General features: G+C 51.3%; 106 protein-coding genes, 4 tRNA genes and 1 pseudogene (2 of these 111 only partly in view). 70 read left to right on the top strand and 41 right to left on the bottom strand.

Annotated elements, in window-relative coordinates; all coding sequences use genetic code 11:
* The 3 genes in view from ABC502_RS00865 to ABC502_RS00855 are tightly spaced (each overlapping or abutting the next) and all read right to left on the bottom strand, a layout consistent with a single transcriptional unit that may run on beyond the window.
* On the bottom strand, positions 1-787 hold the 5' portion of the coding sequence (locus tag ABC502_RS00865) for a HAMP domain-containing sensor histidine kinase (RefSeq protein ID WP_345914600.1). Its footprint begins 497 nt before the window's first position; 787 of the gene's 1,284 nt are visible here — the first part of the coding sequence; its start codon is at positions 785-787; the stop codon falls past the left edge of the window.
* Positions 780-1,472, bottom strand: coding sequence for a response regulator transcription factor (locus ABC502_RS00860; RefSeq protein ID WP_345914599.1), 693 nt, complete (start codon positions 1,470-1,472; stop codon positions 780-782). Before ABC502_RS00860 ends, ABC502_RS00865 begins: the two co-directional genes overlap by 8 nt.
* A complete protein-coding gene (locus tag ABC502_RS00855; protein ID WP_345914598.1) occupies positions 1,438-2,391 on the bottom strand; it encodes an alpha/beta fold hydrolase in 954 nt (317 codons plus the stop codon). The genes ABC502_RS00860 and ABC502_RS00855 overlap by 35 nt, the downstream gene beginning before the upstream one ends.
* 157 nt (positions 2,392-2,548) lie before the next feature.
* Here ABC502_RS00855 and ABC502_RS00850 point away from each other — a divergent pair, with 157 nt between their 5' ends.
* Positions 2,549-3,145: a hypothetical protein gene (locus ABC502_RS00850; protein ID WP_345914597.1), complete on the top strand. Its 597-nt coding sequence runs from the start codon at positions 2,549-2,551 to the stop codon at positions 3,143-3,145.
* Positions 3,146-3,336: 191 nt separating this feature from the next.
* Positions 3,337-3,618 (top strand): hypothetical protein, encoded by a 282-nt coding sequence (locus tag ABC502_RS00845; RefSeq protein ID WP_330127132.1) that lies wholly within the window; start codon positions 3,337-3,339, stop codon positions 3,616-3,618.
* Between the two features lie 120 nt (positions 3,619-3,738).
* Here ABC502_RS00845 and ABC502_RS00840 read toward each other — a convergent pair whose 3' ends face one another.
* Complete coding sequence (locus tag ABC502_RS00840; protein ID WP_330088155.1) at positions 3,739-4,056, bottom strand: multidrug efflux SMR transporter; 318 nt, start codon at positions 4,054-4,056, stop codon at positions 3,739-3,741.
* A 97-nt stretch (positions 4,057-4,153) separates the two neighbouring features.
* On the opposite strand from ABC502_RS00840, the gene ABC502_RS00835 reads away from it, so the two are divergent.
* Positions 4,154-5,047: a LysR family transcriptional regulator gene (locus ABC502_RS00835; protein ID WP_345914596.1), complete on the top strand. Its 894-nt coding sequence runs from the start codon at positions 4,154-4,156 to the stop codon at positions 5,045-5,047.
* Between the two features lie 114 nt (positions 5,048-5,161).
* Here the strand turns inward: ABC502_RS00835 and ABC502_RS00830 are convergent, their stop codons facing one another.
* Positions 5,162-5,791 carry a glutathione S-transferase family protein gene (locus ABC502_RS00830; RefSeq protein ID WP_345915120.1) on the bottom strand — a complete coding sequence of 210 codons (630 nt, stop codon included), beginning with the start codon at positions 5,789-5,791 and terminating at the stop codon, positions 5,162-5,164.
* A gap of 240 nt (positions 5,792-6,031) precedes the next feature.
* Here ABC502_RS00830 and ABC502_RS00825 point away from each other — a divergent pair, with 240 nt between their 5' ends.
* Entirely contained in the window at positions 6,032-6,988 is a 957-nt protein-coding gene (locus tag ABC502_RS00825; protein WP_345914595.1) for a YafY family protein, read from the top strand.
* A gap of 40 nt (positions 6,989-7,028) precedes the next feature.
* On the opposite strand, the gene ABC502_RS00820 is transcribed toward ABC502_RS00825, so the two are convergent.
* From ABC502_RS00820 to ABC502_RS00750, 15 genes are all read right to left on the bottom strand, one after another.
* The gene (locus ABC502_RS00820) at positions 7,029-7,457 is read right to left on the bottom strand and encodes an SRPBCC domain-containing protein (RefSeq protein ID WP_345914594.1); all 429 of its coding nucleotides are present in this window, start codon (positions 7,455-7,457) and stop codon (positions 7,029-7,031) included.
* A gap of 51 nt (positions 7,458-7,508) precedes the next feature.
* Positions 7,509-7,988, bottom strand: coding sequence for an SRPBCC family protein (locus ABC502_RS00815; RefSeq protein ID WP_345914593.1), 480 nt, complete (start codon positions 7,986-7,988; stop codon positions 7,509-7,511).
* A 1-nt stretch (position 7,989) separates the two neighbouring features.
* Positions 7,990-8,310 (bottom strand): helix-turn-helix domain-containing protein, encoded by a 321-nt coding sequence (locus ABC502_RS00810; protein WP_345914592.1) that lies wholly within the window; start codon positions 8,308-8,310, stop codon positions 7,990-7,992.
* A gap of 83 nt (positions 8,311-8,393) precedes the next feature.
* Positions 8,394-9,395 (bottom strand): LacI family DNA-binding transcriptional regulator, encoded by a 1,002-nt coding sequence (locus tag ABC502_RS00805; protein ID WP_330088161.1) that lies wholly within the window; start codon positions 9,393-9,395, stop codon positions 8,394-8,396.
* A gap of 54 nt (positions 9,396-9,449) precedes the next feature.
* The gene (locus ABC502_RS00800; protein ID WP_330088162.1) at positions 9,450-10,772 is read right to left on the bottom strand and encodes a glycoside-pentoside-hexuronide (GPH):cation symporter; all 1,323 of its coding nucleotides are present in this window, start codon (positions 10,770-10,772) and stop codon (positions 9,450-9,452) included.
* 49 nt (positions 10,773-10,821) lie between these two features.
* A complete protein-coding gene (locus ABC502_RS00795) occupies positions 10,822-12,150 on the bottom strand; it encodes a GH1 family beta-glucosidase (RefSeq protein ID WP_330088190.1) in 1,329 nt (442 codons plus the stop codon).
* A gap of 71 nt (positions 12,151-12,221) precedes the next feature.
* On the bottom strand, positions 12,222-12,932 hold the full coding sequence (locus tag ABC502_RS00790; RefSeq protein WP_330088163.1) for a DUF6445 family protein: 711 nt from the start codon (positions 12,930-12,932) through the stop codon (positions 12,222-12,224).
* 2 nt (positions 12,933-12,934) lie between these two features.
* Positions 12,935-14,425, bottom strand: coding sequence for a tryptophan halogenase family protein (locus ABC502_RS00785; protein WP_345914591.1), 1,491 nt, complete (start codon positions 14,423-14,425; stop codon positions 12,935-12,937).
* A 38-nt stretch (positions 14,426-14,463) separates the two neighbouring features.
* Positions 14,464-15,477 (bottom strand): cupin-like domain-containing protein, encoded by a 1,014-nt coding sequence (locus ABC502_RS00780; protein WP_345914590.1) that lies wholly within the window; start codon positions 15,475-15,477, stop codon positions 14,464-14,466.
* A gap of 16 nt (positions 15,478-15,493) precedes the next feature.
* Positions 15,494-16,231 carry a SapC family protein gene (locus tag ABC502_RS00775; protein ID WP_345914589.1) on the bottom strand — a complete coding sequence of 246 codons (738 nt, stop codon included), beginning with the start codon at positions 16,229-16,231 and terminating at the stop codon, positions 15,494-15,496.
* A 37-nt stretch (positions 16,232-16,268) separates the two neighbouring features.
* Positions 16,269-17,834: a tryptophan halogenase family protein gene (locus ABC502_RS00770; protein ID WP_345914588.1), complete on the bottom strand. Its 1,566-nt coding sequence runs from the start codon at positions 17,832-17,834 to the stop codon at positions 16,269-16,271.
* A 143-nt stretch (positions 17,835-17,977) separates the two neighbouring features.
* On the bottom strand, positions 17,978-20,950 hold the full coding sequence (locus tag ABC502_RS00765; RefSeq protein WP_345914587.1) for a TonB-dependent receptor: 2,973 nt from the start codon (positions 20,948-20,950) through the stop codon (positions 17,978-17,980).
* 379 nt (positions 20,951-21,329) lie between these two features.
* Entirely contained in the window at positions 21,330-22,241 is a 912-nt protein-coding gene (locus ABC502_RS00760) for an AraC family transcriptional regulator (protein ID WP_345914586.1), read from the bottom strand.
* Between the two features lie 222 nt (positions 22,242-22,463).
* Positions 22,464-22,895: a nuclear transport factor 2 family protein gene (locus tag ABC502_RS00755; protein ID WP_345914585.1), complete on the bottom strand. Its 432-nt coding sequence runs from the start codon at positions 22,893-22,895 to the stop codon at positions 22,464-22,466.
* Between the two features lie 92 nt (positions 22,896-22,987).
* On the bottom strand, positions 22,988-23,599 hold the full coding sequence (locus ABC502_RS00750) for a TetR/AcrR family transcriptional regulator (protein ID WP_345914584.1): 612 nt from the start codon (positions 23,597-23,599) through the stop codon (positions 22,988-22,990).
* Positions 23,600-24,108: 509 nt separating this feature from the next.
* Between ABC502_RS00750 and ABC502_RS00745 the strand changes: the two genes are divergently transcribed.
* From ABC502_RS00745 to ABC502_RS00730, 4 genes are all read left to right on the top strand, one after another.
* Positions 24,109-25,353 carry an efflux RND transporter periplasmic adaptor subunit gene (locus ABC502_RS00745; protein ID WP_345915119.1) on the top strand — a complete coding sequence of 415 codons (1,245 nt, stop codon included), beginning with the start codon at positions 24,109-24,111 and terminating at the stop codon, positions 25,351-25,353.
* 9 nt (positions 25,354-25,362) lie between these two features.
* Entirely contained in the window at positions 25,363-28,542 is a 3,180-nt protein-coding gene (locus tag ABC502_RS00740; protein WP_345914583.1) for a multidrug efflux RND transporter permease subunit, read from the top strand.
* Positions 28,535-29,917, top strand: coding sequence for a TolC family protein (locus ABC502_RS00735; RefSeq protein ID WP_345914582.1), 1,383 nt, complete (start codon positions 28,535-28,537; stop codon positions 29,915-29,917). Before ABC502_RS00740 ends, ABC502_RS00735 begins: the two co-directional genes overlap by 8 nt.
* 295 nt (positions 29,918-30,212) lie before the next feature.
* Positions 30,213-30,956, top strand: a complete 744-nt coding sequence (locus ABC502_RS00730; protein ID WP_345914581.1) for an SDR family oxidoreductase — start codon at positions 30,213-30,215, stop codon at positions 30,954-30,956.
* Positions 30,957-31,046: 90 nt separating this feature from the next.
* On the opposite strand, the gene ABC502_RS00725 is transcribed toward ABC502_RS00730, so the two are convergent.
* Entirely contained in the window at positions 31,047-33,977 is a 2,931-nt protein-coding gene (locus ABC502_RS00725) for a di-heme oxidoredictase family protein (RefSeq protein WP_345914580.1), read from the bottom strand.
* A 500-nt stretch (positions 33,978-34,477) separates the two neighbouring features.
* On the opposite strand from ABC502_RS00725, the gene ABC502_RS00720 reads away from it, so the two are divergent.
* Complete coding sequence (locus ABC502_RS00720) at positions 34,478-36,934, top strand: TonB-dependent receptor (RefSeq protein ID WP_345914579.1); 2,457 nt, start codon at positions 34,478-34,480, stop codon at positions 36,932-36,934.
* A gap of 56 nt (positions 36,935-36,990) precedes the next feature.
* Here the strand turns inward: ABC502_RS00720 and ABC502_RS00715 are convergent, their stop codons facing one another.
* Positions 36,991-37,992 (bottom strand): LacI family DNA-binding transcriptional regulator, encoded by a 1,002-nt coding sequence (locus ABC502_RS00715; protein WP_345914578.1) that lies wholly within the window; start codon positions 37,990-37,992, stop codon positions 36,991-36,993.
* A 129-nt stretch (positions 37,993-38,121) separates the two neighbouring features.
* Between ABC502_RS00715 and ABC502_RS00710 the strand changes: the two genes are divergently transcribed.
* From ABC502_RS00710 to ABC502_RS00695, 4 genes are all read left to right on the top strand, one after another.
* On the top strand, positions 38,122-38,637 hold the full coding sequence (locus ABC502_RS00710; RefSeq protein ID WP_345914577.1) for a gluconokinase, GntK/IdnK-type: 516 nt from the start codon (positions 38,122-38,124) through the stop codon (positions 38,635-38,637).
* Positions 38,638-38,703: 66 nt separating this feature from the next.
* Complete coding sequence (locus ABC502_RS00705) at positions 38,704-40,080, top strand: MFS transporter (protein WP_345914576.1); 1,377 nt, start codon at positions 38,704-38,706, stop codon at positions 40,078-40,080.
* Between the two features lie 27 nt (positions 40,081-40,107).
* Positions 40,108-42,498 (top strand): NdvB protein, encoded by a 2,391-nt coding sequence (locus tag ABC502_RS00700; RefSeq protein WP_345914575.1) that lies wholly within the window; start codon positions 40,108-40,110, stop codon positions 42,496-42,498.
* Positions 42,499-42,529: 31 nt separating this feature from the next.
* On the top strand, positions 42,530-43,543 hold the full coding sequence (locus ABC502_RS00695; protein ID WP_345914574.1) for a Gfo/Idh/MocA family oxidoreductase: 1,014 nt from the start codon (positions 42,530-42,532) through the stop codon (positions 43,541-43,543).
* A 135-nt stretch (positions 43,544-43,678) separates the two neighbouring features.
* On the opposite strand, the gene ABC502_RS00690 is transcribed toward ABC502_RS00695, so the two are convergent.
* The gene (locus tag ABC502_RS00690; protein ID WP_345914573.1) at positions 43,679-43,834 is read right to left on the bottom strand and encodes a hypothetical protein; all 156 of its coding nucleotides are present in this window, start codon (positions 43,832-43,834) and stop codon (positions 43,679-43,681) included.
* Between the two features lie 245 nt (positions 43,835-44,079).
* On the opposite strand from ABC502_RS00690, the gene hxpB reads away from it, so the two are divergent.
* Positions 44,080-44,727, top strand: coding sequence for a hexitol phosphatase HxpB (gene hxpB / locus ABC502_RS00685; protein ID WP_345914572.1), 648 nt, complete (start codon positions 44,080-44,082; stop codon positions 44,725-44,727).
* Positions 44,728-44,760: 33 nt separating this feature from the next.
* Here the strand turns inward: hxpB and ABC502_RS00680 are convergent, their stop codons facing one another.
* The 4 genes from ABC502_RS00680 to ABC502_RS00665 all read right to left on the bottom strand — a co-directional run bounded on the left by ABC502_RS00680 (position 44,761) and on the right by ABC502_RS00665 (position 48,862).
* Positions 44,761-46,050, bottom strand: coding sequence for an NAD(P)/FAD-dependent oxidoreductase (locus tag ABC502_RS00680; protein ID WP_345914571.1), 1,290 nt, complete (start codon positions 46,048-46,050; stop codon positions 44,761-44,763).
* Between the two features lie 175 nt (positions 46,051-46,225).
* Positions 46,226-46,444, bottom strand: a complete 219-nt coding sequence (locus ABC502_RS00675) for a hypothetical protein (RefSeq protein WP_330088176.1) — start codon at positions 46,442-46,444, stop codon at positions 46,226-46,228.
* A 72-nt stretch (positions 46,445-46,516) separates the two neighbouring features.
* The gene (gene glpK, locus ABC502_RS00670) at positions 46,517-47,995 is read right to left on the bottom strand and encodes a glycerol kinase GlpK (RefSeq protein ID WP_345914570.1); all 1,479 of its coding nucleotides are present in this window, start codon (positions 47,993-47,995) and stop codon (positions 46,517-46,519) included.
* 129 nt (positions 47,996-48,124) lie between these two features.
* Complete coding sequence (locus tag ABC502_RS00665) at positions 48,125-48,862, bottom strand: ABC transporter substrate-binding protein (RefSeq protein ID WP_345914569.1); 738 nt, start codon at positions 48,860-48,862, stop codon at positions 48,125-48,127.
* A gap of 535 nt (positions 48,863-49,397) precedes the next feature.
* Between ABC502_RS00665 and ABC502_RS00660 the strand changes: the two genes are divergently transcribed.
* Positions 49,398-51,605, top strand: coding sequence for an EAL domain-containing protein (locus ABC502_RS00660; protein WP_345914568.1), 2,208 nt, complete (start codon positions 49,398-49,400; stop codon positions 51,603-51,605).
* A gap of 99 nt (positions 51,606-51,704) precedes the next feature.
* The gene (locus ABC502_RS00655) at positions 51,705-52,799 is read left to right on the top strand and encodes a sulfite exporter TauE/SafE family protein (RefSeq protein WP_345914567.1); all 1,095 of its coding nucleotides are present in this window, start codon (positions 51,705-51,707) and stop codon (positions 52,797-52,799) included.
* Positions 52,800-52,810: 11 nt separating this feature from the next.
* On the opposite strand, the gene ABC502_RS00650 is transcribed toward ABC502_RS00655, so the two are convergent.
* Entirely contained in the window at positions 52,811-56,503 is a 3,693-nt protein-coding gene (locus tag ABC502_RS00650) for an AAA family ATPase (protein ID WP_345914566.1), read from the bottom strand.
* Entirely contained in the window at positions 56,500-57,741 is a 1,242-nt protein-coding gene (sbcD, locus tag ABC502_RS00645) for an exonuclease subunit SbcD (RefSeq protein WP_345914565.1), read from the bottom strand. Before sbcD ends, ABC502_RS00650 begins: the two co-directional genes overlap by 4 nt.
* Before the next feature lie 105 nt (positions 57,742-57,846).
* Here sbcD and ABC502_RS00640 point away from each other — a divergent pair, with 105 nt between their 5' ends.
* The 20 genes from ABC502_RS00640 to ABC502_RS00545 all read left to right on the top strand — a co-directional run bounded on the left by ABC502_RS00640 (position 57,847) and on the right by ABC502_RS00545 (position 72,674).
* Positions 57,847-58,230 (top strand): MAPEG family protein, encoded by a 384-nt coding sequence (locus ABC502_RS00640; RefSeq protein WP_345914564.1) that lies wholly within the window; start codon positions 57,847-57,849, stop codon positions 58,228-58,230.
* Positions 58,231-58,378: 148 nt separating this feature from the next.
* On the top strand, positions 58,379-58,747 hold the full coding sequence (locus ABC502_RS00635) for a hypothetical protein (RefSeq protein WP_345914563.1): 369 nt from the start codon (positions 58,379-58,381) through the stop codon (positions 58,745-58,747).
* 135 nt (positions 58,748-58,882) lie between these two features.
* Positions 58,883-59,428 carry a hypothetical protein gene (locus ABC502_RS00630; protein ID WP_345914562.1) on the top strand — a complete coding sequence of 182 codons (546 nt, stop codon included), beginning with the start codon at positions 58,883-58,885 and terminating at the stop codon, positions 59,426-59,428.
* Positions 59,428-60,330, top strand: a complete 903-nt coding sequence (locus ABC502_RS00625) for a hypothetical protein (RefSeq protein ID WP_345914561.1) — start codon at positions 59,428-59,430, stop codon at positions 60,328-60,330. The genes ABC502_RS00630 and ABC502_RS00625 overlap by 1 nt, the downstream gene beginning before the upstream one ends.
* A gap of 371 nt (positions 60,331-60,701) precedes the next feature.
* Entirely contained in the window at positions 60,702-61,394 is a 693-nt protein-coding gene (locus ABC502_RS00620) for a transposase (protein ID WP_345914558.1), read from the top strand.
* 219 nt (positions 61,395-61,613) lie between these two features.
* Complete coding sequence (locus tag ABC502_RS00615) at positions 61,614-62,207, top strand: hypothetical protein (RefSeq protein WP_345914560.1); 594 nt, start codon at positions 61,614-61,616, stop codon at positions 62,205-62,207.
* A gap of 75 nt (positions 62,208-62,282) precedes the next feature.
* The gene (locus ABC502_RS00610) at positions 62,283-62,924 is read left to right on the top strand and encodes a hemagglutinin repeat-containing protein (protein ID WP_345914559.1); all 642 of its coding nucleotides are present in this window, start codon (positions 62,283-62,285) and stop codon (positions 62,922-62,924) included.
* 159 nt (positions 62,925-63,083) lie between these two features.
* Complete coding sequence (locus ABC502_RS00605) at positions 63,084-63,776, top strand: transposase (RefSeq protein ID WP_345914558.1); 693 nt, start codon at positions 63,084-63,086, stop codon at positions 63,774-63,776.
* A 30-nt stretch (positions 63,777-63,806) separates the two neighbouring features.
* On the top strand, positions 63,807-66,314 hold the full coding sequence (locus ABC502_RS00600; RefSeq protein WP_345915118.1) for a hemagglutinin repeat-containing protein: 2,508 nt from the start codon (positions 63,807-63,809) through the stop codon (positions 66,312-66,314).
* On the top strand, positions 66,311-66,613 hold the full coding sequence (locus ABC502_RS00595) for a hypothetical protein (RefSeq protein ID WP_345914557.1): 303 nt from the start codon (positions 66,311-66,313) through the stop codon (positions 66,611-66,613). Before ABC502_RS00600 ends, ABC502_RS00595 begins: the two co-directional genes overlap by 4 nt.
* Positions 66,614-66,800: 187 nt before the next feature.
* A complete protein-coding gene (locus ABC502_RS00590; protein WP_345914556.1) occupies positions 66,801-67,109 on the top strand; it encodes a hypothetical protein in 309 nt (102 codons plus the stop codon).
* Positions 67,110-67,468: 359 nt separating this feature from the next.
* Positions 67,469-68,080: a hypothetical protein gene (locus ABC502_RS00585; RefSeq protein WP_345914555.1), complete on the top strand. Its 612-nt coding sequence runs from the start codon at positions 67,469-67,471 to the stop codon at positions 68,078-68,080.
* A 470-nt stretch (positions 68,081-68,550) separates the two neighbouring features.
* On the top strand, positions 68,551-69,018 hold the full coding sequence (locus ABC502_RS00580) for a hypothetical protein (RefSeq protein ID WP_345914554.1): 468 nt from the start codon (positions 68,551-68,553) through the stop codon (positions 69,016-69,018).
* 215 nt (positions 69,019-69,233) lie between these two features.
* Positions 69,234-69,962, top strand: a complete 729-nt coding sequence (locus ABC502_RS00575; protein ID WP_345914553.1) for a hypothetical protein — start codon at positions 69,234-69,236, stop codon at positions 69,960-69,962.
* Position 69,963: 1 nt separating this feature from the next.
* A complete protein-coding gene (locus ABC502_RS00570) occupies positions 69,964-70,398 on the top strand; it encodes a hypothetical protein (protein ID WP_345914552.1) in 435 nt (144 codons plus the stop codon).
* A gap of 475 nt (positions 70,399-70,873) precedes the next feature.
* Positions 70,874-71,176 (top strand): hypothetical protein, encoded by a 303-nt coding sequence (locus ABC502_RS00565; protein WP_345914551.1) that lies wholly within the window; start codon positions 70,874-70,876, stop codon positions 71,174-71,176.
* Between the two features lie 69 nt (positions 71,177-71,245).
* A complete protein-coding gene (locus ABC502_RS00560; RefSeq protein ID WP_345914550.1) occupies positions 71,246-71,542 on the top strand; it encodes a hypothetical protein in 297 nt (98 codons plus the stop codon).
* On the top strand, positions 71,542-71,841 hold the full coding sequence (locus ABC502_RS00555) for a hypothetical protein (protein WP_345914549.1): 300 nt from the start codon (positions 71,542-71,544) through the stop codon (positions 71,839-71,841). The genes ABC502_RS00560 and ABC502_RS00555 overlap by 1 nt, the downstream gene beginning before the upstream one ends.
* 15 nt (positions 71,842-71,856) lie before the next feature.
* On the top strand, positions 71,857-72,375 hold the full coding sequence (locus ABC502_RS00550) for a hypothetical protein (RefSeq protein ID WP_345914548.1): 519 nt from the start codon (positions 71,857-71,859) through the stop codon (positions 72,373-72,375).
* The gene (locus ABC502_RS00545) at positions 72,375-72,674 is read left to right on the top strand and encodes a hypothetical protein (protein WP_345914547.1); all 300 of its coding nucleotides are present in this window, start codon (positions 72,375-72,377) and stop codon (positions 72,672-72,674) included. The genes ABC502_RS00550 and ABC502_RS00545 overlap by 1 nt, the downstream gene beginning before the upstream one ends.
* 375 nt (positions 72,675-73,049) lie before the next feature.
* Here the strand turns inward: ABC502_RS00545 and ABC502_RS00540 are convergent, their stop codons facing one another.
* The 5 genes from ABC502_RS00540 to ABC502_RS00520 all read right to left on the bottom strand — a co-directional run bounded on the left by ABC502_RS00540 (position 73,050) and on the right by ABC502_RS00520 (position 77,024).
* The gene (locus tag ABC502_RS00540; RefSeq protein WP_345914546.1) at positions 73,050-74,234 is read right to left on the bottom strand and encodes an MFS transporter; all 1,185 of its coding nucleotides are present in this window, start codon (positions 74,232-74,234) and stop codon (positions 73,050-73,052) included.
* A gap of 79 nt (positions 74,235-74,313) precedes the next feature.
* On the bottom strand, positions 74,314-75,249 hold the full coding sequence (locus ABC502_RS00535) for a hypothetical protein (RefSeq protein WP_345914545.1): 936 nt from the start codon (positions 75,247-75,249) through the stop codon (positions 74,314-74,316).
* A gap of 2 nt (positions 75,250-75,251) precedes the next feature.
* A complete protein-coding gene (locus ABC502_RS00530; RefSeq protein ID WP_330088317.1) occupies positions 75,252-75,581 on the bottom strand; it encodes a PadR family transcriptional regulator in 330 nt (109 codons plus the stop codon).
* 372 nt (positions 75,582-75,953) lie between these two features.
* Positions 75,954-76,457 (bottom strand): hypothetical protein, encoded by a 504-nt coding sequence (locus ABC502_RS00525; RefSeq protein ID WP_345914544.1) that lies wholly within the window; start codon positions 76,455-76,457, stop codon positions 75,954-75,956.
* Positions 76,458-76,640: 183 nt separating this feature from the next.
* Positions 76,641-77,024, bottom strand: coding sequence for a VOC family protein (locus ABC502_RS00520; RefSeq protein WP_330088318.1), 384 nt, complete (start codon positions 77,022-77,024; stop codon positions 76,641-76,643).
* A 132-nt stretch (positions 77,025-77,156) separates the two neighbouring features.
* Between ABC502_RS00520 and ABC502_RS00515 the strand changes: the two genes are divergently transcribed.
* Positions 77,157-77,885: an SIMPL domain-containing protein gene (locus ABC502_RS00515; RefSeq protein ID WP_345914543.1), complete on the top strand. Its 729-nt coding sequence runs from the start codon at positions 77,157-77,159 to the stop codon at positions 77,883-77,885.
* A gap of 37 nt (positions 77,886-77,922) precedes the next feature.
* Here ABC502_RS00515 and ABC502_RS00510 read toward each other — a convergent pair whose 3' ends face one another.
* The gene (locus ABC502_RS00510) at positions 77,923-78,315 is read right to left on the bottom strand and encodes a glutaredoxin domain-containing protein (RefSeq protein ID WP_330088320.1); all 393 of its coding nucleotides are present in this window, start codon (positions 78,313-78,315) and stop codon (positions 77,923-77,925) included.
* 164 nt (positions 78,316-78,479) lie between these two features.
* On the opposite strand from ABC502_RS00510, the gene ABC502_RS00505 reads away from it, so the two are divergent.
* The 3 genes from ABC502_RS00505 to ABC502_RS00495 all read left to right on the top strand — a co-directional run bounded on the left by ABC502_RS00505 (position 78,480) and on the right by ABC502_RS00495 (position 81,876).
* The gene (locus ABC502_RS00505) at positions 78,480-79,403 is read left to right on the top strand and encodes a M14 family metallocarboxypeptidase (protein WP_345914542.1); all 924 of its coding nucleotides are present in this window, start codon (positions 78,480-78,482) and stop codon (positions 79,401-79,403) included.
* Positions 79,404-79,562: 159 nt separating this feature from the next.
* Entirely contained in the window at positions 79,563-81,179 is a 1,617-nt protein-coding gene (locus ABC502_RS00500) for a methyl-accepting chemotaxis protein (RefSeq protein ID WP_345914541.1), read from the top strand.
* A gap of 55 nt (positions 81,180-81,234) precedes the next feature.
* Entirely contained in the window at positions 81,235-81,876 is a 642-nt protein-coding gene (locus tag ABC502_RS00495; RefSeq protein WP_345914540.1) for a hypothetical protein, read from the top strand.
* On the opposite strand, the gene ABC502_RS00490 is transcribed toward ABC502_RS00495, so the two are convergent.
* Complete coding sequence (locus tag ABC502_RS00490; RefSeq protein WP_345914539.1) at positions 81,873-83,081, bottom strand: iron-containing alcohol dehydrogenase; 1,209 nt, start codon at positions 83,079-83,081, stop codon at positions 81,873-81,875. The genes ABC502_RS00495 and ABC502_RS00490 overlap by 4 nt on opposite strands.
* 112 nt (positions 83,082-83,193) lie before the next feature.
* Here ABC502_RS00490 and ABC502_RS00485 point away from each other — a divergent pair, with 112 nt between their 5' ends.
* Positions 83,194-83,799 (top strand): hypothetical protein, encoded by a 606-nt coding sequence (locus ABC502_RS00485; protein ID WP_345914538.1) that lies wholly within the window; start codon positions 83,194-83,196, stop codon positions 83,797-83,799.
* Between the two features lie 11 nt (positions 83,800-83,810).
* Here the strand turns inward: ABC502_RS00485 and pelA are convergent, their stop codons facing one another.
* Complete coding sequence (pelA, locus tag ABC502_RS00480; RefSeq protein ID WP_345914537.1) at positions 83,811-84,947, bottom strand: pectate lyase; 1,137 nt, start codon at positions 84,945-84,947, stop codon at positions 83,811-83,813.
* Positions 84,948-85,175: 228 nt separating this feature from the next.
* Here pelA and ABC502_RS00475 point away from each other — a divergent pair, with 228 nt between their 5' ends.
* Both ABC502_RS00475 and ABC502_RS00470 read left to right on the top strand, forming a co-directional pair.
* A complete protein-coding gene (locus ABC502_RS00475) occupies positions 85,176-86,774 on the top strand; it encodes an ABC-F family ATPase (RefSeq protein WP_345914536.1) in 1,599 nt (532 codons plus the stop codon).
* A 133-nt stretch (positions 86,775-86,907) separates the two neighbouring features.
* Positions 86,908-89,421 carry an EAL domain-containing protein gene (locus ABC502_RS00470; protein ID WP_345914535.1) on the top strand — a complete coding sequence of 838 codons (2,514 nt, stop codon included), beginning with the start codon at positions 86,908-86,910 and terminating at the stop codon, positions 89,419-89,421.
* A 76-nt stretch (positions 89,422-89,497) separates the two neighbouring features.
* Here ABC502_RS00470 and ABC502_RS00465 read toward each other — a convergent pair whose 3' ends face one another.
* Positions 89,498-90,562 carry an alkene reductase gene (locus tag ABC502_RS00465; RefSeq protein ID WP_345914534.1) on the bottom strand — a complete coding sequence of 355 codons (1,065 nt, stop codon included), beginning with the start codon at positions 90,560-90,562 and terminating at the stop codon, positions 89,498-89,500.
* Positions 90,563-90,775: 213 nt separating this feature from the next.
* Between ABC502_RS00465 and ABC502_RS00460 the strand changes: the two are divergent.
* Positions 90,776-90,877: pseudogene (locus ABC502_RS00460) on the top strand (multidrug transporter); the annotation flags it as partial.
* On the opposite strand, the gene ABC502_RS00455 reads toward ABC502_RS00460, so the two are convergent.
* Both ABC502_RS00455 and ABC502_RS00450 read right to left on the bottom strand, forming a co-directional pair.
* Complete coding sequence (locus ABC502_RS00455; RefSeq protein WP_345914533.1) at positions 90,874-91,554, bottom strand: gamma-glutamyl-gamma-aminobutyrate hydrolase family protein; 681 nt, start codon at positions 91,552-91,554, stop codon at positions 90,874-90,876. The pseudogene ABC502_RS00460 and the gene ABC502_RS00455 sit on opposite strands and share 4 nt — an antisense overlap.
* Complete coding sequence (locus ABC502_RS00450) at positions 91,539-92,522, bottom strand: amidoligase family protein (RefSeq protein ID WP_345914532.1); 984 nt, start codon at positions 92,520-92,522, stop codon at positions 91,539-91,541. Before ABC502_RS00450 ends, ABC502_RS00455 begins: the two co-directional genes overlap by 16 nt.
* 145 nt (positions 92,523-92,667) lie before the next feature.
* Here ABC502_RS00450 and ABC502_RS00445 point away from each other — a divergent pair, with 145 nt between their 5' ends.
* Complete coding sequence (locus ABC502_RS00445) at positions 92,668-93,336, top strand: class I SAM-dependent methyltransferase (protein ID WP_345914531.1); 669 nt, start codon at positions 92,668-92,670, stop codon at positions 93,334-93,336.
* Positions 93,337-93,349: 13 nt separating this feature from the next.
* On the opposite strand, the gene ABC502_RS00440 is transcribed toward ABC502_RS00445, so the two are convergent.
* Positions 93,350-94,294 (bottom strand): DUF72 domain-containing protein, encoded by a 945-nt coding sequence (locus ABC502_RS00440; RefSeq protein WP_345914530.1) that lies wholly within the window; start codon positions 94,292-94,294, stop codon positions 93,350-93,352.
* A 62-nt stretch (positions 94,295-94,356) separates the two neighbouring features.
* Here ABC502_RS00440 and aspS point away from each other — a divergent pair, with 62 nt between their 5' ends.
* From aspS to fliL, 25 genes are all read left to right on the top strand, one after another.
* Positions 94,357-96,117 (top strand): aspartate--tRNA ligase, encoded by a 1,761-nt coding sequence (aspS, locus tag ABC502_RS00435; RefSeq protein WP_345914529.1) that lies wholly within the window; start codon positions 94,357-94,359, stop codon positions 96,115-96,117.
* A 2-nt stretch (positions 96,118-96,119) separates the two neighbouring features.
* Complete coding sequence (locus tag ABC502_RS00430) at positions 96,120-96,863, top strand: YebC/PmpR family DNA-binding transcriptional regulator (RefSeq protein ID WP_330088331.1); 744 nt, start codon at positions 96,120-96,122, stop codon at positions 96,861-96,863.
* 2 nt (positions 96,864-96,865) lie between these two features.
* The gene (gene ruvC, locus ABC502_RS00425) at positions 96,866-97,387 is read left to right on the top strand and encodes a crossover junction endodeoxyribonuclease RuvC (protein ID WP_345914528.1); all 522 of its coding nucleotides are present in this window, start codon (positions 96,866-96,868) and stop codon (positions 97,385-97,387) included.
* Positions 97,388-97,396: 9 nt separating this feature from the next.
* Positions 97,397-98,017: a Holliday junction branch migration protein RuvA gene (gene ruvA, locus ABC502_RS00420; protein ID WP_345914527.1), complete on the top strand. Its 621-nt coding sequence runs from the start codon at positions 97,397-97,399 to the stop codon at positions 98,015-98,017.
* A 3-nt stretch (positions 98,018-98,020) separates the two neighbouring features.
* Positions 98,021-99,028 (top strand): Holliday junction branch migration DNA helicase RuvB, encoded by a 1,008-nt coding sequence (ruvB, locus tag ABC502_RS00415; protein ID WP_330088334.1) that lies wholly within the window; start codon positions 98,021-98,023, stop codon positions 99,026-99,028.
* Positions 99,029-99,716: 688 nt separating this feature from the next.
* On the top strand, positions 99,717-100,403 hold the full coding sequence (gene tolQ / locus ABC502_RS00410) for a protein TolQ (protein WP_330088335.1): 687 nt from the start codon (positions 99,717-99,719) through the stop codon (positions 100,401-100,403).
* Positions 100,403-100,834: a protein TolR gene (gene tolR, locus ABC502_RS00405; RefSeq protein ID WP_330088336.1), complete on the top strand. Its 432-nt coding sequence runs from the start codon at positions 100,403-100,405 to the stop codon at positions 100,832-100,834. The genes tolQ and tolR overlap by 1 nt, the downstream gene beginning before the upstream one ends.
* Complete coding sequence (tolA, locus tag ABC502_RS00400; RefSeq protein ID WP_330088337.1) at positions 100,835-101,743, top strand: cell envelope integrity protein TolA; 909 nt, start codon at positions 100,835-100,837, stop codon at positions 101,741-101,743.
* Between the two features lie 2 nt (positions 101,744-101,745).
* Positions 101,746-103,092 carry a Tol-Pal system beta propeller repeat protein TolB gene (gene tolB / locus ABC502_RS00395; RefSeq protein WP_330088338.1) on the top strand — a complete coding sequence of 449 codons (1,347 nt, stop codon included), beginning with the start codon at positions 101,746-101,748 and terminating at the stop codon, positions 103,090-103,092.
* Between the two features lie 41 nt (positions 103,093-103,133).
* Positions 103,134-103,673, top strand: coding sequence for a peptidoglycan-associated lipoprotein Pal (pal, locus tag ABC502_RS00390; RefSeq protein WP_330088339.1), 540 nt, complete (start codon positions 103,134-103,136; stop codon positions 103,671-103,673).
* A 25-nt stretch (positions 103,674-103,698) separates the two neighbouring features.
* Positions 103,699-104,466: a tol-pal system protein YbgF gene (gene ybgF / locus ABC502_RS00385; RefSeq protein WP_330088340.1), complete on the top strand. Its 768-nt coding sequence runs from the start codon at positions 103,699-103,701 to the stop codon at positions 104,464-104,466.
* Positions 104,467-104,600: 134 nt separating this feature from the next.
* Positions 104,601-104,676, top strand: a tRNA-Lys gene (locus ABC502_RS00380).
* A 26-nt stretch (positions 104,677-104,702) separates the two neighbouring features.
* Positions 104,703-104,778, top strand: a tRNA-Lys gene (locus tag ABC502_RS00375).
* 28 nt (positions 104,779-104,806) lie between these two features.
* A tRNA-Lys gene (locus tag ABC502_RS00370) sits at positions 104,807-104,882 on the top strand.
* 95 nt (positions 104,883-104,977) lie between these two features.
* Positions 104,978-106,036, top strand: a complete 1,059-nt coding sequence (nadA, locus tag ABC502_RS00365) for a quinolinate synthase NadA (RefSeq protein WP_345914526.1) — start codon at positions 104,978-104,980, stop codon at positions 106,034-106,036.
* A 99-nt stretch (positions 106,037-106,135) separates the two neighbouring features.
* Positions 106,136-106,225: transfer RNA gene (locus ABC502_RS00360), tRNA-Ser, on the top strand.
* 529 nt (positions 106,226-106,754) lie between these two features.
* Positions 106,755-106,949 carry a DUF418 domain-containing protein gene (locus ABC502_RS00355; protein WP_345914525.1) on the top strand — a complete coding sequence of 65 codons (195 nt, stop codon included), beginning with the start codon at positions 106,755-106,757 and terminating at the stop codon, positions 106,947-106,949.
* 110 nt (positions 106,950-107,059) lie between these two features.
* Entirely contained in the window at positions 107,060-107,416 is a 357-nt protein-coding gene (gene fliE / locus ABC502_RS00350) for a flagellar hook-basal body complex protein FliE (RefSeq protein ID WP_330088388.1), read from the top strand.
* Positions 107,417-107,433: 17 nt separating this feature from the next.
* Positions 107,434-109,134, top strand: coding sequence for a flagellar basal-body MS-ring/collar protein FliF (fliF, locus tag ABC502_RS00345; protein WP_345914524.1), 1,701 nt, complete (start codon positions 107,434-107,436; stop codon positions 109,132-109,134).
* On the top strand, positions 109,127-110,158 hold the full coding sequence (gene fliG / locus ABC502_RS00340) for a flagellar motor switch protein FliG (protein WP_330088390.1): 1,032 nt from the start codon (positions 109,127-109,129) through the stop codon (positions 110,156-110,158). The genes fliF and fliG overlap by 8 nt, the downstream gene beginning before the upstream one ends.
* A gap of 21 nt (positions 110,159-110,179) precedes the next feature.
* The gene (gene fliH, locus ABC502_RS00335) at positions 110,180-111,124 is read left to right on the top strand and encodes a flagellar assembly protein FliH (RefSeq protein WP_345914523.1); all 945 of its coding nucleotides are present in this window, start codon (positions 110,180-110,182) and stop codon (positions 111,122-111,124) included.
* Positions 111,121-112,470 carry a flagellar protein export ATPase FliI gene (fliI, locus tag ABC502_RS00330; RefSeq protein ID WP_345914522.1) on the top strand — a complete coding sequence of 450 codons (1,350 nt, stop codon included), beginning with the start codon at positions 111,121-111,123 and terminating at the stop codon, positions 112,468-112,470. Before fliH ends, fliI begins: the two co-directional genes overlap by 4 nt.
* A 5-nt stretch (positions 112,471-112,475) precedes the next feature.
* On the top strand, positions 112,476-112,922 hold the full coding sequence (gene fliJ / locus ABC502_RS00325; protein ID WP_330088393.1) for a flagellar export protein FliJ: 447 nt from the start codon (positions 112,476-112,478) through the stop codon (positions 112,920-112,922).
* A gap of 107 nt (positions 112,923-113,029) precedes the next feature.
* Positions 113,030-114,868 carry a flagellar hook-length control protein FliK gene (locus ABC502_RS00320; protein WP_345914521.1) on the top strand — a complete coding sequence of 613 codons (1,839 nt, stop codon included), beginning with the start codon at positions 113,030-113,032 and terminating at the stop codon, positions 114,866-114,868.
* Between the two features lie 82 nt (positions 114,869-114,950).
* Positions 114,951-115,343: the 5' portion of a flagellar basal body-associated protein FliL gene (gene fliL / locus ABC502_RS00315; protein ID WP_330088395.1), read on the top strand. Its footprint extends 129 nt past the window's final position; only the first 393 of its 522 coding nucleotides appear in the window; the start codon lies at positions 114,951-114,953; its stop codon lies beyond the right edge, outside the window.

Here is a 115,343-nt window from a genome sequence, read left to right as displayed (position 1 = left end):
CCATTGACTGCGCTATTTGTTGTTGGGCGGCCTCCAGTCGGCCGACCAGTTCCCGTTGTTCTTTCTTCAAGGGCGTCGCTGCCAGCAAGCTAAGTGCCCCCTGGCTGATGGTGACCGGCGTTCGCAGTTCATGCGACAGATCACGGGTAAACAATTGCTCCCGCTCGATAAAAGCACTGGTACGGGCCCAACTTTGCTCCAGCGCTGTTGCCAGTTGGCCCATTTCATTGGGCTTAAAGCGGGCGGAAAATCCTGCAGGTAGCGATGAATGGGAGGCATTGTCAAGCAAGGTGGTGAGTTGTTGTAGTGGGCTAAGCAACTGGCGGCCCATCAGCCAGGCCATACCAGAGCCAAGCAGCAGGGTGATCAGCAGCAGTACCAGCAGGAATTTCAGCATCAAGGGGCGAAGCTCCCGTACCATCAAATGCTGGCTCACTTCCGCCAGCAAGAAGCCCTGAGACAGGCGCTGTAAATGATAGTGCCGCTGTTCCTGACCGCTAAACTCGGTGCGGTTCGGCTGGCTTTGTAGCATGCTTTGCAGCTCGTCTGGCAAAGCGGTCGCGTCCTTGTAGTAGCGAATGTAAGCAAGCTGGGGGGCGGGGTGTCCACCGGCTGCCAGTTGTTGCTCTGCATCTCTGGCTTCATCAGCCAGTTGGGCGGCAAAGAAACGATCTTCGATGTGGTAAGCAAATAAGAAGGTGGTGAGGCTAAACAGCAGGGCTATTAGCAGGGTCGTCAGCGCCAAAGCAGCCAGCATGCGCCGCTGTATCGAGTGCTTTTTAATCATCGCTGCTGAGCTCCAGGGAAAAACCAACGCCATGCAGAGTTTTTAGCATCGGCTTTGGAAACGGCTGATCCAATACCTTGCGCAATTGATACAAGTGCGATCGCAAAGCGTCCGACTCGGTAGGCTCATCCCCCCAGATCCGGCGGCAAAGTTCAGTTCGGCTCATTGGCCTGGGATGCGACTCCATCAGTAAACTCAGGATTTGCCAGGCAATGGGTTTAAGCAGCAGTAACTGCCCCTGCCGGCTGATCTGACGACTTTTCTTATCGAGCAGTAGCTCACCCACACGCACCTGGTATGCCGGTGGCAGCGGCCGGCGGGCCAGTGCCTGACAGCGAGCCCATAGCTCTGGCAGGGCAAAGGGTTTGCTCAGGTAGTCATCAGCACCACAGGCAAAGCCGTGCAGCTTGTCATCCAGGGTATCACGGGCCGTCAGCATCAATACCGGTATATGGCGATTGGCCTGAGAGCGTAGTGCTTTGCACAGCGTCAGCCCGTCCATGACGGGTAGCATCAAATCCAGTACCACCACATCGTAGTAATGCTGCAAGGCCAGCTGCAGCCCCTGCTGGCCTTGTATGGCAAAATCCAGCACAGCGCCCTGCTGGCTAAAATAATCGGCAATATTGGCGCTGATGCTGCTGTTGTCTTCAATCAGTAACACGCTGAGTGGGGCTGTCATCATGGCTAAACCAATCGTCAAGAATCTGCACATAGCTTGCCGGTAACAGGTGGCCGCCGTCAAAGGTAATGTGTTTTTTATCGGGGCTTGGTAAGGCGGCAAACAAGAGGCGGTTCTGTTTTTTGCTGGCGTATTCATCCTGGTTCGCACTGAGTAGCCAGACAGGATTACCGGCCAGCCCTGCCAGCATATTTTTCGGCGCCACTAGGGCCGTGGTGTTGTTGATATGCGGTGGTACGAGCGCCAAAACCCGGTTGATGCGGTTATCCGTGGCGGCCAGGAGCAAGCTAAGCTGAGCACCCATGCTATAACCGGCGCTATGGATTTGCGTTGGATCGAACTGCGGCTGCTCTGTCAGCCAGTCCAGCAGCACTCTGTGATCACGCACCGTATCAATCAGCATGGCTTCGTAGGGTTCACGTTGCCCCCACCAGTGCAGGTTGCGGTAGAGTGCCACTATCCCCAGTGCCGGATCTTTCCGCTCGCCATGGTTGCGGGCATCGATGGTGACAACCGCATAGCCGTTGGCCAGCGCCAGAGCGGCTAGTTTGTCGGTATTCTCAAGTGTAGGACGATCATTGACACTGGCTTGCCACCAGCGTAGCTGTGAGCGGCCCATCGCATGGATACCAATGAGCACGGGAAGCGGCTCCTGACCGTCATGCAGCGGCATCGGATAGCGCAGCTGGCCATTGACCACAGCCCCGTCAAAGCTGCGATAGCTAAAGCTGAAATGAGTGTTGTCTGTGGACTCTAACTGCATGGTCATTGGCTGAACCACCGAATAGCTGTAGCGCTCAGCAATCTGTGTGGGCGAGACGGTATAAGGTTTTAAGCCAAAGACACTGTACCAGGCGGCAGCCAGGGCCGCGGCTACTCCAACAATGGTGAGTAGTGTTGTTCTGATTTTGATGAGGTTCATGCATGGGTTCCTGTGCTAAATAGTCAGCTGTTGGTTTGAAAGGGGCAGCATAAGGGGGGAGCTGTGAAGCGGTTGTGAATTGATGAGTGCCTATTTTTTTCCGAGGCCCAGAAAAATGCTTTGGCTTGCTTTTACCATAGCAACATGGAAGACTTTTGTGAAAAGTGATCCTTACAGCTATCGATTGAATACGATGCAAAAACTATTGATTGTCAGCGATATTTTTGGCCAGTGCCAAGGGCTGCAGCAGCTGTTGCAGGATCTGGCGGCGCCTGATTGCAGCATCCGTGTGCTGGACCCTTATCAGGGGCAGTCGCAGTCGTTCAGCGATGAGCCGCAAGCGTATCAGGCTTACACCGAGTGCTGTGGCCATGAGCATTATGCCAGCCTGGTACGGCAGGCGTTGGCTGAATACACGGATCCCTTGGCTCTTGCCATTGGCTTTAGCGCCGGTGCCAGTGCGCTCTGGCGTGCTTTGGCTAAGCCGGGTACCAGCCAGGTACAACAAGCTGTACTGTTTTATCCGGGGCAGATCCAGCCCTACCTGGTGCTTAACCCAAGCGCACCGGTTCACGTTATTTTCGGTGCCAGTGAGCTGCATTTTGACGTTCGCGCAGCCTGCGCTGTTTTATCGCAGCAGCCGGGCGTTCAAGCCAGCAGCACAGCATGGCAACATGGCTTTATGAACCCGGTATCCAAGGCTTACAGTGAGCCTGGTTATCGGCAATACCTTGGACTACTAAAGGCATTGTAAAGTGGCATGGGCAGCTGATCCTGATGTAATTACCATCGGATAAAGCTATTGATTTTTTTGTAGTAGCTGGCTAACTTGCTTGCAGCGAAGGTGATGGAAAGAAAGATCCTGGGTAGTGTGTGATGAGTTTTCTACTTCCTAAAGCAGTCGACTCGCTATCGGGCATCAAGCCATAGTAAACAGGAGAATGTATGCGTACTTTGATCGCGTTAACCATAATTGTTGCCGGAGTTGTTGTTGCTGTTATCAACCTTGCTGGTGCTTCACAGCAGCCAGCCATGAATACCATTGAACAGTGTGCCAGCTTGTTGCCGCAAGGCCAGGTCTACACCTTTGAAGTGATGGGCATTGTGGATACAACCAGCGGTTCGCCACAACTGTCGGGTGAAATGTCCATCTCTGATGGCACTGAGCAAGACCGCTCGGCCGAGACCGAAGCTTTTGGCCAGTGCCTGGCCAGATTGATCCGTTAGTTGTTGCCGCTCAAACAGCCCTGCAGAAGGGTTACAAGCTGCCGGGCCCGTCTGTGTGGCTCGGCATCTTGTTTCACGTCCCGATCCGCCAGCCGGCATTCTATGCTGTGATCGCATAGCTCAACTGGCCAGCTTCAGCACCACTACGCCGCTGATAATCATCATGACCCCAAGGTAACGCAGCAGCGAGGTAGGATCACCAAAGAAATACACCCCGACCAAAAAGGTGCCGGCTGCTCCCATGCCGGTCCAGACGGCGTAGGCGGTACCAAGCGGTATGGTACGCTGTGCCAGAAACAGCAGGGTGCCGCTTACCACCATAAAGCCGACTGCAATCGCGATGCCGGTTAATTTATGCTGGCCACTTTGCGCTATTTTTAACCCTACAGGCCAGCCAATTTCGGTAAAACCAGCCAACAGTAAAAAAATCCAACTCATGATGTCCTCATCTTGTTTGCGCTATTGCCCTTGACAGAGTGGCTATAATATCTACTAATTAGATTTATCAAAGTTAGATACCATCGAATAATTTCATATGTTAAGTCTTGAACAGATCAGAATGTTTGTGATTGCGGCAGAGGAAGGCTCGTTTTCGGCCTGCGCCCGAAAAACCGGCAAAGTGCAGTCGGCCGTCAGTCATGGCATTAACACATTGGAATTGGATTTAAACCTGGAGCTGTTTGATCGCTCATCACGCAATCCACGTTTAACCCCCGCCGGAGAGCGTTTGTTGCGCCAGGCACGGGCCTTGCTACAGCAGGCTGATGAGCTGGAAAAAACCGCCCAGGCCATTGATAAAGAGCAGGAAACCCGCTTTACCATAGCGTTGGATGATGGTCTGTTGTTGCCGCAGGTGTTTACACTGCTTAAACAACTGGAGGAGCGTTTTCCTACGCTCGAGCTGGAACTGCTAACCCTGCCTTCGACCGATATGGCTGCGGCGGTGCGCAGTGGGGAGGTTCAGCTTGGGGTGATGTTCTCGGAAGTGGAAGCGGCCAAAACCACCGATTTTTGTTTTGTTGGCCAGTTGGAGATGATTGCTGTTTGTCATGTCGACTACCCATTGGCGGCGCTGGAGCGTATCAGCATTTCCACCTTGCTGCCTTACCGGCAAATTGCGGTGCGGGGCAAAGACAAGCGCGAATCGTCCTTACTGCTGAGCATTGCTTCCAAAGTCTGGTGGTGCTCCGGTTACAGCGAGGCGCTTTCTTTGGTTGAGCGTCAGTTGGGCTGGGCCTACTTACCGCGTTTTATGGTGCAGCACTTACTGAATAATGGGCAGCTGCACCGGATGAAGCTGGCGATTGATCATGCCACCTGGTCGGTACCGGTGGACTTGATTTTTAGCAAAGGCGAGCCGCATGGCCCGGTGTTTTCATGGCTGCTGGACGAGTTGAAAAAGCTGTATGCCAGCCCGGCCAGGGATTAAATATGCCGCGAGCAGCTTCGCTAAACCGAGCTGTACGAAGATGGCCCAAAAAAGGACGCTACGACAAGCTGCCGTGAGCGTCCGATCACAGGGGGCGGTTTGCATCAGCAAGGCTTAGCCCTGGGTGGTTTTTTCCAGCAGCGCATCATCCAGTTGATTGGCCCGGATGGCTGCTGGCCGGGCGTTCAAGCGCTCGGTATAATCCAAAAAGGCTGGCAGTGGTTCGATGGTTTTAAACATCAGGCCCCACATAATATGGCTGCCCACATAGACATCGGCGGCGGTAAACTGCTCACCACAGATATAGGGGCCATGGGCTAACGCTGTTTCCAGTGTATTGATCGTATCCTGATAAAAACCAGAACCCACTGCCGGCGCATTGTCGGCATCAATGCGCCAGTCGTAGGCTTTGGCGCTGGTTGCCATTTCCAGTGGCCCTGCAACAAAGAACAGCCAACGATAGTAGGCCGCCCGCTCCGGACTTTGTGGATCGGGTGCCAGTTGCTTATCGGCAAAGTGATCGGCCAGGTAAGCACAGATGGCGGCGGCCTCGGTGACCACCACATTGCCGTGGGTGAGTGCCGGTACTTTGCCCATGGGGTTCAGCGCCAGAAAGTCGGCGGACTTCATGTCACCACCGTACTGCAGTAACTTCACCTGGTAAGGGACTCCCAGCTCTTCCAGTAGCCAGCGGACAATACGGCCGCGGGAGTTGGGGTTGGTGTATAAGGTTAATTCGTGCATTGCCATTGTGGTATTCCTTGTTGCTGGTAACTTTTGCACCTGGTCAGTGATCTGGCCTGGCAGTGTGGCGGTTTTGCCGCTGATGCAAAGAATACGACCCATATAGGGCAGAATACGTCCTAATTTTCGGCTATAGTTGCACTTTTAGTTTCACTTTGATCGTTTGCAGACAGCAGAGCGATTATGTGCACAAAGCATAGCAAGCAGTGGAGGGGGCGGGATGATACAAAGGCAGCTGTTATGAGTGGCCCCACGGTTCGGGTACTGACCTTACTGGAACTGTTGCAATCGCATCCACGCTTAAACGGCACTGAGATAGCGCAGCAGCTTGGCGTGGATAAGCGCACGGTGCGGCGCTATATTCAGGCGCTGGAAGCACTGGGCATACCGGTGACCACCGAGCAGGGCCGCGATGGCGGCTATATGCTGGTGGCTGGTTACAAATTGCCGCCGATGATGTTTACCCATGAAGAAACCCTGGCGTTATCACTTGGTTTGCTGGCCGCGAAAAAGTTAAGCCTGGTCGAGACGGAAGCGGCTATCAGCAGTGTGCAGGCGAAACTGGAACGGGTGATGCCGGCGAAGTTGAAATCCCGTACCCGACTGATTGCCGACACCATCAATCTGATGTTGCCGGAGCCTGCACCCGCCAGTCGGGGGGTGCCATTATCGCCGTTGCTGGATGCGCTGGAGCAGCAGCGTGCGGTGCAGATCCGTTATGCGTCCTACCATACCGAGCCGGTAGAGCGGCGGGTGGATCCCTATGGTTTGCTGTTTCGCCGCCAGCACTGGTACCTGAGCGGTTACTGCCATCTGCGCCAGGATCTGCGTATTTTCCGGCTGGATCGTATTCAGCAACTGACATTGCTGGAGCAGACCTTTACCCGGCCGGCGAACTTTAATGCGGCAGAGCATTTTAATGCCAGCCTGAATCAGATGCCGGGTAATTTGTCGGTAAAAGTCATGCTGCATACCGACTTAACCACGGCTGCCGAGCATCTTGGCTTAACTGCCTCCTTGTTAAAACCTCAGGTCGGTGGTTTGCTGCTGAGCTTTCAAATCGACAACTGCGATTGCATCGCCCTCTGGCTCAGCCAATTGCCGTTTGATTTCACCATTCTGGAGCCACCGGAGCTCAGGCAAGCACTTAACAAGCAGGCACAACGTCTGCTGCGACTAGCTGGTCAGGCGCATTGAGTGCTGGTAAGGCATAGTTTATGCTGCTAGGGCTCGGTAGTTAAAAGCTCCGGGCCTGAAAATTAATGCCTTCACCAGACTCGCAATACTGTTTCAGGCTCAGTAAAAAGATGGCCCAATTGTAGTTACAAAACCGATAGAAGTCGGTGAGTTCCCGCCAGTCGGCATGCTGCAAAGTGACGGCGGTTTTGCCATTGCTCTCTTGCAGTTCAAAGCAAACACGGGTACCTATCCATTCAGGATCTGAATCCAGACAAAGCCAGTCCATACGCTGATTTGGCGTGAGGGCGGTGATTTGCATTTTTGTGGGTGTTTCATCCCCAAACCGGAATTCATTGATGGCACCAGCTTTGGCGCTAAACGTCAGCTCTTTTGTCCAGATAGCGGCTAAACCAGCCGCTGTGGTGAGCACCTGATACACCTGCGATGCGGGTGCTTTGATGTACTGAATCTGTTCAATGTTGATCATAGGTGCTCCGGTAGTGATGGTGTGGATTGTGTTTTGGGGCATTCGTCGCCGTTAGCGCCAATCAGGGAACAAGGATGCGTTGCCTTCCAGCAACGATTTCAGGCCAGACAAAATCACTGGCCAGCCGTTACTCACCCCCGGAAGCACTTTACTGCCCGGTTCAAACTGATCATGCGTCAGGGTCAGCTTTACTTTGCCCAGGTATGGCTCTATCACGAAAGTCACTCTGGATGGTTGTTCAGGCCGGGTCAGGTCTACTCTTTGCCCCTGGTAACCTGGCATCTCATCATCGGTGGCAGGGAGAAAGGTGTAACACAAGCGTCTTGGAGGCTCTGCTTCCAGCACCTGTCCAGACCAATCCAGTGAACCGTCTTCTTTTAGCAGTTGTACCAGAGCACCGACTTGCCAGTTGGATTCAATGCCGCGTTGCCCCCAGTACTGCCGGGTAAACTCAGCACTGGTCAGTGCTCGCCATAACTGCTCGGGGCTGGTATCGATATAGGTGACATAGACAAAGTTTGTGGCGGTCATGTTATTTGTCCTCCAGAGCTTGTTTTAAGGTGGCGAGTGCTTGCAGTCGCTGCGGTTCGAACTTGCCAAGCCAGCGCTGATAGATCTGCTGGATTGGCTCTGGGTTTAAGTAATGCAGCTTTTCTCTGCCTCGCCAAACCACCACCACCAGATTGGCGGCCTCGAGCAGCGCCAAATGCTTCGTGACCCCCTGACGGCTGATGGCCATGCGCTCACAGAGCGAACCCAGCGTCTGGCCGTTTTCTTCAGTTAAGCGATCAAGCAGCTCGCGGCGGCAGGGATCGGCCAGCGCTTTAAAAATGTCGTGTGCGTCTGATGTCATAGCTTTAATTATGCAACCATTCGGTTGCATGTCAAATGTTATGCACCAATTGTTTTGAATATGGTTGTGGCAGGCGTAGGGAATCAGGTCGAAATGGATGATTCCCTCTCAATCAGTTCTGGCATAAAAACGTTGTTTACCTCAACATTTTTGTTATACAGATTTTTTAACAACCATAAGGCTGCCATCTTGCCCATTTCGTGAATGGGGTTATTTACGGTGGTAAGTTTAGGGGACACATAGCGGGCGAAAGGAATATTATCATAGCCGACAAAAGATAAATCCTGCGGGATGCGCATGCCGCGCTCTAAGCACACCGAGATGGCGCCGGATACCATTTGGTCGTTGGCGCACACTACTGCGGTAAAGGGCTTGTGCTGGCGCTGGGTGAGCAAATAGGTCATCCCATCGACACCACCTTCTTCGCGGTAATCTCCTTCGAAACACAGCTTGGGATCAAATTCGATGTTGAGTTCGCTGAGCGCTCGTTTGTGGCCGACCAAACGCTCAATAGCATCGTGTTTTTTCGCTGGTCCGGAAATGTAGGCGATGTGACGATGCCCGAGGGACAGTAGATGTTTGGTGGCCATGTAGCCACCCAGCTCATTTTCCAGATAAATACAGCGCTCGCTGATTTGTTCGATATAGCGGTTAATTAATACAATGGTGGTAGGGCCTTTGCTCAGGTCAATCAGGTATTCATCGGATACGGCTTCGACATCCAGGATTAAGGCGTCACAACCACGATCCAGCAGAAACTCGACGCTATCCTTTTCCTGGTTGGCATCACTATGACCTACCGCGATGATCACATGTTTATTTTCTGCTCTGAGTGCGGCTTCTATTTCTGCCATCATCGGACCATAGTAGGGGCCGTCCAACTGCGATACCAACACACCAACACTGTTAGAGCAACTGGACGCCAACGACTGGGCAAAGGTATTTGGCCGATAGCCCAGCTTTTCCATAGCAACTAACACTTTTTGCCGGGTTTTCTCCCCGACATTGGTGTTTTTATTGATCACTCTGGACACGGTGGCTAAAGACACGCCAGCCAGCTGGGACACATCGTAAATGGTTGCCATAATATTTGCAGTTACTCGCTATTGAACTAAAGATGTCATAGTACAGGCTTACTGTTACGCCTGCTTCAACTCCTGACTGATTTGGCCAATTTTTTCATTGGTCAGGACGTACCAGCGCATTACCACGGCCACAATCACGGAACCTATTGCCGGGTAAAGGCTGAATGCCAATAATAAACCAGCCCGGGTGGTTTCGGTTTGCACTGCACCCGCCTGATAACCCATACCCGCTAACAGCCAGCCTGCCGAAGCACCACCCACCGCAACGCCCAGCTTAATAAAAAATACAATGGATGAATAGACCATACCAGTAGTTCGAATGCCGGTGCGCCATTGGCCGTAATCGACCGTGTCTGCCATTTTGGCCCACAGCAGCGGTGTACCAGTGTTAAACACGGCATTCCATAGCACATACAGCGCAATAGCCAGTGCCACATTGGTATCCGCGACCAGGTAGCTGGCAACACAGAGTGCACCGGCCAGCAACTGAATAACAATATACAGTTTAATTTTGCTGAACCGCTTTGCCAGTGGCTGCGCCATCAGACAGCCGATAATGCTGCCAACCATACCTAGTGTAATAATCAGCGAGATACTGTCGGGCTTTAGCAAGTAGTATTTAATGTAGTAAATGGCCAGGGTGGTGCGCAGCACAAAACCGCTCATTAAGCACAAGGTAGCCAGCGCCAGTACCCGCCATTGATCGTTTAACCAAAGAATTTTGAAGTTCTGCAGATAGGTGCCGGTATGCTCTTTCGGCGGGATCACCCGTTCTTTGGTGCCGTAAAAGCAGAGCAAAAACATCAGTACGCCTAAGGTACTCATGGCTAAAATAGTCAGCTGATAGCCTTTGGCGTTGTCCCCCTGACCGAAGTAGGCGACCAATGGCAAGGTGCAGGCCGACACCAGTACGCCGCCAATAAAGGCAAAGACAAAACGATAGGATTGTATCGACACCCGCTCTTTCGGATCAGCCGTTAAGGCCGCACCCAGGGCACAATAAGGGATATTAATAGCGGTATACACCATCATCAGCAAAGTGTAGGTGACAAAAGCATAAATCATTTTGCCGGTATCTGAAAAATCGGGCGTGGTAAACGCCAACACGCTGATAACGCCAAAGGGCAGTGCAAACCACAGCAAATAAGGGCGGAATTTTCCATATTTGCTTTGGGTGCGATCGGCAAAGGCCCCCATGAGTGGATCGGTAATGGCATCAAGACAGCGTACCAGTAAAAACATGGTGCCGACAAAAGCCGGCGAAATGCCAAAAATATCGGTATAAAAAAAGGTTAAGAACAACATAACGGTTTGAAATACGATATTACTTGCTGTGTCGCCAAGCCCGTAAGCCATTTTCTCTCTGATGCTAACCATGCTTACCTTACCCCTGTTGTCTGGTGTTGTTTTGTTGTTTTTCTGCTGATTAACGTGAGGTAATCAGGTTTTTATAGGCAATACCGCTGTTTTTAATGGTGCGTTCCTGGGTGGCATAATCCACATAGACAATGCCAAATCGCTTCAGGTAGCCTTCGGCCCATTCAAAGTTGTCCATCAGGCTCCAGGCAAAATAGCCGGCAATATTTACGCCTTGCTCTATGGCATGGTGCACTGCCATCAAATGTTGCTGGTAGTAGTCAATGCGGTCTTGATCGTCCACCACACCATTGCTTAGTGTATCGGCCATAGCGGCGCCATTTTCGGTGATATACACCGGTGGTAACGGGTACTTGGTATGCAACGAGACCAGTAAATCGGTAAAGGCTTGTGGGTAAATTTCCCAGCCAATATCGGTTTTGGCTGCATTGACCATATCGACTTCGGTAAAGGCCTTGTCCGGTGCAGCCTTATACACAGTGCGGGTGTAAAAATTGATCCCCAAAAAGTCCAACGGGGCCTGCATGATGGCAAAGTCGCCATCCTGTATAACCGGTTTATCTTCATCAGACAACAGCGCAAAGCTGTCCGGGTAAGCACCATCAAACAGCGGCTTGATATACCATTGATTAAAATACTCATCTGCCAGCCGTGCTGCCGTGATATCGGCTGCGCTATTGCTATGGGCATAGGCCGGAGTAAAGTTAAGTACAATACCATTCAGGCTGTGCGGGCTGTTTTTTTGCAGTACCGGCATGGCTAAACCATGCGCCAGCAAAATATGGTGGGCAGCCTGGCGGCCATAGGCTTTTTTGGCCAGGCCTGGGGCATGAACACCGGTTTCATACCCCAGGTAAGAACTGCAAAAGGGTTCGTTGAAGGTGGCGTAAGCATAGACTCTGTCACCCAATGCCCGGGTAATTTTATCGGCATAATCGCGAAACAAGTAGGCGGTTTCCCGATTTAACCATCCGCCGTTATCTTCAATGTATTGCGGTAAATCCCAGTGATACAAAGTGACGAAGGCTTTGATATTGTTTGCCTTTAGCGCGTCGAGTAAGCCAATGTAAAAATTAACGCCGTGCTGGTTCAGGCTGCCGTCTTGATGCATCACCCGGGGCCAGGAAATGGACAGGCGATAAGCATCTACCCCCAGCGAACTGATCAGCTCAACGTCTTGCTGCCATAAATTGATGTGGTTACAGGCCACATCGCCATTGGAGCCATCGCGGACTTTGCCGGGGGTGGCACAGAAGGTATCCCAGATACAAGGCAAGCGGGATGCGGAGTCACCTTCAATTTGAAACGAGGCCGTTGCCACGCCGTAGATAAAGTCTTTTTTCAGCATTTTTGATGCTGCAGGTAAAGTGTATGCCATAATGTAATCGCTTTCATTTTGCGTTAAGTCAATCGATTTAGCGTGCCCTTGCATCTGGTGCCCGCTGCTGCTTATAAAAAACTGGTAAAAATATTGGCGGTAAGTCGCCCGCTGATCGGTGAGCTGTCAATATCGGTGCTGGTATTCACCAAAGTAGAATGCAGCAGGTTGCCCGGGTAGATAATCAGCCGGTTGGCCTGGTAAGGCACCTGGTGGTATAGCTCGAAATGGGCATCACTCTGAACAAAGTACTGCTGTGCGGGGTTACCATGCTGGTCAATAAAGTGCTGTGCTGCGTTAAAGTAGTGCTGCCGGCGCTGCTCGCTGATGCGCTCATAGCCGGTAGGGTTATGCCGGAAAAAACCGGTGCTGCCGTGTGGTTGTGGGTTTAAGTAGTGTAAAAAAGCAAAGTAATGACCATCTGCCGTATCAAAATGCGGCAGGCATTGCAGTGGTTGTAATGTGTCTTCGGTTTGATTAATCAGCGCAAAAAACAGGTTTTGTGGCTTAAGCCGCAGCTGTTTTGGTACCTGGTACACATCATAAATGAGTGGATACAGGGTGGTGAGGGTGGCGGCGACATAGTGTTTGGGTAATGGCGCTTTCAAACCCGGGTAATAAGCTGTGTGATCAGGATTAAACGCACTTTGCTGGGCCTGTTGGCGCAGTGCTGTAATATCGCTGACAAAATCATCAATGATCAGCAAAGGGGTACGCTCTTGCCCCAGATAGATCACTTCGGGCCTTAGCGTGGGGTTTATTGCAAAGTCAGTCGTCTGCATGGTCAGTTTGCCACAGCCTGGCAGTAATGCCGGATAAAGTCCTGATGCGACGGATATTTGGCGACACTGCGCTGCACATTGCTCTGGATCTGCTGTAAAAAGCTGGCCAGTTCGTCATCGGACATTGCATCAACAATCGGATGATACTGCGCTGGCTGCAAGCCTTGCCCCAGCATCACCTGGATCCAGGAGCTTTCGCCAAACAACTCCTGAGCAAACTTGTACACTTTGCCGCTTTGCTGAAATAACGCGATACGATGGGCCAATGAATCGGGCACTTGCATCGAGCTGCAATAGCGCCAGAACGGCGTGTCGGTGCGCTCGGTGACTTTGTAATGCAGAATAATAAAGTCGCGGATATTCAGCAGTTCGATTTCAGTTTGCCGGTTAAACTCGGCCACGTCGGCCGATTGAATGCCCTGGGCTGGAAACATTTGCAGCAGGCGAATGATACTGCGCTGGATCAGATGAATACTGGTTGACTCCAATGGCTCCAGAAAACCCGACGATAAGCCGATAGCAATGCAGTTCTTTTGCCAGTGTTTACGGCGAGTACCGGTGCGAAACTTAATCAGTCGCGGCTCGGTCAGCATATCGCCTTCCAGATTATCGACCAGAGTTTGTCTGGCGTCGGCATCACTTAAGTATTTACTGCAGTACACCAGACCATTGCCCACACGGTTTTGCAGCGGAATACGCCATTGCCAGCCGGCCTGGCGGGCAATGGATCGGGTGTATGCCAGGGGTGGGGCCACGCTTTTGGTTTGTACCGCAATAGCACTATCGCAGGGTAACCAGTGGCTCCAGTCATCAAAGCCGGTATTTAGCGTTTGTTCAATCAACAAGGCACGAAAGCCGGTGCAGTCGATAAATAAATCGCCATCAATATGCTGGCCATCTTGCAGCACAAGCCCGGCAATATCGCCATGATCGTGCTGCTTCACACGGGCAATTTTGCCTTCAATCCGGTTTAAACCATGTTGCTGTGCGATGTTTCTCAGGTAGTTGGCATAGAGTGAGGCGTCCATATGATAGGCATGGTTCAGATCCTGATTCGGCAGTACAGCAAAGCGCCCTTGCCGCGCAGCCAGGTGTTCTACGCAATAGTCGCCAATGTCGGCGGCAATACCGCGTTGCTGCCCCTTCAACCAGAAGTGCTGAAAGCCGCAGGCCCAACAATCTTTTCCTAAATAGCCAAAAGAATGCAGGTAGTTTTTATGGAGATCGTGCCAGTTTTCAAAGGCGATCCCCAGCTTAAAGGTAGCATTGGTCGCGGCCATGACCTCCGCTTCTTTCAGGCCGAGTAGCCGGTGAAAAATATGCAGGGTTGGAATCGTGGCTTCACCCACGCCGACCGTGCCAATTTCGTCCGACTCTACCAGCACCACCTCGATGGATTTCCCCATCAGCTTGGCCAGCGCTGCGCCGGTCATCCAGCCGGCGGTGCCGCCACCGGCAATCACTACTTTTTTAATCCGCTGCGCCTGGTTCATGCTGCCCCCTTGCTGGTGTCTGTTGGTATCATGGCGGTTCAACGCTTGAGTTTATTAAGCAGATCAGCGCGCAGCTGGCGCGCCTGCAGCTCGGAAATAGGTTTGGCCAGCATGGCCTGGGCAGCGTCCGGTATGTGCTGCTGTGATACTTCATCATGGTCAAAAATATAATGTTCAAAAATGGCTTTCCATGCCTGGCGCTGGGCTTTAGGCAAGCTGCGTAAACTGAGGATACTCATCAACAGTGCATTGTTAGGGCGGCCAAGATAGGCCGGTGTATCGCGCCACCAATGGCTGAGCAATGCATTAAATGGTGTTAACGCTTTAACATGGTGCCACCACATGCTGGGAATAAATAATACGTCGCCCGGCGCTAACGTGGCGGTTTGGGCTGCTGCCAACGCCTGAGTAAAGCGTGGAAATTGCTGCAAATCGGGCTGCTCGAAATCGACCATGCTGATGTCCTGGCCGCCCGGGGCAAACTCCATCGGGCCAGGATAGAGGTTGGCAATTTGCTCCGGTGGAAACAGGGTGAAAGTGCGGCTGCCAACCACATTGCAGGCCAGATTATGCGGAAAATCATAATGTGCCGCGATCCGTGACTGATTACCAATCCACAGGCTGGTTAGGGGTGTGATACCTGGCAAGACAATGCTGTTCTCCTTGGCCAGGCCGTTAAACCAGCGCTGAATGTCGGTGGAGCCCATATACCATGTACTGGTGTCATCCGCAGCCTGTGCCAGCAGGCGGTCAAGAAACTGGTTAAAGTCAACTTTACCGGCCTGAAAGTTAAAGCCGGTGCAATCCTCATTATAAAACACTCGGCCTTGGTGCCCGGCAGGCACTAAGCAGGCATTGACCGGCTCACCCTGATAAAATTGCCGCAGATAATCAGCCGCGGCGGCGGCACTGTTTAGCCCTGCCTGTACCAGCGGCCAGTGTAAACATTGCTGTTGAAACACCAGTGGCGTGGTGGCTGTGGCAATGATTTGCTGCAAGCTGGCACTGTCGCAAGCCGGCAGGGTTTTTATCGGGGTGAGGGCTGCGGTCATGATGGTTACCTTCCGCTTAAGCCACAGTGCTGGCGTTCAGCTGGTTTTTTAACCGCAACAGACTGCGGATATTCGACTGTGACGCAATCGCCATATAGATGGCCTCTAAATAGCCCTGGTTATGTAATTGAGCCAACACCTCGGCAGGTAATGCTGCCAGGCTGTCTTCGTTAATGGTATAAAACCCCATCATCTGGTGTTTGCTGCCGTCATCCAACTGAATATCCAGGGTGAACGACTCCAGCAGCTTGTGTTGCAGCAATAAATCGATAAAGGCCGTGTTGTCCTGCAGGCCCTGATGAATGGTTTGCAGCATGGCGGATACGTCGTCTAGATAGGGGCTGCTGCCACCCAGCGGTAAGAACAGTGCTTCGCCCTGCTCTTTGTTGACCCGCGGACTGTCCAGATCAAGATGGATCATATGTTGGATGTGCTCGACCCCGTCTTCGACTACCGCTTGCTTGCCAATTAAAAACGGGTGGCGGCGAACGGTCAGTGGCAGGTAATACCCCTGCCAGTTGTTGTCCTGTAAAAACAGGTTTTCCTGGTGGGTAAAGCCAAATACCGCCACCGAAAAAAACTGGCCGGTGGCGGCATCTTTATGGAAGAAAATCGGGTAATGCGCCTGGACACTGCGAAATTCTTGCGGGAACGTCGGGGTAAACCAGACATTGTCGCCAAATTCAGCGCCGCGGCTGGTGATGATTTTCAGATCCAGATGCTCGACGCTGTTTAGTAGTACATGCTTGCTCATCATTCTATCCTGTTGCGTAAGTTATTATTGTTATTCGTTAAATAGGTGGTAAGCCATACTGGCGTATTTTGTTCAGTAACTGCCGGTTATCGGGTAATGCCGCCGCCTGGTGGGCTCTGCGCTTGGCGTTTTCAGCAAATAACTGATCGGCTTGTTGCACCAGTGATGGCTTTAAGTGGCTATAAGGCTGGGTATTCATATGCATACCGTACACAATGTACTGGTAACTGGCCGCCGGAAACAGCACATCGCTGTGGGTAATATCCTGAGCTGATGGTACTTTGTGTTGCCATAGCTGCACCAACTGTTGCAATGGCTCGGGTATGCTGGAGGATTCACGATGATCATGCCAGTAAGCATGATCGCTGCGTTTACTCAGTACATAATGCAACTTTAAAAACTCAATAATTTGCTGCCAATGCCGGGTAAAAGCCTGGTTCATCCGTTCGGCAGCCAGCGTTAGCAAGGAGACGGGCAGGGGCAATTGGGCAGAAAGGTAGTTGGCGCTCCACTCTACCAAGGCTAAGGCAGATGCCTCCAACGGCTCGATAAAACCGGCTGCCATCCCAATAGCGACACAATTGTGGTGCCAGCATTTGTTGTAGTGTCCAGGCTTAAAGCTAAGTTTGCGCCAGTTAAGCTGGGCGGTATCGGTCACCCCGGATTGGTGCAAATAGCGCTGCAGCTGTTGCTCGGCCTGCTCGTCAGAGCAATGGGCGGAGGAATACACATGGCCCACACCGCGGCGTGACTGCAGCCCTATGTCCCACACCCAGCCAGAGGGCTGAGCGGTAGAGACGGTACAGGAGGCGATAGCGGCATCAGGCTGATCATAAGGTACTTGCAGCGCCAGGGCTGAATCGTTAAATAGCCGGTGTTGTTGCGGGACAAAAGGCACGGCGTAATGTTTGCCTAGCAGGAGCGAAGCCGTACCGCTGCAATCGATGAACAGGTTGGCACTTATCACCGTGCCATCTGCGGTAACGAGAGTCGCAATATCACCGTTGGCGTTGTTGGTGATCTGCGCTATATGCGCTTTCACATGGTGTACACCAAGCTTCTCAGTTGCATGTTGTTGTAACAGGTTACTGAATTTTCCGGCGTCCAGGTGATAACCATAATTATTGATAAAGCTGTATTCGGCGGTGGAAATTTGCTTTGGTGCCAGGCCGGCCGCACAGAGCCGGGGTTGCGGGCTGACGGCGTCAGCAAAAGCAACCTGCTGGCGAAAAGGCAACCAATATGGGCAAATAGCCATCTCGGCTGTGCCTATCGGCAGACTGAAAGGATGAAAATAACTATCGGTGGTGTTCGTGCACCAATTAATAAACTGCGAACCCTGCTTAAAGCTGGCATCGCAGCTGTTTAGAAAATCGGTTTCGCTGATGCCAATACGTTGCAGTGTGTTGCGCATGGACGGCCAGGTGCCTTCACCTACACCAATAGAGGCAATATCGGGCGATTCAATCAGGGTAATCTGCAGCGTGGCAGGCGTGAGTAAGCGTCCCTGATCGGCATTGTGGTCAGCAGCCAGTATGGCCGCAGTTAACCAGCCTGCGGTTCCTCCACCGACAATCACTATCTGTTTAATCACTGTATCCATCTGATCATTACCGCTGTGAAGACCTGGTCAGGGCCTGGCTGTTATGCAGAACATAGTCAAGATAACGTATCTGCTGGCAGCATTGAAGTTATCGGTAAATAAAAGGCCATAATGCTATGGCCTTGTTGGGTAGCGCCATCTGGTCAGAACACGTAACGGGCACCAATGCTGTAGCGTGGGCCAGTTTCCACCAGGCTTAATACCTGCTCTTTAGCGCGGCCATGGATACGTTGGTATTCATTGGTGATATTTAATGCTTCCACATACAGGCTTAGCCCTTGTACCATTGGCAAGTCATAGCTGGCTGACACGTCAATCTGGGAATAAGCCTCGGTATACTGCGGATTTGCACCGGTCTCCTGGCCACGTGAACTTAAGAACTGGTCCCGCCAGTTATAGGCGATACGAGCCTGAAAACCATTTTTTTCATAAAACAACACTGCGTTCGCCGTATCACTGATCCCCAGGATAGCCGGCTGATCTGCCAGAATAAAGTTGTTGTAATCATTCTCACTGTTCACCAGGGTGTAGTTGGCAAGTATCCCGAAGCCAGAGTCGCCAAACACATGTTGAATGGCAAACTCCCAGCCATCAATGACTTCAGATACACTGCTGTTTGATGGGGTGTCGATCCTAAACACCAGGTCATTGTCTTCGCCGGCTACCCCGCTGATCACACCATTGGCGACATCAACACCCGGAGCATTCGGATAATTGGCGAAAATCCAGTTGCGGATGGCCTGTGCATCTGAACCGACCGCAGCTATAGCTTCAGCATATTTAGGGCCATTGACCGGGTTAGGAATATTGTAAATCGTCGATTCCACCACGGTGTTGCTGATAAAATTGGAGGTGTTTTTGCGGAAGTAACCCACAGAGACATAGCTTGAGGGAGCAAAGTACCATTCGGCCGAGAAGTCGATATTTTTTGACTCCAGTGGCAGCAGGCTTGGATTCCCCGCTGAGCCTCCACCACCACCGCGGTTGGCCAGGGTGTTCACCACGGTACCCCCTTGAATGGCTACATAGTCTGGGCGGCCAATGGTTTCACTGTAGGCGGCGCGCAATATCACATCGTCAATGATTTCAATATTGAAATTAATGCTTGGCAGGAAGTAATTGTAGCTGCCTTTTTGGGTCTGGAGTTCGCGCAGGCCGCTGGCTTGCAATTCAATTTCGGTTTCAGCAATCCAGTTGGCACCATCGTAGCTGGCTACCGCAGAGGTAGAAGTGACGTTGGTTTTTTCGTAACGCATACCAATATGGAAATCATACTGCCGGCCATTGAAGTCAGACTCGTAGTTGTACTGTAAAAACACCGATTGTGATTTCTCTTTGGTGTAACGGTCCACGTCGCTGGCGTAGTCCGTCGATGGGCAAAAATCGGTACCGCAATCTCCCGCACCCACATACCCGACTGGTGTGTATAACATTTCAGCCCGATCTCTTAGCATGCCAAAGTTCCACATGAAAATACGATCTAGCACCTCGAACGTCTGGCCGGGTGCCAGTGAGAAATCACCGGTGCCGGTACTAAATTTATCCTGAATGGTCTCTGCCGGAAAGAACGATTCGTCAAAGTCGCCGGCCTGACCAACACCACCCCAATCGTTACGCTGGACATTTACGGAGCGGGAGCGGTTATCCACATTGTTCAGTGCGATGCCAAAATCAATGCTGCCTCTTTGCTCAAACACATACTCACCGGTTAACTGATATTGACCGATTTCAGATTTATTGGTGGCGTTACCAAATACGCTACCGGTCACCATCATATCGGACGGTTGTACACTGTTGCCGCCACCGACAGACAGCAAGGGCCGGGGGCCACTGAAATCTGTAGCTGCGCTGGTGCGAATAAATGCAGCAGTGCTCAGGGTATTATCTGAACCAAAGGCATTATTCGGTTTGAACTCGGCTGTGGATTGATGGGCATCAAAGGTCAGTTTCAGCGCATTGCTGGCTTGCCATTCGATGTTAAGACCCAGCGAGCCACTTTGGTTACGCACGCCATAATCGCCTGCGGCCATCGACAGGTCTGCTGCAGTATCATAGGTTTCAGAGTAAATCAGTGGTGATGCAACTGGCCCGTCAGTCCAGACGTTTTGTGATGGGGCAAAGGTAAACCACGCCGACACGTCGTTGTATTGCGTGTCGATGTCATTGCGCATATAGGTGTAATCCAGCGTTGTTTTGAGGGTATCGGTCGGCGCATATTGCAGCACTAACTGACCATTGGTACGTACCCGCTGCTGTTCTTCAAATTTGTATATGGTGGTTTGTGGTACTGAATACACATCATTCGGGCCCGGACGGTTCACCTGGTTTTGCTGTGGCACGCCCCCCCAGTCGGCATTATCGCCTGACCAATCATTGTCGGTGATCCCTGGGAAACTACGCCAGCCGGTACCCACGTTGGCTTGTTGACTGCCACTGTCACGCTCCTGATAGCTGGCTGCAATCAACACACCAAACTTATTATTATCAAAGGTTGTTGAATAAATGCCCGAAAGCTCTGGTGTGATCGATGAGCCTCGTTCTGATGAGGTGTCATGCACACCGGCAATACTCAGCAGAGCTCTGTCACCACCGGCCGACAGTGGCCGCAATGTTTGAATATCAATGGTGGAACCAATACCACCTGTTGGGTTGGAAGCGAAACTGGTTTTATGGACTTCAGCCCCGCTGATTAAATCTGAGGCGATGTTGGCAAAGTCAAATGACCGTGAGCCGGTTGTGACCGGCATTTGGCGGCCATTGAGTGTGACCAGATTGTAGTCGGCGCCAAAGCCCCGAACAGACACTTTGCTGCCTTCGCCATTGACGCGATCGATGGACACGCCACTGATCCGTTGCAGCGATTCTGCCAGATTGGTGTCGGGAAATTTACCGATATCTTCTGCTGAAATGGCATCAACGATACCGGTTGAACTGCGTTTAACGGCCATAGAGTTGGTTAAGCTGCCACGAATACCTGTTACGGCAATCACCTCGATATCTGTAGCTGGCTCTGCAGCCAGGGCATCCTGAGCCAGGCTGGGTAGTGAGACGCCCATACCCAGAATTAAAGATAAGCTGGTAGCCAGTCTGGTCTTTCTAAAAGTGTGCGGTTTCATGTTAATTCCCTGTCGACAATATTTGGTTCTTGTTTTTAATAAAGTAGTCGCCAGACAGGTGGCCAATACTTCAAGACTCAACTGTAAGCGCTTTCATAAAGTTAGGTGATTTTTTTTCAGTCGTCAATACAAAAAGATTGATTTATAAGCGATTTATTTAAAAGTCTTTATTTATCAATTAGAAGTAATTTATTTTTTGGCTTTCCCAACGTCCTTTGGGTGGTGGATTTGATTTTTTATTGTGCAATTTGGAGCGGAGACATTGCCTGTGGAGTGGGTGATTAATTAAATGATTTGGAAGCGCTTACATTGCCGTTTTAACTTGGCTGTTTATGCATGCGTTTGCTTGAGCTATGTGCTGGCGCATAACTCTGATGCATCAGCTTGGGTGGTTCGTGGGGAGTCTTAAACGGCGAATATCAGCTTGTGGTGGAGCACCAAAAAAACGGCTGTATTCACGGCTGAATTGAGACGGGCTTTCATAACCAACTTTGTAGCTGGCGGTCGCGGCTTCCAGACCTTCCAGCAACATAATGCGCCGTGCCTCGTTTAAACGGAGTTGTTTTTGAAACTGCAGCGGGGACATAGAAGTGACCGCTTTAAAGCTTTGAAACAGCGCCGACTCACTCAAATGCACGGCATCTGCCAGCTCTTTGATGCGCAGTGGCTCGTGAAAACGCTGGTGCAGGATGTCAATCACCTTGCTGATACGATGTGCCTGACTGCCTATCAGGGTGAATTCGCGTAACTGGCTGCCGACTGGCCCCAGCAATAAGCGATACAGCATTTCCCGTTTCAGTAATGGTAGCAATACCGAAATATCCTGTGGGGATTGCATCAGCTGAATCAGGCGATGGAACACGGATACCAACTCGATATCCGCGTCGCCCATTGCAATGCCTCGGGCGGGTGCAGTTGGCTGTGGTACTTTATCAGCCAGGTCAATCACCAGATCGGTCAGTTCACGCAAGTCCAGACTGACGCTTAAAGCAAGATAAGGCTTGCTCGGACTGGCAGTAATGACCTTTCCACTTACCGGCAAGGTAACCGGAGCCAGCAAGTACTGCAACTCATGATACTGCAGCCGTTCATCGCCCATCCAAACTTGTTTGGAGCCCTGCACCAGTAAACATAAGGTTGGCTCATAAATCGTTGGGACTGCTGCTGTCGGGCCATCACTGCGGTACAGCCTGACACCGGGGATGATGGTATCGTGAAAACCGGTGGACTGGATCGCTGCCTGCAATGGTTGCAGCACTTGCAGGCGTAAACGCTCACGTTCATCGGTCATATTTGTATCTCCATCTTACTGATAAACGAAGTATAAGCAGCTAACCCGGCTTTGCCTATCGTTACCACTGTACTTTGCAGGATCAGGCAAGGAGTCTGGAGTTTAAGGCAGTGATATCGAGTTCAGCCGATAGCCTTAGGTACCCGGGTGACTATAGTCCAGAGGATACTTTCCAACCTGGGCGCCAGCATAAACGGATGCTACAAGTAAGTGCGGAAAAAGCTAGACCGAATTGCAGGCCAGAATTTGCCAGTCACCGGCTTGACGGTGGATCACCCAAAGCGGTGCTGTACTAATGCCTGTAGGGCGGTTATCAAGATGGCTGATGCACTGCTGTTTCACATTCAGCACTGCACAGTCGTTATTGACGGCCATGGCATGCACCAAGGCATAACTCAGGTATTCATCACGATGCAGTTCAAGACTGCCGCTGAAGTAATCGACAATTTGCTGCCGGCCAGACAGTCGCTGCCCCAGAATATTGACTAACATGGCCTGTTCCGCGTAGCAGGAGGCAAGTGCAGTTAGATCACGCTGATTTACCGCCTGTTGCAGCTTTTGCAGCAGCTGCTCTGCACTTTGCTGCAAGGCTGGCGCAGTAAAGGGTAACAGGGAGGATGTGAATTCGAGTTGATTGGCTGTATCTGCAGACATCATGCTTCCTGAGGTTTTCCAAAAACTGCCGTTAGTGTAAAACCTCAAGTTAAGTTTAGGTCAAGTGCGCAGTGCGTATTATTTACGGCTTCTCAGCGACGAGGAAAGGCTTGCAGTGTCATTTGCGCCACCTGGCGCAGTTGCTCGGAGGTGGCGCCATTTGTGGCCTGAATCGCCATACCTTGCAACACAGTGCCCAGATAGCATGCCAGCACCTCCGCATCCACATCCGCTGGTAAATCACCTTCTGCAATGGCCCTTTTAAAGCGCTCACAGAGTTTTTCACCCCCCTCGACCCGACGGTTTTTCAGCGCTTCTTTTACGGTGGCTGCCGCTTCACTGCAAGACAAAGCACCTTGCACCACAATGCATCCCTGCGGATGGTCACTATCAGTCATATTCATCGCTGCACCATACAGCATATGCTCGGCCACTTCGTATGCGGTTGGTTTTTCCAGTGCGGGCAGGAAAAACGAGCAAGCTCTGTTTTCGTAGAACTCGATGGCCTTTAAAAACAATTGCTCTTTATTCCCAAAGGCGGCATATAAACTGGGCTTGTTAATGCCCATGGCTTCCGTTAAATCGGATAACGAGGTGCCGTCATAGCCATTGCGCCAGAATACTTCCAGTGCTTTTTCCAGCGCTGTATCCACATCAAAAGCGCGTGGGCGGCCCATGGTAGGAGTGCAACTTACTGCGGACATTGTTCAGCTCCTGAATAAAAACTTACTAATATGGTAAATAGCCGAAGCCCCCTTGTCCAGTGTGGTTTTTTACCAAAGGGTACACAAAGCCACACCGGGCATCCACTAAGACACCTCTATCTGCACATTCGTTCATTGCATTGTCGCTGATCGGCGTCACTGCAGTATCAGGCAAGAATCAGGCGACTTTAGGTATTAAGGCGTTTGACCGCTTTGTTTACCATGCCATACCACCATCAGCTAATGCGCACTGTATACAGCGCCGGGCACTGCGGCAAAGTTGCTGGTGCTCCTGTTTAGAACAAATTGTTCTGCCTTAGCATGAAAGTTACTTACTGATCGGTACAAAAATAAATTGACAGTTTTTCACGGTCCTATATATTTACCACTCGGTACAAAATTCAGCTGCCTGAAGAAAATTCTAAGCCAAGCCTCAGCCAGGCAACAGCTAGCAAGCAATCGTTATGCAATCGCTAATATGCAATCGCTATAGTGTGGAGAACAATGTGATGGATACCAGCAACAAGATAAAAAGTCTGCTACTCGCCAGCGCGGCAACGCTGGTTTTGGCGGCCTGCAGCCAACCGGAAGCTGGGGATCAGCAACAGACACCTGCACTAATGCAAGTGAGTGTGGCCGAGGTAGTGTATGAACGCATTACCGAGTGGGATGAATTTACCGGCCGCTTGCAGGCACCGGAAACGGTGCAACTGGTGCCACGTGTTTCAGGGTACATAGAGCAAATCCATTTTCAGGAAGGAGCCCTGGTGCAGCAAGGTGATTTGCTGCTGCAGATAGAGCCGTGGCCTTTCGCAGCTGAAGTGGCCAGGCTGAACGCTGAGCTGCTTAGTGCAAAAAGTGCGGCTGCGCTGGCACAGAGTGAATACCGCCGGGCGGAAACCTTGAGTCAGCAGCGTGCTATATCGGCTGAAGTGTTGGACAGCCGCCTGGCCCGTAAACAGCAAACGGCAGCTGCCGTGGCTTCGGTCGAAGCTGCGTTGCAACGTGCTGAGCTGGACTTAAGCTATACCCGCATTACAGCCCCAATCAGCGGCCGGGTTTCCTATGCTGAGGTTACAGCCGGCAACTATGTCCAGGCTGGCCAAAGTCTGCTGACCAGCATTGTTTCGACCGATACCATGTATGCGTACTTTGATGTGGATGAGCAAAACTATCTGAAATACAGCCGGTTAACCAGTGCAGGCAAACGGGCCGATCCGCGCGATGCCGCCGCCAACCCGGTGTATATGGCTTTGGCCGATGATCCGGCATTTCGTTATACCGGCAGTATTGATTTTGTCGACAACCGCATCAATCAGCAGACCGGGACCATTCGCATCCGGGCCCGATTTGATAACAGCGAGAACGATTTACTGCCTGGTTTATTTGCCCGCGTCCGATTGGTCGGAAGTCATTCGTACGACGGCGTTTTGATTGATGAGAAAGCAATAGGAACGGATTTGAACAACAAATTTGTGTTGCTGGTGCGGGATGATAATCAGCTGGAGTACCGTGCAATTACGCTGGGTGACAAGGTCAATGGTCTGCGCATTGTGCGTGAGGGCTTATCGGCTGAGGATCGGATTGTTGTCAATGGCCTGCAGCGGGTCATGCCCAATATGCAGATCGAGCCCCGAATGGTGCCAATGGCAACCACGGAGCAATTGGCCAATCTGCGTCGTGAACAGCAACAGCTGGATCAAGCCAGCATGGCATTGACGGCTAAGGCCAGTCGTGCGGCGGATCAGGGATAAGGAAGCACTATGTTCTCGCAATTTTTTATTAAGCGGCCTATTTTCGCTGCGGTGATCTCCCTGCTGTTTTTTATCACCGGAGCCATAGCGGTGTGGCAGTTGCCGGTGACCGAGTATCCGGAGGTAGTGCCGCCAACGGTGGTGGTGACAGCGAATTACCCGGGAGCCAACCCGCAAGTGATTGCACAAACGGTTGCCTCACCGTTGGAGCAGGAAATTAACGGTGTGGAGAATATGCTCTATATGTCATCGCAGGCCACCTCGGATGGCCGGATGACATTAACCATCACCTTTGCCATCGGAACCGATGCGGATTTGGCACAAAGTCAGGTGCAGGCCAGAGTCGATCGTGCCATGCCCCGGTTACCGCAGGAAGTGCAGCGTCTTGGCGTGGTGACTGAGAAATCGTCCCCCGATCTCACCATGGTGGTGCACTTAACCTCGCCCGATCAGCGTTACGATATGTTGTATCTGTCCAACTATGCCGCACTGAACGTGAAAGATGAATTGGCGCGGATTAACGGCGTGGGTAACGTTCAGCTGTTTGGTGCCGGTGACTACAGCATGCGTATCTGGCTGGATCCGAATAAAGTAGCCGCCTTGGGCTTATCACCCACACAAATCGCTGCCGCCATTCGCGAGCAGAACCAGCAAGCTGCAGCCGGTAGTTTAGGTGCCCAGCCCAGCCGGGATGCTGAGTTTCAGTTGCTGATCAATGTCAAAGGCCGTTTAACCACGGTTGAAGAGTTTGAAGACATTATCATTCAGGTGGGTGCCAATGGCGAAATCAGCCGGTTAAAGGATGTTGCCCGGGTCGAACTGGGGGCATCCAACTATGCGTTGCGCTCTTTGCTCAACAATCAGGAAGCCGTTGCCATTCCTATTTTTCAGGCTTCTGGCTCGAACGCGATCCAAATCTCGAACGATGTACGGGCACAAATGGCCGAATTAGCCAACAACTTTCCCGAAGGGTTGGCCTACGATATCGTGTACGATCCAACCGTGTTTGTGCGTGGTTCAATCCAGGCCGTGGTGAAAACACTGCTGGAAGCAGTGCTGTTGGTGGTGCTGGTGGTGGTGTTGTTTCTGCAAACCTGGCGGGCCTCTATTATTCCACTGGTGGCGGTGCCGGTATCCTTAGTCGGTACCTTTGCCTTTATGCATTTGCTGGGTTTTTCGATCAATGCATTATCCCTGTACGGGCTGGTACTGGCCATCGGTATCGTGGTTGATGATGCCATCGTGGTGGTGGAGAACGTCGAGCGGAATATCAGTGAAGGCCTGGCGCCACTGGCGGCAACACAAAAAGCAATGAAAGAAGTGACCGGCCCTATTGTGGCGACCACCCTGGTGCTGGCGGCGGTGTTTATTCCTACTGCCTTTATGTCGGGGTTAACCGGACAGTTTTATAAGCAATTTGCGTTAACCATTACCATTTCTACCTTTATCTCGGCCATCAACTCGCTGACGCTAAGCCCGGCGCTGGCAGCGTTGCTGTTAAAAGGCCATAACGAGAAAAAAGATGCCTTAACCCGCGGTATGGATAAGTTATTTGGTACCTGGGTATTCGCTCCCTTTAACCGCTTTTTTGCCCGTTTATCCAGCGGCTACGGCTGGTTGGTGAAAAAGGTGATCCGTTATGGCGCTATTGTCGGCGTGATGTACATTGCATTGGTAGGTGTCACCGGCTTGCAGTTTGCCACAACCCCTACCGGTTATGTACCCAGCCAGGATAAACAGTACCTGGTGGCTTTTGCCCAGTTACCGGATGCTGCTTCGCTGGAGCGGACGGAGGCTGTGATAAGGGAAATGTCCCAAATTGCTCTGGATCACCCTGGCGTGGCGAACTCAGTTGCTTTCCCTGGCCTGAGCATTAATGGTTTTACCAATAGCCCGAATGCCGGCATTGTTTTTGTTGGTCTGGATGGCTTTGATGAACGCGGCAGTGCAGAGCTATCGGGCAATGCCATAGCGGCGGCGCTGAACCAAAAGTTTTCCGGTATTGAAGATGCCTTTATTGCCATTTTTCCGCCTCCTCCGGTGATGGGGCTGGGCACTATTGGTGGCTTCCGGCTGCAAATTCAGGACCGCGCCAACCATGGTTACGAAGAGCTGTACCATGTCACCATGCAGGTGATGCAAAAAGCCTGGGCGACGCCGGAACTGGCGGGGGTGTTTTCCGGTTATCAGGTCAATGTGCCGCAACTGGATCTGGCTATCGATCGCACCAAAGCCAAACAGCAGAGTGTGTCGCTGGATGAAGTCTTCCAGACGCTGCAAGCTTACATGGGATCGGTCTATGTCAATGACTTTAACCAGTTTGGCCGTACCTATCAGGTGAATATGCAGGCGGACGAGCAGTTCCGTCAGAGTGCAGCGCAAATCAGTCAGTTAAAAGTGCGGAATCTGCAAGGGGAGATGATCCCGCTCGGCTCCTTTATCCATGTAACGGACTCGGCCGGGCCAGATCGAGTGATGCACTACAACGGCTTTACCACCGCAGAGATCAACGGTGGTCCGGCGCCGGGGTACAGCAGTGGCGAAGCTCAGGCGGCCATTGAACGGATCCTGGCGGAAACCTTGCCACATGGCATGACGTACGAGTGGACAGAGCTGACTTACCAGCAAATTCTGGCGGGTAACGCCGGCGTCTTTATCTACCCCCTGGTGATTTTGCTGGTGTTTATGGTGCTGGCCGCTCAATACGAAAGCTTAAGCCTGCCGCTGGCCATTATCTTAATTATTCCGATGACCTTGTTATCGGCGCTTAGTGGCGTGCTGATCTACGGTGGTGACAATAATATCCTGACCCAGATAGGCTTAATTGTACTGGTAGGCTTGGCCACCAAAAATGCCATCCTGATCGTTGAATTCGCCAAAGAACTGCAAGATCAAGGCATGAAAGCGATGGAAGCTATTCTGGAGGCGAGTCGTCTACGGTTACGCCCCATCCTGATGACGTCTATTGCCTTTATCATGGGTGTGGTACCTATGGCCTTCTCCAGCGGTGCTGGTGCCGAAATGCGCCAGGCACTTGGGGTGGCGGTATTCTCCGGTATGATTGGCGTGACTATTTTTGGCTTACTCTTAACGCCACTGTTCTACTACATGCTGGCCAGACGGGCTGAGAAAAAAGCACTGCAGTCTGCGCCAACCAGCACTGAAGCGCTGGAGGTGAAGCATGCGTAATACCATCAAACGCTCAGCCATTGCTGTGCTGGTGGCCTCCATCAGTGCCTGTGTGGTTGGGCCGGATTATCAGCGGCCGGCACAGGTGGGTGACATTGCTTTTACCAGTCCGTACCAGCAGGCTGAGCAGCTGCAAAACTGGTGGCAGGCCTTTGATGATGCCACGCTCAACCAGCTGATTACCATAGCCTTGCAGGAAAACCGAAGCCTGGCGCAAGCCAGAGCCAACGTTGACCGGGCTTATGCGGTTTTTCGTGATGCCAACCATGATCTGTTGCCGAAGGGAGCAGTGGATGCCGGTTATCAGGCCAGTGAGAATGCCACGGTATCACCGGCCGATAACGGCGTGATTACCCGTGGTTACAGCACAGGTGCTAGTGTCAGCTGGGATCTGGATTTGTTTGGCAAGTTGCGTCGTGCCAGCGAGGCGGCAGAGGCCGAAGCCCAGCAGGCCGATATTTTATGGCACGATGCGAAGCTGCAGCTGATCAGTCAGATTGCCACCAGCTATGGTGAGTACCGGGGAGCACAACTGCGTTTGCTGGTGGCAGAGCAAAATGTACACAACCTGCAGCAAAGCCGGGCCATTGTGCTGGCCCGGCTAGAGGCCGGTATGGCCTCAGAGCTGGAACTGGCACAAATTGATGTACAGCTGCATCAGGTGCAGGCATCGGTGCCAGCCCACCGGGTCGCGCAGCAAACGGCTGAGGCAACCTTAGCGGCTTTGCTGGCGCGGCAGCCGGGCCAGTTAACATTGGGATCTGTACCGCACTTGCCTGAGTTAAAGCAACCGGTGGCGGTGGTCGCAGGGGAGAACTACCTGCGTTACCGTGCCGATGTAGCAAGTGCAGAGCGCGTATTCGCTGCGCGTACGGCAGGCATCGGTGTGGCAACCGCCGATTTGTATCCGAATTTGTCGGTCAGTGGCTTCTTAGGCTTTGTCTCTGGCCCCGGTTTAACCCTTGGCAGTGACACGCAAAGCTGGGCCGTGGCGCCAACCTTAAGCTGGCAGGCCGCTGATCTGGGCTCGGTAAGAGCGCGCATTGGTGCCGCTAAAGCCAGCTCACAGATGGCGCTGGCGCAGTTTGAGCAGCAGGTGTTTACCGCCATCAACGAGATGCAATTAGCGCTTAGCAGTTACAACCTTAGCCGTGAGCAGCAGCTAAGCACCGAGCTGCAGTGGCAGGCCAGCAACCAGGCAGTGCAAATAGCCCGCAACCGTTACATGGCCGGCAGCGGTGAGTTTCTGGAGTTGCTGGATGCCGAACGCGAGTTGCTACGCAGCCGCGATCAACTGGCGCAGGTGCAACAACAAAGCTTTCTCCGCCTTGTTGGTATTTACCGTAGTTTTGGTGGTGGGATCCAGCTGATGTAAGGAGGATTACAGGGAAAAGCCGGAATTGTCCGGCTTTTATGCTCTGCATTTTAAGCGCTTCGAATCAAAACTTACCTTGCCTTCAGTACCCTGATCTCTCCTAACTCCCTGGATAGGAAGCAACCATAGTGAGATGAGCTGTTGTTTCATCATCTGCCAGTGATTTCAGCCATTAAAAATCGGGGTAATACCGTAGGAATGGGCAATTCCTTTGTAGCTCTATGTATCCAAAGGCGGTGGCTTTGTCTCTACTATTTGTATGGTCATTACAGACACATACGAATGGAGAGAGCACATGCAACATGTCGAGAATAAAGTAGTTTTAATCACTGGTGCCAGCAGTGGTATTGGTGAAGCCACGGCCAGATTACTGGCCAAACAGGGGGCAATCGTCGTTCTTGGTGCACGGCGTACCGAGCGGCTAGCCGCCATTGTTCGTGATATTCAGCAAACCGGTGGTCAGGCTGCTTATCATGCATTGGATGTAGCCGATGTCAGGCAGGTGAATGAGTTTGTGACCTTTGCCAAAGATACTTTTGGTCGTATCGATGTGATGTTTAACAACGCTGGCATTATGCCTTTATCGCCGATGGGCGCATTAAAGACCGATGAATGGAACAAGATCATCGATATCAATATTAAAGGTGTTTTGAATGGTATCGCTGCGGTATTACCGCTGATGGAACAGCAAGGCAATGGTCAGATCATCAATACCGCATCCACTGGAGCACATGCTGTGGGTCCTTCTTGTGCTGTTTACTGTGCCAGTAAATATGCGGTTTGGGCGATCAGTGAAGGTTTGCGCCAGGAATCCAGTACTACCCGTGTGACCGTTCTGTCTCCCGGTGTCACCACCACTGAACTTGGTCATGATATTACCGATGAAGCTGCCGCTGGATTAGTAGAGCAACTACGCACCATGTCGTTAAATCCAGACGCAGTTGCCAATGCAGTTTTGTATGCGATTTCCCAGCCTGACAACGTAGATGTGGGTGAATTGGTGATTCGCTCAGTGTCTAGCAAGGGGCATGCGTTTTAACTTGATGTAAAACAATACTGAGATGGATAACAGCAGCAGTGCGCTACCGACACCACGAAATCATCGGGGCCGGTAAGCACTGCTGCTACGTTATAGCGATTTCAGAAATGCCAGTAAGGCTTCACGCTCCCCGGTAGGTAAATCGATAAAACGGTTTTTAATCACCTCAGCTTCGCCGCCATGCCATACAATGGCTTCGGTCAGGGTTCGGGCCCGACCATCGTGCAAGTAGCCTACAGGTGCACCTGCTGCAACATATTCGGTGTAACCTATCCCCCACAAGGGTGGTGTGCGCCACATGCTGCCATTGGCCAGCCCTTCTGAAAAATTGTCTGCCAGCCCTGCTCCCATATCATGCAGCAACAGGTTGGTGTAAGGACGGATGCGCTGATGACGAACTTCATCAAAGGCTGATTGAGCGCTGGTTTGTACCTCGCTGATATGGCAGGCATTGCAGCGGATGGCGTGAAACACCGCTTCACCCAAGGCTATTTTTTCAGGATCAACATCGAGGTAGGGCAGTGGCGAAACTCCATTGGGGAAGCCACTGATCAGGCTGCGCTGTGCTGGGACCCCCAAGAGATGCAAGTACTCAGTCATTAATTGCAGCGCTTCATCTGGTAAGCCGGTCTCTGGCGGATTGGCCTCATGGCAATGCTTTGAACCGTACAGACAATGAAGGCTGGGGTATATGGACGATGTGACAGACATATCCAGCAAGGCGGCATTGGCCACCTGGTGACGAAGACTGACTTTCGAAGCTTTCCAGCCATAACGTCCCAGGCGTACCTGGCCAGTTTCCGGATCATAGGCATAATTGGCGGTTCCCAGAACCCCGTCGCTATCCGGTGCGGTTCGCACGCGCGCCAGAATCGTTTCATCGTCAATAGCCTCCAGCAGGCCCATTCCAATTAATGGCTGTGCTGAGCGGAGTGAATATACCGGAGGCTCAGGCCCTTCAAAGGCTATTTGGGGTTTACGTAATTCAACCAGTGTACCATCGGCTAAGTACAGCTGCTCTGTGGTAAAGCCTGCAACCAAGGCTGCAGTCCCCCAGTTTTGCCGGGCCCCGGTGGTGATAGAGCGGGCATTCATTTGCATGGCCTGGCCATACAATGGGTGTGGCAAATAGTTTCCGTTGGCGTCGGTACCGGTAGTTCCAACACGTATTGCCATGGTATCCAGTCGTTGATTCGGAACGGATGGGGCCACACTGCGGCCATTGCTGATGTGACAATTCAGGCAGGATGATTGGTTAAAGCGAGGGCCTTGCAGCTGCCGGCCATCATCATTGCGGTCGTTCCCTGCTTCGTTATGCTCACCACTCCACAAATTGGTATGCAACCAACGACGCCCTTCCATAAAGCGTTGCATATTATTCATGCCAATATGGCTGTGCGGCTGCTGGAACATAAAGCTGGCGTTGTCTGCATAGTCATAAGAAATAGAGCCCAGGCCTCCCTGCAGGGTGCTGTCGGGCAGTGGTGAGTTCATCAGGCGTGGTTGCACGCCATACCATGGACGCAAACCCAGTCCCATCACATAAGTCAGTTCATTGGTGTAATAACGAAAGCCGCCATCATCGCCCAGTGCATCCATCACCTCGCGGGTAGAAAAGAATGAACCGGTAAACTCAATCACATCCCCTTTACGCAGTGGACGGGCGGCAACGGTATCGCCATTTGGCACCATAACGCCATCTGTATTTTCCGACAGCGCTCTGTGTCCGGGGTAAGTGTCAAACACAACACTGCAACCATCGTTGGCACCAATAATGTCGTTATAGCCGCTGTCCGGGCGCAAGAGTTGACCTACAGGCGGGCGAGCTACCACCGGGCAGGGGGCTCCATCACTCAGATAAGTTGAGTTATCAAGCAACCTGCCTGGGCTCATCCAGCCAAATCCAGTGACGGTAGGCTCGTCAAAACGACGCACAAAAGCATGCCCACCGCCTTTTTGAGCTTGTAGAAAATATTGATTCACAATAATACTGGGGTTAGTCACGCCAGGGACATTGCTGTTGTCAATGAACTCCACACCCCAGGTGCGGTTTTTAAAGTAGTTGGCGACAAAATTTAAATGAGCTCCCGGGCCGTGATCAACCGGGTTGCCTTGTGCATCCACGGTCTCGTTCGGCCCAAAGCCAATTTCGTTCCAGGCTTCACCACGCTCGCGTGCATGGCGTGAACGGCCTACCATCCCAAAGCGTGTCACCAGGGTGCCATCTGGCAAGGTAAATCGCACCAGTTCAACGGGCTCGTCTGGTACCGGCAGAGGCTGGCGCCCGGCGCCACTAAGCGGGTAAGGAAGGTAGGAAGTTTCTGAGGCCGTGATAGAGGTATCGTTGCCAGGTGTTTTAAATTCAACTTGAAACAATGAATAGCCATAGTGCGTATGCCGGCGGATCCCTTGCAGGCGGACATAACGGGCGTAAACATCCAGATTGAAAAACTCTTCGGTACCACCCTGGCCACCGGTGATATAGCGTAACTGATACCAGTTCTCTGCATCATCGGAAACATAAACAGCATACTCTTCTGCATAGGCGTTTTCCCAATACAGCTTCATATAACCGATGGCTGTTTTTTCAGCAAAATCAAATTGAATCCAGGCATTGTCAGCATCGGCTTCACCGCTCCAGCGGCTTTCCCAGCGGGTGCTTGCATCGCCATCAATGGCCTTATCTGCGGTATTGGTCGTATTTTCATCACCGGAAGAGCTGGCCGAGAGCGCAAAGACTGGCTGTGCCGGGGCGCTTTTATCATAGGTTTCGGCAACTCTGAGGCACTCAGGTGGGGCCGGTAAGACCGGGGCTCCTGGTTGTGGCAAAGGGCTAATATCTGCTGTGGGGGCAGCTTCAAGCTCCGGCCTTGGCTGTCCAACAATGGGCGGAGGATCTTCCGGCGCGGGTGTAACCGGAGGTGCTACGATCGGTGGCGGTGTTCCGGATGGTGGTTCATCAATTGGCTGGTTGCTATCACTGCCACCACAACCGGTTACGCATAAAGTTAGCGCAACCATTAGCAGGCAACTAAAGGCCAGAGGGGGGTGAACGCTGCACGCTTTTGTCACAACAATGCCCATAGGAATTACCTCAAATACCTACACAGTAAGCTCTGTATCGCTATAAGGCAACAACAAAAGTGTTAATCTATAGAGCAAATTACGACAACTTGTAACGCGGGAGCATCCCCACTGGAGGTCATTTTCAGCAAGGATATTGAAGCTGCAGCAGGCCATTTATAGAGATCTTCGCGACTTTTTTCCTTGACAAGGTGGTGGCTTTCGCACTAGTTTAGCCCTGCTTATCAATTTATGGTTGCGCAATCATTTTGTGGTATCGACAACTTGTGGGATCTTGTTCGCTATATTTGGTTGATTATAGCCGGTCTTGCTCAGGTTGTTGGCAGCCATTATCGCTGTTGATGTTAGCGCAAACAGATTGGTAGATACTAATAACCGTGCTTTATGCGGAGCAGTTAAGCAACGGATAGAATCAGACAACAGGGGGAGAAATGAAGATGGCCAATAAGCCAGTTGGTAAATTAAAGCAAAGTTATATTTTTATTTCGGCAGCCATGCTTAGTGCTGCCACTACGGCTGCGTTAGCAGACAGTGTGACTGAACAAAGCATCGAGTCACGCGGCATCGAAGTGATTCAGGTCAGCGCAACCAGGCGGGTAACGACGATACGGGAAACCCCTTTGGCGGTTACTGCTTTTGATCAAAATGCACTGGATGATAACCATGTGCTGCAACTGAACGATTTACAGGGCACCGTGCCTAGTTTGCATATCGCGCAGAACGGAACGCAAAATACCCCGATGGTTTATTTGCGTGGTATTGGTTCGTCGGATCAAACCGAAAGCGGCGACCCAGCTGTTGCTTTTCATATCGATGGCGTCTATTCAGCGCGCTCACAGGGTGCCTCGGCGCTGATGTTTGATCTGGAAGGTGCTGAAATCCTGCGTGGGCCACAAGGCACCTTGTTTGGCCGTAATGCTACCGGTGGGGTGGTCAACCTGCATACAGCGAAGCCTCAGCTGGATTACTTTGAAGCCAATACTGAACTCACAGTGGGCAACTATGACCGACGCGCGCTCCGGGCTATGGTCAACCTGCCACTGACTGATACACTGGCTATCCGGGTAGCTGCTGCCACGGACAAATCCGATGGTTATGTGGCTATGGCACCGGGCTCGGCCATGGGGAAAAAGTATGGCTCGACCGATCTGTCAGCCGCCCGTATCAGTGCTCTGTGGCAACCGACTGATAACTTTGACTGGTTTTTGTCGTATGAAAACTTTACCGATCAAGGAACCGGTCATATTCCTACCGTGAGTGGCTCAAATCGTTCGGCCTATATTCAGGAGCCGGGCTTTAATGATTTTGTGATCGACAGCTTGCGTACCCGGATAAATTACACTTTCGATAATGGCATTATGCTGTCGTACATCGGTGGCTATACCGACTCTTCCCGGGAGTCGGTTTGGGACAGAAGCTGGACGCCAGACAGATATGAGTGGGGCGGCTGCGTTGAGTGCACTCATGAAGCGACCCAACATGAGTTTCAGATCAAGAATGATGACAGTGCTCGCCTGCAATGGATGATTGGATTGTTTTACTTTAAAGAGAACAACAGCACTCACTTTGATATTGTGCATCCGGATGCCGACTGGGAAGGAGGGAACACTCCTAACCCGAACCTGTGGTCGACCTACCGCCAGCCGGATCGTGGGCTAAAATCAAACAGTATTTATGCCCAAAGCACTTACCGGGTGACTGATGCATTTCGTGTTAGTCTGGGCTTGCGCTATACCGAGGATAAGCGGTGGGATATCGGTGGGCGTAATATCATGTGCCCACAGGCAAAACGTACTGAAAACCTGCCACTAAACAGCGACTATATTGGCTTGCTGGACCCTGATAATTTGCTCAATGGCCTGGCACCAAACAAGCAGCTGGTACAGCCAGGTCAGTGTTGGGTAGACACCTACAACGATACCAGCCCCAGTTGGGATAAAACCACAGGTATGGCCCGGCTGGAGTGGGATCTATCCCCAACAGTGATGGTCTATACCTCGTATGCCACCGGTTTTAAATCCGGCACCATTCAGGATGGCGGTAGTTACACCGGCTCAGGTCCTTTTACCCAGGCCGATTTAGATGCCATTATTGCCGGCAATAACAATGAAGCTGCTGGAACCAACGCCTATGTGGCACCTGAAGAAAACACCAGCATTGAGCTTGGCTTGAAAGGTGCATTTCTTGATAATACGTTGCAGGTTTTTGCTGCTCTGTTTACCACTGAGTATACCGATCTGCAGGTAACCAGCAATGTGACCACGGATACCGGCGCTGATTTATTGCGTAAAACCAACGCCGGTAAGGCCACTATCAATGGCTTGGAAGTTGAGGCCAAGTGGTTGGTAGGCAGTAATGGCGAATTGAACGGTAGCATGGCGTATCTGGATGCAAAGTATGATGAGTTCTTGACCACGGATTCCAGCTATGGGGCCGATGGCATTGCCTTTAACCCATCAGCCGGTAACCCGAACTTGCCGAACTTGCTCGATTTTAGTGGTAATCGCTTAGTGCAGGCACCTGAGTTCAGTATGTCATTGAGCTATGCTCATTTCTTTGCGCTTAGTAATGGGGCTTCGTTACGGCCACGTATCCGTGCCAGTTACTCTTCTGAGATCTGGTTTGATCCAGCCAACCGTGGTGACAGGCCGGAAGGCTTCCGTAACTTGCCATATGCGGCGGATATTGATCGGCAAGGGGCTTACACCAAGCTGGATGCGAGCCTGCTATTTATGCCATCAGGCGGTACCTGGAGTCTGGAAGCTTTTGTTAATAACGTCACTGACAGAGCCATTAAAACGGATCAGGGGCGCTGGAACAGCAACCCGGTTCCCAATTACATGTGGCAGTCACCCCGTACTTTTGGGATGCGGGTAAAGGTGAGTTTCGATTAATCCCCATCGACAAAGCAGCTGAGTCATCAGCTGCTTTGTTTATTATGACGCTGCACTCAGGTCGAGCTTCGCACCTTAATGTCGTAGCCGACATCGACCGGAGCAATGGCATGGCGGCCCTGGCCGGCAGCACTGAACAACATTTCTACCGCTTGCCGTCCCATGTCAGCCCGGGGTGAAGCAACCGAGGTAATCGCCGGCTCTACCAGGGCAGAAGCTTCTAAATCATTAAAGCCACAAATGGCAATATCTTTGGGAACAGTCAAATTCATCCGTTTACTTTCAAACAAGGCTCCCAGTGCCAGATCATCATTGCAGCAAAATAACGCATCGCATTGGCTGTCTGATTCTGCAATTACGGCTTGCAATAGCTGGCCCCCAAGCTTGATGGACGAAGGCTGCACCGTTGTCTTTACAAAACTGCGACATGGCTCCGGCCAATCCAGTATCGCCTGCTTAAAGCCTGCCAGCCGCTGCTGAGTACGCGGATCCATGCGTGCCCCGACAAAGGCCGGAGCACGGTAACCGCGCTCTAACAGGTGCTTTGTCATGTCATAACTGGCCTGGTAGTGTGAAAAGCCAATGTTCATATCTATGGGTTGATTGGTGAGCTCCATGATTTGCACCACGGGAATATCGGCTTGTTGTAACAACTTGCGGGCATAATCAGTTTGCGCCGCACCGGTCACAATAAAGCCTTCCGGTGACTGACTGAGCAGCGTGACAATCAGCTTTTCTTCTTCCAAAGGTGAATAATGACAGTCCCCCAGCAGTACCTGCAGGTTTTTTGTTTTCACTGCCTGGTATATCCCCTGCAGGACATCGTTAAACACAATGTTGGATAACGATGGAATAATCACCGCAAGAACGCCGGACTTTTTGGAAGCCAGGGCACTGGCAGCATGATTGCGAATATAGCCAATATCATGAATGGCCTTTTCCACTTTTTTGCGTAATTTATCCGATACCTTGGCTGGATCTGTCAGTACCCGCGATACGGTAATGGCGCTTACTCCAGCCACTTTGGCAACGTCTTTTAAGTTTGGCTTTCTGCTCATAAGGTTCGCTCTGTGGCCTTTTCGATGACCATACTGTATTCGATTACATTAGTCAAAATGGTTGCGCAATCATTCGTGCTGGTTTAAGCTGGCAATCACACTCGTGATACTAACAGGAAGAAGCCGCTCATGATGTGCGTTACAGCAATTAGAACTATTGTCATTATGGGTGTAGCCGGCAGCGGTAAGTCAACAGTCGGAGCCTTGCTGGCACAGCAGCTTGGCTGGCGCTTTATTGAGGGCGATGATTATCACAGCCAGGAAGCAAAAGATATGATGGCCAGTGGTATTCCGCTGGCAGATGCATTGCGGGAGCGTTGGGTGCAAAGGCTCTGTGATGAGCTTACGGCCTGTAAGGTTGAGCAGATACCTTGTGTGTTAAGTTACTCAGGTTTAATCGCCCGACACCGGCAAAAAATTCGTAGTTGTGCAGAGCGGGCCTGTTTTTTTTATCTAAAAGGTGATGTGGATCTGCTGTCACAGCGTCTGGAGCAGCGGGAAAATCACTTTATGCCACCGGCCATGCTGCAAAGTCAGCTGGAAACCATGCAAAGCTGTCATGGTGAGGCCGATATCACCATGCTGGATATCACGGTGCCGGCACCTGTACTGGTGCAGCAAATCATGCAGTGTTTAGCTGCGTAGCTTTATGGCTGATTGCGCTATCAAATTTAGCTTGTTGGCTGACATTATAATAACGGATAACAGGGTATGACACAGATAGGAACACAACAGATCACGTCTTCGGTGCGCCTGACTGAGAAAGTCGGCTATGGCTTGGGCGATATGGGTTTTAACTTCTACTGGGCGAATATCTCGGCTTTTTTGCTGATTTATTACACCGACGTCTTTGGCCTCTCCGCCGCTGCCGCTGGTACCATGATGCTGGTTACAAAAATTGTGGATGCCTTTACCGATCCGCTTATGGGGGCGGTAGCTGATCGTACCCGCAGTCGCTTTGGGAAATTCCGGCCATATTTGCTGTGGCTGGCATTACCACTGGCTGGTGCCGGAGTGCTGACCTACACGACACCGGATTTGGGCGAAACGGGCAAGCTGGTGTGGGCCTATGGCACCTATACCTTATTGATGCTGGTATACACCGCGATCAATATTCCTTACTCGGCATTGTCTGGTGTTATTACCAGTGACAGCCAGCAGCGTACCACCCTGGTGAGCTTTCGTTTTATCGGCGGTTTCAGCGGCGGTATTCTGGTGACTTATTTAACGCCTAAATTAGTGCCCTTGCTGGGGCAGGGGGATGATGTCCTGGGCTGGCAGTTGACCATGCTGGTGTTTGGCATTGCCGCGGCGCTGATGTTTTTAATTACGTTTTTTACCACCAAAGAGCGTATTACCCCTGTTAGCATCCAGCCCAACGCGGTGCTGCAGGACTTGGCCGACTTAAAAAATAATAAGCCCTGGCTGGTCCTGTTTGCGCTGGCGCTGATTATTATGGTGACCATTACCATGCGTGCCGGCAGCGGAGTGTACTACTTTAAGTATTATGTGGAGCGGCCCGACCTGGTGGGCGAATTTTTATCATCTTATATGCTGGCCTTAGCACTTGGGGCTGCCTCCACCCCTTTGATGACGCGTTTTCTTGATAAGAAGCACCTGATGGTGTTACTGATGGCGTTAGCCGGCATTCTTTCTATCAGTTTGTATTTTGTTCCGGCTGATGCGGTGGGGCTTATCTTTGCTTTGAACCTGGCGATTGGCTTTGTGCTGGGGCCAAAATCGCCGTTGGCATTTTCCATGTACGCAGACACCGCAGATTACAATGAGTGGCGAACAGGTCGCAGAGCAACGGCGATGACCTTTGCTGCGGCAACCTTTTCACAAAAGTTGGGTGGTGCTATCGCCTCGGCCTTGATTGGCTGGTTGTTAGCGGCGATTGGCTATGTTGCCAATGAGCAGCAGAGCAGTGGCTCGCAAATCGGCATTGTGCTGTTAATTTCGGTGATCCCTGGGGTGATTGCCCTGCTGGCAGCCTTTGTGATGCGTTATTACACGCTGGATAACCAACAACTGGTAACCATTCAGTTTGACCTGCAACAGCGTAAAAGCGAAGCCGTTGCGCACTAAATGATTATTGTCTGGAGTTAGATTTTGATGACAGCTGTGTGGATGCAACCTGCTGAGAATGAGCAGCGCTATGATCTCTTTAGCCCGGTCGTAATGCCGTTAGCGGCGGCATTTTTGTGGAACAAGCACTTAATGGTGCAGTTAAATTGCCGTGGTTACGCTACTGCGCAGTTTATGCAGCCGGAGCCGGCCAAGTATGCGCATGCGCCTAATCTTGAAGCCAAAACCTTTATGCAACCGGAGCAGCCTTATTACGCGCATCACCCGGGGCGTTTTGTCTACATCAAAGATGAGCAAACCGGGGACATTTTTTCGATCCCTTATGAGCCGGTTCGCAGCAAAGCCGACCGCTTTGTCTTCTCTGCCGGTAAAAGCGATATTCGCTGGCAGCTGGAGCAACTGGGTTTGCAACTGGAATGGCAGCTGAGTTTAAGCCCTGATCAACCGCACGAGCTATGGCAACTGACCGTGACAAATTTGACCGGGGTGCCGCGTCAGTTGAGTGTCTACCCCTACTTTCCAGTCGGGTATATGTCCTGGATGAATCAGTCGGCCCGGTTTGAACCCGCTTTGAGTGCCATTGTTTGCTCATCGGTTACGCCCTATCAGCAATACCCCGACTACTTTAAAAATAAACACCTGAAAGATAAAACCTTTTTACTAGCGGAGCAGCAGCCTGACAGCTGGCAATGTGCCCAGCAGGCATTTGAAGGCGAGGGCGGCTTGCATGCACCGGATGCCTTGCAACAAGCAGAGCTGGATGGCGGCGATGCTTTGTATGAAACCCCGGCTTGTGTGATGCAATACCGGTTGCAACTGGCAGGGCATGCTCAGCAGCAGTATCGCTTTGTGTTTGGCCCGGCGCTGGATGAAGCGGAGATTGCTGCGGCCCGTCAGCGCTACTTTTTAACGCCAGATGGCTTTACCAAAGCTCAGCAACAATACAGTGACTACATTGCACAAGGACAAGGGTGTTTACAGATCGAAACGCCGGATGCGGCGCTGAATAACTTTGTGAATCACTGGCTGCCACGCCAGGTGTATTATCATGGTGATGTGAACCGCCTGACAACCGATCCACAAACACGGAATTATCTGCAAGATAACATGGGCATGAGCTATGTGCGGCCAGCGGCTTTTCGCACCGCCTTATTAACAGCCCTGGCGCAACAACACAGCAGTGGCGAGATGCCAGATGGCATCTTATTGCATCCGGATGCAGAGCTAAAGTACATCAATCAGGTACCACATACCGACCAATGCGTCTGGTTGCCGGTATGTTTAACCGCCTATCTGGCAGAAACCAACGACTACGCTTTGCTAGAAGAAACAGTTGCTTTTAGCGACAGCACAGAGCCAGTCAGTGTCTTTGAGCATCTGTGTCGGGCTATGAGCTGGCTGCTGCATAAACGCGATGCCAGAGGCCTTAGCTTTATTGAGCAAGGCGACTGGTGTGATCCGATGAATATGGTCGGTTACAAAGGCCATGGGGTATCGGGTTGGTTATCCTTGGCAGCGGCTTATGCGTTGAACTGTTGGGCTGCCATTTGCCAGCAGTTGGGGGAGCATCATCGGGCGGAACACTACCGGGCCGATGCTGAGCGCTTTAATCAGGTAGTGAATCATTATCTGTGGGATGGCAAATGGTATGGTCGCGGTATTACCGATGACAAGGTACTGTTTGGTGTGAGCAAGGATGCCGAGGGGCGTATTTATCTAAACCCGCAAAGCTGGGCCATGTTAAGTGGGGCGGCTAACGCTGAGCAGGTGCAACTGATGTTGCACGAGATTGATGAGCAGCTAAACACCCCCTTTGGGGTACAGATGCTGGCGCCGGCCTACACCGCGATGCGTGATGATGTTGGCCGGGTGACGCAAAAGCATCCGGGCTCGGCTGAAAATGGCTCGGTGTATAATCATGCGGCAGCGTTTTATCTGTATGCACTGTATCAGGTGAACCAGCCTGATAAAGCTTACCAGGTGCTCAGACAGATGCTGCCTGGCAGTGCTGAGCAAGATTACCTGCAACGCGGCCAATTACCGGTATTTATTCCCAACTACTATCGTGGTGCTTATCAGCAGTTTCCGCGCACGGCCGGGCGCTCCAGCCAGTTATTTAATACTGGCACTGTGCACTGGGTGTACCGCTCACTGATTGAAGGTTTGTTTGGTGTGAAGGGGTGCCCTGAGGGGTTATCGATCCAACCGCAGTTACCAGCTGAATGGCCGGAGGTGAAGTTAGTACGGCAGTTTCGCGGTGCGACCTTTCACATCCTGATGCGCCGGCAGCATGGGATCAATCAAATGCAGCTGACCGTCGATGGTCAGTTGCAGCCAGCGCCGCTCATTACCGATATTATGGCTGGCCAAAACTATCAGGTGGACGTGTTACTACCGATGGCGCACCCTCAGTGGTAATGACGTAAAGTTTAATAAACAAGGAATTGGCATGATTCGCATTGGCTTATTAGGTGCAGCGCGTATTAGCGAGAAAGCAATTTTTCAGCCATTGCAGCAATTAAGCGGCTTTGCGTTGCAGGCTGTGGCAGCATCGTCGGTAGAAAAAGCCCGTAATTATGCCAGGCAACATGGCATTAAGCAGGTGGCAAACAGTTACCGTGCGCTGCTGGAGCGGGATGACGTAGATCTGATTTACAATGCACTGCCACCTTCTGAGCATGCGTATTGGACCATACAGGCGCTGCAGCAGGGCAAGCATGTCTTGTGTGAGAAACCTTTTGCTATGGATGCAGCAGAAGCCGAGACCATGGTGCAAGCGGCGCAAACATCCGGCAAACTGTTGCTTGAAGCCTTTCATTACCGCTTTCACCCGTTATTTATCGAGGTCATGCGCTTGGTACAGGCAGGTACCATTGGTTCGGTTGAGCATGTACGGGCTAATTTCTCGGTACGGATCCCGTTTTTTGCTGGTTCACTGCGCCACGAGCCCACACTAGGTGGTGGTGCCATGATGGATTTAGGCTGTTACCCATTGCATTGGGTGCGGACTGTGATGGGCAGCGAGCCTAAGGTCGTTCGTGCAAACTGCATCACTGCAGCCTCGATTACCGGCAGGGAACAAATTGATGTCACCATGCAGGCCAGGCTGCAGTTTGCCAATGGATGCATGGCGGATATTGGCACCAGCATGGCAGAGCACTTAAGCCGTACCGCCGATACCTCTTTGAGCCTGGAGGGGACTTTAGGCAGTATCAACGTTACCGGGCTTATCACACCGCACTTAGCAAATAGCATCAAAATTACGACAGCCGAAAAGGAGCAGTACTACAGCGTCGCTGGTCACAGCACCTATTATTACCAGTTGCTCCATGTTTTAGATTGTTTGCAGGGGCGCGCCACGCCACTCACTGGCGGTGCAGATGCCATTCATACGATGCAATTGTTGGATGCTATTTATCAACATGCAGGGTTATTGAGCCGTGGACGTTGTCGGAGCCGCTAATCATAGTGTTCAGCGCATCCGTTTCGGTATGGGTCGGCTGGCAGGCTATGCGATCCATTATCAATGGCTAGCGTTCGGGTAAAGCTGCTTCTGCTTTTTGGGCATGGTAGCTTGCGATCGCTTGGTTCAGTTTTGTCATAAAGTCGGGTTCTTGTAACCTTCGCCCTGATAGCTGCCGTTGGTAACATAGGTATAAGGAGGGTAATCCGGCATCGCCATTCGTAAGACAGCATTTTCAGCCCCTGCAGAATAGGCCGCTAGACAACACCATAAACCAAGTAATAACCGCATGAGTGTCTGATCCTTAGTGTGACTCACTAGCTCGGTCACTTAAGCTTAGTGGATGACTATCCGCTTGGATAGTATTGGTGTGAGAGAGGGGTATTGGCTAGCTCGCTGGATGAACTTGTTACAGGCAGGGGCTTGTTGGCATCTATTTTGGTAGCACAGGCAAGCTGTGATTATGGCGGCATGCGTTGTAAAATGGCTGTTGCATGTGTTGGTTTCTGGCGTGCAGTTTTTAGCAGGAGAGCACAGTGGTAAAAGCAGTAATTTTTGATATGGATGGAGTACTGATAGACTCCGAGCCTATGTGGCAACAGGCCGAGCTGGATGTGTTTGGCCGCCTTGGCGTAACATTGCAACCGCATCAAACCAAACAAACTGCGGGCATGACTACCCGGGCTGTTACCGAGTACTGGTACCAGCAATCGCCCTGGCAAGGTGTAAGCCTGGCCGATACTGAAGCGGCAGTGATTTCTCAGGTGGCGCAATCCATAGCCAGCCGGGGCGAGGCCAAGAAAGGGGTGCTGCGATTATTGCAGCAATTACAACAGCAACAGTTGCCGACGGCGCTGGCTACCAATTCATCGCAGTACCTGATGGATACCACCCTCGATACTTTAGCCATTCGGCATTATTTTGCTGCACACTGTTGTGTCGAGATGGTGGCACAAGGCAAGCCAGCCCCGGATATTTACTTGCTGGCTGCCAGTAAACTGGAGGTAGCACCCGCCGACTGCCTGGTATTTGAAGACTCTTACACCGGCATCAGTGCAGCCAAAGCGGCCGGTATGACGGTGGTGGCGATTCCGGCCGCCGAAGAGTGGCACCATGAAAAGTTTGGTATCGCTGATGTGAAAATCCGCTGCCTGTCGGAGTTTGATATGCGCCTGTGGCACTAAGCTCTCAGGCGCAAACCAGGGGACGCAATGCTGTTAATGCAGTTTAAGTTTAGGCCGCACAGCCCGGTTCATTTTTTCCACCAGTACCAGCAGCATGCCTTTCCACCAGCCATGAATGGCAATTTGGTGCATGCGATACAGGGAGATATAAACAAAGCGCGCCAGCTTGCCTTCAATAAACATGCTGTTGCCGGTCAGGTTGCCCATCAGGTTGCCGACGGTACTGTAGCGGCTTAAATTGACCAGTGAACCGTGATCTTTATAGACAAAAGATTTAAGCGGTTTTTGCCGGCGTTGTCGCACAATATTCTGCCCCACCAGACTGGCCATTTGATGAGCTGATTGAGCGCGCGGAGGCACCCAGCTGCCATCCTGTTGTTGGAAACCGCAACAATCACCAAGGACATAAATGGCTTCCTGTCCTTTGGCCTTCAATTCCGGCGTGACCAGAATTTGCTGCAAGCGGTTCAGCTCAAAGATGCCAAGTCGGGCAATGAAATCCGGCACCTTGACCCCAGCCGCCCACACCATCATTTCGGCGCTAAGTAGTTGATTATCGGCCGTGATAAAGCCTTCGGCAGTGGCTGCGCTGACTTTGGTGTTTTCCAGTACTTCCACCCCAAGCAAACTGAGCTCTTTGCGGACTGCATCGGCGATACGCTTGGGCAGTGCAGGCAGAATGCTGGGACCTGCCTCCAGCAGATGAATTTTCAACTTTTGGGCGCTCATACCGGATAAACCATAGCGCTTGGCCAGGGCGGCCACATGATACAGCTCGGCGGCCAATTCGACCCCGGTAGCCCCGCCGCCGACAATGGCGATATTCAGTGCCCGGTCATCATTTTGTTGACTGAAACGGACAAAGTTGTTCATTAAAGCCCGGTGAAAGCGTAACGCTTGCGGGGCGGAATCAAGGAAGTAACAGTGCTGGCTTACGCCCGGGGTCTTGAAATCATTGCTAACACTGCCAATCGCCAGCACCAGGGTATCGTAGGGGAGGGATCGTTCGGCAACCAGCAATTCCCCTTCATCGGTATAGATAGCCGCAAGTCGAATGTGTTTTTGCCCGGCATCTAAGCCAATCAATTCGCCATGCTGGAAGTGGTAATGATGCCTGGCAGCGTGGGCACTGTAGATCACGCCGTCGGTGTCGGTATCCAGCGAACCGCTGGCCACTTCATGCAGCAGAGGTTTCCAGATATGGCTGGTGTTTTTATCCACCAGGGTGATCCGTGCTTTGCCGGATTTCCCCAGTGTTTTTCCCAGCTTGGTTGCTAATTCAAGCCCGCCGGCGCCGCCTCCAACAATCAGGATAGTTTGCATGGTGATACTCCATTTTTTTTAAAATCATAATTTCCCCTGGAGCGGCCTTTGTGATTGGCATAGGTGGCAGCAATTGATGCGGTATGATAAACCTTTCAAGCTAGTAACACTATGTGTTTGCAAAGGCAGAAGCAGCTAAGTAGGGGGTCAATGCAAGGAGGCGGTTACTTCGGACTCAGCTAGTTTCGCTGCCACCATGTTTGGCTGCCAGCTCATCCAGCTCTGCCAGGGTGTAATCAAAGCCCTGATCGTCAAATTGATAGCGAACCTGCACTACCAGGCCGCCATCCAGCAGCCGGGTGGCAACATCGGCCACTGGCCAGTGCTTCAGTCCATGCAAAAAGCGTGAGGCGATTTGAGTGTTTGGAAAGCGGTAACAAATGTCGTTGGTCATGCCAGCACGCCTTGGTTTCATTGGTTTGGTACAGATGCGGTACATTAGGGTTGCTGGGCATGATTTCAAGTCTCAACTGACCAACAGGCGGGCAATGCTGGTGCGCCAGTAATGGTAGCAGCTTTGTTGTTGTACTTTGCTTAGTTTGGGTGTGAACTGTGCCGAGCCTTGCCACAAGTGGGTAACGTCACTGAGCTGTGGGTACCAACCCAGCTGCCAGGCCGCTAGAAATGCGGTGCCAAACGCAGTGGCATCACTGTGTTGGCTTGGGGTGATGGTCTGTTGTGTCAGATCGGCCAGGGACTGCAAAAAACAGTGGTTCACGGTCATACCGCCATCGACCCGTAAATCAGCAATCCGGATGCCATCTTCGGCCATTGCCAGCAATAAATCCTGTGTTTGGTAGGCCACACTGCGCAAAGCGGCTGCGCACAGCTCGGCTTTGCCGCTGTTTCGGGTCAGTCCAAAGATGGCAGCCTTCACTTCTGGCTGCCAGTAGGGGGCACCCAGGCCGGTAAAGGCTGGGATCAGCAGTTCGGTTTGCTGGTAGTCGACCCCCTCGGCCAATGCTTCAGTATCGCAGGCTTGCTGAATGATGCCCAATTTATCGCGCAGCCACTGCACAGTAGCGCCGGCCATAAAAATACTGCCTTCCAGTGCGTAGCAAGTGTCACCCCGAATACGCCAGGCGACGGTACTTAGTAGCTGGTGTTGGCTGCACAGTGCCTGGGCGCCGGTATTGACCATCACAAAGCAACCGGTACCGTAGGTGCTTTTTCCCATGCCAGAGGTGACGCAGGCCTGGCCCAGCAAGGCGGCTTGCTGATCACCCAGCAGGCTGACGATGGGGATGGGATGACCAAACAGCTCGGTACTGCAATGGCCAAAGTCGGCAGCACTGTCACGGACTTCGGGTAAGAGGGGAGCTGGGATCTGAAAAAGAGTCAGCAGATCCGGATCCCAGCATTGCTGATGAATATTAAACAGCAGGGTGCGGCTGGCATTGCTGGCATCGGTAGCATGCACTGTGCCAGCTGTTAAACGCCACAGCAAAAAGCTGTCTACTGTGCCAAAGCAGAGTTCACCGGACTCCGCGCGCTGCTGTGCGCCGGGGATCTGCTGCAGCAGCCATTGCAGTTTGCTGGCAGAGAAGTAGGGATCGGCCAGCAAGCCGGTTTTGGCGCGAATGCTGGTTTCATGCTGTTGCTTTAGTGCCTGACATCGATCGGCGGTGCGTCTGTCTTGCCAGACAATCGCCGGGTACAGTGTTTTGCCACTGGCTTTCTCCCACAGCAAGGTAGTTTCCCGCTGGTTGGTCAAGGCCAGGCCTGCGACCTGCTCGGGCAGAATGTCGTTTTGTTGCAGCAGCTGTCGAATGCAATGGAGCACGCTTTGCCAGATTGCCTCCGGATCCTGCTCTACCCAGCCCGTGTGGGGATACTTTAGCGGCAACGCTTCGCTGCAACTGGCCAGTGGGCGCAACTGACGGTTGTACAGCACAGCCCGGCTAGACGTTGTGCCCTGGTCGATGGCGATAATATAATCCGACATGCTGAAAACCTCTGTAAAGCTGGAGAATGACTGGACTACCTTTAGTCTGGCAGTAAATGCAAAGCTGGAGCACAAGACCATAACCGCTGATCGGTTCGCTTTCAACGGTGCCAGTATGAGGAACTAAAGTCAAAAATAGTGGCGTAACCAACGCTCAATGCTGCCATTCGCATGAATGTCGGCTAATACCCGGCGGATGGCTTCGGCTTTGAGTGGATTGGTGTTGCTGATGGCACAATAGCTGGGTTGGGCATAAGACCAGATCTGGTCAGCTGCCAGTGCCTGGGTCTCTGCAGAATCTTTATTGGCATTCATGTAGTAGTTGTAAGAAAAGTCATCGGCAATTACCACGTCCACCCGATCCAGCTGCAGCCGCTGCAAATTCTCTTTCAGGCTCAGGGCATCATCTCTGCTGGCACCGGCTGTGGCGAATAACGCTTCCAGCTCCGGGTAGTGAAAACCTCTGGAGGTGCCTATTTTTTTAAGATACAAATCAGCCAACTGACGAAAGGGTGCTGTGGATGCTTTACGTATTAGTAAGTCAACCGTGGTATACAAGGGTTCAGACCAGAGCATGGTTTCAGGTTCACGGACCCATTTGGGGCTGGTGAAACACCATAGATCGGCTTGACCGGTCTGGATCCACTGTTCGGTTCTGGCTCTTGGGATGCTAAGGTACTCAATTTCCAAGCCCAACTGATGTGCCACTTCATTACTGATATCAATCACCAGGCCGGTTTTAGTGGCCTCATGGCTATAAATAATGAATGGCGGTGTATTGGTTTCACTGATCAGAGCCCGCAAGCTATCAGCTGCAGCCGGTAAGCTAAGCAAAAGCATGGCGAGGAAAGGCAGGATGCGCGTCATCGCTGAGATCTCAGCCTAACCGGTAATACTGCCGCTGCATCTGGTATCTGGCGTTGGTTGATAAAAATGGCAGACCCCCGGATGGTCTTGGCTTGTTGTTTTACGGCTGTTGCCTGCTCTGCGACATCGTGGTGGCTGCTACAACAAGCTTTGGGTGTGGCTAAGCCGATAGATAGGGTTATTATAGGATAAAATGACGCCGCGCCAAGTTTGTTAATGGCATAGTCAGTGACTTTTTTCATGCACAAGCACATGGTTTGGCGTGAATAGACAAATAATGTGTTGTTAAATTTGAAACAGCTGGGTAAGCTGTCTTTAGGGCAAAGCTTTACGGCGTATTGTTAGTGGTGTTTTAAACGACTGTATTATTTTTTATTGCTTGTTATTGAATAAGTTAGATACAGGAGTGATGGTTTTTAATGATGGTTGAGGTGTTGCATTGGAGCGTCTGAAGCGTTTTTGTTTATTAACAGAGCAAGATTTGAACTCCCACTCAATACAAGCAGTACGCCTCAGTGTATTACGAATTATCATCTTGACGGGTGTATTATTGGTTGGGGGGATTGTTTTACACAGCAGTCTGAAAGCCTATGCGATTGGCGCCTATCATATTATTGCCATTACATTAGCATTCTACTCTGCACTTTTAATTTCGTTGCTATTCTCGCTGCGTTATCAATTGATCAGCAGTATTATGCTGATGGTGGCTGTATTTGGCGCCGGCTTGTGTATTGTGTTGTTTGTCCAGGATTTTGAGCTATCCAAGCTTGGTCTTTTGTTTGTCTACGCAGCGCCTTTAATCAGCCTGATGCTTTTCCCTCTCCGGGTTACCATCATCATCATGCTGCTAAACTTTATTCCCTATGCCTTTTTATTGTTCTGGCCAACACCGATCACGATTGTAAGCCTCTCGATTGAATTACCTGATACCCACCATTACATCCATACCTTGTTGTTTTTGTTTTTTAATCTGTGTATCCCACTATCGATTTTGCGGGTTTTTTCCACTTTAAAGCGCAATACCCACCAACTACGGGCTCTGAACGAGCAAGTGACGCACAGCAATCAGCTGTATGAAGAGGTGTTTGAAAACAGTCATCTTGCTACTGTATTAACTGATCAGCATGGCACTATTTTAAAAGCAAATACGAAAGCACAGCGCTTGCTAAAGCTGGAGCATGGTAGCGACATGAACTTGTCTATGGTGCTAACACCAAAAGACAAAGATGGCTCTGGTCAGGATTTCTGGTTGACTCAGGATTGTGAGTGCCTGACTTCTGATCAAAGCTCGATAGTCCTGAAGCATCTTGCGACGACAGAGAAAAAGCACCTTATTTTTCAGTTGGAAGATATTTCTGTGCTGCGCGAGTTAAATCATCGTATCTCAAGCAATGAGCAGCAGCAAAAGCGTTCTCTTAGTTACGATGCACTGACCCAGTTACCCAATTTAAGCTTTTATAGCCGCTTAATTAGCAAACATCTTCAGCAACAGCCGGAACGATTGTCCGGGGTGTTGATCATTGTGCGGATTTGCAATATCAAACAGTTTAATCAATCACATGGTTACAGTGCCGGGGATGCTTTGCTTTTAGCGTTTGCGAAAAAAGCCAGGGCCGTTTTACCTGCCAAAGTGCTGATTGGACGAATCAGGGGGGTCAAGTTTATTTTATGGAGCCCTTTGCCGCCAGGTGCTGATGTCGCTGCCTATGCTAAGAGCTTGTATCAGCAGCTGCCAACGGCTTTGCCGGTTAAAAAGGTGCACTTAAACCTGGCTTATGAGTTTGGTGTTACAGTGACACCAGCATCATCCAACTGCATAGAGCAGTACATTGAACAATGTGAATCAGCCTTAGAGTTTGCTGATTATCACACCAACCCGGTCGCATTATTTAACCCTGTTGCATTCGCAGAGCGTAAAGCAGAGCTGCAGTTGGTGGATGAGCTAAAAGCTGCCTTGAGTGCCCATGAGCTGTGCTTGTGGCTCCAACCCAAAGTCAATGCCGCTGGGCAGGTATACAGCTTTGAAGCCTTGTTACGCTGGGAGCGTGCGCCGGGTCAGTTTGTGCCAGCGCAGCGGGTAGCTCAGTTGGCAGAGCAATATGGTTTTATTGTGCCTTTGTCGAGCTTTGTCCTGAATGAAGCTGTCAGGATCCTGACGCAATGGCGTGACAAAGGACTCACATTTGAGTTATCCATTAATCTGGCCGGCCCCGACATTATTGATGCACTGTTTTTTGCTGAACTGGTGTCGCTGGCGACACATCAGCCATGGCTGGTGGATGTGCTGGAGCTGGAGTTAACGGAGACCAGCATCATTATTCAGAGCCAGTTGATGTTTGAAAAGCTAAGTGTCCTGAAGAAGTTGGGTTTTAACCTGGCGATTGATGACTTTGGCACCGGCCAGGCCTCATTAAGTTTATTAACAAAACTACCTGCAACCACCCTGAAACTGGACCGAAGTTTCTTAACCGGTGTCCCGGATGATGCCCTGCAAGTTAAAGTGCTGCAAACCACCATTCAACTGGCAAAGGCTCTGGAATTGAAACTGGTGGTAGAGGGGGTGGAAACGGATCAGCAGCGTCGTTTTTTACTGCGATTAGGCTGCGAACGCATGCAAGGCTATTTATTTGCCAGGCCTAACACCCAGGCCTATTGGAACCGGCAAAAACTCTTTCAGCCAAAGCCGCTTATCAAGCATCAACAACAGCAATCCCATGGTGTGGCAAAGCAGCTTCCCGCCTGAAAATAGCGATGGATAGGTTAGGAAGCAAGCCAGGATTGCCAGTTCCGCCTGGCTAAACTATGATGGTTATCTTTTGTTCGCACTCAGGTAGCTATTCCTATGACCATGCCAGTATCCTCTAAACCCCGACTCTGGATCTGGTTGCTTTGGCTGGTGCTATTTTTCAGTGCCTGGCTCTATTTGGTGCTGGGGCAGGGGCTTTGGCCGGTAGCGCTGGAGCACTGGCCAATGGCGCTGGCGATGGCGATTGGCAGCTACGCAGCCGGTTCCACCCCGATGGGCGGTGGTACCGTTGGCTTCCCGGTGTTGGTGCTGTTGTTTGAGCTGCCGGCCAGCCTGGGGCGTGATTTTAGTTTTGCCATTCAATCCATTGGCATGGTCAGCGCCAGTATTTTCATTCTGGCCAGGCGCCAGCCCATCGCCTGGGCCATGCTGAAAGGTGCCATGCTGGGTTGTTTGTTGGGCTTGCCGCTGGGTATCTTTCTGTTAGCACCTCTGGTGCCGGAACTGTGGATCAAACTGCTGTTTGCGGTGGTGTGGGCCAGCTTTGGTGTGCTGCACCTGTGGCGCTTGCAGGAGATTGCCGGCCATAGTGGCATGACCGAATTTGACGAGCGCTGGGACTTTCGGCTCGGGCTGAATATCGGGGTACTGGCGGGGGCTTTGGTGGTCTCAGTCACTGGTGTCGGCATTGATATGGTGCTCTATACCGCTTTGGTGCTGATCAGCCGGGCCGATCTGAAAATCGCTATTCCTACTTCGGTCGTGATTATGGCCTTTGCCTCGGTGCTTGGCGTGCTTATTAAAGTAACGCTTGGCCCTGGCCTTGCGCCCGGCGTGTTTGAAAACTGGCTGGCTGCTGCTCCCGTGGTCGCCTTGGGGGCACCGCTCGGTGTCTATATTGTGGCGAAAATTGGCCGCAAGCCGACCTTGCTGGTGGTATCCACCCTTTGTGTTGGTCAGTTTGTCTGGACCCTCTATTCCGAGCAAAGCGTGCTGGGTTTCGGTGGCATGGCTGTAGCTTTGCTGGCAGTGGCGATTTGTCTGTTTGGCTTTGAACACCTGCGCCGTTTTGGCGCCCGTTTGGCCGGCGAGCGCTTGGTGGCTGCGCAAGTGCAAGCTGCCGCGCAAAAGGCCGATCTGAAACCGGAGGCTGCATCAGTGCCGGCGGACTCTAAGGCACCTGGAGTCTAAAACATCGCGCTCTAATCAGCAGCTGCCACTGCATAGCGGCTGGCCAGCCGGCTTTCACCCAGGCCACTTTTACACGTCACTACCAACTGGGTGGGGATGCGCTCTTTCATCGCTTCAATATGACTAATCACCCCAATCATCTTGCCGCTGGCATTGAGGTTATCCAGTGCATCCAGCGCAATATCCAGCGTTTCGCTGTCCAAAGTGCCAAAGCCTTCATCCAAAAATAATGAGTCGATGCTGGTTTTGTGGCTGACTAAATCCGACAGCGCCAGCGCCAGTGCCAGACTGACCAGAAAGCTCTCGCCGCCAGATAAAGTGCGGGTATCGCGCACCGCATCGCCTTGCCAGGTATCCAGTACGCAGAGCTCCAGCCCTTCGCCGGCTTTGCGTTGCAACTGATAGCGGCCATGCAATCGCTGCAGTTGCTGATTGGCAAGATAAATCAAATGATCCAGCGTTAACCCCTGGGCAAACTTGCGGAATTTGGCACCATCGCGTGAGCCTATCAGCCCATGCAAATAGCTGAGATCGTCCAGCTGCTCGCGCTTAGAGCTGATGTCTGACAGCAATTGCTGCTGCTCGGTGCGAAGCCGCTCATCCTGCTGCAACTGGCCGCTGATGCTGCCAAGCTGCTGGTTCAGGGCATCCAGTTGCTGGTGCAGGTTATCGAGTTGCTGCTCGGTGTCGCTGGCATCGGTTTGGGCATACTGGCTGGCATGGGCATCATCCTGCAATTGCTGCCACTGGCGATCGAGCTGCTGCCTGGCAAATTCTGCCTGTTGCTTTTGCTGCAGCAATTGCTCACGCAGTTGCTGCAGTTGCTGCTTATCTTCAGGGGTGAGCAGCGCAAGCAGGAAGCTGTGCTCGTCGGCAAAAATCGAAGCCTGCAAGGCCTGCGCAAACGCCTGGCGCTGCTGCTGGCTGCGCTCTTGCCATTGCTGTTGGCTCTGTTGCAGGCTTTGGATGCTGGCGCTTAGCTGATCCCAGGCCTGTTGTTGCTGCTGACGTTGCAGCTCGGCTTGTTGCAGCTGGTGCTCAGCTTGCTCCAACCGCTGCATGCTTTGCTGGCGCTCGACAGCGGGATCCTTATCGGCAAACAGCTGCTGCCGTTGCTTCTTTAATTGGTCGAGCTCTGCGTCACTTGCTTGCAGCAAAGCACTGCGGCTTTGCAGCCACTCTGTCAGCTCCTGCTGCTGTTGCTGCAAATACTGGGTCTCGCTTTGCTGGCGCTCTAACTGCGGTTTTAAATCGTGCAACTGCTGTTGTTTGTGTTGCCACAGCTCGGCATCCTGCTGTTTCCTAACAAGGAAGTCGGCAAAATCAGCCGGCGCTGGCAGGCTTTGCTGCAGTGATTGCAGCAGTTGACTGATGTGTTGCCACTCGGCGCTTAGCTCTTGTTCCAGCTTACTTAGTGCGGCTTGCTCGCTAGTCAGCCGCTCTTGCTGCTCTGTTTGTTGCTGATGGCACGCCTGGTGCTGCTGCCTGGCTTGCTGCAGTTGGTGCTCCAATTGCTGGCAGTGCTGCTGTTGTTGCTGTAATTGCTGGTTCAGTGTGCGTAGCTGCAAAATACGGCCACTAAGCTGCTCGAGTTCTGCCTGCTGGTTGCTTAAAAGCGCGCTTAGCGCTGTGTCGTCGTCAATCGCCATGGTCGCTGGTACGGCGGTCTGCCTGGCCAGGCACTGCTGCCATTCCTGCTGCAGCTGCTGTTGTGCAGCGACCAGTTGCTCGCAGGTCGTTTGAAGCTCAGCCTGATGGCGCTGGCAGCTATCCAGCTCCGCCCGCAGTTGTTTGCCTTGCTCTTCCAGGGCTTTGAGTTCAGATAAAGCCTGATCGCGCTGCTGAAGGTGCTCCGCCGGGTTGTACGCATGCCCATCCAGTGCCGGGTGCTGCTCGCTGCCACAGAGCGGGCAGGGGCTGCCGGGTGCAAGCTCCGAGCGGTACTGCGCCAGTTGCTCATCTTGCGTCACCAGCTTGCTCAGGGCCTCGCTCAGTTGGCGCTGCTGGCGGTATTGTGTTGTCAGGTTTTGGTGTTGCTGCTGCAATGCTTGCAGGTTTTGGCTCACTTGCTGCAACTTCAGCTGCTTTTCCTGCTGCTGGGCGGCGTTTTGTTGGTAATGCTTTTGCACTTGCTGCAAGGCATGCCAGTGGGGCAACTGTTGGTTGATAGCATCCCGTGCGGCTTCGTCCTGCTCCAGTGGACGGCCTTGTCCAACTTCTTGCAGCAATTGCTGTGTCTCTGCGACTTGTTGCTGCGCCGGTTGCAACTGCTTTTCCAATGCCTGGCAGCGGTTGCTTAGTTCCGCTGCTTTGGCGCTGCTCTTTGCCAGTTGCTGCTGGCAGTGGGTCAGTTGTTGCTGCTTTTCGCTCAGTCGTTGCTGCAGTTGCAGGCAGCTTCGATGCAGCTGTTGCAAGCGGCCCAGTTCACGGCCAAGCTGGGCATCGGCCTGGTGTTCCTGCAGGTAGCTATCCAATTGCTGCAAGGTTTTGCTCAGTTCTGTCAACTGCTGGGCTTTATCCTTAAGCTGCTGCTCCAGTTGCTGCAACTTTTGCTGCTGGCTGCTGTACTCTGCCTGCTGTTGTTGCTGCTGAGCGGTCCGTTGCTTCAGGTTAAGATCCAGCGGTACCACCTGCTCGCTTAGTAGCTGCTCCAGCGCTTTGTGCTGGCTTTTGGCTTCTTGCAGCGCTGTCTGCTGTTGCTGCATTTCGGAAGTGGCGGTGTTAAGCCGGGCTTCCTGCTCGGGCTGCTGCTGTTGGCGCTCGTTTAACTGCTCTTCGGCCTGCTGTGCATGCTGCTGGCTATCTTGCCAGCGCTGATACAGACCACGCAACGCCTCGGCTGGCTCACTGTCAGCCAGCCGCTGCAGTGCCGGGGCGGCTTGCTGCTGCGCTTGTTCGGCTTGTTGCCAGGCGGCGCGGGCTGCTTGTTGCTGCTGTTGTGCCTGTTGGCAGGCCTTATGCCAGGCCAGTTGAGCCCGAAGGCTGTCTTGCTGCTGGCGCAATGGCTGCAGTTGTTGCTGCAGGCTCTGTTGCTGCGTTTTCAGTTCGGTTTGCTGGGCATCGGTTAGCAGCTGCATGCCATCGGCTTTGGCGCTTAAGGTGTCCAGTTGCTGTTTGGCCTGGCTGAAACGCTCGTGCACCAGCATCGAGATCTGGCCATAAATTTCGGTGCCAGTCAGCTCTTCCAGCAGTTCGGCGCGCTCACTTTCATTGGCCAGCAAAAAGGCGGCAAACTGGCCTTGCGACAGCATCATCGAACGGGTAAAGCGGGCAAAATCCAGCCCGGTCAGTTGTTCAATCTGTTCATTTTTTTGCTTTAGCTGGCTGGCCAGCACCTTGCCGCTTGAAACTTCCGCCAGCTCCACATCGGCCGGTTGCAGCTTGCCATCGGCCTGGCCGCGGGCACGGCGCATGCTCCAGTGAGCACGGTAGACGGTGCCTTTAACCTCAAACTCCACTTCGGCCAGGCAATCGCTACAGCCGCGGGTCATAATGTCGTTGCTGCTTTGGGTGATAAGACCTAGCCGTGGCGTTTGGTGATAAAGCGCCAGGCAAATCGCATCTAAAATGGTGGTTTTGCCGGCACCGGTTGGCCCGGTAATGGCGAAAAGGCCATTGTCGGCAAAAGGTGGCTCAGTAAAATCAATGCGCCACTGGCCCTTTAAGGAGTTGAGGTTGGCAAATTGCAGGCTCAGAATTTTCATGCCGGGTTCTCCCCGCTGTCTCCCTGTGCAACATCATTCAGTACCTGAGTAAACAGCTGCTCCAGCCGTGTTTTTCGGGCGTAGGTGTTTTCATCGTCGAAGTGCTCCAGCGCCAGCCGGCGTTCAAACACCTGCTGCGGGGTCAGCTCGGTCAGGGTTTCCTGTTGCTGCTGGCTCAGCGACTGGCGCTGTTTGCTGCGGGCCCGGCGCAGCTGCAGTACGTCCACCGCTTTCCCGTCGCACAGTGCCTGAATCCGTTGCTGCAGATCGGGCAGGTAATCATCCAATGTGACTTCAATGCTGAGCCAGGTAGGCTGCTCTGCTTGCTCCGGGTACTGGCTAAGTTGCTGCTCCAGTTCGCTCAAATTGCCTTTTAGCAGAGCCATGGCCTGAAAGCGTGGTACTTCGAGCGGTTTCACTTCCTCAAGTTTGCCATCGGAAAATTGCACCAGCAGCACCTGCTTGCTGCTACCCAGCTCATCGAAACTAAGCGCAATCGGCGAGCCGCTGTAACGAATATGTGGCTTTTTGCCGACGATTTGAGGCCGGTGAATATGGCCAAGGGCAATGTAATCGGCCGGTGGAAAAGCATCGGCGGCAAAGCCATCCAAGGTGCCTATGTATATATCGCGCACCGACTCGGACTGACTGACCCCCAAAGCACTCAAATGGCCTGTCGCCACGATCGGCAGCGGCTTTTCTAATGCCTCACGCTTGCTCAGGGCCAACTGGTACAGCTGTTGGTAGTGTTGTTGAATGGCCGAACCCAGCGCCTGGCGTTTTGCCAGACCACTCTCGCCGGCACGGCTTTGCAGCACATCGCGCGGTCGGACAAAAGGCACGGCGCACAGCAGGGCACCAGGGCTGCCATCGCGTTTTGGCAGGGTCAGCAGTTGTTGTTCGGGATCATCAGTGACACTGGCCACCACATAGGTGTTGAGGCAAGCCAGCAACTGGCGCGATTCATTCAATACCGATACCGAATCGTGGTTGCCGCCCAGCACCACCAGGCAGACACCCAGCCGGTTGCAGGCCACGACAAATTCATTGTACAGCTCGCGGGCATAACTGGGTGGGGTGCCGGTATCAAACACATCACCGGCCACCAGGATGGCATCGACCTGCTGCTGCTCTGCCTGTGCCAGCAGCCAGTGCAAAAAGGCCTGATGCTCGGCTTTACGGCTTTTGGTGAAAAAGCTTTGGCCGAGATGCCAGTCGGAGGTGTGGATAATTTTCATGCGGACTTTGTGATTACCTAAAGATTTTGTCGTAGACTACCATAGCACCTGTTGTCGGATCACGATCTCTGCGGCTGTCGTTCATTACAAAAGGAAGCTCTATTCATGATTACACCTTTCTATGCTGCTTTACTGGTCTTGCTGTTCATTGTGCTGGCCATTCGAGTGATCCGTTTGCGCAGGCGCTTTCAGGTGGCGCTGGGAGACGGAAAGCACAGTGAGTTAAGCCGAGCCATTCGGGTACATGCTAATTTTGTGGAGTATGTGCCACTGGCATTGCTTTTGTTGTTTTTTATCGAGCAACAGGGGAGTGCTGCCTGGTTGGTGCATGGGTTAGGTATTACCTTGTTGGTCGCACGAGTATCGCATGCCTGGGGCGTGAGCCAGCTAAAAGAGCAGTTAAATTTTCGCGTTACTGGCATGCTGCTGACCTTTGCAGTTTTATTGTTGAGTGCTAGTTTGCTGCTGTGGCAGTTTGTCGGGTTTTGAGTCAATCAAGATGAGTTAATCAAGGGGGGCAATCAAGGGGGGCAATCAAGGGGGGCAATCAAGTGGGCCCTCAGACTCTGACCCCTTGATTAACTAGAAAAAGTCCCGGCAACCATCCGCCAATAGATTATGACTAATAAGGGAAGGTATGAGTAAATATTATGAATGGGGTGTATTCAAAAATATTTATCTTGAGGATAGCTTCGTTCTCCGAATTGACGAGTCTGAAGAGGAAATTTCATTCACAGTTGATGCGGTGCTAACAGAAAAGCATCCAAAGCACGCTCCTCCGAGTCAGTATGAGCAGTATTGTTACAAAAAAGCCAGAATTGTATTTAAAGGCTTGAAAAGTGTCAGATGGCTGGAAAAGAATAGCATGCTGTTTACCGATGCTGATGGTAGTGAAGACTATGGGAATATTGATTCTTTTGAATTGTCGTCAGAAGGGTATCGCCTTTTGGGAGATTGGGGAGAGGCAATTATATGTTCAGACCCTCCTGATTTTGAATTAACGTAATTTTCCTGTTATCCCATTCAGGAATCAAGGGGGCAGAATCAAGGGGGTGTCCCGTTCATATCGTTCACATATGAAATACTTTCCACGGAGCAGTTAGGGCAACAGGGCGGCTTCCTGCCACACGATCCTGATAGTGTGATTACATCGACGACAACGCCTATTGCTAATGCAAATGATGTGCCTGGGAATGTAGGTGGTTATCCGGTAAGTGAGTGGATAGCACCGAATACTGAGACCACAGAGCAAGGTGGGTTATCATCAAATACTGGAACTTCGGTGCATGAGGGGCATTGGAGTGATAGTATTTATTTTAGTAAAAGTGGGGATACATGGCGTAATCCGGTAACAAACCAAATTGAACCGTTACCTGAAGGAACCAAGATCCATAAGGATCATATTTTTCCCAAAAATGAAATTAAGAAATTACCAGGTTTTGATCTATTGACCCCTGATGAGAAAAGGTTGGTTCTGAGTGATCCTGATAATTACCAGCTTATGCCTGCATCGCCTAACTGCTCAAAAGGATGTACAGTGGAAGGTACGGATAGATCTTGGAATCCGAGTGAAAAAGTTGTCCCAGGAGGACTAAATCCTGATTATCGAAATTGGTTGAAAGATAAGCAGGAGGAATCTCAAGAGAGATTACAAACTATAATTGATAAATTACTGAATGGTGGATAATGATTACACTGGCGGATATTGAACATTATTCAAGTTTTTTTTCAACTAAGCTGGATGACTTACCTTCTCGTGTAATAGAGAAGCTTGAGCAAAAAATAGGAATATGTCGATGTGGTGATTATATGACAGCACTCGATAAGGGGGCGGAATGGTTGTTTGAGTATACCGCGAAGTATCAACCACTAACGGGTAACATTCTATCAAAAGGAAAACTGTTTCTTTATGGCAAGCCAGCAGAGCGCTGGGATAAAACCAATCCTGACAATGACTATTTTCTTCATTGCGGGCTGGAGGTTAATGGTTTCGTTCTAGGCATTTATCGGAGCCCGATTGGAGATAATCCTGATGATATTGGATATAAGGTCAAACTTGAACGAATAAACCAAAATTTAACAAGGAAATGGGGCAAGCCGACTGTTATGGAAGAGCGGCATCTGAGCTTACCTTTTGAAATCAGCCAAGCCTATTACAGCAGGTTTGATGGATTAAATGTTCCTTTAACCGCTGCACATGGTATCTATACCAGATTATTGCCATTCCCTATCCATAGACCATGGCAGTCGATTGATGGCTATTTAAGTCAGATACGTTTGAAAAGCAAATTGGAATTGGTACATGAATGGTTTCCAGGCTGCAAACCTAAACGCAAGTCAGATCCCTACACCAAGCTTATGATCTTTCTTGACACCCGTCCGACATTAAGTGGTAAAGAAGGCGATATTTTCTTTGTGAAGAACCATATACAAGATGGCGTTATCTATTACATCCGCGATGGCGACATTGATAATTTAATGGTCCTGACTGAGCCGGTCGAAGCTATTGATAAATATTGTCATCATATATTGATGCGTAATGATGGGAGGTTTGACTTTATGCCTTATATCAGTAAATTTATTGGCTGATGAGCAAACCAACATCCAATATGATGCTGCTGTCCCGTCCAAGTGTCCAAAGAAGTAATCTCGCCATTAGTTGCCGGCTTTTACGTTCGGCGTAAACATATCCCTGATGATCGCCAACTGGCCCGGACGTCCACTGTCCGGGCGTTTACACCGGAATGAGCTGTGCGCCCTCGCTCATCCCGGGCGGCACTCATCCAACAGCAAAGAAGCCGAAACCACCGCCTTAGGGCAAAGCTATGGGGTAAGCGGTGTTAATTAACGGGGTCAGATCAAAATAATAATTAATTAACGGGGTTAATTAACGGGGTCAGATCAAAATAAAATAGGCTAAGCTTAGCTCTGTTTAGTGATCGGATTGCAAAGGTTACGTTATGGCACGACTTCCCCGAGTGCATCTGGCCGGTGTGCCAGAGCATATTATCCAGCGTGGTAATAACCGTCAGGTTTGTTTTGCCAGCGATGAGGATTTTGCCGCTTATGCCCATTGGTTAAAAGAGTATACGGCAGAGTTTGGTGTGCATATGCACGCCTGGGTATTTATGACCAACCATGTGCACTTGCTTTGTACGGCATCAGACAACAGCGGCATCAGCTTGATGATGCAGAGCTTGGGTCGGCAATACGTGCGGTACTTTAATCAGCGATATCGTCGAAGTGGCACATTGTGGGAGGGTCGCTTTAAGTCGTGCCTGGTGCAGGAAGCCCACTATATCATGGCGGTGTACCGCTATATCGAAATGAATCCAGTCCGAGCAGGGATGGTGGCATCCCCTGCAGAATACCAGTGGTCGAGTTACGCTATTAATGCGATGGGTAAACAGTCGGCATTGTGCCAGCCTCATGCCAGCTATTTGGCGTTGGCAGATACAGAGTGCGAGCGACAACAATCGTATCGAGATTTGTTCAGGCATGAAGAGAATGAGGCCATGCTTGCAGATATTCGAAGCACGATAAAAAGCGGGATGGCGCTGGGGAATGAGCGATTTAAGCAAGAAGTGGAGGCTTTGACAGGGCGACGGCAACATATGGGACAGCGAGGGCGGCCAAAGCTAAAGCAGGATTAATTTTGATCTGACCCCGTTAATTATGACCCCGTTAATTAACCCCGTTAATTATATTGGAGTATATCAGACACCCAAAGGTATTGTTAAAACAGGAACGCTGCCAGATGGAACACGAATCACAGTGAGACCAAGTGATGATGGACGTCCGACAATAGAAGTATATGATGTAAATCGTAGTAGTCAGCGCCCAGTTCAAAAGATTCGATTCGGAGATTGATTATGAATTATGACGTTTATCCAAAAGATTTAGTTGGACGAATTCCGGAATGTTTGGGTTTTTTTGATATTGGAGAGAGTGTTGTTTCAGAGCTGATTGAGTTAATATCGAGTGAATTCGAGTTTAATGTTGATGCTGTGTTGCGTAAGGGGTGGGAGTGTATCCATGCTACTGACAGTAGCGGATTTTTGGATAACGAAAGGGAGCTAATCTCTAACTTTGCACATGATCAGGGCTGGAATGATTTATTTGTATGCTCAAGGAAAGATATTATTTCTGCCAAGGGTGGAAGTATTCCACTTGCATGCATTCCTAATTTTACTGAAAAGGATATACAGGATCTCCAGGTCGGAGCATGGTTTTTATTTGATTACGAACATAGACTATATAATGATAAGCAGGTGTGGCTTGATTGGGTTAATGTTGTTTATTTCACGTTGCCACTTGGTTTTATTGTAATTAACTCTATAGATGGGAAAAATGATAATGGTGGATTCACCACGATCGTAGGTATTCCGGATCTAATAAGATTGATAAAGAAAGAGAGTACCCATGAAATTTATAAATGGGTCGATTATCCTTCTCCGTCTAATTGAGCGGTTCCGCTGGAGACTACAAAATCTTTTGTGTAAGTGGCCTTGGGCCATGCCGAGCTGAATGCCGATGGCGCAATGACCTTGTTAGCACAAAGCGACATTACTGTGCTGGCGGGCCGGATGAACGCCGATACCATAGTGGCACAAGCTGGTTTTGGCAATGAAGATGCGAAAGATGCGGATATCAATATTCTGGGCGATACCGAAACCATCGCGCTGCATCAGGAAAACCGCCGGCATGGCCTTTCGCTGGGCTTTAGCGATAACTTTTTATCGGTCGCCAAAGAAACGGCCAGTGAAAACCGAACCATTCAAACCGAGTATATAGGCAGTATCTTCACAGCCACAGAGACGATGGCACTGAGTGCCAGCCGTGATATTAATGTGGTGGGCTCCGAGCTGCATGCCGGCAACAACCTGTTGTTGGATGCAGGACGGGACATCAATGTTACCACCGGTGAGGGCCGTGGCAGCAGCTACAGCCACCACAGTGAAAGCAGGACAGGTATTGCCATCAGCGCCGATAGCAATACCTTGAGTGTCTTTGCCGGAGACGACACTCAAAAAGAGGCCTTAACCAGTGACAGCATCCGCCAGACTGGCAGCGTACTGAGTGCGGGCAATACGGTGCAGCTCAATGCGGGCAATAACCTGTTGCTATCAGGCAGTGATGTGGTAGCCGGGCAGGATATTCGTTTGAGCGCAGTGAATAATTAACGGGGTCAGATCAAAATAAAATAGACTAAGCTTAGCTCTGTTTAGTGATCGGATTGCAAAGGTTTCGTTATAATTAACGGGGTCAATTAACGGGGTCAGATCAAAATAAAATAGGCTAAACTTAGCTCTGTTTAGTGATCGGATTGCAAAGGTTTCGTTATGGCACGACTTCCCCGAGTGCATTTGGCCGGTGTGCCAGAGCATATTATTCAGCGTGGTAATAACCGTCAGGTTTGTTTTGCCAGCGATGAGGATTTTGCCGCTTATGCCCATTGGTTAAAAGAGTATACGGCAGAGTTTGGTGTACATATGCACGCCTGGGTATTTATGACCAACCATGTGCACTTGCTTTGTACGGCATCAGACAACAGCGGCATCAGCTTGATGATGCAGAGCTTGGGTCGGCAATACGTGCGGTACTTTAATCAGCGATATCGTCGAAGTGGCACATTGTGGGAGGGTCGCTTTAAGTCGTGCCTGGTGCAGGAAGCCCACTATATCATGGCGGTGTACCGCTATATCGAAATGAATCCAGTCCGAGCAGGGATGGTGGCATCCCCTGCAGAATACCAGTGGTCGAGTTACGCTATTAATGCGATGGGTAAACAGTCGGCATTGTGCCAGCCTCATGCCAGCTATTTGGCGTTGGCAGATACAGAGTGCGAGCGACAACAATCGTATCGAGATTTGTTCAGGCATGAAGAGAATGAGGCCATGCTTGCAGATATTCGAAGCACGATAAAAAGCGGGATGGCGCTGGGGAATGAGCGATTTAAGCAAGAAGTGGAGGCTTTGACAGGGCGACGGCAACATATGGGACAGCGAGGGCGGCCAAAGCTAAAGCAGGATTAATTTTGATCTGACCCCGTTAATTTAAGCAGGATTAATTTTGATCTGACCCCGTTAATTTGGATTAATTTTGATCTGACCCCGTTAATTTGTGGCAACGACACTACCATTGCAGGCGGCAATCTGGCGGCTGCGGATATCGATATGGCTATCGGCGGTGATTTAACGGTAGCGTCCGTGCAAAACACCAGCCAGGTAACGGGTGGGCGTTGGGATGTCAGTGGTCATGTTACCGTGGGTGCCGGGGTCAGTGGTGGTGCCAGTGCTGGTTACGGTGAAACCGAAGGCAGCAGTGCCTGGGTGAATGAGCAAAGCAGCATTATTGGCTCCAACTCCGTCACCATCCGAACCGAAGGCCATACGCAGATAGACGGTGCATTGATAGCGAACCTGGATGAGCATGGCAACGACCAGGGCAACCTAACGCTGGATACCGGCAGCCTGGCCTACAGCGATATCAAGGACCACGACCAGGAAAAAAGCTATTACCTGAATGTTGGTTTTACCCAGGGCAACAACACCAACACCAACCAGCAGGAAAGTGGTGCCAACTACAGTGCCAGCGGCCACTACAGCAACCACGATAAAGAGCAGATTAACCGTGCCACTGTGGGCGAAGGGACCATCACAGTCAGGGACAACCCCGGCCAGGACCTCAGCGATTTAAACCGCGACAGCCAAATCGCTCAGGAAGTGACCAAAGACGACAGCAAAGCCATCACCCTGTACGCCAGCACCACGGCATTGGATAGTTTGGGCAATCTGGTGGAGAACCCAGAGCAGCAGTTGGGGCAGTGGAAGGATAATGTGGCCAATGTGGGGAGTGTCGATGCCTGGGGTATTGTGGCAGAAAATGTGACCGATGTAGGTGAGGATATTGTCACCACGTACAGCACCCTGAATAAAAAAGAAGTGCTCGGTTTGAGTAGCTTTCTGGATGGCCTGGATGCGAACCATAAAATGACGCAGCTGAAAAATGAGCTTATGCGTACCGCAGAAGGTCAGGCCTTGCTGGAGCAACTGCAAAGTGAGGACCCGGACGAGCATTTAGCAGCACAGGCAGCCATAGGCCAGCTGGCACAAAGTAAGTTTGGTATTGACCCCAGCGATATTCTGTTCTACTCCGAAACAGAAACCGACAGCACGTCGCTGCAAAGTACCTTACTGGCAGATGTCAAAGGTGCGACGGTGATTGAGCAGGGGCATGACGAGTACGGTAATATCTTTGTCAATGTGGACAACGCCAGCGACGGCAAGGACATGGCAAGCACCATAGGACACGAAGTGTATGAAACCTATACGCTGCAAACCGGTGGAGTGAACGATGCTACTCAGGAAGTCATCGCCGACATGGTTGGTAACCAGTTAGCCAACCGGCTGGATGGTGCCCTGGGCGGTACATTAGGCAATACCGGCACAACGGGACTGGCTGGCAGCGCTACCGTGCAGTATGGCAACACCCGTGCCGATAATGTGGGCAATGCTCAGGTGGATTATCGTTACTTAACACCTTCCGAGCGGGAGTTGGCAGTACGATTGGCTAAAGAGAGTGGAGGGCTATTTACCGAGCAGGAGATGTTGGATGCCTTGCGACATACGTTAAACTTGCCGGAGGGTGAAAGCTACCCGGAAGGGATGAATAGCCATGTTCTGGATACCGCTATTGCAACACAAGAAGCTTTGGCCTTTATGGATGCAAGCGAAGGCAGGTTAATCGTGACACCTGGCGAAGACGGTAACGCCCGTTATCTAGTGCAGGACATGAGTGCAATCCCGCTGAACGACGATGCAAAGGAGTACATCAAGCAGCAGGATTTGGGATATAGCTTTATTGAGCAGGTGGAGCGGGTAGAGGATAGTTATCGTGAGCCCTTCTGGGATTACAGAGGAGCAGGGAGTCTGGCAATGGCGACAGGACTCTCGTTTAATCTGGATACAGTTGATACCAGAACAACTTCTCAAATAGAGCATGATATGGATAAATTCACATTGGGTATGGCCAGCTTGATTGGTGCTCCAATTTCAGGTGGCGCATCGTTATATGCGTTAGGAGGAAGGGGAACACTGGGCTTGCTAAGTACAGCTGTCGCCTTTGATGTTGCAGGTCAATCGGTACAAGAGGGAGAATACCGGCCAGGGCAAACGGTGTTAGCTGCCCAAACAGCATTGACCTTTGGGCCCCTGCTAAGTACGTCATGGAGGCTCAATACTGCGTTAGGCGCAACGGCTGGTGGTGGTAATGTGGCAGCGAATAATTTTTATTATGATGAGAACAAATCGTGGGAGCAGGGGGCTTTCTGGGGAGCTGTCGGGGCTGGGAGCGGGACTTATTTAGGGAATTACATATCAAACACAATGAAAAATGTGACACCGCAGATCAGCGTACCTTTTTTCCAGACGCCTGCGACTGTTACAGTAACATTACCAGCAGCAACTACAGTCGGTAAGAATGTGGAGACAGTGTTCCATAACATGCCTGCATTTATTCCACTATCTGAAGTTGTTCATGCTGATAAGAATCAGTCAGGAGATAAGGAATGAAAAAGCAGTGGGAGTATACATGGAGAGCCTTTTGGGTAAGACAGATAAAGGTGTATGTCCCATTGGTGGCGATTGTATATCTTTTTTGGTACGGGGTGGAAGTTAGTAATATGATGGGCAATTTTTTTAATTGGTCAACAGAAGGTTATGGCCCGTCGAAGCAGCGTTGGTTCCGGATGATTGCCAGTGGTTTTATCTTGATGACCATGTTTGGTTCTTTGATGGATGCAATTTCTGTTTGGCACTACATCAAACATCCAGATGAAATCCCTAAAAATGATGAGGCGAAGAAAGATTGAGCAGTTGGCACTCCAATGTCAGGTGGCGCATCGTTATATGCGTTAGGCGCAACGGCTGGTGGTGGTAATGTGGCAGCGAATAATTTTTATTATGATGTGAATAAGTCCGTGCAGCAGGGAGCTCTTTGGAGCTTGTTGTGACAGCATACCCGACAGAGTCTCCAATTACTCTAGGGAATCCTAAGCCGTGAAGCAAATAAATTACGAGTTGATTGAGAAAAATCTGATTTTTATTCTTAACGAATTAAGAGCTCAACCTGAAGTTGCACTTTATTACCCAAATAATTCATCGTCATATTCGGATGACATGGTTCAAATAAGCGAATACATCGAGCCTGCAGGAGAGTATGGTCTTGCCTACGAGTGCATTGTTGGCGATTTGGAGCTGTTTCCTTTTAAGTTATCAGGTTTAGCAGCCGTTAAATTGTTAGAAGTGGGGTTGCTAATGGGGTTTAAAACAGGATCTGATAGAGACAATTTGTTTGATTTCAGATGATGCCCCGCTCATAAGATATTTACAGCGAAGACTGCCAGCAAGGTAACATCGACCTGACGCTAGGCCTCCGATTGCTGAGTGCGAATGGCATTCACCAGCCGATTGACTTTCCAAGGCCGCAGACAACTATTGGAGAACAATATGTTCATCATCAAGATATCGCAAACCAAACAGCAGAGGGGTTAAGAGCACAGAGTTTAGACATCAGGTAATTTCAGGATGATTACCCGCATATGATGGTGATACTGGTGCGTAGCAAACATTAGATGAAAATTACATTCACGACTCTAGGTATTTCTGGGAACAAAGGCAGGGTCGTGAATCTCGGCCTGTTTATCACCCAAAAGGAGAAAATCCTAATGGATAAGATAGTTCTAATTATCGTTTTTTCAATGTTTTTGATCGGATGCTCAAGCACTCGTCATAATATTACTTTTAAAAATTATAGTGATGAGCAAATCTATGTGGAGTATGGAATGTGGGGTGAGTGGTTAGTAAGGGGAGGGTATATAGTTGGGTTGTCAGAGGAGAATTTATTCCCGCCAGGCAGGACTCATGCTTCCATGCCTGGACCTATTCCTGAATCTATCACGGTTGTATGGAAGAATTCTGACGATAAATTAATAAAAGAAAGTGTTGATATTTTGCGGAGTGATGTTCCAAGTGTAAGAAGGAATGAGTGGTATCAATTCGTTATTACTTTAACACAATTTAAAATTCACCAAGTTGAGGTGATTATTCATTCGTCAGAAAACATAAGAAGTAAGAAAATAAAATCTATGATTTACTGTTCAGAAGGAGAAGGAAGTTGCGAGTTTCTAACGCCTTTTACAACAGATACATATTATGATCCAGAGACCCTCACAGAAGCACAAAAAGCACGGTTGGAAAGACAAAAAGAGATTACAGATAACTTTAGGGATGAGTTAAAAGAAGACGTGGAAGAAATAAGACGTAGGAATGGACTTTGATCTTCGGTTGTTGGTAGTGATCCGTACCCTCAAACCGGGAGACCTATATTCCCTCTCTGAACCAGGGAAGTGCTGATCCCATCTCGATACCAGATAGCATTTTCAACGGTTTAAAAAATCTACCAAAGCTAGGGGATGATAAATATCCGAAATACGATTCCAATGGCACTCAAACCAATTCCCTATCACCGCACTCGACTTATGATTGTAAGATCAATTGCGGCGACAAGCCCTAATCAGAGAGAACAGAAAATGAAAATGCGGATAATAATTTTAATTACTATGATGCTGTATGGTTGTGCCGGATCGGGTCATCCGCTGATGTCTCCAGATAAAACTTATGTGGTAGAGAATGAAGGGAAAGCATTATTTTCACTGAGGGTGCCTGAGGTATCATGTTGCACCTGATACCTCAGGCAGATTACAAATGCTCAGTATAGAAAGTTTATAAAAGGCAAGGGAAACTAAGAATGCTTGATATTACTGTTCAGTTGGTTGATAAATGTGATGAACGGTTCCCAGGAGTCTATTTTTTTACTATTTCGATTGAAGTTAATCAGGGAGAGTTTATTTCATTGGCATCTATCCCACTGGATGATGTACAAGAGCTAGCTTGGTTTAGAGAAAACTTAGAAAGTATAAAAAATGATATTTTGCCTGTTCCCATAGGAGATTATGTATCTATTGCCAAGATTATTAGAGACTTTTATTCTTCAGACGATATGGATGAATTTGTCATTGGTGAATTGTATAATTATAGAGTGTCTCATGGGTTACGGTTTGCGTTTAGAGGCCGAGATATTCCAGATATTTATATAGGTAAGCTTAATGACGATTACCAGATATCATGCAGCGACTCTGATTTTGAGTTTTGCTACAGTTTTAATATAAATAATTTCATTCATTTGGTTGATGACCTTGTTGAAAACTTAAAATAACCTGCCCCGCCCAAGTGCCCAAGTATGTGATCCAGCCATTTTGCTGAAATAACCAGCAAAGTGGCGGTTGCCTATCTTAGGCTTCGCCAAAACTTTCTTAGTGAACCACCGATGCAAAAAGGCAGTTTGCTCAGGACGTAGAAACACTGTTTAACGACGTAAATACGCTGTTGGGCCGTGAGTCTGCAGGGTCAGGCTGTATTGATACAGAGTACGTGATTAATGAGCTTATCGCACTTAAAGTCAAAGAAGAGCAACTGAAGGACTCAGGCTCATTAAATCATCATGCGTTCAATGACATTACCGATTTACGCAACACATTAACGGCAAGCCTGCCGCCGGAAAGCCGGGCAGAAATAGACCATGTGGTGTCAGGATTTGTTCATGATTTCTTGAATGGCAGTCTGGCCAACAGCGGTGGTTTCCAGCAAAGCGATGAGCCGGCAATAACGGCACTGCCGAACCCAGTACCGGGAGCTATCACACCAACAGTTCTGGATAACACACCACCGGATATTCCGGGCGATGTTGGTGGTTTTGAGGCAGGTGAAGACATTGCAGTAAATACTGAAACACCGGTGCATGAGGGGCATTGGAGTGATAGTATTTATTTTAGTGAGGATGGTAGTGATGTTGAAAAAATTTATTCTGCATCTGGACAGCCAGAGCTGAGAGAGATTCGACGGCCAGCATTTGATGCATGGCAGGAAGATGGTATTCCAGACACAGATTACACGCTTAATCCCCATGCGTATAACAGTTTATTCAAATCAGGTCGAAAGGATATTATGCCTGACGATGTTTTGGATGCACTCTCAAGTAACTCAATGCCTGGTGAAAATGGTAGTTTGAAATTTGTAAATCCAGTCACGGGAACGAGAGTTTTTGTTAATCCAAAGACTAAACAAGTTGTGGGCATTCAGCCGGGAGACTTTGGAGACTAACATGGATAATCCTGAAAATCTTGTTAATGAGTTTAGTTATTACATGGATGAAAGTGTCCCAGTGTATGGGATAGAGTCAATCATGATGAATGACTCAGCAACAGTAAAGAATATTGGGTATGGGACAAGCGTGTGGGTTTCTGGGAGTGGAAAAATCTTGGAGGTTGAGAGTCTATATCCGTCACGTGTTTTTAAAGGGAAGAATGCTTTTTCCATTGAAAGAAGTGACGTACCTATATTTTCCTTTCCAGTAGATAGAGTTGATGATTATGCTATCGAAATTTTTGACTTTGACTCTGTATTCTTAATTAAATGGGGAGAGGGGAAGCTTTACAATTATGAATCTAATGGGATTATTATTATTAATAATCATATTGTTATGGGGGTCGGTGTTTTTGTCCAAGCCAATGTCCCGTCCAAGTGTCCAAGTAAGTGATCCTGTCATAAGTCATCGCCATTTTGCTGAAAAAACCAGCAAAGTGGCTGTGGCTTATCTTAGGGTTCGCCAAAATTTTTTTGGCGAACCACCTTAATGAGCGATTTAAGCAAGAAGTGGAGGCTTTGACAGGGCGGCGGCAACATATGGGACAGCGAGGGCGGCCAAAGCTAAAGCAGGATTAATTTTGATCTGACCCCGTTAATTTAGTGTTGGTCAGGTAGCTCCTTACGGTTGGGATGCTTATACTCAGTTACGCTCAGTTACAGGGGGAAATAAGGATTAGAGCCAGCGAAAAACAGCCTACAGTGGACTAGGGTTAAGCGCAGGGGCAGCGGAAGGTGGCTTGGGCGATTTTCTGGGTTGGACAGCAGCTTCTGTTACGAATGAAAGCTGGCAGGCTGGGCAGTTTTTAGGAAAAACAGCGGCTACCTGAAGTTGTTCATGCTGATAAAAATCAGTCAGGAGATAAGGAATGAAAAAGCAGTGGGAGTATACATGGAGAGCCTTTTGGGTAAGACAGATAAAAGTGTATGTCCCATTGGTGGCGATTGTTTATTTTTTTTGGTATGGGGTGGATATTGGGGATGCAATTTATGAGTACTTTGGTTGGGTTTCAGAAGGTTATGGGCCGCCTCAGCAACGTTGGTATAGAGTAATTGCCAGTGGTTTTATCTTGATGACCATGTTTGGTTCTTTGATGGATGCAATTTCTGTTTGGCACTACATCAAACATCCAGATGAAATCCCTAAAAATGATGAGGCGAAGAAAGATTGAGCAGTTGGCACTCCAATGTCAGGTGGCGCATCGTTATATGCGTTAGGCGCAACGGCTGGTGGTGGTAATGTGGCAGCGAATAATTTTTATTATGATGAGAATAAAGATGTTGCTCGAGGTGCTCTTTGGGGGGCTGCTGGGGCTGGGAGCGGGACTTATTTCAGCAGTTTAATTTCAAACTCCCTAAAGGATATGCCGCCTTCTGTTGCCATTCCTTATTTTCAAACGCCAGCAACAATTACAATCCCCTTACCTGCTGCAACGTCGGTCGGTAAGGGAGTGGAAACTATACTCCATGGTAGTCCTGCATTTGTGCCTCAGCCAGATATATCGCCTAAACCTGATACAGAAAGGGGGGAAGAGTAATGGAGATAAATAAATTTACCTGGAAGGCCTTTTGGGTAAGACAGATAAAGGTGTATGTCCCATTGGTGGCGATTGTATATCTTTTTTGGTACGGGGTGGAAGTTAGTAATATGATGGGCAATTTTTTTAATTGGTCAACAGAAGGTTATGGCCCGTCGAAGCAGCGTTGGTTCCGGATGATTGCCAGTGGGTTCATTGCTATGTGTTTGTTTGGAACTTTGATTGATGCGATGAATACTTGGCACTACATAAAGAACCCAGATGAAATCCCTAAAAATGATGAGGTGAAGAAAGACTGAGCAGTTGGTGCTCCAATGTCAGGTGGCGCATCGTTATCTGCGTTAGGAGGAAGGGGAACACTGGGCTTACTAAGTACAGCTGTTGCCTTTGATGTTGCAGGTCAATCGGTACAAGAGGGAGAATACCGGCCAGGGCAAAGGGTGTTAGCTGTCCAAACAGCATTGACCTTTGGGCCTCTGCTAAGTACGTCATGGCGGCTAAATACTGCGTTAGGCGCAACGGCTGGTGGTGGTAATGTGGCAGCGAATAATTTTTATTATGATGAGAATAAATCGTGGGAGCAGGAGGCTTTCTGGGGAGCTGTCGGGGCTGGGAGCGGGACTTATTTCAGCAGTTTAATTTCAAACTCCCTAAAGGATATGCCGTCTTCTGTTGCCATTCCTTATTTCCAAACGCCGGCAACAACTACAATCCCCTTACCTGCTGCAACGTCGGTCGGTAAGGGAGTGGAAACTATACTCCATGGTAGTCCTGCATTTGTGCCTCAGCCAGATATATCGCCTAAACCTGATACAGAAAGGGGGGAAGAGTAATGGGGATAAATAAATTTACCTGGAAGGCCTTTTGGGTAAGACAGATAAAAATGTATGTTCCATTGATAGCGGTTGTTTATTTCTTCTGGTATGGCGTGGAAATCGGGGATGCAATTTATGAGTACTTTGGTTGGGTTTCAGAAGGTTATGGGCCACCTCAGCAACGCTGGTATAGAGTAATTGCAAGTGGGTTTGTTACCTGGGGAGTAATCATTACACTTATGGATCTGATTGGTACATGGCACCATATAAAGCATCCAGATGAAATCCCTAAAGATGATGAGGTGAAGAAAGATTGAGCAATAGACTGACTGCCCCGTTACCCTTTCACATCTGAGGGGCGGGTAAAAACAACCGGATTCTTCTTGGAAGCGGGATGGCAATGGGGTGAGCGCTTTAAACCGAAGGTGGAAGCATTAACTGGACGTCGGCAGCAGAGTGTCAAAGTGGGTGTCCCGTCCAAGTAAGTGAGCCTGTCATAAATAATCGCCATTTTGCTGAAAAAACCAGCAAAGTGGTTGTGGTTTATCTTAGGGTTAGCCAAAACTTTTTTGGCGAACCACCTTAACCTTCCAGGAGCTGTTTGTATTTTGCGCAAAATTAGCATCAGGCGCGGCTGTCATTACTATCTGCTTTGGACAGGGCGATTCTGCTTATTTGCCTGTGGTAACCCGCTAGCATTGCTGCCGTTTAATCCGCCAAAGACTGAAGCACAGCGCTAAGGTAGCTGCGTACATCAGCACAGAGCCGGCGACCACACCTGGCCAGTTGCCCCACTGCCAGAATGGCTGCAGATACAAGCCGCCAACACTGGCGCCGAGATAGTAAAATACCAGGTAAAGCGCACTGGCACTGGCTTTGGCTCTGCTGGCATGTTGGTTCACCCAGCTGCTGGCAAGCGCATGGCAGAGGAAAAAGCCAAAAGCGCTGATAAAGAATCCAGCTACAATGGCCGATAATTGTGGCCATAGTGTTAGCAAAGAGCCTGATACCATAACTCCAATGCCCAGAGCCATTCCCCCTGGTGCAGTCAGCCTGGCGGCTATCCTGGCTGACAGGGCGGATCCCAGGGTACCGGTTAGATAGGTGATAAAGAGTAAGCCGATGAAGCTGCTGCTTAAATGAAAAGGCTCCATTGCCAGGACAAAACTGATGTAGGTGTACTGGTTGAGAAACACCAGAAAATTCAGGCCACCAATCAGGTAAGTCAGGAATAACAATGGTTGACGCAGGTGAAACAGCTGATCCTGCAAAGCTTGCCGCCAGCGAAAAGGTTTGGGTTGGAACTGTGTTGCCTGGGGAAGAAAGCGCCAGATGCAATAGCAACTAAGCACGCCAAGCAAGGTCATTGGCCAAAATACCCATTGCCAGTGTCCCACGTCTGCCAGGCTGCCGGCCAGCAGACGGCCCGAAATCCCTCCCAGTGAGTTGGCACTGATGTAATAGCCAACTGCTGTGACTAAGGCTGGTTTGCTGTACTCTTCACCCATCCAGGCAATGGCCATGGCCGGTAAACCACCGAGAAAACACCCCTGTATGGCACGCCAGAACAGCAAACTGGCAAAGCTTTCAACCTGGGTTAGCATAAAAGTGCTCAATGTCATGCCGGCTAAGGTAAGCAGCAGCAAGTTTTTACGGCCCCAGGCATCGGATAAAGAGGCATACACCAGCAGGGAGAGTCCAAGGCATAAAGTGCCTATGGTGTAGCTCCAGCTTACCTGCAGTGGGGATAAGCTATAGTGACGGCTTAGTTCGGGTAACAGCGGTTGCAACAGATGCAAATTGGCAAAGACGGCAACGGCAGCCAGACACAACGCGAAGGCACTGCGATAAAATGTGGCTGATTTGTATTCGATCACCCTGTGTTTTGCCTCTGCAATGGTGTCAAAACTGGCTCAGAGCATTGTACTGTGATCTGAGCCATTTGTACCGCATTGGTTAGTTGTCAAATTGTTGCAAGCGCCGCCAGTCACGAATGACTTCCCAGCCAGGAATGAGGGCGATAATCAGTAACGTGATGGTGATACTGCGCTCCAGCTGCTCCGTTGTCAGCCAGGGTAGTTGCGCAGGTACACTGCTGTAAAACGGGCTGGCCCATGCCAGAATAACAATGGCTGTTACCAGCAGAGCATTGAGTACCAGGTTGCATTTCAGCAGGGCTGTTGTCCAGTAACGCTGTTTCAGTTGCCATGCGCACAGTGCAATACCCAGCAACAGCAGAGGGCTAAAGGCCTGCAGCAAGAAACGACTGTGGATGCTAAGTTCTGCCGATGCAAGGCTCTGCCCAAAAACCGGGTACCAAATCAGCAGCAGCAGGAACAAATACGTCGCCAGATCGATGAAAATATCACTTAGTTCAATTTGTTGCCAAGGTTTCGCTAATTGAGGCAGCTTGGCAGGATCCCAGCTGGCTGCAGACTTACAAGCACTGCCTTGCTCTTTCCCAATCACCCAAAAGCCGAAGGTGATCACACTAAAAGCAAAGGTCGCATCGCGAACAAACCCGCCTGCCATATGCTTTAACATCAGCAGCAGCCCAAGGTTTTCGTTGCCAAGCCAAAGCAGGCTGGATTGAATGACCTGGATCAGAAAAAGAATGCCAAACACCATGGCCAGGGTGTAGCTAAATAACGGCATCAGCCCGATTGGGATTAAGGGGGTTGGCGGAGCAAACTGATGCGCCATTTGTTTCGGCGGGCCAAGCTGTTTCAATACGCTGTGTATTCGTTCTTCATCCGTCAGGCTGGGCGCTTGCTCTTGCATGGCATCCAGCTGATCGAGAATATTGGCTTTCAATTCGCGAGTGACATCCTGCTGTTTCTCTTTTGGCAGCTCTTGCTGCACGGCGGCCAGATAACGTTCCAGTAAGTCCATGATTAGTGCTCCAATAGTGGCCCTAAGGCGGTGTTCAGTTGTTGCCATTCCTGCGTTAACTGCACCAGCAAGTCAGCACCCACGTCAGACAGTTGGTAGTAGCGCCGCTCCCGGCCTTCACCCTGACGCCATTCGCTGTCCAGCAGGCCCTGATCGGCCAGTCGGCGCACTAGCGGGTAGAGGGTGCCTTCGTCGATATCAATACCAGCGTCCTGCAGTTGCTTGCGCAGTGAGTAGCCGTAGTGCGGGGCTTTCAGTGAGCTGAGTACCGCCAGTACCAGCACACCGCGCCGCAGTTCCAGCCGCATTTTGTCCAGTTGCGCTGAGGTCATTGTTGATTCCTGATTACTGTGTGCCACATACTGTATGTGGCACAGCATCTGTATACTAGGTGGCACACAGTAACGGTGTCAAGGTGATTTGTGGTTTTTTTGCACAAAAAATTGGAGAGTCTCAAATATTTCTGAATTCTGGTTCAAGCTCTGAGGCTTGTGACACAACGAAAAGTCAAAACTTCAGATTGTTCTGTCTAAATAAATTAATAGCGGAGACTGGGGGGTATCTTCGATTCAGCAAAAGATCAATTGCATCTGCTAACTGTTCTATGGCAAGGCTTAATTTCTTACTATGGTCAGCTTACTCAAACCTTACTAAAGCAAAAAAGCGCATAAAACTTACGCTATGTTGACTTGATGCCATGAAAGCTAGCTTTCGTATTGCACTGGGTGCAAGGTCGCTGTTATTAGTTTGTCAAAATACATTTTGACGGCAGGCCAGTTTGGGAAGGCAGAACTACCATAGTGAATGAGTGTGCCTTGAAAGTCTTCCTGGCCAAAACCTGATGTCTTGTCATCAATCAGATAATCGCCGCGAGAGAGTCCTTTATATGCGCTGATAATTAGCCGGTGGCAATGCTCCAAGCCAAAGTGGCGTTCTACCCATACCCTTTTTTCTGTATAACAATGAGGATTTAATACTGAAGGGGCAGTCAGTAGCAGCACTTGCAGTTCTGGCTGCTCAATTAGCCAACGAACCGTGTCTACAGCGCCCTCATATGGTGGTAAGTTTAAAAAGAAGCCTTCCTGGCTCTGGGGGTAGTTAATCTCAGGCTGTTTAACCTTAGCCGCATCATGTGATGTCTGATAATCACACAATGTGTCATCCATATCGATATAGATTATGGTTTTGCTGGTTACTGGTGTTTTCATTTCGCTCCGCCGAACGCATCCGCGCTTATCAGTGATTAGTCTAGCTAAATTGGTCGAAACCGACCAGTCACTCTTAACACCATGTCATATTTTCACCGCTTTTATGCGTTTGTTATAAGAAAGCAGCAAACCGGCTACAGTTGGCTGTTTACTCTATCGCCGGCTGAGGTGCGAACAACTTCGTTAGGCCTGATAAAGCTCTAGCGGCAACCCATCCGGATCCTGAAAAAATGTAAAGGCTTTATGGGTGTAGGGATCTATCCGAATGGGCTCGACCAGAACGCCATGTTGTTCCAGGTAGGCTTTGACTTTGGCAACATCTTCAACCGTGAAAGCCAGGTGACGCAGCCCTTGTGCTTCTGGTTGGTTTGGTCTTGGCGGTGGCGATGGAAAAGAAAACAGCTCCAGTTGGCCGCCGTCGGGCAGTTGCAAATCCAGTTTCCAGGAGTGGCGCTCGGCCCGGTAATGTTCTGCCAGAATGGGCAGCTTAAGCAACTGATGGTAAAAAGCTTTCGAACGCTGGTAGTCTGAGCAAATAATGGCAACATGGTGAATGGCTTTTAGCATAGGGGCTCATGCGCTTTGTTTTAACCAATGGTAACAATTTCAATCAGGTGCTGCTGCTATGATCTAGCGTTAAGGTGGTATTCACGGTCAGCCTTTAGGATAGCAAGTTAACCTTACTATTGGGATAAAAATATGAAATTAATGCTTTCAAGCTTACTGTTTGCCAGTCTGATGGCCACGGCAACTCATGCCAGCCCGGTGCCAGACTTTCCTTTTGTGACGGTGACTGGTACTGCGCAGATGGAAGTGGCGCCAGACTCCGCCCGTATTACTCTGGTGATCCGCTCCAATGCCGAAACGGCGGATGCAGCCACCAGTGCGGTGTACCAGCAAGGCCGCAGCCTGCTAAGTTACTTGCAAAGCAAAGGTGTGGATCTGGCCGACATTGAAGCAGCGGAAATCAACAAAGAAGCGACTTATCAGGATTACAGCAGCCGTGTGATTACCGGCTACGCAGCAACTCAGCCGGTATTCATCCAGCTTCGCAGTATCGAGCATTACATTGATATTATGGATCACCTGTTCAAACAACCGAATATTTTCTCCATTCAGGGCCAGTTTGAAACCAGTCAGAAAGAGCAACTGGAACAGGAGCTGATGGCCAAAGCCGGCGCTGATGCCCGCCAGCGTGCCGAGCGACTGGCGAATGCTCAAGGGGCTGGCCTTCACTCGGTTTTTGCTATTAGTGAAGGCAGCCGCAGTTGGGGTAATTTGAGCTCTGATTTTGGCTTTGGTGCTGGTAGCGGTGTCTATGGCGTGCAGATGCGGGCCAGTGCTGATATGGCAGAGAGCAGCCTGGTGCTGCCAAAACATATTCGCATTCAGCAATCGGTAAATGTGATTTACCGGTTGGCAAACTAAGCTCCGTCAGGAGAATATCTCCGCTAAGGTCGCTGGTTTACTGTTGGCCAAATTGTTGTTGCAAGTACGCAATAATCGCATTGGACTCATACAACCAGCGCACTTCTTCCTGTTCGTTTTCAATACGCAGACAAGGCACTTTTACCCGGCCACCACCACGTTCAAGCTCTGCCCTGTGGCTGGCATTGTGCTGAGCGTCGCGCTTTTCGATGGTAAGGCCAAGCCGTGCCATTTCTTTGCGCACCTTGATACAAAAAGGGCAAGCCAAAAACTGATACATCACCAGTTGTTGGCAGGCGGTATCGACCTTGGCTTGCGCAGCTGGCTCGCGCTTTATCGCTGCGGGGGTACTCAGCTTTTCAGCGAGCAGCATAAAGGGCGTTAAAATCAGGCGGATACCACGAAAAAATAAGCGAATAACGGCACGCATAAAGGACTCTGTAGGTTAAGAGGGGAATACGATTCACTGGGTGGCATTTTATCATAGCTATCAGTTGAAACCCAGCGAAGAAGCCCGCCTGCCTGTCGATGCACGCTGTTTCTGGCATCCATCATGGTGTAGCATAGGCTTTTTTTTTGCAGATGTGAGTCGTGATGACAGAATCGATTTATGCCATTGGCACGGTGGGTACCCCCTGGGGTGAAGCGGAAAAAGCGCTGTGGTTAAGCCAGCAAAGCATCAAGCGCAGCTATCTGCAGCAGGTTGCCAGCCAGTTGGATGCCATTCCCGCCGGCTTTCAGTTGGTTTGTTACGGCCAGCTCGATTACCGTTCCTTGGGTGTCAGTGAATACCCGTTGTATGCGGTGAAAAGCAAGGTGTGGGACCCGGCCAAACCCTCAGTGCTGGTGACTGGTGGGGTGCATGGCTACGAGACCAGCGGTGTGCAGGGTGCTTTGGCGTTTATACAGCAGCAGGCTGTAGGCTACAGCGAACACTTCAACCTGCTGATCCTGCCGTGCCTTAGCCCCTGGGGCTATGAAACCATCAACCGCTGGAACCCCAAAGCACTGGATCCAAACCGTTCTTTTATCAGCAATAGCCCGGTGGCTGAATCGGCGCTGGCGATGGCTTATGTGCACTCGGTAAGCAACCACTGGCTGGCGCACATTGACTTGCACGAGACCACCGACAGCGACAACAGCGAGTTTCGCCCGGCCAAGGCGGCCCGTGACGGTACCGTGAATACCAACTGGAATATCCCGGATGGTTTTTATCTGGTGGCTGATACTCAGCAGCCAGCACCTGACTTTCAGCAAGCCGTTATCGAGGCGGTGGCCAAAGTGACCCATATTGCCGAGCCGGATGAGCAGGGTTGTTTGATTGGGGAGCCAGTGGTGCAGCCTGGCGTTATTTTGTACGACACCAAAGCAGCAGGCCTTTGTGCCGGCATGACGGATGCCGTTTTTGTCACCACCACCGAAGTCTACCCGGACAGCCCGCGCAGTACGCCGGAAAACTGCATTCAGGCGCAGCAGGCGGCTATTGCAGGTGCGCTGGACTTTCTGCAAAGAAGTTAATCTATTCAATGTCTGTTGCAGCAGAACTGTTAGCAAAAATTCAGTACTGCTGCAATCTTCCCATTAAAATTGCTAAAGCCTGTGAATTCAACTACTTCTTAAGGGGTGGTCGCATTTTGTGACGCCACAGATTGTCACTGAGTTTGAGCTGGAGGGCTTATGTTTGCGAATCTGTCGATCCGTTATCGTTTATTGGTATTGATTGGGATCCCTGTTTTGGCGATGTTGCTGATGGTGCTTTTAGCTCTCTCGGACATGCGAGCCATTAATCAGGCTGCTCAGGAGTTGCATTATGAGATGCAGGAGCAGCAAATGCTGACCGAAGTCCGGCAAAGTCTGGTGACGGAGCCGATGCTGGCGCTGCTTGGTTACCAGCAAGGGCTGCAATCTGCTGCGCAAGCCGCCAATCTGTTGCAGGCCAGCTTGCAGCAAAGTGAGCGCAGTTGGCAGCGCTTTCGGGCCGCAGAGTTGCCAGCTCAGGAAATGGTGTTTGTGCGTGAGGCCGAGCGGGTGCTACCAGAGCTACAAAGCAGCCTGGCAGCGTTTTCTCAAGCTTTACTACGAGGGGAGGATTATAGCGACTTGTTGCAGCGAATGGTCCAACAGGCAGAGCAACTGGATGAGCCTTTAAACCAGTTGCTCCAGATCCAAATGGCCGATGCCAACGAGGATGCAGCAAGGGCTCAGCAACAATATCAAAATGACATCCGGCTATTTTTCCTTATCAGTGCTGTGATTATTACGCTAGTCGTGGGGTTGGCTTTGCTAGTCTACCGGTCCATTCAGCACCCTTTGCAGCAGTTAAACCAGGTGATGCAGCAGGTCGAGCATAACTCGGATCTTACTCTTAGGGCCAATCAGGATGGTCGCAATGAGCTATCGACCCTGGCTCAATGCTTTAACCGCTTGATGGGGCATTTCCAGAAGGTGCTGTTTGATGTAGAAGGCGCTTCCAATCAGGTGGCGGCAGCATCCGAGCAGCTAAGCAGTGTCAGTCAGGAGGTCAGCCAGATTGCCGCCAGTCAGGAGCTACAAACCGCACAGATAGCCACCGCCATTACCGAGATGGCTGCAGCCGTGCAGGAAGTGGCGCGCAGTGCGCAGTTGGCGCTGGAGTCAACTGAAACTGCTAATGATCAAGCATCTGACGGGCTTAATGCGGTTGAAAAAAATATGGAAATTATGGAGTTGCTGTCCGGTTCGATACTTGGAACCGCAGAGCGGCTGAAAATACTGGATGAACGGATCCAGGAAATTGCCAAGGTCCTCGAAGTGATCCAGGGCATTGCCGAGCAAACCAACCTGCTGGCATTAAATGCGGCTATTGAAGCGGCCAGAGCTGGTGAGCAGGGCCGTGGTTTTGCTGTAGTGGCTGATGAGGTGCGGGCTTTGGCCTCCAATACCAAACAGTCTACTGAAAGTATTCAGCAAACCATGGAGCGGTTGCGCCGTGGTGCCAACGAGGCGGTAGAGGCGATGCAAAGTTCATCCACACAGGCTGATGAAAGTTTGCTGTCGTCGAAAGAAACCGGCGGCTCTTTCCAATCGGTTAGCAAGGCCATTCGTCAAGTGGTGGATGTGAATGTACAAATTTCCACTGCCACCGAAGAGCAGGCCCATGTTGCCAATGATATTACTGAAAGCGTGAATACGATGGCGTCCAGCATTACCGAAGTAGTGACAGGCGCCAATCAGTGTGCTCAGGCCAGTGCCGAATTATCGGAGTTGGCGCAGCGGTTAAAAGACCATGTCAACCGCTTTAAAATCGCGAGCTAGTACCAGAGCGCAACCGCCGAGCTAAGTGGAGAGCACACAACCGGAGGACACCATCATGCGTATGTTGCTAGCTTTGCCTGTCGTGCTGTTCAGTGCATCGACGCTCGCTAACGGCGGCCTGTTTCTGGTTGATGATGCTGTCATAACTGATGAAGGACATTGCAGCCTGGATGCCTGGTGGACCCGGCAGAATGGCGCTGGTGCCGGCACAGTGATCCCGATGTGTACCCGCTCAGGTTTTGAGTGGGCATTGCCGGTAGAATTTGCTGCCGGCAATGTCACCAGCTATGGCCTGGAAGCCAAAATGCGGTTGACTGAATTGAGTTCAGGTAGCGCTTTGGCGCTTTCGGCCGGCGGCATGCTGGCAAGGGATGGACATCGGCTGGAAGACGTTTTTGTCAATCTGCCCTACAGTCAGCAGTGGTTACCCTGGTTGGAGTTGCATCTTAATCTGGGGGCTGTGTATCAGTACGCAGAACGGAATAGGGCGCTTAGTTGGGGGGCTGCGATCACTGCGGCACTGTGGCCTGATCTGGCCCTCATTATTGAAAGTGCCGGTATCAGCCGGGAGGATCCAACTCTGGCTGCAGGTTTGCGCTGGCAGCTATTGGAGCGATGGGAGCTGGACCTTTCCTATGGCCGTGAACTGGAGTCGTCCAGCAGTTATGTCGCCCTTGGTTTTAACCTGGCTTTTTAAGGCAGCAGACGGCTTATCAGTTGCTCAGCACCTTGTTGATTCAAATAGCGTGGTACGGCGTAAGTAAAACGGGCTTCTTTGAGCGCTGCATTGGCAATAGCCGGAATATCGCCTGGCTTTAATTCGGCGGCCGTACTGGCGATCCCAAAGTCCTGATTGAGCTGGCGAATGGCTGTGATCAGGGCCTGAGCCGCTTCTTGCTCAGTCGCTTCAGCAGCCGCCAGCTGGCAGTGTTTGGCCAGTAGCGCCATTTTGCGCCGGGCTTTGGGCTCGGAGTACTGCAGCACCACAGGCATGACGATGGCATTGGCCAGGCCATGGGGCAGGTGGTAATAAGCTCCCAACTGATGGGCGATGGCGTGAATGTAACCGACACCTGCCACGGTAAAGGCTTTGCCCGCTAAATGCGCTGCTTCGGCCATTTGCTGCCGGGCTTCAAGATCGGCTCCGCTCTTATAAGCGCGCGGCAAATACTGAAAAATCGCCTTTGCAGCGGCCAGTGCCTGCTGGTCGGTTGCTCGGGTGGCGTTATTCGATAAGAAGGCTTCAATGGCATGGGTTAGCGCATCCATGCCGGTACTGGCGGTAATGGCTGGCGGCAGGCCGGTCATCAGACTGGCATCGAGCGCCGCCGCTTTTGGTAGTAAGCGCACATCAATCAACGGCAGTTTGCGCTTGTTGGCCGGGTCGGACACCACAGCGGCAATGGTGGCTTCCGAGCCGGTCCCTGCGGTGGTGGGGATGGCATAGACCGGCAGCATGCCGCGCCAAACCCGCAGCAGGCCGCTCATTTTGAGCACCGGCTTGTTATTCCTGGCCCGGGCACCAATCAGTTTGGCGGCATCAATCACCGAACCGCCACCCACCGCCAGTAAGGCACTGGCATTGGCGGCAAGCAGCGCTTGATAACCGGCTTCTATTTGCGCATTGGTAGGGTCTGGCGTGATGTGATCAAACAGCTGGTAAGGGATCTTCAGCCGTTCGAGTTCTGCTTGTATGGGAGCCAACACACCGAGCTGACTTAACGCCGAGTCGCTGACCAGGAGAATACCGCTGTGGTGATGACTAGCCAGCTCTGCCAGCAAGGCAAGGCTGCTGTTGGGGCCGCGAAAGACCTGCGGCCAGCGAAAGGGCAGCAAGGCGGTAGCCAGTTTGAAACCTGCCATATAGAGCCGTAAGGCCATTTTTTCCAGTGCAAACAGCATGCTGTGATCCTTTTTTCCTCACAGACTCTTTTGTACACCAAGCGTTGTTGCCTTGCAAAGCCAATTGCATCAAGCAAACGCATGCCGTAGGCTGGATGAAAAAGGAGATCTTATGAAAACACTATTACTGATGTTGGGAGCCGCTACTTTGGTTGGCTGCCAGCCTGCTGAGCTGACGGCACCGCATCCTGTTAACCAAACACCGGCCTTTAACCAATTCTTTCAGGCGCTGGCTCAGCACTGTGGCCAGGCTTATCCCGGTGGCCTGACGCTGGAGCCGGAAGGTGATGAGATGCTGACTGGCACCGAGCTGTTGATCGTGCACTTTCGGGAGTGTAGCGACGATCAGCTAAAATTGCCGTTTCATATTGAATTGGAAGCCAGCCAAAGCTGGGATCGCTCCCGCACCTGGATTATCAGCCGCCATGCCGATGGCCTGGAGCTACGACACGATCACCGCAAAGCCGATGGCAGTGACGACAGCACTACCATGTATGGCGGTTTCACGGTTGGCGATGGCTCGGCCATCACCCAGCAGTTTCAATCCGTTGCCCGCACCGAAGAGTCGGGTTACTTTCGAGGCTGGCGCATCGAAATTGAACCCGGCGTACGTTACACCTACGGGACCGTGCGGGGTGACAACTGGAGTTGGCGCATCGACTTTGATTTAACTAAGCCGCTTGCTGAATTGCCGCCAGCACCCTGGGGCCATGATTAATTGAAGAACTGCTACTCAGGGAACTGCTGCCGCCAGTTTTGATAACGCACCAGTGTGGCAGCAGGCTTATCCGTGTACCAGCCATAGCCCTGACGCCGCTCCAGCGAGACCTGATGCACGTCGTAATAGAGGGAACCATCCCGATCGCCAAAAATGGGCCGGTTGCTTCCAAGCTCCGCAAAGCGTGGCCAGATGGGCTCAGCTCCTGGTTGCTGCACTAATACCCTTTGGGTCGGGTGCCAGTGATGATCCAGGATCTGATGACGCTGGTACCACCGCATGGCACTGTGGATGCTGGCCTGCAACTCGGCGGAAGGATCTGGTAACTGCATCAGGAAATCCAGCAAGGTGGCGCTTTCAGCCGTTGCCAGCGCCGGCATTTCATAGGCTCTGGCCCAGGCTGGCTCCAGGCTGTGTTTGTGGTACTGGGCGGCCCATAAACTTAAGCCATTGTCGTCTTGTTGTTGCAGGCGCAGCACCATGGCTAACCCTTTTTCAAACTGAGGGGCTATGGCCTCGCGCAGTTCCTCAGACACAAAATTAAAGGGATGTTCTGCCTGCAGGCTGTGCCAAAGCAGCTTTAGTATATCCTCTGTCACTTCATCGTTCAGGGTAATATGGTCGTGGTAGCCACCACGCAGAGGAAAGCTTTGTGGCCAGCCACCATTCGGGTATTGGGCGCTCAGAAGCAAGCGGATGCCACGCTCAAAGGCTTGTCGGTAAGCCGGCTTGCCACTGACACTATAAGCATTGGCAAGTACCCATAACTGGGTGGTGGTGGCGCTGTTATCAAAGGTTGGGATGTAATTCGTCTCAACGCCAAATGCCTGGCCCGGTTGGCGAGGTTTGCTCATGTCGGTGCGTTTGGACCAGCCACCGGATGGGGTTTGCAGAGACAATATCGCTGCAACCACCTGCTGGCCTTCCTCCGTCAGGTACCAGTCGACCGGCTGATTGGTATCAAAGCCAAAACGGCGCGTCGCAGCAGGCAGTTCTGGTTGTGCTTGCCCTAATAACTTCAGCTCCGCCTGGATAAAATCCTGATCGTTCGCCATCAATTCAGCCGAGCGTTGATAATAGGCCTGCCAGTCACTGGCACAGAGCGATGAAGCCAGCAATAGGAGCAGACAACAGCAGTAGTAACGCATGAATCACCTCTTAGTTGGTCTGGCTGCGATAAACCGTTGTGGTTAAGCACTAAATGACGCTAAGCTGCCTGGGGCTGCAGAGCAAGGTCATTTGGATGCTTTTCACTGTTTTGGTTCGTATATGAAATGCAGGGCCAGTTCGAAAAAGTGCAACTTTGATTGAATAAATTCCCCATTTCGCGTAGATTAGCGCCCCTTTTGCTGCAACCATCCGAGACCCTGAAAAGCATGATTTCTGCCGCCAATATCACCATGCAGTTTGGCTCCAAACCGCTATTCGAAAATATTTCCGTTAAGTTCGGGCAGGGCAACCGTTACGGCCTGATCGGCGCCAATGGCTGTGGTAAGTCGACCTTTATGAAGATTTTGAGCGGTGAGCTGGAGCCCTCCAGCGGCAATGTCTCGGTCGAGCCGAATATGCGGGTTGGTAAATTACGCCAGGATCAGTTTGCCTACGAGCAGTACAGCATCGTTGATACGGTGATTATGGGCCATGAAGAGTTGTGGCAGGTGAAAGCCGAACGCGATCGCATCTATGGCAGTGCCGAGATGAGCGAAGAAGACGGCATGCGGGTGGCCGACCTGGAAGTGCAGTTTGGTGAAATGGATGGGTACACTGCCGAAGCCCGCGCCGGCGAGTTGCTGATTGGCGTTGGCATTCCGGTCGAGCAACATTTTGATTTGATGTCGACGCTGGCACCGGGTTTAAAGCTGCGGGTTTTGCTGGCGCAGGTATTGTTTTCCAATCCGGATATCATGCTGCTGGATGAGCCGACCAACAACCTGGATATTCACACCATCCGCTGGCTGGAAAACGTGCTGGCCGAGCGCAACAGCACTATGGTGATTATTTCGCACGACCGGCACTTCTTAAACCGGGTCTGTACCCATATGGCCGATATCGATTACGGTGAGCTCAGGTTGTATCCGGGCAATTACGATCAGTACATGTTTGCCGCTACCCAGGCTCGTGAGCAGTTGCTGAACGAGAATGCCAAGAAGAAAGAGCAAATTGCCGAGCTGCAAAGCTTTGTCAGTCGTTTCTCGGCCAATGCCTCCAAAGCCAAGCAGGCTACCTCGCGCGCCAAGCAGATTGAAAAAATTCAGCTGGCTGAAGTGAAAGCCTCCAGCCGGGTCAATCCTTTTATCCGCTTCGAGCAGCATAAGCAGCTGTACCGACTGGCGCTGGAGCTGCAGGATGTGAAGAAAAGCTTCGATGAGCTGCCAGTATTAAAAGGCGTATCAGCCCTGATTGAAGTGGGCGAAAAGGTGGCGGTGATTGGTGCTAACGGCATCGGAAAAACCACCTTGTTAAAGTGTCTGATGAACGAATACCCGGTCGACTCTGGCCTGGTAAAATGGTCGGAAAATGCCGAGATTGGTTATTACGCCCAGGATCATGCCTATTTGTTCCAACAAAAAATGTCGGTGTTTGACTGGATGCTGCAGTGGAAACAACCGCAGCAAGACGAGCAGGCGGTGCGCGCCGTGCTTGGCCGGATGCTGTTTTCCAAAGACGATATTTTAAAGCCAGTGACGGCGTTATCGGGCGGTGAAAAAGGCCGGATGATCTTTGGCAAGCTGATGCTGCAACGGCCCAACATTCTGTTGATGGACGAGCCTACCAACCACCTGGATATGGAGTCCATCGAATCGCTGAATCAGGCGCTGTTGGAGTACCCGGGCACGCTGATTTTTGTCAGCCACGACCGGGAGTTTGTGTCCTCACTGGCCACCCGTATTATTGAAATCACTGCCGATGGCATCCGGAATTTTGCCGGCAGTTACGATGATTACTTAAAAGAGCAAGACCAACAGCAACGTTAAGTTGTTATCCAACCAGCAAACCCGGCTTCGGCTGGGTTTGTCTTATCCGGCTCGACGAACGGCTTGCTCTGTGCTTAGATAGAGCAAGGATAAGCATCACAGTGACGCAACGTCGCTTTTTGCAGGAACCTTTATGTCACTGCTGGCATTTGCCGACCAAACAACGGATCTTAGCCAAGCTCTTAGCGGTAGCCACCAGCATTTACTGGTGCTGCTGTCCTTGCTGATTGCTATTCTGGCCGCCCATACCGGTTTTAACTTTGGCCAGTTAATGCGCTCCACCCAATCACACAATATACGTCGCCTTTGGCACGGGCTTGGTGCCATAGCCCTGGGTGGGGGCGTCTGGGCCATGCATTTTAGCGGTATGATGGCCTATGAGTTGCCTGTCGAAGTGAATTACCAGCTTGGTATCACTCTGGTGTCTATTGTCCCAGCCATTCTGGCTGCAGCCGTCATATTGCATGTGGTTGCGCTGCCGCAGCTGCATTGGCGTAGCATCGGGCTTGGTGGGATTTTTATGGGCGCAGGGATTGGCATGATGCATTACACCGGTATGGCCGCTATGGTGCTTCAGGCCGAACGCTTATACCGGCTGGATCTCTTTATAGCCTCTGTACTGGTGGCTGTGGTGTTGGCTACGCTGGCTTTGGCGGTGCGGCCACTGCTGCGTCCTTTTGTTGCTCAAGATGAGATCCTCAAATTGCTCAGTGCCGTGGTGATGGGGTTGGCCATTGCCAGTATGCATTACCTGGCGATGCATGCCACCTTGTATTTACCAACGGAAACCATACAGGGGTTAAGTGGCACTTCTATTAGCAAATCAACCTTAGGGGCGCTGGCAGTGATGGTGGCCGTTGCTCTGTTGTTGATTGCATCGGTGGCGGTTTGGATGCGTCAGCGTTTGCATCGGGTTGAGAGGGTGAGTGATCAATCTGAGCGTCTTGCCTTGCTTTGGTCGCAGCGGATGCAGCGTATTTCAGAGCGGGTTCCAGGGTTGGTGTATCAGTTTAAACGCAGCAGCGATGGTCATTTTACCTTTCCTTATGCCAGTGAATCGATTCGTGATTTTTATCAGATTTCTCCGCAACAGGCAGCACTGGATGCATCCGGAGTGATGGATGTGATTCATCCGGATGATCGGGAAGGCATGCTGCTGTCAATTGAACGTTCAGCCGCCACTTTATCGCCATGGCATTATGAGTACAGAGTACTGGATGAGCAGGGCAACAGTCGCTGGGTGTTTGGTAACTCGGTACCCGAGCAAGAGGCGGATGGCATTAGTTGGTATGGCTTTATCACTGATATTACCGAGCGTAAAGCGGCGGATGAGACCATTCATCGCCTGGCTTATTACGATGAGTTGACCGGGCTTTTTAATCGCAAAAAAATTCTGCTTTGTTTGCAGGAGTTAGTTCAGGACATGAAGCAGAGCCAGCATTTTGCAGCGGTGATTTACCTTGATCTGGATGATTTTAAACGGCTAAACGACACCCTTGGCCATCAGGCTGGAGATCAGCTGTTACTGCAGGTTGCCAACCGGATTTCGCTTGAAATGCCAGCTACCACCTTCTGTGCCCGGTTAAGCAGCGATGAGTTTGCCGTGGTTTTAGGGCGACTGCCTGCGGTCCCGGCCTTAGCTCGAGATATCGCCGGGCAACAGGCTGCCCAGTTGCTGCAACTGCTGCAGCGACCTTTTAGCATCAGTGGCCATCAGTACAGCTGCTCGGTCAGTATCGGGGTTTACACTTTCAGTGCGCCTGAGCAAGCCGACGAGTGTTTAAAGCGGGCCGATCTGGCAATGAGTTATGCCAAGCAGGCAGGTGGCAACGAAGTACGTTTTTTTCTGCCTGGCATGTTGACCGAAGTGGAGCAACGTTTTGTGTTGCAGCAGGCTATTAGCCAGGCATTGGCGCAACAGCAGTTTTGTTTGTTTTATCAACCGCAACTGAACCATGCCGGGCAAGTGGTGGGGGTTGAGGCTCTGATCCGCTGGCAGCACCCGGAACGAGGGATGATTGCCCCTGCTTACTTTATCCCACTGGCTGAAGAATCTGAGCAGATTGAAGCTATAGGTCGCTGGGTTTTGCAACAAGGCTGTCAGCAATTGCAGGGGTGGCAGCGGGATCCGCTGCTTGCAGGTCTTTCGGTATCCATCAATATCAGTGTACGGCAGTTTTATCAGCCAGACTTTGTCGATTTGCTGACCGGGTTACTGCGCTATTATCAGGTCAATCCGGCGCAAATGACTCTGGAGCTGACAGAAAGCCTGGTATTAAGAGATTTGGATGATGCAGTGCATCGGATGCAACAGTTAAAGGCATTGGGCGTGCGCTTTGCGATGGATGATTTTGGTACTGGTTATTCCTCGCTGTCTTATTTATCCCGTTTACCTTTTGATGAGGTGAAAATAGATCAGTACTTTGTGCGGCAGAGTGAGCACGGCGAAAAAACCAGAGATTGGGCCATTGTGGAAGCCATTATTGGTATTGCCAATACCTTTGGCATGGCTCTGGTGGCCGAAGGGGTAGAGACCGAAGCTCAGCATCAGTTATTACTTGCCAGTGGCTGTCATTATTTTCAGGGTTATTTGTTTGCCAGGCCGCTAGCCGTTGCTGACTTCGAACACTGGCTTCGTCGACGTTAGCTTGGGGGAGATTTGTATGGTACTGGCAAAAAATGGCCTCGTTTGTGCGAAGCCATCTTGCCAGAAACTTTACCAGTTAAGCATGTGACGGGTAATCACTGTACCCCTTAGCATCCTGGGTATAGAAGGTGGCCGGGTCCGGCTCGGCCAGAGGCAGTTGCTTCACAAAACGCTCCACCAGATCCGGGTTGGCAATATAAGCACTGCCAAAGGCAACTGCATCCAACTGGCCGCTAGCCACCGCAGAGCTGCCCTCATCGAAGCTGTAGCCCATATTGCCAATCAGGGTGCCTTGGTAGTGCTCACGGGTGACGGAGACTACATCCGCCTGTTGAATGCCGGCAAAATCGGCTCGCATCAGGTGCAAGTAAGCCAGCTTAAAGCGGTTTAGCTCGGTAGCAAGATACTGCATCAGCTCAATTGGGTTATCGTCCAGCATGCTATTAAAGCTATTGAGCGGTGATAAACGCAGGCCGGTGCGATCAGGGCCAATGGCATCGGTCACCGCAGCAATCACCTCAAACAATAAACGGGCACGGTTTTCCAGGGGGCCGCCGTAGGCATCGCTGCGCCGATTGGAGCTGCTGCGTAAAAACTGATCCAGCAGATAGCCGTTGGCACCGTGGATTTCAACGCCATCAAAGCCTGCCTCCATGGCATTGAGTGCCGCCTGACGAAAGGCAGCGACAATGGCTGGAATTTCGCTGAGCTCAAGTGCACGCGGTACCACGTAAGGTAGCTTTCCTTCCGGGGTATGCACCGTATCATCAATGGCAATGGCGGATGGAGCGACCGGAGTGGCTCCGTTATTCAGGGCCGGATGACAAGCCCGGCCACCATGCCAGATCTGCAAAAATATTCGTCCGCCTTTGGCATGCACTGCATCGGTGACTTTACGCCAGGCGCTGATTTGAGCCTCTGAGTATATTCCTGGTTCGCGCCAAAACGCCGAGTTGCCTTCGGTGATCATGGTCGCTTCTGCAATCAGCAAGCCTGCACTGGCACGCTGCGCGTAGTAATCGGCCATGATGTCGGTAGGTACATGGTTGGCATCGGCCCGGCAGCGGGTCAAAGGGGCCATCAATATACGGTTTGGCAGGCGGAGTTTGCCAAGTTCAAGTGGGGTGAATAAGTCAGCCATAAGAAGATCCTTAGTTGATTGCTTTTGAACACTGTGGGGGCGGGATCCTTACGATTAAATTGCATAAAATTCAGTTGAGTGTTCGATTTTTTGATTGTATCGCAGCAGCCGACTTAGCTGCTGTATCTTTGCACATGCTGCAACCTGATTGTCTGGATGCTGCTGCGTGATCCGGCTGTGCTACTGGCTTTGTGGCAACGGCCACGCTTAATGCTGCTGATCTCGGTATTTTTCTTCAAAGAAAAGCTGGTGCGTAACGATCATCTGGGGCTTGGCCTGATCGTGTTGGCGGCTGTGTGTGTGATGTGGGCTTAGCTTGTTTGCTGTTTATGTGCTGCGGTTACTAAGGCCTTAAATAAACGGCGTTGGCGACCTAAAAATAGCAAAAACTCCGGATGCCACTGCACCCCCAGCAGGTAAGGGTAGCTGGGATCTTCGATGGCTTGCACCAGTTGATCCAGATCCCGCGCCACCACCTTCAAACCATCACCGACTTGATTGATGGCCTGATTGTGCAGGCTGTTGATTTTACACCTTTGGCATTGCAGTAACTTTGTCAGCAGCGAGTTTCCTGCTTCTAAACACAAGGTTTTCAGCGGCAGCACGGTCCAGCGATGCGAGGTTTTGTAGCGATGTTCTTTTAGCTGCTGATGCAAATTTCCGCCCCGGCTTACATTTAAAAGCTGGGCACCACGACAGATCCCGAGCAAGGGTTTGCGTTGCAGCAAAGCTTGTTTGATCACCGCCATTTCCAGTTTATCCCGCTCCGGATCATACTTTGGATGGACCTCCGGCTCAGCAGCGTAAAGCACCGGATCGACATCATGGCCACCGGTTACTACTACGCCATCGAAGTGGACGGATTGTGGGTGTTGGGATGGCCGCAATTGCAGAGGGACTCCACCATAAAAGCGCACGGCCAGCGCCACTAAAAAGCGGGGGCCAAAGGCACCACGCTCGGGCCCTGTAATCGCAATTACCGGTTTAGCCATTGTTGCTCCAGTTGGTTGGGCCAGTCTTGCAGCAATTTACCCAGTGGCTTGTTTAACAGCTCCAGGTAGGTGGCTGCGCAGGAGCTTAGTTGGTCAGGATTTGCCACCAGTTGTTCTACTTTAATCCAGCCATTCCAGGCCCGGTGCAGGCCCCAGCCGGCGAGCTGGATTTCCGAGCTGGGCAGGCGGTAATGAAACGTCGGCCGGGCTTTAACCAGCTCGTCTTTGACGGCGGCTTTAACTCTGCTTTCATCCAACTCCATGAACAGCGGCAAACAATCCAGCGCCCGGTTACGGGTGGGATTATGCGTCAGGTAATCATCGATAAGCTGCGGCAAATCTGGCTGGTAATCGGCCGCCAAAATCAGCTTTTGGTAGGCTTTGGGGTATGGATTGATGTAACTGGTTAAACGCCGGGTGACGTCGATTTGCTCTTGTTGCAACAGCCAGTCGTGCAGGCAGACAAAGGCTTGCAAAAAGCGCAGCAACATTGCCGGATCCTTAGATGGGATCTCCGGGTTCAGTTGCAAACCAAAGGCATTTTGAAATTCATCGGAAGAGCCTTTCGCGCCTTGCTGCTGCAGTTGGTCAATAATGTGTTCGATATCCTTTAAGCGCTCAAACGGCAGCGGTGGGCTTACCAGCTCCAGTGGCACCAACTGACTGGCTAATGAGGCCAATAGCTGCTCAGCACTTTGTGACAGACTGCCGGGGTCTTGCTCAGTTTTACCCAGCTCTTTCAGTAAATGAAAATCCAGCTCCACCACCCAGTCACCGGCCTGATCGCCGGTTAAACGCAAATCGTACCGGCCTTTTTGCTCAGTGTTCAGCCCAAGCTCTTTCGCGACCAACTCAGCGAGTTCGTTCAGTTCAAGGCCACTGAGTTCAATTTCTACGCCAATGCGTCTGGGTTTCCCCTGGTGATTATTGCTAAATGGCAGTGGTAACAAGCGAACTTGTTCAGTCATGGTGGCTCCCACAGGTGTGTGCCGAGTTGTCAGACAAGGCTGGTTCGGTTAGGCTTAGCGCCTATTGGTTCTTACCAGCCTAGAGCGAGCAGTTTTCGATGTCAAATCAAAGGCTCATGCCAGCATGTAATGAGTGCACCTCTCAATGAATACCGTACCACCGCTTTGCCCGCTGTGCCGATCCAACCAAACCCATCGGTACCATACGGAGCAGCGAGCGAAGGTATTGCCCCGTGATTACTTGCGCTGTGGTAACTGTGCACTGGTGTTTGTGCCGGCTGTTTTTCATTTGGATGCTGCGGCAGAAAAAGCCGTGTACGATCAACACCAAAACCTGCCAGATGATGCGGGTTACCGTAAATTTTTAGGCCGTGTATTTGAACCATTGCAGCAGCGACTTCAGCCTGGCGCTGCCGGGTTGGACTTTGGTTGTGGCCCTGGGCCGACGCTGGCGCTGATGTTTGCAGAAGCCGGTTTTAGCTGCGCCAATTACGATCTGTATTACTGCCATCAGCCTGAGCATTTAAGCCGGCCCTACGACTATATTGTCAGCACTGAGGTGGTGGAGCACTTAAGCGCGCCTGGCCAGGTGCTCTGCCAGTTGATTGGCCTGCTCAAACCCGGTGGCTGGCTGGGGCTGATGACCAAGCGGCTGACGACGGATGCGGCTTTTGCCGACTGGCACTATACACTGGACCCCACCCACATCAGTTTTTTTGCCGATGACAGTTTCCGCTGGCTGGCTGCACGTTACCAGCTGGACCTTGAGTTCTGCGGCCCTGATGTGGTGTTGCTGCAAAAGCCAACGGCATAACGCTTATTAAGCTTTACCACAGCTCCGGCTGTATGCTGCTGGTTGTTTGGTGTTGCTCACCAGGCCATTGTTTGAGCACCGGGTGATCCAGGCCCAGATCCTGCACAAAAGCACGGCACAACTCAGGCGCGGAGGCATTGTCCGGGGTATGAAAGTAGCAGTAGGGCGTTTTGCCTTCATCCAGCCATTGACGGATTTTAGCCAGCCAGGGCTGGTAATGCTGACGGTTGATGGCGGCATCATCGCAGCCGATAAAACGCACCACAGGCGTATCGGTCAGGCAAATGGCATGCACCGGTAAACGGGGCTTTTTGCGCTGGGCATCAATCAGTGCCGGATTGCTGGCCGGCACCGCAAACAGAGCCCGGCTGTCAAAGACCACCCGCTCAGCGCCGTAATCACGCAGCAGCCGGTTTAAGCCCACTTCGTGCTCGGCTTTATCAAAAAAAGCCAGATGTCGGACTTCTACACAGCAGCGGACATCAGCGACCAGTGCATCCAGCATTGCGGCAATCCATGCCAGTTGTTCAGGGCCAGCAGTGGCTGGTAGTTGCAGGTGTACCTGACCGATGCGGCTGTGCAGCGGCTGCAGCGACTGCCACCAGTTTTTAAGCTCTGCCTGGGCATCGGCATTGGCCTGATGGCTGATACGCGAAGGCACTTTGAGCACAAAACGGAAATCAGCCGGAGTCTGCGCGGCCCAGCGCTGCAAGGCTTCAGGTTTTGGATCGGCATAAAAGGTGGTATTGCCTTCCACAGAGTTGAACACCTGGCTGTATTGCTGCAAAAAATCGGCGGTTTTGCAGTCTGCACGAAACAGGCTGTGTTTCCAACTGGCATTGGCCCACATCGGGCAGCCAAGGTAGAGCATAGCAGCGACCTCTTGAAAAAAAATGCCATCATAGCAGAGGGTGCGGGCAGTGACATTGCTGTTGTTTTCTTTATAATGTCCCCCCAACTATGCCTGCCGGTTTTCCCTTGGTTGCAGGCTTTCACGACAGTTTTGTAAGGATTGAATGCATGCGCAGTCATTATTGTGGTTCGTTAACCGCTTTGCAGGTAGATACAGAGGTTACATTGTGTGGCTGGGTCAATCGTCGCCGTGATTTGGGTGGTTTGATTTTCCTGGACCTGCGTGATCGTGAAGGCCTGGTGCAGGTGGTGATTGATCCGGATGAAAAAGCCCTGTTTGAGCTGGCTTACACCCTGCGTAATGAGTTCTGTATTCAGGTCAGTGGCAAAGTTCGTGCTCGCCCGGCGTCTCAGGTCAATGCCGACATGGCAACCGGCGAAGTTGAAGTCTATGCCAAATCCCTGCAAATTCTCAGCAAGGCTGCGCCACTGCCACTGGACTCTAACCAAAACAACAGCGAAGAGCAGCGGCTGAAATACCGTTACCTGGACTTGCGGCGTCCGGAGATGACGGAGCGGTTGAAGTTTCGTGCCAAAGTAACCAGCTTTGTCCGCAATTTTATGGACAGCCACGGCTTTTTGGATGTGGAAACTCCGATGCTGACCCGGGCGACCCCGGAAGGTGCACGCGATTATCTGGTACCCAGCCGCACCCACAAAGGCAAATTTTTTGCGCTGCCGCAATCACCGCAGCTGTTTAAGCAGTTGCTGATGATGTCGGGCCTGGATCGCTATTACCAAATCGTCAAATGCTTCCGCGACGAAGACCTGCGTGCCGACCGCCAGCCGGAGTTTACCCAGATCGATATCGAAACCTCCTTTATGACCGCCGATCAGGTGATGGCGGTGACTGAGCAAATGATCCGTGAGCTGTTTCAGCAGCAATTGCAGGTCGACCTCGGCGATTTCCCCCGTATGACCTACGCCGAAGCCATGCGCCTGTATGGTTCGGACAAGCCGGATCTGCGCAATCCGATGCAGTTTGTTGATGTCGCCGATCTGCTAAAAGAGGTTGAATTTAAGGTGTTCTCTGGCCCTGCCAACGATGCCAAAGGCCGCGTGGTCGCGCTGAAAGTACCGGGCAAAGCAGAAGCCATTTCACGCAAAGACATTGACGGTTACACCGACTTTGTTGGCATTTACGGTGCCAAAGGCCTGGCCTGGATGAAAGTCAAAGCCGTGGGGCAGGGCATCGAAGGCGTGCAGTCGCCGGTAGCTAAGTTTTTAAGCGATGACATTGTCAATGAGATCCTAAGCCGCACCGAAGCTGCTGCCGGTGATATCCTGTTCTTTGGTGCCGATCGCTATTCGGTGGTGTGTGAAGCCATGGGCGCGCTGCGGCTGAAGCTGGGTGAACAGCATGGCCTGACCGAGCAGGGCTGGAAGCCGCTGTGGGTGGTCGACTTCCCGATGTTTGAGCAGGGCGACGATGGCCAGTTGATGGCGATACATCACCCCTTTACCTCACCAGTCAACCCGGATCCGGCGGCGCTGGAGCAAGCACCGACTGAAGCGCTTTCCAATGCCTACGATATGGTCTTGAATGGCACTGAGCTCGGTGGCGGTTCGGTTCGTATTCACGATCCGGTGATGCAGGCTACGGTATTCCGTTTGCTTGGCATCAGCGACGACGAAGCCGCTGAAAAATTCGGCTTCCTGTTAGAAGCCTTAAAATACGGTACGCCGCCGCATGCTGGTCTGGCCTTTGGCCTGGATCGCCTGGTGATGCTGATGACCGGTGCAACCTCTATCCGTGATGTGATGGCCTTTCCAAAAACCACCACTGCGGCTTGCCCTCTGACCGATGCACCTGGCCTGGCCAATCCGGCTCAGCTGGCGGAGTTGATGATAGAGCTAACCAAGGAGTAAGCATGGCAGGTCATAGCAAGTGGGCGAATATTAAGCACCGCAAAGCCAGACAAGATGCCAAAAAAGGCAAAATCTTTACCAAAATTATCCGTGAGTTGACGGTGGCAGCACGCATTAGCCCTGAAGTGAGCTCCAATCCCAGGTTGCGGGTGGCGGTTGATAAAGCGCTGGCTGAGAATATGACGCGCGATACCATCGATCGGGCGATTAAGCGCGGAGCCGGCGCCAGTGAAGGCGAGAATTACGACGAGCTACTGTACGAGGGCTATGGTATCAATGGGGTCGCGGTCTTGGTGGAGACCATGACCGACAACCGCAACCGCACCGTCAGTGATGTGCGCAATGCCTTTAGTAAAAATGGTGGCAACCTGGGCACGGACGGCTCGGTAGCCTATCTGTTCAGCAAGCAGGGGGTGCTGTCGTATGGCAGCGACACCGACGAAGATGCGCTGATGGAAGCGGCGCTTGAAGCCGGTGCCGAAGACGTGCAACGCAACGAGGATGACTCCTTCGATGTACTGACCACGCCGGATACCTTTTCGGATGTCAAAGATACGCTGATTGCTGCAGGCTTCGCTCCGGCCAACGCTGAAATCACCCAGGTGCCCAGTACCAAGGTGAGCCTGGATTTGGAGCAAGCGAAGAAATTCCTCAAAATGCTGGATACGCTGGAGGATTTGGATGACGTGCAGAATGTCTTTCACAATGCCGAAATCAGCGACGACGTACTGGCGAGCCTGGAGTAAGGGTGGCCATTATTCTTGGCATTGACCCTGGCAGCCGTGTCACCGGCTATGGGGTGGTGCAGCAGCAAGGCAGCCGCTTAGAGTACCGCTCAAGCGGCTGCATTCGTTTACCCGAGGCCGATTTAGCTGAGCGCTTGCAAGTTATTTTCCAGGCGGTGACCGAGCTTATCAGCCAGCATCAACCCACAGTCTTTGCGATTGAGCAGGTATTTATGGCGCGTAATGCAGACTCTGCGTTAAAGCTGGGTCAGGCCCGTGGTGCAGCCATAGTCGCAGCCACCAATGCCGGCCTGGCCGTGTTTGAATACTCGGCACGCCAGGTCAAACAGGCTGTGGTCGGCACGGGCGCGGCCGATAAAGTCCAAGTGCAGCATATGGTCAAGGCCATGCTCAAGTTGCCGGGCACACCGCAGGCCGATGCGGCCGATGCGTTGGCCGTGGCGCTTTGTCATGGCCATACCCAGCAAAGTTTAATCAGCCTGGCCGGCCAGGCCCGCAAAACCGTGCGCGGCCGTTTACGATAAGGAACCCTGATGATAGGACGATTGCGTGGTATTGTGCTGGAAAAGCAAGCCCCCGATGTGCTGCTGGAAGTCGGCGGTGTGGGTTACGAGGTGCAGCTGCCGCTGACCAGTTTTTATCAGTTGCCGGAGCTGGGGCAGGAAGTGGTGCTCTACACCCATTTTGTGGTGCGTGAAGATGCGCAGCTGCTGTATGGTTTTCATAATGCGACCGAGCGGGCTTTGTTTCGTCAACTGATCAAAGCCAATGGCGTCGGGCCTAAACTGGCATTGACCATCTTATCCGGTTTAACCGCCGATGACTTTGTCCGTTGTGTGCAGCTGGACGATTTATCTACCCTGGTGAAACTACCGGGCATCGGCAAAAAAACCGCCGAACGTTTGTTGGTGGAAATGCGCGATCGGTTAAAAGACTGGGGTATGGCGCCTGCCGACAGTGCTTTCAGTAGTTTGCAGCTTAAACCGGTCGCAGTCAGCCTGACCGCCTCTGAGCAAGCCGAGCAGGATGCGCTTGGTGCTCTGGTGAGCCTTGGGTATACTCAGCAACAAGCCAGTAAAGCGGTGCAACAGGTAAAAACCGACGACATGAGCAGTGAGATGCTGATCAAAGCCGCCCTCAGGAGCATGATGTAAACCATGATTGAAGCCGACCGTTTTATTCAGCCCACTGCCAGCCGGGAAGATGAAGCCATTGACCGCGCTATTCGCCCTAAATTGCTGGCGGATTACACCGGTCAGCAGCATGTGTGCGAGCAGATGGCGATTTTTATCGAAGCGGCGCGGGGGCGCGGTGAACCCTTGGATCATTTGCTGATTTTTGGTCCGCCTGGTTTGGGTAAAACCACGCTGGCGATGATCGTGGCCAATGAAATGAAGGTGAACATCAAAACCACCTCGGGCCCGGTGCTGGAAAAAGCCGGTGATTTGGCAGCACTGTTGACCAACCTGGACGAAAACGATGTACTTTTTATCGACGAGATCCACCGGTTAAGCCCGGTGGTGGAAGAAATTCTCTACCCGGCGATGGAAGATTACCAGCTCGATATTATGATTGGCGAAGGGCCGGCGGCCCGTTCCATTAAATTGGATTTACCGCCCTTTACTCTGATTGGTGCTACCACGCGCGCTGGCGCCCTGACATCCCCCCTGCGCGATCGTTTTGGCATTGTGCAGCGGCTGGAGTTTTACAAGGTCTCGGAGCTGACGCAAATCATTCTGCGCTCGGCCAGTTTTTTGAATCTGGTGCTGGATGAAGCCGGTGCGACTGAGATTGCCCGGCGCTCACGCGGCACGCCTCGTATTGCCAACCGTTTGCTACGGCGGGTACGTGATTATGCTCAGGTCAAATCCAATGGTCAGGTGACGCAGCAAGTCGCCGCTGATGCGTTAAAGATGGTGGATGTCGATGCCGAAGGCTTTGATTACATGGACCGTAAACTGCTATTGGCCATCATCGAAAAGTTTATGGGCGGACCGGTCGGGCTGGATAACCTGGCAGCGGCCATTGGTGAAGAGAAAGACACCATTGAAGATGTGATCGAGCCGTTTTTAATTCAGCAGGGTTTTATTCAGCGCACCCCACGAGGTCGTATTGCTGCACCAAGAGCCTACCAGCATTTTGGCTTTGATCTGCCTGAAAACTAACGGTTTGTAATATCGCCAGATGTTGCACTGGCCCGCAGTGAGCCTTGCTCACTGCGGTACGACTTAGAAAGCAGGGCAAAAAAAAGCCCGCTCATTGAGCGGGCAAATGCAACAAGTTGAAGGAAGTGCTTCAATAAATCCAGGGAACATCTAAAGCAATAAAGTGAATTGGGAGAACTCAACTCTACTGCCATGTGATCTGTTCTAAAACAGTAAGCTATCTCACTGAGTTTGCGCTAGCTCAGAACACAGGGCGTATTCTAGGGAGTTAGAGCAAAGACTTCAAACGAGAAAAATTATCATCCAGCCATTAGATTTTGTAATGCATCATTCATCTGTTGTTCATGCGGATACTGTAAAAACACTTTCATGATGCCAATGCTTTGGCCGCACGCATGCAATTTGTTTCTGAATTGATACTTGCCAGGTGGGAAATATAATTCATGCTTAATACTAAAAAGCCTTTCGCTTAAGTCAATGGTGATTGGTCGTATTTTCTGGCTTTTTGAGCGTAGTGCCGGAACTTGCTGCCTGGCGGAAAGTCTTTGTTCTGTTGGCTTAAAAGTATTTTATGGCAATTGTCATACACCGGTTGAGTTCGCAAAATGGCTGCCCTATGATAAGCACTGCGCGAATTCAGCCAATTGATGCAATGAATCAAATATCAAACTCTCAGAGGTAGTGTCCAGTGTCCGGTGAAATTTCAGTTATAGGCTTGCTGTTTGAAGCAGGAATTATTGTGCAGGCCGTTATGCTAACTTTGGTTGGCATGTCTATCTTATCCTGGGCGATGATCTTTCAGCGCAGAAAAGTTTTAAAGCAAGCCAGTGCCGAAGCAAAACGTTTTGAAGATAAGTTCTGGTCTGGCATCGATTTGTCAAAACTCTATACCGAAGTCAGCGCCCGCGGCCAGGTGACGGGTTTAGAAGCCTTGTTTAAATCTGGTTTCAAAGAGTTTGTTCGCCTGCACAAAAGTACCCGGCAGTCCGGCGCTGTGATGGAAGGCACTCAGCGCGCAATGCGGGTTGGCTTATCGCGAGAAGTTGAGCGCCTGGAAACGCATTTACCTTTTCTGGCGACTGTAGGCTCTATCAGCCCTTACATCGGGCTGTTTGGAACCGTTTGGGGCATCATGAACTCCTTTATTGCTCTTGGCTCAGTGCAACAGGCTACGCTGAATATGGTGGCTCCTGGGATCGCCGAAGCTTTGATTGCAACGGCCATGGGCTTGTTCGCAGCCATTCCTGCGGTGGTTGCCTATAACAAATTCTCGCATCAGGTAGAGTTGCTGGAAAGCAGCTATGTCAATTTTGTGGAGGAGTTTGCCAATATTCTCCATCGTCAGGCGACGACCAATGCAGTCGAGGCCGCTTGATGTACATACGTAAAAAGCGCCGTATGATGGCAGAAATCAATGTAGTGCCATACATTGATGTAATGTTGGTGCTGCTGATTATCTTTATGGTGACGACTCCGATGCTAACGCAAGGAGTCAAGGTCGAGTTACCAAAATCTTCAGCGGAGCCACTGGAGCAAATGGCCGATGGTAAGATGCCTTTGGTTGCAACCGTCGATGCCGCAGGTTTGTATTACTTTGAGAAAGATGCTGAGACTCACGGGCCCTATACTTCGGCCGAGCTGGTGAATGAAGTCGCCAGTTGGTTGACTATTGAGCCAGGCACTCAAGTAATCGTTAAAGGTGACCATACCGTGAGTTACGATGCAGTGATTCGCTTGATTAATTTATTGAAAAACGCAGGTGCGCCATCGGTGGGGCTGATGACTGACCCGGGGGAGGGCAGTTAGATGATGCAGCGGGAGTTCAAAACAGCTTTAATGATGTCGCTGTTGCTCCATCTTGGCTTTGTGGTCATTTTGGTGATCAGTAATTTTGCACCGAGTCCCAGCCTGAAGCCAACGCCAGTCACGGTATCTGCATCCTCTGAACCAGCAGCCCCGATAGAAGCTGTGGCTATTGATCAGCAACAATACGAACAAAGGGTGCAACAGTTACGGGATCAGCGGGAGCAAGCTCAACGCGCTGAACAGCAACGCATCGCGGATTTAGAGCGCCGGGCCCGGGCGGCGGAACAAGCCAGAGCCGAGGAAGAGCAGCGTATCCGTCGTTTAGAACAGCAACGCCGTCAGCAAGACGAAGCTGCACGACAAGCCGCTGCTGCCGCTGCAGAAGCGCGCAGGCAGCAGCAACAGGAAGCCGAGCGGGCTCGGCAAGCTGAACAGCAACGTCAGCAAGCTGAAGCTGAAGCCAGAGCTGCTGCTGAGCGGCGCAGGCAAGAGCAGGAGGCGGCTGAGCGTGCAGAGGCTGAACGGGTTCAACGCGAACGCGATGCGCAATTACGCGCCCAGCAGGAGCGTGAGTTGCAAGAGCGGTTAGAGCGCGAAGCCCAGGCACGGCAAGCGGCACGTCAGCGTCAAACCGTTAGTGAGGTGGAGCGCTTTACGGCTATGATCCGTGACCGTATTCAGCAAAACTTCCGTCAGGATGAGCGGATGCGAGGCCGGCAGTGTCGGATTAATATTCGCCTGGCCAGCAACGGCTTTGTGACCAATGTCAGTGTACTCGACGGAGACCAGTTGGTGTGCGACGCAGCATTACGGGCAGTAGAGCGCGCTGGAAATTTGCCTGTATCGCAGGATCCGGCAGTGTTTGAGCAACTGCGTAATATTAACTTAACGATGGCCCCAGAACTTTAATTATGAGAATTATTCAATTTAGTTTAATCCTTACTTTACTTCTTAGTTTGGGCGTACAAGCACGAAGTGCGCTGGAGATTGTAATAACGGAAGGCATTGATTCGGCCCGGCCTATCGCTGTGGTTCCTTTTCGGTTTGAAGGGGTGAATCGGCCTACAGAAACCATCAGCGATGTTATTGCTGCCGACTTAATGCGTAGTGGCCAGTTTAACCCTACGCCAGTTGTTCGAATGCCTCAGCAACCTCACCGCGCCAGTGATGTAGACTATGCCGCCTGGAGCAAAGAAGGGGTGGAGCATCTGGTGATAGGCACCATCCGTGAAGTTGGTCCGGATCGCTACACCGTATCCTTTGAGTTGATTGATGTGGTGCGGGGCAACGCTGGTTTAAGCCGTCAGAGGTTGAATCAAGGGCAACTGGTGCAAGGCCAGGAGCATATACTGGAAGCGCGTGAAACCACCATTTCAGGCAGCCAGGTGCGTCAGTTTGGCCACCGCATCAGCGATATTGTCTATGAGCGATTAACCGGTACCCGTGGTGCATTTTTAACCAAGATAGCCTATGTACTGGTACAGCATGGTGCTGAGTTCCCATTCCAATTGGCGGTTGCCGATTACGATGGTGCCAATCAGCAAATCCTGTTGCGCTCAGTTGAACCTTTAATGTCGCCCAGCTGGTCACCTGACGGTACTAAGTTGGCCTATGTCACCTTTGAGCAACGTCAGGCACAAATTATTATTCAAGATATTTATACCGGGCGTCGCAGTGTATTAAGCAGCTTCCCTGGTATCAACGGTGCTCCTACCTGGAGCCCGGATGGCCGGAAAATGGCAATGGTGCTGTCAAAAGATGGCAACCCGGAAATCTATGTGATGGATATTGCCAGCAAAGAGTTAACGCGTATCACCAACCACCGTGCAATTGATACTGAACCTGCCTGGTCACCGGATGGTAAAGAAATTATTTTCAGTTCGGAGCGAGGTGGTAATCCGCAACTTTATAGCGTAAATTTACAAACTGGAACTACAAGGCGATTGACTTTCGAAGGTGAGATGAATCTAGCCGGAACCTTTACTCCGGATGGCCAGTCCATTGTGATGGTGAATCGTAGCCAAGGACGTTACCAGCTTGCCCGGATGGACCGACAGACCCGCTATATGCAGGTTCTGACTACCACTAGCCTGGATGAGTCACCCAGCATAGCCCCGAATGGGTCTATGGTGATTTACAGCACCACGCATGGGTCCAGACAGGTGCTGGCTTTGGTATCTATGGATGGTCGTTTTAAAGCCCGGTTACCAGCCGCTGAAGGTGAGGTAAAATCACCAGCCTGGTCGCCATTTTTATAACAATGAAATTCAATCATTCAATCTATTAAGGATATGTTGCTATGAAGGTACAACACGCTTTGAAAGGCATTTTGATCGCGTTGCCAATTTTAACATTGGCCGCTTGTAGTTCTACGTCGCAAACCAGTGTTTCGGATGCCGAAGCTGAAGCAGCGCGTCAGGCGCAAATGGCGCGTGATGCTGCAGTGCAAGTAGAGCGGGCAGAGCAGGCCTTAACACCAGCTGAGCGTGTGCGTCAGCAGATGGAAACCTTGCGTCAGGAAAATGTGATTTACTTTGACTTTGACCGTTCAACCATCCGCCAGGAGTTTGTAGAAAGCCTGCGTGCTCATGCCGAGTTCTTGCGTAATAACCCATCTGTACGCGTTACCATCGAAGGTCATACCGATGAGCGTGGTACGCCAGAGTACAACATTGCCTTGGGTGAGCGTCGTGCTCAGGCTGTGGTGCAGTATCTGCAGAACCTGGGAGTACCAGCGAACCAAATGCGTAACGTAAGTTATGGCGAAGAGCGCCCGGTGGATATGTCACGTACTGAAGCTGGTTTTGCCAAAAACCGTCGTGCCGTACTGGCGTATTAATTCCTGTTAAGAGAAGCGTTGTGAGATGAAAAAACCATTGATAGTACTGGCAGCTATGATGTCAGCCACCGTGTGGGCAAATCCTGCTCCGGTTTCTGATATTAGTCGCAGTCGGGGCGGGCAATCACAAGCTCCGGCTGGCAGTATGGAGCAGCGACTGGACGCTTTGGAGCGGATAGTTGAAGCGCGCGCCAATGCTCAGCTTCGGATGCAACAGCAACTGGAGCAATTACTGGATGAAGTATCGGAGCTACGGGGGCAAACCGAGCTGCACAGCTATCAATTGGAAGAAATTGTACAACGTCAACGTGATATCTATCAGGAAATTGAGCGCCGTATGGCTTCGGGCTCAGCGACGGCTCCTCAACAGATAGAAACCAGTATTGACCCAGTCACTACGCAATACTCTACCGATGTATCAGAAAATGACGCCTACGATCGCGCAGTACAATTGGTATTGCGCGATCGACGTTACGATGCTGCCATCACAGCGTTCGAAGGCTTTTTGCAAAGTTATCCAAACTCAGTCTATGCAGCCAATGCCAACTATTGGTTGGGCGAGCTGGTACTTCGTGACAATGAGCTATCCAAGGCGAAAACCTACTTCCAGCGCGTGGTGCAAAATTTTTCTGATTCCAGCAAAGTACCGGATGCATTGTTTAAACTGGGGCAAATTGCGGAGCGGGAGAATAACCTGGATGCTGCAAAAGGCTTCTATCGGCAGGTTGTACAACAACATGCGAACGCTCCGGCAGTGCGTCTGGCGCAAGGCAGACTGGACAGCTTAAATTAAGAAAAAGGTTGCAAGGCTGTTGTCATTTTCAGCAAGTTGCTTTCTATTTAAGCGTTTAACCATTGGGAGCACACTTTTTTAGAATTTTCGGTTGCACTGACGGCTGAAATCAGTAAGATATGCGTCCGCGGCGAGGGTCATTAGCTCAGCTGGTAGAGCAGTGGACTTTTAATCCATTGGTCGATGGTTCGAATCCATCATGACCCACCACCGCCTCTTTGTGACAGTTCTGAATTGGGTCATTAGCTCAGCTGGTAGAGCAGTGGACTTTTAATCCATTGGTCGATGGTTCGAATCCATCATGACCCACCAAATTCAGTTCGTTCACACATCCCTTTGGGGGTCATTAGCTCAGCTGGTAGAGCAGTGGACTTTTAATCCATTGGTCGATGGTTCGAATCCATCATGACCCACCACTTTTTTCATCGCAGTAAAGCACACCGCAAGTTTTGTCATTTCCCCTGCTATCAAGGTATAATACTGCCCTTTATCGGTAACGAAGACTGGCACGATGGAACAAAGTTTGTATTTCGACGAACAGCAGTTTGTTTTTCCGCGCAAGCCTATGCCACTGCAACAAGATCAAGCGGCAGAGTACAAGACGCGTATTAAAGCCTTATTACAACAGCACAATGCGGTGCTGGTGGCACACTATTACACCTCGCCTGAAATTCAGGCACTGGCAGAAGCAACCGGTGGCTGTGTGTCCGACTCGCTGGAGATGGCCCGTTTTGGCAAAGAGCATCCTGCTGATACGCTAATCGTGGCAGGGGTTCGCTTTATGGGCGAAACGGCCAAAATCTTAAGCCCGGAAAAAACCGTGCTGATGCCAACGCTGGAGGCGACCTGCTCACTGGATTTAGGCTGCCCGGCCAAAGAATTCTCCGACTTTTGCGATGCCCACCCGGATCGGGTGGTGGTGGTCTATGCCAACACCTCCGCCGCGGTTAAAGCCAGAGCCGACTGGGTAGTGACCTCATCCATCGCCCTGGATGTAGTGGATTACCTGGACAGTCAAGGCAAGAAAATCCTCTGGGGCCCGGACAAGCACCTGGGTGCTTACGTGCAAAAGCAAACCGGTGCCGACATGCTGCTGTGGAACGGGGCCTGTATTGTGCACGACGAGTTCAAAGCCAAGGCTCTGGTTGAGCTTAAGCAGCAGTACCCCAATGCTGCTGTACTGGTGCACCCGGAATCACCGGACTCGGTGGTACAACTGGCTGATGCAGTCGGTTCTACCAGCCAGTTGATTAAAGCCAGCCAAACGCTGCCTAACGATACCTTTATCGTAGCGACCGACAAAGGCATTTTCTACAAAATGCAACAGCAGGCGCCCGGTAAGACCTTTATCGAAGCACCAACCGGTGGCAATGGCGCAACCTGCCGTAGCTGCGCTCATTGTCCCTGGATGGCAATGAATGGCTTACAAGCCATTGAGGCAGCATTACTGGAAAAACAAGGGCACGAGATTTTTGTGGATGAAGCATTGCGGCATAAAGCCCTGTTGCCGTTGGATCGGATGCTGAACTTTGCCAAAGAGCAGCAGGTTGCAGTAAAGGGGAATGCCTGAACTGGTTAATTTGCCAGCAGAAGGTTGCAATGCAACAGATAACTGTTGCAACAAGTCCGCTTTTTACCTAGTATAGCGGCGCTCGCTACGGCGAGTATCGGAGAGGTGGCTGAGTGGCTGAAGGCGCACGCCTGGAAAGTGTGTTTAGGTTAACCCCTAACGAGGGTTCGAATCCCTCCCTCTCCGCCATATTAAAACAAAAGGCCCACGCCAAAAGCGTGGGCCTTTTGTTTTAACGCGGCAGAGAGCGAGGATTTGGTTCGAACCCTGGGTTCGACAAATTCGTCAGGAACGAATTTGGACGCACCTTAGTGCGGCCCGAAGGGCCAGAACCAAGGATGGTTCTGGCAATCCCTCCCGTTCTCGAGGCTACACCGATGTTTCCCCAAGCCAGGGCTTCTTGTTTGACTGCGGAGCAGGGCGGTCTTGGTACGAACCCTTACCGTATTTACTTCCGACAAATCTAAGCTATCTTCTCTAAGCTATCTTCAATACACCGACCCCCTTTGGCCGGCAGTCCTGCATGGATTGGCTAACATCATGACAACCCCGACAACTGACTTCCCCAGCCCGGTAGCACCGGCTGAGCGCATGCTGGTCCTGGATGCAATCCGTGGTTTTGCACTCTTTGGCATTTTAATGATGAACATCGAGTTTTTTCAGCGGCCTATTCAAGCGCTGATGCTGGGATTTAACTCCGAGCAAAGCGGGTTGGATTATGCGGTGGCCTGGTTGTCCTTTACCTTTGTACAAAGCAAGTTCTATACGCTGTTTTCCTTGCTGTTTGGCCTTGTTGCATTATGGCTTACAGCTTTGGTTCAGCTACTGGTGGCTGCTGCGCTATCGCTATGGGCCGATGGAGTGGTTGTGGCGCTCACTGACTTATGGCAAGCGCCAGGCGTTTCAAATTTGACCAAAGCTCCAACTAAATCGAATTTAAGTTATTGATATTTATCATATAAAACATGGCACGCTCTATGCTTTATCTCTGTGAAGAACAATTTTTTGACAGAGGGTTTCGCCATGCAAATCAAAGGTCCTGGAGTGTCACTGTACAATCAGATGCAAGCCATGGCGCAGCAAGCACGTGGGCCACAGCAGACCATGGCCGTGCAACGGCTGGAGCAAGGCGGCGTGTCTCCTGTCAGCCACAGCCAAAGTGACTTTGGTGCCATGCTGAAAGGGGCCATCGATAACGTCAATGGCTTGCAGATGCATGCCCGGGGCTTGGCTTCTGCGGTAGAAAATGGGGTTGAAGGCGTTACCATTGCCGAGGCTATGATTGCTGCGTCGAAATCATCCATTGCTTTTGAAGCGACTGTTCAGGTTCGTAATAAAGTAGTGGAAGCCTATAAAGAAATTATGACGATGCCGGTATAAGAGCTAAGGGGTAAGTTGTGGCAGAGAACCAATCCACAGAACTGGCGTTAAGCGGCGACGACTTTAACTCCGGCGATCAGCAGGAACAAAAATCCGGTTTTATCAGCAACCTGGGTGGCACTGATCTGCTTCGTCAGATCACCATGATCATCGCACTGACTATTTGCTTAGCCATCGCCTTATTGATTATTTTATGGGCCCGCCAGCCAGAGATGCGGCCACTAGGCACCTTTTCGACAGAAGAGTTGATTCAAACGCTGGATCATCTGGATTCACAGCGGGTGAAATACCGACTGGATGGCAATGTGATTTACGTGGCTGAAAATGAGTTTCAAAGCATCCGTCTTGGTATGTCTCGGGCAGGTCTGACGCACGAGCCATCGACTGGCACAGATATTTTGATGCAGGACAGTGGCTTTGGTGTCAGCCAGCGCCTGGAGTCTGAGCGATTAAAGCACAGCAGGGAACAACAGTTAGCCCGAACCATTGAAGAATTGCAGAGTATTTCCAGGGCTCGTGTGCACCTGGCTATTCCGCCTGAAAATGTTTTTGCCAGGCGTGAACGTTTGCCATCAGCCACTGTGTTGGTGACAGCGCGCGGTGGTCGGGTGATCCGCGACAGCGAAGTGGATGCCATTGTGGATATAGTTGCATCGGCAGTGCAAAGTCTGGAGCCATCGCGTGTGACGGTCACGGACCAAAATGGGCGTTTGCTAAACAGTGGCTCTCAGGACATGGCTTCGGCCCGGAAACGTCGTGAGTATGAACTAGAACGAGCCCGGGAAGATGAATATCGGCAGCGGATCGATAGCATCCTGTTGCCGGTGCTAGGGATGGGAAATTATACCGCGCAGGTCGATGTGGTGATGGACTTTAGCACTCTGGAGCAGACACAGCAGCGCTTTAACCCAGACTTGCCAGCGATTCGCAGCGAGATGAGCATTGAAGAGAGCAGTGTTGGTGGTTTAAGTGGGGGCATCCCCGGTGCTTTGTCCAACCAGCCGCCTATGCCCTCAGCGATACCTGAGGAAGCAACCGGGGGTGGTGCTACGCCTGTGGTGCCTGGACGAAATCATCGCGAGAGTACCCGAAACTATGAGTTGGATACCACCATCAGCCACAGCTCCCAACAATCTGGAGTAGTGCGCCGGATCAGTGTATCGGTTGCAGTCGATTACAAACTTGGCCCGAATGAACAAGGAGAGCTTGAACCACAGCCTCGAACCCAGGCTGAATTGGCTAACATAAGACGTTTGTTGCAGGGCAGTATCGGGTATGATGTTCAGCGTGGTGACAGCATAGAAGTGGTGTCTGTGCCCTTCACCCGGACAGAGCTGGATGCTGAGCCAACGGTCTTCTTCTATCAGGAAGAGTGGTTTATGCGGCTTACACGGTTGCTTATCGCAGGCTTGGTGATCATTGTATTGATCTTGTCTGTGGTACGGCCAATGCTGAAAAAACTGATCTATCCTGAAGATACCAAAGATGCCTATGATGAAGATGCGCTGGGCTCTGGTTTGGATTTGGGTGACGATACCATTGATATGCTGAAGTCGAGTTTTGATGAAACTGCCGTTGGCTTTGCTGAAGATGGTACCTTGATGCTGCCGGACTTGCACGGTGATGAAGATTTGCTGAAGGCGGTTCGGGCTTTGGTAGCGAACGAACCTGAATTGTCGGCCCTGGTGGTCAGAAACTGGTTGGAAGAAGATGACTGAGAACGATGAAAAGCCAAGTTTCGATGTAGGTAAGCTGGATGGTGTTGAGAAAGCCGCTATTCTGCTGTTAAGCCTATCGGAAGAAGATGCTGCTCAGATCCTAAAGCACCTGGAGCCTAAGCAGGTGCAAAAGGTAGGCGCAGCCATGGCACAGATGACGGATCTGAATCAGGCGAAGATTTCCGCAGTGCACCGTTTGTTTATTGAACAGATCCAGAACTTTAGTACCATCGGATTCCAGAGTGAAGACTTTATTAAGCGCGCTTTGACTGCAGCGCTTGGGGAAGAAAAAGCTGCTAATCTGATTGACCAGATCCTCATCGGTGGCAGCGCCAGAGGATTGGACTCGCTGAAATGGATGGATTCCAAGCAGGTGGCAAATATCATCCGCAACGAGCACCCGCAAATTCAGACCATAGTGCTCTCCTATCTGGCGCCTGAGCAATCGGCTGAAATTTTGTCGCAGTTCACTGAAAAAGTACGGCTGGATCTCACCATGCGTATTGCCAACCTGGAAGAAGTGCAGCCAGCTGCATTGCAGGAACTGAATGAGATTATGGAGAAACAATTTGCCGGACAAGCCGGAGCTCAAACTGCGAAGATGGGAGGCTTGAAAGCGGCTGCAGATATTCTGAACTACCTGGATACCAACATCGAAGGCCAGTTGCTCGATTCTATCCGTGAAAACGATGAAGAAATGGCGCAACAGATCCAGGATCTGATGTTTGTGTTTGAAAACCTGATTGATGTCGAAGATCGTGGTATTCAGACGCTGCTGCGTGAAATTGAGCAGGATATTCTGATGAAAGCACTCAAAGGTGCTGATGATAGCTTAAAAGAGAAAGTCTTCAGCAATATGTCAAAACGTGCTGCCGAATTGCTGCGGGATGATCTGGAAGCCATGGGGCCGGTTCGGGTCAGTGATGTCGAGGCGGCACAGAAAGAAATCCTGGCCACGGCCCGTCGCCTGGCGGATGCCGGTGAAATTATGCTTGGTGGCGGTGGTGGTGATGACTTCCTTTAATGCTGGACAGCGGAGCTGCCTATGAGTTCGGATCAGTTTCGCTATAAGCGCCCATTCTCACCAGATGCCAGTACCCTGGATCAGTTGCAAGAGTGGTCAACGCCCGATTTAAGCGCGGATATGCGCAAGTATGAAAAAACCAATGCCTTAAATAAAACCAGGCCAGTTCCGAAGACAGAAGAGCACAGTGTTGCCGAAGAGGACGAAGAACTTAGCCTGAAGCCTTTGACTGCCGAGCAGATGGAGCTATTGCGGCAACAGGCTTATGAAGCTGGCTTTAGTGAGGGCAAAGACGATGGTTTTGCAAAAGGCTACGAAGAAGGGCGGCAACAAGGCCAGGAGGATGGTGTAAAGCAGGGGCTGGCAGAAGGCAAGAAGCTGGGGTTGGAAGAAGGGCAGCAGCAAAGTGAGCTGCAGTTCAAAGCACTGGCGTTGTTGCTGGATAAACTGCAACAGCCATTGCAACAGCTGGAGCAACAGGTTGAGCAGGAGCTGGTTGCCTTGACGTTGGCCATGGCAAAAGCGGTGTTGCAAACGGAAGTTCAAACCAATCCTCAGGTGATTTTAACGGCGTTACAACAGGCGATAGATGCCTTGCCTCTGGCGCAGGGCAAAGTTCAGATCAAGTTACATCCTGACGACCTGGCTCTGGTGCAACAAAAGTACAACCCGGAACAATTGAAAGAGCGGGGCTGGCAGTTGCTGGCTGAACCCACTCTAAGCCGAGGTGGTTGCCGACTGGAAACGGAGCTATCCCGGGTAGATCGCACTGTAGAGCAGCGACTGCAGAGTGCTTTGGCACATTTCCTATCCACGGCCGATGAGCCATCCTTAGCTGTCAGCCCACCAATACAGACGGTGGCGGCCAGCACCCGGCAAGAACTGCCGCCGGACTCGGAAGAAAAAGCCGCTCCTCTTGACGCTGGAAGCCTGTCTGAAGAGTCCGAGCAGGAGCCGCCACCATGACCACGCCTTTGGCTGAGCGTATCCGTCAGCAGCAAGGCTATATCCGTGCAAGCCGGCCTTCGGTGTCTGGTCAATTGGTACGGGTGGTTGGACTAACCCTGGAAGCGACAGGATGCAGTGCTGGTATTGGCCAAAGCTGTGAAGTGGAAACCGCACAGGGGACGCTACTGGCGGAGGTGGTAGGCTTTGCCGGTGATCGCATATTCCTGATGCCCAAAGACGATATCTCCGGAGTGGTTCCGGGGGCTAAGGTCACGCCTGTGCTGCATGAGCAAGGAGTACCTTTGAGTATGAACTTGCTTGGCCGTGTTGTCGATGGCGCCGGTAAGCCTTTGGACGGCAAAGGCCCTATTAAAGCAACAAACTTTGCGCAGCAGCGGAAAGTGCCTATCAACCCATTGCAACGCCAGCCCATCCGTCAGCCATTGGATGTAGGGGTGCGGGCTATCAACAGCGTGCTCACTGTAGGGAAGGGGCAGCGGATGGGGTTATTTGCCGGTAGTGGTGTGGGCAAAAGCGTGTTGCTGGGCATGATGACGCGTGGTACCAGCGCTGATGTGATTGTGGTTGGGCTGGTGGGCGAGCGTGGCCGTGAAGTGAAAGAATTTATTGATGATATTTTAGGCGAGGAAGGCCGTGAACGCGCGGTGGTGGTGGCATCGCCAGCCGATGTGTCGCCGGTCATGCGTTTGAAAGGCTGTGAGACGGCAGTGCAAATTGCCGAGTATTTTCGTGATCAGGGGCTGGATGTATTATTGCTGATTGATTCCATCACCCGCTATGCCCAGGCGCAACGTGAGATTGCTCTGGCGGTTGGGGAACCACCGGCTACCAAAGGTTATCCGCCATCGGTGTTCGCCAAGTTACCTGCTTTGGTCGAGCGGGCGGGTAATGGGGCTGTGGGGAAAGGTTCCATTACTGGGTTTTATACGGTTTTGTCCGAGGGGGATGACTTGCAGGATCCGATTGCGGATGCATCCCGGGCGATACTGGATGGGCACATAGTATTGTCCCGACAACTGGCAGATAGTGGTCATTTTCCGGCCATAGATATTGAGCAGTCGATCAGCCGGGTAATGCCAGCAGTCACCAGTCTGGAGCACCAACTGGTTGCCCGGCAGTTAAAACAGCTGTATGCCAGTTACCGGCAGAGTAAAGACTTAATTGCTATCGGCGCTTATGTGAAAGGCAGTGATCCGTTACTGGATAAAGCGGTTGCGTTAATGCCTGCTATCCAGCGCTTTTTACAGCAGGGGATGAAAGAAGTGGTGCCCTATGATGACAGTTTGATGGCTTTGACACAGATATTGCCACAAGCCGCCCATAGTCAGTCTGTGCCTGGGTAAAACAAATGGCCAATAAACAACTGGAGCTGCTGGTAAAAGTGCAACTGGAGCGAGAAGAAAAGCTTCAAGCTAACTTTATGCAAGCCTTGCAGTACACCAGACAAGCCGAGCAAAAATATCAGGGATTGGCCGATTACCGAACCGACTATATTTTGCAAAGCCAGCAGCAAGGCAGTGCTGGTTTACAAAGCCGTCAGTACAATCAATTTGTAAGCTTCATTGCCAAGCTGGATTTGGCACTGGAGCAGCAGGCAAAACAAATTCAGCAGGCGCAAACCGTGCTGGAGCAGCGTCGCCAGCAATGGTTGAGCATGCAAAAAAAGCGTAAGGCATTGGAGTACTTGCTGGAGCAACAGCGGCAGCAGGCTTTGCAAAAAGCAGCAAAAACCGAGCAGTTGTTGCAAGATGAACTTGCGATGCAGCAGTTTGTGCGCCGATACTCCCAACGGTAAATGGCATACCCTAATACTTGGCCTGGATTTTGAATACATCTGAGCAAGGCGTCAGAGTAAGCCTGCTCTGGTCAGTTCAATACGTGTAAGCCGTAAGGAGAGTGCACATGGCGGATGCATTACAGATGTTTTTGCTGTCGGCGAGTACCGCCCAGCCTGGTGCAAGTGCTGGCAGTAAAACGGTCGAGCCGGAGCTATCGGCAGATGTTCAGGCTTTTGCCGATACTCTGGCCGAAGCGGGTGAGCAGCCATTGCGGCTAATCGAACGGCAAAAAGCTGCCATGCCTTCGGCAGTAGATGATGCGCTGGTGGCAGAATCGGTTAGCTCTGAGTCCTTGGAAGCAATTCTTAGTGATGAGCAAAGCTCGGCGGATGATAAAGATGCCGCCCGCGCCTGGTTGGCCATTATTCGTGACGGGCAAAAAGCAAGCTCCGGTTTAACCCTGGCAGCCAGCAAACTCGATCAACAAACAGGCGCTGAAGCCGATCAGGACCAGGTAGACAGCAGTACGTTGAAACCAAAGGTCCTGCGGAGCTTTAGCTTGGCTGCCGCGGCTGTTTCATCGAGCCAACTGGAGTCCGAGACGGGCTTTCACTTGCAAGCCCGGGCTAAGGTCAATGAACAAAGCGAGCTGGTTGCAGCTGAAGTGCAACCAGAGCCGGGTAGTGGTGGGGCGACGTCAGTTGACGTCAGCTCAGAGCAAGCAGCTGTTTCCGATGAGCCATTGCCGGCCTCGAAGCACACTGAAAAACGCACAGCCAGCTCCTTGGTGCATAATCCCGAGCAACCTAAATCGATGCAATCACCATCTGAACAGACGGCTGCAGGCTCAGACATGGCTAAAGCGGCATGGGCAGCATCCGATGAGGTAGCCGCCCGAGAGTCTGTGGCCACAATGCCACATGATGCTGAGCCCGGAGTGTTGGTTTCGCGTGCGGGTTCACTTGCTGATGCTGCTACCGATAGCAAAGCAAGCGACGCAAATCTGTCCGAGGCCAAGACTTCCACCGCCACAGCCAAATCAGAGCCGTCGGTAGGGCTATCGGAGTTGACCGCGGGGCTTGCTGATGCATCCATATCGGAGCATACGGCAACAAGTCATAGCAGTCCGCTGACGCGAAGCGAGGGGCCGACCAATCAGCAAACGCTGGCCTCAGCAGTGCAGGCTCGGGCTGAAGCGCATAGTAGCAGCACCGCAGCCAGTTCCCAGTCTGGTGGATCCCCATCGGGTGAGCAAAAGTCGGGTGAGCAAAAAGATCAAAGCAGTGCCAGTAACCTGTTGAACGCCATGCAGCAATCTTTAGCCAACAAAAGCAACGACAATGCAGACCAGACCAATGCCGCAGATGAACAAGTTCCATCGCCGCTCGATAGCCTGTTGCGTGCCACAAATGCAACCTCCAGTCTGCAAGCAGCTGGCCAGCCACAACCCTTAACCCTGTCTGCCAGCATCAATACCGCCCAATTACTGCAAAGCCAGGGCAGTGCGGCATCACCGGCCGGTGTCACACCAACGGTCAGTGAGCTGTTACGACAGCCAGTGAACTTATTAGCTGCCGATGCGACAGGCCAATTGCGTGAGCGCCTGGTAATGATGGTGCGTAATTCGGTGCACAGTGCTGACATTAAACTGGATCCGGCCGAGCTCGGCAGTATGACTATCCGTATCAGTATGCAGCAGGAACAGGCCAATGTGCATTTTTTGGTGCAACAGGCTCATGCCAGAGAGATTTTGGAGCAACAGCTGCCAAGGTTACGTGATATGTTAGGGGAGCATGGTATTGAACTGGCCGACGGCCAGGTAGCGCAACAGCAATCCGGTCAACAGCAACAAGACCAGCCTGCAGGCCAGGCAATGGCAAACGAAGATGATGATGTATTCATGCAAGAGCAGCAGCTGGAAGTCGCCAGACCAACGGACAGGCTGGTGGATTATTATGCATAACGATGTTTTTACCAGGTCTGTAATTGCGATCCGCACAGCCTGCGTTCACAATAGCATAAAGTATTTATAAGCGGGGCAAGGCATGGCAGACAATAATGAGTTGAAAATAGCGGAAGGCAGTTCGAAAAAGAAACTGATTCTGATGGTCGCTGGTGGCGTTGCTATCTTGCTTGTTGTGGTGGTAGCGGTGCTGTTTTTCTTCTCCTCAGGCGATAGTGGTCAATCAGGGGCCGGGGGGCCCGGAACAGCAACTGGCATCGATGGAGCACCGCCAGCACCCACTGGGACAGCCTATTATGTGCCTTTGCCAAGACCCTTTATCTTTAATGTGCCGGGCAGTAGCCGGGATCGTCTGGTACAGATCCGAGTGCAACTATTGGTCCGTGGCAGCAACAACGATACGCTGGCAAAGCGGCATATCCCACTGATTGAAGGCAGCCTGCTGCAAACGTTCAGCAGTGCCAATGCGGATGAT

The sequence above is a fragment of the Alkalimonas sp. NCh-2 genome (assembly GCF_039631345.1).
Lineage (GTDB): Bacteria > Pseudomonadota > Gammaproteobacteria > Enterobacterales > Alteromonadaceae > Alkalimonas > Alkalimonas mucilaginosa.
Note: the sequence above shows the minus strand (reverse complement) of the source record. Positions and strands in the feature narration are given on the sequence as shown.

Coding starts and splice junctions, on each gene's coding strand:
- ABC502_RS00860 (WP_345914599.1), bottom strand. CDS start 1,472: ATGATGACAGCCCCACTCAGCGTGTTACTGATTGAAGACAACAGCAGC.
- ABC502_RS00855 (WP_345914598.1), bottom strand. CDS start 2,391: ATGAACCTCATCAAAATCAGAACAACACTACTCACCATTGTTGGAGTA.
- ABC502_RS00845 (WP_330127132.1), top strand. CDS start 3,337: ATGCGTACTTTGATCGCGTTAACCATAATTGTTGCCGGAGTTGTTGTT.
- ABC502_RS00840 (WP_330088155.1), bottom strand. CDS start 4,056: ATGAGTTGGATTTTTTTACTGTTGGCTGGTTTTACCGAAATTGGCTGG.
- ABC502_RS00835 (WP_345914596.1), top strand. CDS start 4,154: ATGTTAAGTCTTGAACAGATCAGAATGTTTGTGATTGCGGCAGAGGAA.
- ABC502_RS00830 (WP_345915120.1), bottom strand. CDS start 5,791: ATGCACGAATTAACCTTATACACCAACCCCAACTCCCGCGGCCGTATT.
- ABC502_RS00825 (WP_345914595.1), top strand. CDS start 6,032: ATGAGTGGCCCCACGGTTCGGGTACTGACCTTACTGGAACTGTTGCAA.
- ABC502_RS00820 (WP_345914594.1), bottom strand. CDS start 7,457: ATGATCAACATTGAACAGATTCAGTACATCAAAGCACCCGCATCGCAG.
- ABC502_RS00815 (WP_345914593.1), bottom strand. CDS start 7,988: ATGACCGCCACAAACTTTGTCTATGTCACCTATATCGATACCAGCCCC.
- ABC502_RS00810 (WP_345914592.1), bottom strand. CDS start 8,310: ATGACATCAGACGCACACGACATTTTTAAAGCGCTGGCCGATCCCTGC.
- ABC502_RS00805 (WP_330088161.1), bottom strand. CDS start 9,395: ATGGCAACCATTTACGATGTGTCCCAGCTGGCTGGCGTGTCTTTAGCC.
- ABC502_RS00800 (WP_330088162.1), bottom strand. CDS start 10,772: ATGGTTAGCATCAGAGAGAAAATGGCTTACGGGCTTGGCGACACAGCA.
- ABC502_RS00795 (WP_330088190.1), bottom strand. CDS start 12,150: ATGGCATACACTTTACCTGCAGCATCAAAAATGCTGAAAAAAGACTTT.
- ABC502_RS00790 (WP_330088163.1), bottom strand. CDS start 12,932: ATGCAGACGACTGACTTTGCAATAAACCCCACGCTAAGGCCCGAAGTG.
- ABC502_RS00785 (WP_345914591.1), bottom strand. CDS start 14,425: ATGAACCAGGCGCAGCGGATTAAAAAAGTAGTGATTGCCGGTGGCGGC.
- ABC502_RS00780 (WP_345914590.1), bottom strand. CDS start 15,477: ATGACCGCAGCCCTCACCCCGATAAAAACCCTGCCGGCTTGCGACAGT.
- ABC502_RS00775 (WP_345914589.1), bottom strand. CDS start 16,231: ATGAGCAAGCATGTACTACTAAACAGCGTCGAGCATCTGGATCTGAAA.
- ABC502_RS00770 (WP_345914588.1), bottom strand. CDS start 17,834: ATGGATACAGTGATTAAACAGATAGTGATTGTCGGTGGAGGAACCGCA.
- ABC502_RS00765 (WP_345914587.1), bottom strand. CDS start 20,950: ATGAAACCGCACACTTTTAGAAAGACCAGACTGGCTACCAGCTTATCT.
- ABC502_RS00760 (WP_345914586.1), bottom strand. CDS start 22,241: ATGACCGATGAACGTGAGCGTTTACGCCTGCAAGTGCTGCAACCATTG.
- ABC502_RS00755 (WP_345914585.1), bottom strand. CDS start 22,895: ATGTCTGCAGATACAGCCAATCAACTCGAATTCACATCCTCCCTGTTA.
- ABC502_RS00750 (WP_345914584.1), bottom strand. CDS start 23,599: ATGTCCGCAGTAAGTTGCACTCCTACCATGGGCCGCCCACGCGCTTTT.
- ABC502_RS00745 (WP_345915119.1), top strand. CDS start 24,109: ATGGATACCAGCAACAAGATAAAAAGTCTGCTACTCGCCAGCGCGGCA.
- ABC502_RS00740 (WP_345914583.1), top strand. CDS start 25,363: ATGTTCTCGCAATTTTTTATTAAGCGGCCTATTTTCGCTGCGGTGATC.
- ABC502_RS00735 (WP_345914582.1), top strand. CDS start 28,535: ATGCGTAATACCATCAAACGCTCAGCCATTGCTGTGCTGGTGGCCTCC.
- ABC502_RS00730 (WP_345914581.1), top strand. CDS start 30,213: ATGCAACATGTCGAGAATAAAGTAGTTTTAATCACTGGTGCCAGCAGT.
- ABC502_RS00725 (WP_345914580.1), bottom strand. CDS start 33,977: ATGGTTGCGCTAACTTTATGCGTAACCGGTTGTGGTGGCAGTGATAGC.
- ABC502_RS00720 (WP_345914579.1), top strand. CDS start 34,478: ATGGCCAATAAGCCAGTTGGTAAATTAAAGCAAAGTTATATTTTTATT.
- ABC502_RS00715 (WP_345914578.1), bottom strand. CDS start 37,992: ATGAGCAGAAAGCCAAACTTAAAAGACGTTGCCAAAGTGGCTGGAGTA.
- ABC502_RS00710 (WP_345914577.1), top strand. CDS start 38,122: ATGATGTGCGTTACAGCAATTAGAACTATTGTCATTATGGGTGTAGCC.
- ABC502_RS00705 (WP_345914576.1), top strand. CDS start 38,704: ATGACACAGATAGGAACACAACAGATCACGTCTTCGGTGCGCCTGACT.
- ABC502_RS00700 (WP_345914575.1), top strand. CDS start 40,108: ATGACAGCTGTGTGGATGCAACCTGCTGAGAATGAGCAGCGCTATGAT.
- ABC502_RS00695 (WP_345914574.1), top strand. CDS start 42,530: ATGATTCGCATTGGCTTATTAGGTGCAGCGCGTATTAGCGAGAAAGCA.
- ABC502_RS00690 (WP_345914573.1), bottom strand. CDS start 43,834: ATGCGGTTATTACTTGGTTTATGGTGTTGTCTAGCGGCCTATTCTGCA.
- ABC502_RS00680 (WP_345914571.1), bottom strand. CDS start 46,050: ATGCAAACTATCCTGATTGTTGGAGGCGGCGCCGGCGGGCTTGAATTA.
- ABC502_RS00675 (WP_330088176.1), bottom strand. CDS start 46,444: ATGACCAACGACATTTGTTACCGCTTTCCAAACACTCAAATCGCCTCA.
- glpK (WP_345914570.1), bottom strand. CDS start 47,995: ATGTCGGATTATATTATCGCCATCGACCAGGGCACAACGTCTAGCCGG.
- ABC502_RS00665 (WP_345914569.1), bottom strand. CDS start 48,862: ATGACGCGCATCCTGCCTTTCCTCGCCATGCTTTTGCTTAGCTTACCG.
- ABC502_RS00655 (WP_345914567.1), top strand. CDS start 51,705: ATGACCATGCCAGTATCCTCTAAACCCCGACTCTGGATCTGGTTGCTT.
- ABC502_RS00650 (WP_345914566.1), bottom strand. CDS start 56,503: ATGAAAATTCTGAGCCTGCAATTTGCCAACCTCAACTCCTTAAAGGGC.
- sbcD (WP_345914565.1), bottom strand. CDS start 57,741: ATGAAAATTATCCACACCTCCGACTGGCATCTCGGCCAAAGCTTTTTC.
- ABC502_RS00640 (WP_345914564.1), top strand. CDS start 57,847: ATGATTACACCTTTCTATGCTGCTTTACTGGTCTTGCTGTTCATTGTG.
- ABC502_RS00635 (WP_345914563.1), top strand. CDS start 58,379: ATGAGTAAATATTATGAATGGGGTGTATTCAAAAATATTTATCTTGAG.
- ABC502_RS00625 (WP_345914561.1), top strand. CDS start 59,428: ATGATTACACTGGCGGATATTGAACATTATTCAAGTTTTTTTTCAACT.
- ABC502_RS00620 (WP_345914558.1), top strand. CDS start 60,702: ATGGCACGACTTCCCCGAGTGCATCTGGCCGGTGTGCCAGAGCATATT.
- ABC502_RS00615 (WP_345914560.1), top strand. CDS start 61,614: ATGAATTATGACGTTTATCCAAAAGATTTAGTTGGACGAATTCCGGAA.
- ABC502_RS00610 (WP_345914559.1), top strand. CDS start 62,283: ATGACCTTGTTAGCACAAAGCGACATTACTGTGCTGGCGGGCCGGATG.
- ABC502_RS00605 (WP_345914558.1), top strand. CDS start 63,084: ATGGCACGACTTCCCCGAGTGCATTTGGCCGGTGTGCCAGAGCATATT.
- ABC502_RS00595 (WP_345914557.1), top strand. CDS start 66,311: ATGAAAAAGCAGTGGGAGTATACATGGAGAGCCTTTTGGGTAAGACAG.
- ABC502_RS00585 (WP_345914555.1), top strand. CDS start 67,469: ATGGATAAGATAGTTCTAATTATCGTTTTTTCAATGTTTTTGATCGGA.
- ABC502_RS00580 (WP_345914554.1), top strand. CDS start 68,551: ATGCTTGATATTACTGTTCAGTTGGTTGATAAATGTGATGAACGGTTC.
- ABC502_RS00570 (WP_345914552.1), top strand. CDS start 69,964: ATGGATAATCCTGAAAATCTTGTTAATGAGTTTAGTTATTACATGGAT.
- ABC502_RS00565 (WP_345914551.1), top strand. CDS start 70,874: ATGAAAAAGCAGTGGGAGTATACATGGAGAGCCTTTTGGGTAAGACAG.
- ABC502_RS00555 (WP_345914549.1), top strand. CDS start 71,542: ATGGAGATAAATAAATTTACCTGGAAGGCCTTTTGGGTAAGACAGATA.
- ABC502_RS00550 (WP_345914548.1), top strand. CDS start 71,857: ATGTCAGGTGGCGCATCGTTATCTGCGTTAGGAGGAAGGGGAACACTG.
- ABC502_RS00545 (WP_345914547.1), top strand. CDS start 72,375: ATGGGGATAAATAAATTTACCTGGAAGGCCTTTTGGGTAAGACAGATA.
- ABC502_RS00535 (WP_345914545.1), bottom strand. CDS start 75,249: ATGGACTTACTGGAACGTTATCTGGCCGCCGTGCAGCAAGAGCTGCCA.
- ABC502_RS00530 (WP_330088317.1), bottom strand. CDS start 75,581: ATGACCTCAGCGCAACTGGACAAAATGCGGCTGGAACTGCGGCGCGGT.
- ABC502_RS00525 (WP_345914544.1), bottom strand. CDS start 76,457: ATGAAAACACCAGTAACCAGCAAAACCATAATCTATATCGATATGGAT.
- ABC502_RS00520 (WP_330088318.1), bottom strand. CDS start 77,024: ATGCTAAAAGCCATTCACCATGTTGCCATTATTTGCTCAGACTACCAG.
- ABC502_RS00515 (WP_345914543.1), top strand. CDS start 77,157: ATGAAATTAATGCTTTCAAGCTTACTGTTTGCCAGTCTGATGGCCACG.
- ABC502_RS00510 (WP_330088320.1), bottom strand. CDS start 78,315: ATGCGTGCCGTTATTCGCTTATTTTTTCGTGGTATCCGCCTGATTTTA.
- ABC502_RS00505 (WP_345914542.1), top strand. CDS start 78,480: ATGACAGAATCGATTTATGCCATTGGCACGGTGGGTACCCCCTGGGGT.
- ABC502_RS00500 (WP_345914541.1), top strand. CDS start 79,563: ATGTTTGCGAATCTGTCGATCCGTTATCGTTTATTGGTATTGATTGGG.
- ABC502_RS00495 (WP_345914540.1), top strand. CDS start 81,235: ATGCGTATGTTGCTAGCTTTGCCTGTCGTGCTGTTCAGTGCATCGACG.
- ABC502_RS00490 (WP_345914539.1), bottom strand. CDS start 83,081: ATGCTGTTTGCACTGGAAAAAATGGCCTTACGGCTCTATATGGCAGGT.
- ABC502_RS00485 (WP_345914538.1), top strand. CDS start 83,194: ATGAAAACACTATTACTGATGTTGGGAGCCGCTACTTTGGTTGGCTGC.
- pelA (WP_345914537.1), bottom strand. CDS start 84,947: ATGCGTTACTACTGCTGTTGTCTGCTCCTATTGCTGGCTTCATCGCTC.
- ABC502_RS00475 (WP_345914536.1), top strand. CDS start 85,176: ATGATTTCTGCCGCCAATATCACCATGCAGTTTGGCTCCAAACCGCTA.
- ABC502_RS00470 (WP_345914535.1), top strand. CDS start 86,908: ATGTCACTGCTGGCATTTGCCGACCAAACAACGGATCTTAGCCAAGCT.
- ABC502_RS00465 (WP_345914534.1), bottom strand. CDS start 90,562: ATGGCTGACTTATTCACCCCACTTGAACTTGGCAAACTCCGCCTGCCA.
- ABC502_RS00455 (WP_345914533.1), bottom strand. CDS start 91,554: ATGGCTAAACCGGTAATTGCGATTACAGGGCCCGAGCGTGGTGCCTTT.
- ABC502_RS00450 (WP_345914532.1), bottom strand. CDS start 92,522: ATGACTGAACAAGTTCGCTTGTTACCACTGCCATTTAGCAATAATCAC.
- ABC502_RS00445 (WP_345914531.1), top strand. CDS start 92,668: ATGAATACCGTACCACCGCTTTGCCCGCTGTGCCGATCCAACCAAACC.
- aspS (WP_345914529.1), top strand. CDS start 94,357: ATGCGCAGTCATTATTGTGGTTCGTTAACCGCTTTGCAGGTAGATACA.
- ABC502_RS00430 (WP_330088331.1), top strand. CDS start 96,120: ATGGCAGGTCATAGCAAGTGGGCGAATATTAAGCACCGCAAAGCCAGA.
- ruvA (WP_345914527.1), top strand. CDS start 97,397: ATGATAGGACGATTGCGTGGTATTGTGCTGGAAAAGCAAGCCCCCGAT.
- ruvB (WP_330088334.1), top strand. CDS start 98,021: ATGATTGAAGCCGACCGTTTTATTCAGCCCACTGCCAGCCGGGAAGAT.
- tolR (WP_330088336.1), top strand. CDS start 100,403: ATGTACATACGTAAAAAGCGCCGTATGATGGCAGAAATCAATGTAGTG.
- tolA (WP_330088337.1), top strand. CDS start 100,835: ATGATGCAGCGGGAGTTCAAAACAGCTTTAATGATGTCGCTGTTGCTC.
- tolB (WP_330088338.1), top strand. CDS start 101,746: ATGAGAATTATTCAATTTAGTTTAATCCTTACTTTACTTCTTAGTTTG.
- pal (WP_330088339.1), top strand. CDS start 103,134: ATGAAGGTACAACACGCTTTGAAAGGCATTTTGATCGCGTTGCCAATT.
- ybgF (WP_330088340.1), top strand. CDS start 103,699: ATGAAAAAACCATTGATAGTACTGGCAGCTATGATGTCAGCCACCGTG.
- nadA (WP_345914526.1), top strand. CDS start 104,978: ATGGAACAAAGTTTGTATTTCGACGAACAGCAGTTTGTTTTTCCGCGC.
- ABC502_RS00355 (WP_345914525.1), top strand. CDS start 106,755: ATGCGGTGGCCTGGTTGTCCTTTACCTTTGTACAAAGCAAGTTCTATA.
- fliE (WP_330088388.1), top strand. CDS start 107,060: ATGCAAATCAAAGGTCCTGGAGTGTCACTGTACAATCAGATGCAAGCC.
- fliG (WP_330088390.1), top strand. CDS start 109,127: ATGACTGAGAACGATGAAAAGCCAAGTTTCGATGTAGGTAAGCTGGAT.
- fliH (WP_345914523.1), top strand. CDS start 110,180: ATGAGTTCGGATCAGTTTCGCTATAAGCGCCCATTCTCACCAGATGCC.
- fliI (WP_345914522.1), top strand. CDS start 111,121: ATGACCACGCCTTTGGCTGAGCGTATCCGTCAGCAGCAAGGCTATATC.
- fliJ (WP_330088393.1), top strand. CDS start 112,476: ATGGCCAATAAACAACTGGAGCTGCTGGTAAAAGTGCAACTGGAGCGA.
- ABC502_RS00320 (WP_345914521.1), top strand. CDS start 113,030: ATGGCGGATGCATTACAGATGTTTTTGCTGTCGGCGAGTACCGCCCAG.